This window comes from Staphylococcus caeli, assembly GCF_051413795.1.
Lineage (GTDB): Bacteria > Bacillota > Bacilli > Staphylococcales > Staphylococcaceae > Staphylococcus > Staphylococcus caeli_A.
Genome location: NZ_JBOIRQ010000002.1, coordinates 1 through 115,343, shown reverse-complemented (window position 1 = coordinate 115,343; position 115,343 = coordinate 1). Strand labels below are relative to the sequence as shown.

112 protein-coding genes and 2 pseudogenes are annotated in these 115,343 nt (G+C 33.6%); 32 read left to right on the top strand and 82 right to left on the bottom strand.

What is annotated here, in order from left to right; all coding sequences use genetic code 11:
- Window positions 1-8 precede the first annotated feature (8 nt).
- The 6 genes from prfB to fakB1 form a co-directional block, all read right to left on the bottom strand.
- Window positions 9-1,125, bottom strand: a protein-coding gene (gene prfB / locus ACSULM_RS02135) for a peptide chain release factor 2 (protein WP_436860143.1) whose coding sequence is annotated in 2 segments (ribosomal slippage) — window positions 9-1,052 and window positions 1,054-1,125 — 1,116 coding nt in all. Because the reading frame shifts where the segments join, the coding sequence is not laid out codon by codon here.
- A gap of 225 nt (window positions 1,126-1,350) precedes the next feature.
- On the bottom strand, window positions 1,351-3,882 hold the full coding sequence (gene secA / locus ACSULM_RS02130) for a preprotein translocase subunit SecA (RefSeq protein ID WP_436860140.1): 2,532 nt from the start codon (window positions 3,880-3,882) through the stop codon (window positions 1,351-1,353).
- A 302-nt stretch (window positions 3,883-4,184) separates the two neighbouring features.
- Entirely contained in the window at window positions 4,185-4,757 is a 573-nt protein-coding gene (hpf, locus tag ACSULM_RS02125; RefSeq protein ID WP_436860139.1) for a ribosome hibernation-promoting factor, HPF/YfiA family, read from the bottom strand.
- 65 nt (window positions 4,758-4,822) lie between these two features.
- Complete coding sequence (locus ACSULM_RS02120) at window positions 4,823-5,494, bottom strand: ComF family protein (protein WP_436860137.1); 672 nt, start codon at window positions 5,492-5,494, stop codon at window positions 4,823-4,825.
- Window positions 5,487-6,560, bottom strand: a complete 1,074-nt coding sequence (locus tag ACSULM_RS02115; RefSeq protein WP_436860135.1) for a DEAD/DEAH box helicase family protein — start codon at window positions 6,558-6,560, stop codon at window positions 5,487-5,489. The genes ACSULM_RS02120 and ACSULM_RS02115 overlap by 8 nt, the downstream gene beginning before the upstream one ends.
- A 367-nt stretch (window positions 6,561-6,927) precedes the next feature.
- A complete protein-coding gene (gene fakB1 / locus ACSULM_RS02110; protein ID WP_436860132.1) occupies window positions 6,928-7,791 on the bottom strand; it encodes a fatty acid kinase binding subunit FakB1 in 864 nt (287 codons plus the stop codon).
- Between the two features lie 163 nt (window positions 7,792-7,954).
- Here fakB1 and ACSULM_RS02105 point away from each other — a divergent pair, with 163 nt between their 5' ends.
- Window positions 7,955-8,596, top strand: a complete 642-nt coding sequence (locus ACSULM_RS02105; RefSeq protein ID WP_436860129.1) for a YigZ family protein — start codon at window positions 7,955-7,957, stop codon at window positions 8,594-8,596.
- A gap of 83 nt (window positions 8,597-8,679) precedes the next feature.
- Here ACSULM_RS02105 and ACSULM_RS02100 read toward each other — a convergent pair whose 3' ends face one another.
- Complete coding sequence (locus ACSULM_RS02100) at window positions 8,680-9,747, bottom strand: glycosyltransferase family 4 protein (RefSeq protein WP_436860127.1); 1,068 nt, start codon at window positions 9,745-9,747, stop codon at window positions 8,680-8,682.
- A 390-nt stretch (window positions 9,748-10,137) separates the two neighbouring features.
- On the opposite strand from ACSULM_RS02100, the gene gdpS reads away from it, so the two are divergent.
- From gdpS to pepT, 4 genes are all read left to right on the top strand, one after another.
- On the top strand, window positions 10,138-11,208 hold the full coding sequence (gdpS, locus tag ACSULM_RS02095) for a GGDEF domain-containing protein GdpS (RefSeq protein ID WP_436860125.1): 1,071 nt from the start codon (window positions 10,138-10,140) through the stop codon (window positions 11,206-11,208).
- A 469-nt stretch (window positions 11,209-11,677) separates the two neighbouring features.
- Window positions 11,678-12,439, top strand: coding sequence for a threonine/serine exporter family protein (locus tag ACSULM_RS02090; protein ID WP_436855101.1), 762 nt, complete (start codon window positions 11,678-11,680; stop codon window positions 12,437-12,439).
- Window positions 12,440-12,460: 21 nt separating this feature from the next.
- Entirely contained in the window at window positions 12,461-12,955 is a 495-nt protein-coding gene (locus tag ACSULM_RS02085; RefSeq protein WP_436860269.1) for a threonine/serine exporter family protein, read from the top strand.
- A gap of 11 nt (window positions 12,956-12,966) precedes the next feature.
- A complete protein-coding gene (gene pepT, locus ACSULM_RS02080) occupies window positions 12,967-14,199 on the top strand; it encodes a peptidase T (RefSeq protein WP_436860123.1) in 1,233 nt (410 codons plus the stop codon).
- A gap of 110 nt (window positions 14,200-14,309) precedes the next feature.
- Here the strand turns inward: pepT and ACSULM_RS02075 are convergent, their stop codons facing one another.
- From ACSULM_RS02075 to ACSULM_RS02065, 3 genes are all read right to left on the bottom strand, one after another.
- Window positions 14,310-15,431, bottom strand: a complete 1,122-nt coding sequence (locus tag ACSULM_RS02075; protein WP_436860122.1) for a glycerate kinase — start codon at window positions 15,429-15,431, stop codon at window positions 14,310-14,312.
- 261 nt (window positions 15,432-15,692) lie between these two features.
- Complete coding sequence (gene ytxJ / locus ACSULM_RS02070) at window positions 15,693-16,013, bottom strand: bacillithiol system redox-active protein YtxJ (RefSeq protein WP_436855095.1); 321 nt, start codon at window positions 16,011-16,013, stop codon at window positions 15,693-15,695.
- A gap of 157 nt (window positions 16,014-16,170) precedes the next feature.
- A complete protein-coding gene (locus tag ACSULM_RS02065; RefSeq protein ID WP_436860121.1) occupies window positions 16,171-17,064 on the bottom strand; it encodes an EMYY motif lipoprotein in 894 nt (297 codons plus the stop codon).
- A 127-nt stretch (window positions 17,065-17,191) separates the two neighbouring features.
- Here ACSULM_RS02065 and ACSULM_RS02060 point away from each other — a divergent pair, with 127 nt between their 5' ends.
- From ACSULM_RS02060 to ACSULM_RS02050, 3 genes are all read left to right on the top strand, one after another.
- Window positions 17,192-17,722: a GrpB family protein gene (locus tag ACSULM_RS02060; RefSeq protein ID WP_436860119.1), complete on the top strand. Its 531-nt coding sequence runs from the start codon at window positions 17,192-17,194 to the stop codon at window positions 17,720-17,722.
- 140 nt (window positions 17,723-17,862) lie between these two features.
- Entirely contained in the window at window positions 17,863-18,783 is a 921-nt protein-coding gene (gene murB / locus ACSULM_RS02055; protein ID WP_436860117.1) for a UDP-N-acetylmuramate dehydrogenase, read from the top strand.
- A gap of 24 nt (window positions 18,784-18,807) precedes the next feature.
- Entirely contained in the window at window positions 18,808-19,122 is a 315-nt protein-coding gene (locus ACSULM_RS02050) for a CHY zinc finger protein (RefSeq protein WP_436860116.1), read from the top strand.
- Window positions 19,123-19,200: 78 nt separating this feature from the next.
- Here the strand turns inward: ACSULM_RS02050 and ACSULM_RS02045 are convergent, their stop codons facing one another.
- From ACSULM_RS02045 to nrdI, 8 genes are all read right to left on the bottom strand, one after another.
- A complete protein-coding gene (locus tag ACSULM_RS02045) occupies window positions 19,201-19,527 on the bottom strand; it encodes a PH domain-containing protein (RefSeq protein ID WP_436855089.1) in 327 nt (108 codons plus the stop codon).
- A 253-nt stretch (window positions 19,528-19,780) separates the two neighbouring features.
- Window positions 19,781-20,815, bottom strand: a complete 1,035-nt coding sequence (locus ACSULM_RS02040) for a ferrated catecholamine ABC transporter substrate-binding lipoprotein SstD (RefSeq protein ID WP_436860115.1) — start codon at window positions 20,813-20,815, stop codon at window positions 19,781-19,783.
- Between the two features lie 99 nt (window positions 20,816-20,914).
- A complete protein-coding gene (locus ACSULM_RS02035; protein ID WP_436860113.1) occupies window positions 20,915-21,715 on the bottom strand; it encodes an iron ABC transporter ATP-binding protein in 801 nt (266 codons plus the stop codon).
- Window positions 21,712-22,671, bottom strand: coding sequence for an iron chelate uptake ABC transporter family permease subunit (locus tag ACSULM_RS02030; RefSeq protein ID WP_436860112.1), 960 nt, complete (start codon window positions 22,669-22,671; stop codon window positions 21,712-21,714). Before ACSULM_RS02030 ends, ACSULM_RS02035 begins: the two co-directional genes overlap by 4 nt.
- Window positions 22,655-23,629, bottom strand: coding sequence for an ABC transporter permease (locus ACSULM_RS02025; protein WP_436860111.1), 975 nt, complete (start codon window positions 23,627-23,629; stop codon window positions 22,655-22,657). Before ACSULM_RS02025 ends, ACSULM_RS02030 begins: the two co-directional genes overlap by 17 nt.
- 248 nt (window positions 23,630-23,877) lie before the next feature.
- Window positions 23,878-24,846, bottom strand: a complete 969-nt coding sequence (nrdF, locus tag ACSULM_RS02020; RefSeq protein ID WP_436855084.1) for a class 1b ribonucleoside-diphosphate reductase subunit beta — start codon at window positions 24,844-24,846, stop codon at window positions 23,878-23,880.
- A 201-nt stretch (window positions 24,847-25,047) separates the two neighbouring features.
- Window positions 25,048-27,153: a class 1b ribonucleoside-diphosphate reductase subunit alpha gene (gene nrdE / locus ACSULM_RS02015; protein ID WP_436860110.1), complete on the bottom strand. Its 2,106-nt coding sequence runs from the start codon at window positions 27,151-27,153 to the stop codon at window positions 25,048-25,050.
- On the bottom strand, window positions 27,116-27,514 hold the full coding sequence (gene nrdI, locus ACSULM_RS02010) for a class Ib ribonucleoside-diphosphate reductase assembly flavoprotein NrdI (protein ID WP_436860109.1): 399 nt from the start codon (window positions 27,512-27,514) through the stop codon (window positions 27,116-27,118). Before nrdI ends, nrdE begins: the two co-directional genes overlap by 38 nt.
- A gap of 718 nt (window positions 27,515-28,232) precedes the next feature.
- Here nrdI and ACSULM_RS02005 point away from each other — a divergent pair.
- The 4 genes from ACSULM_RS02005 (at window position 28,233) to ACSULM_RS01990 (ending at window position 33,203) form a co-directional block, all read left to right on the top strand.
- Window positions 28,233-29,120, top strand: a complete 888-nt coding sequence (locus tag ACSULM_RS02005) for a DMT family transporter (RefSeq protein ID WP_436860108.1) — start codon at window positions 28,233-28,235, stop codon at window positions 29,118-29,120.
- A gap of 13 nt (window positions 29,121-29,133) precedes the next feature.
- Window positions 29,134-29,634: a preQ(1) synthase gene (gene queF, locus ACSULM_RS02000; protein WP_436855080.1), complete on the top strand. Its 501-nt coding sequence runs from the start codon at window positions 29,134-29,136 to the stop codon at window positions 29,632-29,634.
- 187 nt (window positions 29,635-29,821) lie between these two features.
- Window positions 29,822-31,336, top strand: coding sequence for a peptide MFS transporter (locus tag ACSULM_RS01995; protein WP_436860107.1), 1,515 nt, complete (start codon window positions 29,822-29,824; stop codon window positions 31,334-31,336).
- Window positions 31,337-31,697: 361 nt separating this feature from the next.
- A complete protein-coding gene (locus ACSULM_RS01990; RefSeq protein WP_436860106.1) occupies window positions 31,698-33,203 on the top strand; it encodes a peptide MFS transporter in 1,506 nt (501 codons plus the stop codon).
- A gap of 173 nt (window positions 33,204-33,376) precedes the next feature.
- On the opposite strand, the gene ACSULM_RS01985 is transcribed toward ACSULM_RS01990, so the two are convergent.
- Both ACSULM_RS01985 and ACSULM_RS01980 read right to left on the bottom strand, forming a co-directional pair.
- Entirely contained in the window at window positions 33,377-33,643 is a 267-nt protein-coding gene (locus ACSULM_RS01985) for a Txe/YoeB family addiction module toxin (RefSeq protein ID WP_436860267.1), read from the bottom strand.
- On the bottom strand, window positions 33,636-33,890 hold the full coding sequence (locus ACSULM_RS01980) for a type II toxin-antitoxin system Phd/YefM family antitoxin (RefSeq protein ID WP_069994386.1): 255 nt from the start codon (window positions 33,888-33,890) through the stop codon (window positions 33,636-33,638). Before ACSULM_RS01980 ends, ACSULM_RS01985 begins: the two co-directional genes overlap by 8 nt.
- A gap of 238 nt (window positions 33,891-34,128) precedes the next feature.
- On the opposite strand from ACSULM_RS01980, the gene ACSULM_RS01975 reads away from it, so the two are divergent.
- A complete protein-coding gene (locus ACSULM_RS01975) occupies window positions 34,129-35,082 on the top strand; it encodes a diacylglycerol/lipid kinase family protein (RefSeq protein WP_436860105.1) in 954 nt (317 codons plus the stop codon).
- A gap of 51 nt (window positions 35,083-35,133) precedes the next feature.
- On the opposite strand, the gene ACSULM_RS01970 is transcribed toward ACSULM_RS01975, so the two are convergent.
- From ACSULM_RS01970 to ACSULM_RS01945, 6 genes are all read right to left on the bottom strand, one after another.
- A complete protein-coding gene (locus ACSULM_RS01970; protein WP_436860104.1) occupies window positions 35,134-35,682 on the bottom strand; it encodes a 5' nucleotidase, NT5C type in 549 nt (182 codons plus the stop codon).
- A gap of 132 nt (window positions 35,683-35,814) precedes the next feature.
- Window positions 35,815-36,870, bottom strand: a complete 1,056-nt coding sequence (gene hisC / locus ACSULM_RS01965) for a histidinol-phosphate transaminase (protein WP_436860102.1) — start codon at window positions 36,868-36,870, stop codon at window positions 35,815-35,817.
- Window positions 36,871-37,052: 182 nt separating this feature from the next.
- On the bottom strand, window positions 37,053-38,567 hold the full coding sequence (locus ACSULM_RS01960; protein ID WP_436860101.1) for an ABC transporter permease/substrate-binding protein: 1,515 nt from the start codon (window positions 38,565-38,567) through the stop codon (window positions 37,053-37,055).
- Window positions 38,564-39,529, bottom strand: coding sequence for an ABC transporter ATP-binding protein (locus ACSULM_RS01955; RefSeq protein WP_436860100.1), 966 nt, complete (start codon window positions 39,527-39,529; stop codon window positions 38,564-38,566). Before ACSULM_RS01955 ends, ACSULM_RS01960 begins: the two co-directional genes overlap by 4 nt.
- 317 nt (window positions 39,530-39,846) lie before the next feature.
- The gene (gene recQ / locus ACSULM_RS01950; protein WP_436860099.1) at window positions 39,847-41,625 is read right to left on the bottom strand and encodes a DNA helicase RecQ; all 1,779 of its coding nucleotides are present in this window, start codon (window positions 41,623-41,625) and stop codon (window positions 39,847-39,849) included.
- A gap of 13 nt (window positions 41,626-41,638) precedes the next feature.
- Window positions 41,639-43,519, bottom strand: a complete 1,881-nt coding sequence (locus tag ACSULM_RS01945; protein WP_436860098.1) for an ABC-F family ATP-binding cassette domain-containing protein — start codon at window positions 43,517-43,519, stop codon at window positions 41,639-41,641.
- Window positions 43,520-43,631: 112 nt separating this feature from the next.
- Between ACSULM_RS01945 and ACSULM_RS01940 the strand changes: the two genes are divergently transcribed.
- On the top strand, window positions 43,632-44,450 hold the full coding sequence (locus ACSULM_RS01940; protein ID WP_436855068.1) for a ZIP family metal transporter: 819 nt from the start codon (window positions 43,632-43,634) through the stop codon (window positions 44,448-44,450).
- Window positions 44,451-44,690: 240 nt separating this feature from the next.
- Here ACSULM_RS01940 and ltaS read toward each other — a convergent pair whose 3' ends face one another.
- The 7 genes from ltaS to ACSULM_RS01905 all read right to left on the bottom strand — a co-directional run bounded on the left by ltaS (window position 44,691) and on the right by ACSULM_RS01905 (window position 51,661).
- Complete coding sequence (gene ltaS, locus ACSULM_RS01935) at window positions 44,691-46,631, bottom strand: polyglycerol-phosphate lipoteichoic acid synthase LtaS (RefSeq protein ID WP_436860096.1); 1,941 nt, start codon at window positions 46,629-46,631, stop codon at window positions 44,691-44,693.
- 4 nt (window positions 46,632-46,635) lie between these two features.
- A complete protein-coding gene (locus ACSULM_RS01930) occupies window positions 46,636-46,776 on the bottom strand; it encodes a hypothetical protein (protein ID WP_436860095.1) in 141 nt (46 codons plus the stop codon).
- A 510-nt stretch (window positions 46,777-47,286) separates the two neighbouring features.
- A complete protein-coding gene (locus tag ACSULM_RS01925; RefSeq protein ID WP_436855064.1) occupies window positions 47,287-48,291 on the bottom strand; it encodes a biotin-dependent carboxyltransferase family protein in 1,005 nt (334 codons plus the stop codon).
- Complete coding sequence (locus ACSULM_RS01920; protein ID WP_436860094.1) at window positions 48,279-48,986, bottom strand: allophanate hydrolase subunit 1; 708 nt, start codon at window positions 48,984-48,986, stop codon at window positions 48,279-48,281. The genes ACSULM_RS01925 and ACSULM_RS01920 overlap by 13 nt, the downstream gene beginning before the upstream one ends.
- A gap of 347 nt (window positions 48,987-49,333) precedes the next feature.
- Window positions 49,334-49,942: an aminotransferase class IV gene (locus ACSULM_RS01915; protein ID WP_436860093.1), complete on the bottom strand. Its 609-nt coding sequence runs from the start codon at window positions 49,940-49,942 to the stop codon at window positions 49,334-49,336.
- The gene (gene pabB, locus ACSULM_RS01910) at window positions 49,942-51,084 is read right to left on the bottom strand and encodes an aminodeoxychorismate synthase component I (RefSeq protein ID WP_436860092.1); all 1,143 of its coding nucleotides are present in this window, start codon (window positions 51,082-51,084) and stop codon (window positions 49,942-49,944) included. Before pabB ends, ACSULM_RS01915 begins: the two co-directional genes overlap by 1 nt.
- A complete protein-coding gene (locus ACSULM_RS01905) occupies window positions 51,068-51,661 on the bottom strand; it encodes an anthranilate synthase component II (RefSeq protein ID WP_436860091.1) in 594 nt (197 codons plus the stop codon). Before ACSULM_RS01905 ends, pabB begins: the two co-directional genes overlap by 17 nt.
- A gap of 250 nt (window positions 51,662-51,911) precedes the next feature.
- On the opposite strand from ACSULM_RS01905, the gene queC reads away from it, so the two are divergent.
- The 6 genes and pseudogenes from queC to ACSULM_RS01875 form a co-directional block, all read left to right on the top strand.
- A complete protein-coding gene (queC, locus tag ACSULM_RS01900; protein WP_436860090.1) occupies window positions 51,912-52,583 on the top strand; it encodes a 7-cyano-7-deazaguanine synthase QueC in 672 nt (223 codons plus the stop codon).
- Window positions 52,584-52,585: 2 nt separating this feature from the next.
- Complete coding sequence (gene queD, locus ACSULM_RS01895; RefSeq protein WP_436860089.1) at window positions 52,586-53,011, top strand: 6-carboxytetrahydropterin synthase QueD; 426 nt, start codon at window positions 52,586-52,588, stop codon at window positions 53,009-53,011.
- Window positions 53,004-53,720, top strand: coding sequence for a 7-carboxy-7-deazaguanine synthase QueE (gene queE, locus ACSULM_RS01890; RefSeq protein WP_436860088.1), 717 nt, complete (start codon window positions 53,004-53,006; stop codon window positions 53,718-53,720). Before queD ends, queE begins: the two co-directional genes overlap by 8 nt.
- A 243-nt stretch (window positions 53,721-53,963) precedes the next feature.
- Window positions 53,964-54,557: a hypothetical protein gene (locus ACSULM_RS01885; protein WP_436860087.1), complete on the top strand. Its 594-nt coding sequence runs from the start codon at window positions 53,964-53,966 to the stop codon at window positions 54,555-54,557.
- A 64-nt stretch (window positions 54,558-54,621) separates the two neighbouring features.
- A complete protein-coding gene (locus tag ACSULM_RS01880; RefSeq protein ID WP_436860086.1) occupies window positions 54,622-54,873 on the top strand; it encodes a GlsB/YeaQ/YmgE family stress response membrane protein in 252 nt (83 codons plus the stop codon).
- A 186-nt stretch (window positions 54,874-55,059) separates the two neighbouring features.
- Window positions 55,060-55,209, top strand: a pseudogene (locus ACSULM_RS01875) (transposase); the annotation flags it as partial.
- 130 nt (window positions 55,210-55,339) lie between these two features.
- Here ACSULM_RS01875 and ACSULM_RS01870 read toward each other — a convergent pair.
- The 11 genes from ACSULM_RS01870 to norA all read right to left on the bottom strand — a co-directional run bounded on the left by ACSULM_RS01870 (window position 55,340) and on the right by norA (window position 68,638).
- A complete protein-coding gene (locus ACSULM_RS01870) occupies window positions 55,340-56,401 on the bottom strand; it encodes a glycosyltransferase family 2 protein (protein WP_436860085.1) in 1,062 nt (353 codons plus the stop codon).
- 403 nt (window positions 56,402-56,804) lie between these two features.
- Entirely contained in the window at window positions 56,805-57,644 is an 840-nt protein-coding gene (locus tag ACSULM_RS01865; RefSeq protein ID WP_436860084.1) for an aldo/keto reductase, read from the bottom strand.
- A gap of 183 nt (window positions 57,645-57,827) precedes the next feature.
- Window positions 57,828-59,177 carry a hemolysin family protein gene (locus tag ACSULM_RS01860; RefSeq protein WP_436860083.1) on the bottom strand — a complete coding sequence of 450 codons (1,350 nt, stop codon included), beginning with the start codon at window positions 59,175-59,177 and terminating at the stop codon, window positions 57,828-57,830.
- A gap of 288 nt (window positions 59,178-59,465) precedes the next feature.
- The gene (nagA, locus tag ACSULM_RS01855) at window positions 59,466-60,626 is read right to left on the bottom strand and encodes an N-acetylglucosamine-6-phosphate deacetylase (protein WP_436860082.1); all 1,161 of its coding nucleotides are present in this window, start codon (window positions 60,624-60,626) and stop codon (window positions 59,466-59,468) included.
- A 361-nt stretch (window positions 60,627-60,987) separates the two neighbouring features.
- Complete coding sequence (locus tag ACSULM_RS01850; protein WP_436860080.1) at window positions 60,988-62,940, bottom strand: PTS fructose transporter subunit IIABC; 1,953 nt, start codon at window positions 62,938-62,940, stop codon at window positions 60,988-60,990.
- 2 nt (window positions 62,941-62,942) lie between these two features.
- Complete coding sequence (pfkB, locus tag ACSULM_RS01845; RefSeq protein ID WP_436860079.1) at window positions 62,943-63,866, bottom strand: 1-phosphofructokinase; 924 nt, start codon at window positions 63,864-63,866, stop codon at window positions 62,943-62,945.
- Entirely contained in the window at window positions 63,863-64,621 is a 759-nt protein-coding gene (locus ACSULM_RS01840; RefSeq protein WP_436860078.1) for a DeoR/GlpR family DNA-binding transcription regulator, read from the bottom strand. The genes pfkB and ACSULM_RS01840 overlap by 4 nt, the downstream gene beginning before the upstream one ends.
- A 252-nt stretch (window positions 64,622-64,873) precedes the next feature.
- Window positions 64,874-65,362 carry a Cys-tRNA(Pro) deacylase gene (gene ybaK, locus ACSULM_RS01835; protein WP_436860265.1) on the bottom strand — a complete coding sequence of 163 codons (489 nt, stop codon included), beginning with the start codon at window positions 65,360-65,362 and terminating at the stop codon, window positions 64,874-64,876.
- Between the two features lie 89 nt (window positions 65,363-65,451).
- Window positions 65,452-66,333 (bottom strand): UTP--glucose-1-phosphate uridylyltransferase GalU, encoded by an 882-nt coding sequence (gene galU, locus ACSULM_RS01830; RefSeq protein WP_436860077.1) that lies wholly within the window; start codon window positions 66,331-66,333, stop codon window positions 65,452-65,454.
- A gap of 171 nt (window positions 66,334-66,504) precedes the next feature.
- Window positions 66,505-67,248, bottom strand: coding sequence for a hypothetical protein (locus ACSULM_RS01825; protein WP_436860076.1), 744 nt, complete (start codon window positions 67,246-67,248; stop codon window positions 66,505-66,507).
- 226 nt (window positions 67,249-67,474) lie between these two features.
- Window positions 67,475-68,638 (bottom strand): multidrug efflux MFS transporter NorA, encoded by a 1,164-nt coding sequence (gene norA, locus ACSULM_RS01820; protein ID WP_436860075.1) that lies wholly within the window; start codon window positions 68,636-68,638, stop codon window positions 67,475-67,477.
- A 190-nt stretch (window positions 68,639-68,828) separates the two neighbouring features.
- Here norA and ACSULM_RS01815 point away from each other — a divergent pair, with 190 nt between their 5' ends.
- From ACSULM_RS01815 to ACSULM_RS01805, 3 genes are all read left to right on the top strand, one after another.
- Window positions 68,829-69,248 carry a PPC domain-containing DNA-binding protein gene (locus ACSULM_RS01815; RefSeq protein ID WP_436860074.1) on the top strand — a complete coding sequence of 140 codons (420 nt, stop codon included), beginning with the start codon at window positions 68,829-68,831 and terminating at the stop codon, window positions 69,246-69,248.
- Window positions 69,249-69,550: 302 nt separating this feature from the next.
- Window positions 69,551-70,168 carry a DUF1361 domain-containing protein gene (locus ACSULM_RS01810; RefSeq protein WP_436860073.1) on the top strand — a complete coding sequence of 206 codons (618 nt, stop codon included), beginning with the start codon at window positions 69,551-69,553 and terminating at the stop codon, window positions 70,166-70,168.
- On the top strand, window positions 70,165-70,440 hold the full coding sequence (locus ACSULM_RS01805) for a hypothetical protein (protein WP_436860072.1): 276 nt from the start codon (window positions 70,165-70,167) through the stop codon (window positions 70,438-70,440). Before ACSULM_RS01810 ends, ACSULM_RS01805 begins: the two co-directional genes overlap by 4 nt.
- A 93-nt stretch (window positions 70,441-70,533) precedes the next feature.
- Here the strand turns inward: ACSULM_RS01805 and mdh are convergent, their stop codons facing one another.
- The 5 genes from mdh to ACSULM_RS01780 all read right to left on the bottom strand — a co-directional run bounded on the left by mdh (window position 70,534) and on the right by ACSULM_RS01780 (window position 74,573).
- Window positions 70,534-71,481, bottom strand: coding sequence for a malate dehydrogenase (gene mdh, locus ACSULM_RS01800; protein WP_436860071.1), 948 nt, complete (start codon window positions 71,479-71,481; stop codon window positions 70,534-70,536).
- A gap of 99 nt (window positions 71,482-71,580) precedes the next feature.
- Complete coding sequence (locus ACSULM_RS01795; RefSeq protein WP_436860069.1) at window positions 71,581-72,192, bottom strand: DedA family protein; 612 nt, start codon at window positions 72,190-72,192, stop codon at window positions 71,581-71,583.
- Window positions 72,193-72,384: 192 nt separating this feature from the next.
- Window positions 72,385-72,684: a hypothetical protein gene (locus tag ACSULM_RS01790; RefSeq protein ID WP_436860068.1), complete on the bottom strand. Its 300-nt coding sequence runs from the start codon at window positions 72,682-72,684 to the stop codon at window positions 72,385-72,387.
- Window positions 72,685-72,712: 28 nt separating this feature from the next.
- Window positions 72,713-73,621: an aldo/keto reductase gene (locus tag ACSULM_RS01785; RefSeq protein WP_436860067.1), complete on the bottom strand. Its 909-nt coding sequence runs from the start codon at window positions 73,619-73,621 to the stop codon at window positions 72,713-72,715.
- A 25-nt stretch (window positions 73,622-73,646) separates the two neighbouring features.
- Entirely contained in the window at window positions 73,647-74,573 is a 927-nt protein-coding gene (locus tag ACSULM_RS01780; RefSeq protein ID WP_436860066.1) for a CobW family GTP-binding protein, read from the bottom strand.
- Between the two features lie 226 nt (window positions 74,574-74,799).
- Between ACSULM_RS01780 and ACSULM_RS01775 the strand changes: the two genes are divergently transcribed.
- Window positions 74,800-75,243 carry a MarR family winged helix-turn-helix transcriptional regulator gene (locus tag ACSULM_RS01775; protein ID WP_436860065.1) on the top strand — a complete coding sequence of 148 codons (444 nt, stop codon included), beginning with the start codon at window positions 74,800-74,802 and terminating at the stop codon, window positions 75,241-75,243.
- Between the two features lie 217 nt (window positions 75,244-75,460).
- On the opposite strand, the gene cydC is transcribed toward ACSULM_RS01775, so the two are convergent.
- Complete coding sequence (cydC, locus tag ACSULM_RS01770; protein WP_436860063.1) at window positions 75,461-77,137, bottom strand: thiol reductant ABC exporter subunit CydC; 1,677 nt, start codon at window positions 77,135-77,137, stop codon at window positions 75,461-75,463.
- Window positions 77,134-78,765, bottom strand: a complete 1,632-nt coding sequence (locus tag ACSULM_RS01765; RefSeq protein WP_436860061.1) for an ABC transporter ATP-binding protein/permease — start codon at window positions 78,763-78,765, stop codon at window positions 77,134-77,136. Before ACSULM_RS01765 ends, cydC begins: the two co-directional genes overlap by 4 nt.
- 260 nt (window positions 78,766-79,025) lie before the next feature.
- Between ACSULM_RS01765 and ACSULM_RS01760 the strand changes: the two genes are divergently transcribed.
- The 4 genes from ACSULM_RS01760 to ACSULM_RS01745 all read left to right on the top strand — a co-directional run bounded on the left by ACSULM_RS01760 (window position 79,026) and on the right by ACSULM_RS01745 (window position 81,858).
- Window positions 79,026-79,901, top strand: a complete 876-nt coding sequence (locus ACSULM_RS01760) for an undecaprenyl-diphosphate phosphatase (RefSeq protein WP_436855033.1) — start codon at window positions 79,026-79,028, stop codon at window positions 79,899-79,901.
- Between the two features lie 218 nt (window positions 79,902-80,119).
- On the top strand, window positions 80,120-80,821 hold the full coding sequence (locus tag ACSULM_RS01755) for a hypothetical protein (RefSeq protein ID WP_436860059.1): 702 nt from the start codon (window positions 80,120-80,122) through the stop codon (window positions 80,819-80,821).
- A gap of 4 nt (window positions 80,822-80,825) precedes the next feature.
- Window positions 80,826-81,275, top strand: a complete 450-nt coding sequence (locus ACSULM_RS01750) for a YaiI/YqxD family protein (RefSeq protein ID WP_436860058.1) — start codon at window positions 80,826-80,828, stop codon at window positions 81,273-81,275.
- 16 nt (window positions 81,276-81,291) lie between these two features.
- Window positions 81,292-81,858, top strand: coding sequence for a TIGR00730 family Rossman fold protein (locus ACSULM_RS01745; protein ID WP_436860056.1), 567 nt, complete (start codon window positions 81,292-81,294; stop codon window positions 81,856-81,858).
- Between the two features lie 96 nt (window positions 81,859-81,954).
- On the opposite strand, the gene ACSULM_RS01740 is transcribed toward ACSULM_RS01745, so the two are convergent.
- The 5 genes and pseudogenes from ACSULM_RS01740 to ACSULM_RS01720 all read right to left on the bottom strand — a co-directional run bounded on the left by ACSULM_RS01740 (window position 81,955) and on the right by ACSULM_RS01720 (window position 84,599).
- Window positions 81,955-82,572, bottom strand: coding sequence for a LysE/ArgO family amino acid transporter (locus ACSULM_RS01740; protein WP_436860054.1), 618 nt, complete (start codon window positions 82,570-82,572; stop codon window positions 81,955-81,957).
- A gap of 81 nt (window positions 82,573-82,653) precedes the next feature.
- Complete coding sequence (locus tag ACSULM_RS01735; protein ID WP_436860052.1) at window positions 82,654-83,208, bottom strand: GNAT family N-acetyltransferase; 555 nt, start codon at window positions 83,206-83,208, stop codon at window positions 82,654-82,656.
- A 102-nt stretch (window positions 83,209-83,310) separates the two neighbouring features.
- A complete protein-coding gene (locus ACSULM_RS01730; protein ID WP_436855027.1) occupies window positions 83,311-83,607 on the bottom strand; it encodes a hypothetical protein in 297 nt (98 codons plus the stop codon).
- Between the two features lie 280 nt (window positions 83,608-83,887).
- Window positions 83,888-84,088: pseudogene (locus ACSULM_RS01725) on the bottom strand (SA0632 family lipoprotein); the annotation flags it as partial.
- A 40-nt stretch (window positions 84,089-84,128) separates the two neighbouring features.
- Window positions 84,129-84,599 (bottom strand): GNAT family N-acetyltransferase, encoded by a 471-nt coding sequence (locus ACSULM_RS01720; protein WP_436860050.1) that lies wholly within the window; start codon window positions 84,597-84,599, stop codon window positions 84,129-84,131.
- 98 nt (window positions 84,600-84,697) lie between these two features.
- Here ACSULM_RS01720 and ACSULM_RS01715 point away from each other — a divergent pair, with 98 nt between their 5' ends.
- A complete protein-coding gene (locus ACSULM_RS01715) occupies window positions 84,698-85,381 on the top strand; it encodes a DUF1129 family protein (protein ID WP_436860047.1) in 684 nt (227 codons plus the stop codon).
- A 109-nt stretch (window positions 85,382-85,490) separates the two neighbouring features.
- On the opposite strand, the gene ACSULM_RS01710 is transcribed toward ACSULM_RS01715, so the two are convergent.
- From ACSULM_RS01710 to ACSULM_RS01690, 5 genes are all read right to left on the bottom strand, one after another.
- Complete coding sequence (locus ACSULM_RS01710; protein ID WP_436860045.1) at window positions 85,491-86,651, bottom strand: MFS transporter; 1,161 nt, start codon at window positions 86,649-86,651, stop codon at window positions 85,491-85,493.
- 241 nt (window positions 86,652-86,892) lie between these two features.
- On the bottom strand, window positions 86,893-87,381 hold the full coding sequence (locus tag ACSULM_RS01705; RefSeq protein WP_436860043.1) for a DUF456 domain-containing protein: 489 nt from the start codon (window positions 87,379-87,381) through the stop codon (window positions 86,893-86,895).
- A gap of 6 nt (window positions 87,382-87,387) precedes the next feature.
- On the bottom strand, window positions 87,388-88,596 hold the full coding sequence (locus tag ACSULM_RS01700) for a sugar efflux transporter (RefSeq protein WP_436855022.1): 1,209 nt from the start codon (window positions 88,594-88,596) through the stop codon (window positions 87,388-87,390).
- A 108-nt stretch (window positions 88,597-88,704) separates the two neighbouring features.
- Window positions 88,705-89,562, bottom strand: coding sequence for a LysR family transcriptional regulator (locus ACSULM_RS01695; RefSeq protein WP_069994331.1), 858 nt, complete (start codon window positions 89,560-89,562; stop codon window positions 88,705-88,707).
- Between the two features lie 315 nt (window positions 89,563-89,877).
- The gene (locus tag ACSULM_RS01690; protein WP_436860040.1) at window positions 89,878-90,624 is read right to left on the bottom strand and encodes a DUF402 domain-containing protein; all 747 of its coding nucleotides are present in this window, start codon (window positions 90,622-90,624) and stop codon (window positions 89,878-89,880) included.
- A 213-nt stretch (window positions 90,625-90,837) separates the two neighbouring features.
- Between ACSULM_RS01690 and ACSULM_RS01685 the strand changes: the two genes are divergently transcribed.
- Window positions 90,838-91,950 carry a 5-methyltetrahydropteroyltriglutamate--homocysteine S-methyltransferase gene (locus ACSULM_RS01685; protein ID WP_436860039.1) on the top strand — a complete coding sequence of 371 codons (1,113 nt, stop codon included), beginning with the start codon at window positions 90,838-90,840 and terminating at the stop codon, window positions 91,948-91,950.
- Between the two features lie 71 nt (window positions 91,951-92,021).
- On the opposite strand, the gene ACSULM_RS01680 is transcribed toward ACSULM_RS01685, so the two are convergent.
- From ACSULM_RS01680 to ACSULM_RS01660, 5 genes are all read right to left on the bottom strand, one after another.
- Window positions 92,022-92,528, bottom strand: a complete 507-nt coding sequence (locus ACSULM_RS01680; protein ID WP_436860037.1) for a cupin domain-containing protein — start codon at window positions 92,526-92,528, stop codon at window positions 92,022-92,024.
- A 1-nt stretch (window position 92,529) separates the two neighbouring features.
- Window positions 92,530-93,246, bottom strand: coding sequence for a YebC/PmpR family DNA-binding transcriptional regulator (locus ACSULM_RS01675; RefSeq protein WP_436860034.1), 717 nt, complete (start codon window positions 93,244-93,246; stop codon window positions 92,530-92,532).
- Window positions 93,247-93,956: 710 nt separating this feature from the next.
- Window positions 93,957-94,313: a transcriptional regulator, SarA/Rot family gene (locus tag ACSULM_RS01670; RefSeq protein ID WP_436855014.1), complete on the bottom strand. Its 357-nt coding sequence runs from the start codon at window positions 94,311-94,313 to the stop codon at window positions 93,957-93,959.
- A 170-nt stretch (window positions 94,314-94,483) separates the two neighbouring features.
- Window positions 94,484-96,637, bottom strand: a complete 2,154-nt coding sequence (locus ACSULM_RS01665) for a helix-turn-helix domain-containing protein (RefSeq protein WP_436860032.1) — start codon at window positions 96,635-96,637, stop codon at window positions 94,484-94,486.
- Window positions 96,638-96,957: 320 nt separating this feature from the next.
- Window positions 96,958-97,614, bottom strand: coding sequence for a Bax inhibitor-1/YccA family protein (locus ACSULM_RS01660; RefSeq protein ID WP_436860029.1), 657 nt, complete (start codon window positions 97,612-97,614; stop codon window positions 96,958-96,960).
- Between the two features lie 571 nt (window positions 97,615-98,185).
- On the opposite strand from ACSULM_RS01660, the gene ACSULM_RS01655 reads away from it, so the two are divergent.
- Entirely contained in the window at window positions 98,186-98,995 is an 810-nt protein-coding gene (locus ACSULM_RS01655) for a LysM peptidoglycan-binding domain-containing protein (protein ID WP_436860028.1), read from the top strand.
- Window positions 98,996-99,085: 90 nt separating this feature from the next.
- On the opposite strand, the gene ACSULM_RS01650 is transcribed toward ACSULM_RS01655, so the two are convergent.
- From ACSULM_RS01650 to ACSULM_RS01625, 6 genes are all read right to left on the bottom strand, one after another.
- Window positions 99,086-99,481, bottom strand: a complete 396-nt coding sequence (locus ACSULM_RS01650; RefSeq protein ID WP_436860025.1) for a type II toxin-antitoxin system HicB family antitoxin — start codon at window positions 99,479-99,481, stop codon at window positions 99,086-99,088.
- A gap of 244 nt (window positions 99,482-99,725) precedes the next feature.
- Window positions 99,726-100,733 carry an anion permease gene (locus ACSULM_RS01645; protein ID WP_436860023.1) on the bottom strand — a complete coding sequence of 336 codons (1,008 nt, stop codon included), beginning with the start codon at window positions 100,731-100,733 and terminating at the stop codon, window positions 99,726-99,728.
- A gap of 13 nt (window positions 100,734-100,746) precedes the next feature.
- Window positions 100,747-101,364: a DUF47 domain-containing protein gene (locus ACSULM_RS01640; protein ID WP_436855005.1), complete on the bottom strand. Its 618-nt coding sequence runs from the start codon at window positions 101,362-101,364 to the stop codon at window positions 100,747-100,749.
- Window positions 101,365-101,874: 510 nt separating this feature from the next.
- Window positions 101,875-102,906 (bottom strand): sensor histidine kinase, encoded by a 1,032-nt coding sequence (locus tag ACSULM_RS01635; RefSeq protein WP_436860021.1) that lies wholly within the window; start codon window positions 102,904-102,906, stop codon window positions 101,875-101,877.
- Window positions 102,899-103,573, bottom strand: coding sequence for a response regulator transcription factor (locus ACSULM_RS01630; RefSeq protein WP_436860018.1), 675 nt, complete (start codon window positions 103,571-103,573; stop codon window positions 102,899-102,901). The genes ACSULM_RS01635 and ACSULM_RS01630 overlap by 8 nt, the downstream gene beginning before the upstream one ends.
- Window positions 103,574-103,588: 15 nt before the next feature.
- Complete coding sequence (locus tag ACSULM_RS01625; protein WP_436860016.1) at window positions 103,589-104,506, bottom strand: NAD-dependent epimerase/dehydratase family protein; 918 nt, start codon at window positions 104,504-104,506, stop codon at window positions 103,589-103,591.
- 119 nt (window positions 104,507-104,625) lie between these two features.
- Here ACSULM_RS01625 and ACSULM_RS01620 point away from each other — a divergent pair, with 119 nt between their 5' ends.
- Complete coding sequence (locus tag ACSULM_RS01620; protein WP_436860013.1) at window positions 104,626-105,132, top strand: N-acetyltransferase family protein; 507 nt, start codon at window positions 104,626-104,628, stop codon at window positions 105,130-105,132.
- Between the two features lie 108 nt (window positions 105,133-105,240).
- Here the strand turns inward: ACSULM_RS01620 and ACSULM_RS01615 are convergent, their stop codons facing one another.
- The 10 genes from ACSULM_RS01615 to ACSULM_RS01570 all read right to left on the bottom strand — a co-directional run bounded on the left by ACSULM_RS01615 (window position 105,241) and on the right by ACSULM_RS01570 (window position 114,817).
- Window positions 105,241-106,278 (bottom strand): alpha/beta hydrolase, encoded by a 1,038-nt coding sequence (locus ACSULM_RS01615; protein ID WP_436860012.1) that lies wholly within the window; start codon window positions 106,276-106,278, stop codon window positions 105,241-105,243.
- Between the two features lie 189 nt (window positions 106,279-106,467).
- Window positions 106,468-107,535, bottom strand: coding sequence for a YkvI family membrane protein (locus ACSULM_RS01610; protein WP_436854997.1), 1,068 nt, complete (start codon window positions 107,533-107,535; stop codon window positions 106,468-106,470).
- Window positions 107,536-107,970: 435 nt separating this feature from the next.
- Complete coding sequence (locus ACSULM_RS01605) at window positions 107,971-108,471, bottom strand: hypothetical protein (protein WP_436860011.1); 501 nt, start codon at window positions 108,469-108,471, stop codon at window positions 107,971-107,973.
- A gap of 286 nt (window positions 108,472-108,757) precedes the next feature.
- Window positions 108,758-109,120, bottom strand: a complete 363-nt coding sequence (gene dhaM, locus ACSULM_RS01600) for a dihydroxyacetone kinase phosphoryl donor subunit DhaM (RefSeq protein WP_436860010.1) — start codon at window positions 109,118-109,120, stop codon at window positions 108,758-108,760.
- Window positions 109,121-109,122: 2 nt separating this feature from the next.
- Window positions 109,123-109,698 carry a dihydroxyacetone kinase subunit DhaL gene (gene dhaL, locus ACSULM_RS01595; protein ID WP_436860008.1) on the bottom strand — a complete coding sequence of 192 codons (576 nt, stop codon included), beginning with the start codon at window positions 109,696-109,698 and terminating at the stop codon, window positions 109,123-109,125.
- A gap of 36 nt (window positions 109,699-109,734) precedes the next feature.
- Window positions 109,735-110,700, bottom strand: coding sequence for a dihydroxyacetone kinase subunit DhaK (gene dhaK, locus ACSULM_RS01590; protein WP_436860007.1), 966 nt, complete (start codon window positions 110,698-110,700; stop codon window positions 109,735-109,737).
- 153 nt (window positions 110,701-110,853) lie between these two features.
- Window positions 110,854-111,870, bottom strand: coding sequence for a FecCD family ABC transporter permease (locus ACSULM_RS01585; protein WP_436860006.1), 1,017 nt, complete (start codon window positions 111,868-111,870; stop codon window positions 110,854-110,856).
- On the bottom strand, window positions 111,867-112,868 hold the full coding sequence (locus ACSULM_RS01580) for a FecCD family ABC transporter permease (RefSeq protein WP_436860004.1): 1,002 nt from the start codon (window positions 112,866-112,868) through the stop codon (window positions 111,867-111,869). Before ACSULM_RS01580 ends, ACSULM_RS01585 begins: the two co-directional genes overlap by 4 nt.
- A gap of 9 nt (window positions 112,869-112,877) precedes the next feature.
- On the bottom strand, window positions 112,878-113,681 hold the full coding sequence (locus tag ACSULM_RS01575; protein WP_436860003.1) for an ABC transporter ATP-binding protein: 804 nt from the start codon (window positions 113,679-113,681) through the stop codon (window positions 112,878-112,880).
- Window positions 113,682-113,980: 299 nt separating this feature from the next.
- A complete protein-coding gene (locus ACSULM_RS01570; RefSeq protein ID WP_436860002.1) occupies window positions 113,981-114,817 on the bottom strand; it encodes a YitT family protein in 837 nt (278 codons plus the stop codon).
- Between the last annotated feature and the right edge of the window lie 526 nt (window positions 114,818-115,343).

The following is a 115,343-nucleotide window of genomic DNA, read 5'->3' as shown; positions in this document are numbered from 1 at the left end:
TCTATTATTTAGTTTGCTTTTTGATCCATCTGACTACGTAAAAATGCTTCGATAAATGGACCAATATCACCATCCATAACTGCATCTACTTTTCCAGATTCTTCATTTGTACGATGATCTTTGACCATGGCATACGGATGGAACACATATGACCTAATTTGACTACCCCAACCAATTTCCTTTTGTTCACCACGAATTTCTGCCATTTCCTGCTCTTGTTCTTCAATCTTTAATTGATATAGCTTCGACTTTAATGTCTTCATGGCTGCTTCTCTATTCTTAATCTGTGAACGTTCATTTTGGTTATTAACGACAATACCTGTAGGATGATGCGTAATTCTAATAGCAGATTCTGTTTTGTTGATATGCTGACCGCCTGCACCTGATGCTCTAAAAGTATCTACCGTAATATCATCCGGATTAACTTCAATTTCAATTTCTGTATTATTAAATTGCGGAATAACATCACATGACGCAAACGATGTATGTCTTCGTCCAGAAGAATCAAATGGTGAGATACGAACTAAGCGGTGCACCCCTTTTTCAGCCTTCAAATAGCCATACGCATTGTGGCCTTTAATAATAAGCGTTACGCTTTTTACTCCGGCTTCATCACCTGGTAAGTAATCGGCTACTTCTATTTTAAACCCTTGTTGTTCACAATAACGTTGGTACATTCTTAAAAGCATATTCGTCCAATCTTGAGACTCTGTACCCCCTGCGCCTGGATGTAACTCTATAATGGCATTGTTTGCATCATAAGGTCCATCAAGCAACATTTGTAATTCAAATTGATCAAGCTCACCTTTAAAATCATACACACTTTGTTCTAAATCTTGTTTCATAGACTGGTCTTCTTCTTCAAGTAGTAAAGCTCTAGTCGTATCCATATCTTCTAACGTTGTTTCTAAATTACGAAACGCATTGACGATTGATTTTAAAGCATTATTTTTATCAATAACGTCTTGTGCTTTGTCTTGATCATCCCAGAATGTTGGATCTGTCATCATTTCTTCATATTCTTGAATGTTTGTCTCTTTTTCCTCTAAGTCAAAGAGACCCCCTAAGTTGTTCTAGTTTTTCATTATACGTATCTATATTACGTTTAATTTCTGATAATTCCATATGCATCTCTCCTATAATCTTTAAACGTGTACACACGTTGGTTTGCAAATCTCTTTTTATACTTATAACTATTGTACAGAACTACGCACGATGTTTTCAACATTAATCAGTTTTAACTGCAGTATTAACTTTTTTAGTATTAGTTTATATATAGCAAAACCGAGAGTAAATAATAGTGTGCTATCAAGTCTCTCGGTTTTATAACATCTATAGCTACCTTAAATGCTAGGCGCCATGACAGTTTTTATATTTTTTACCACTGCCACAAGGACATGGGTCATTTCTACCAATATGTTCATCTTTAACAAATGGTTCAGCCTTTACTTTTTCTTTACCATCTTCAGCTGAAACATGCTCAGCTTTCCCAAAATCAGTTTGCTTGTCTCTTTCAACATCATCTTCAACAGAAACAACTGATTTCAAGATATATTTACTTACATCTTCTTCGATATTTTGCATCATTGTATCAAAAAGTTGATGTCCTTCATTTTGATAATCACGAAGCGGATTTTGTTGACCATAAGAACGCAAGTGTATACCTTGTCTTAATTGATCCATTGTATCGATATGATCCGTCCAATGTGTATCGATAGAACGTAGTAAAATCATACGCTCAAATTCATCAAATTGGGTACCAATCTTCTCTTTTTGGTCTTTTAATGCAACTTCGACTTTATTCCAAACAAATTCGAAGATATCGTCATTATCTTTACCTTTAATATCTTCGACTTTCAAGTCACCTTCATTTAAGAATACATCATCTACATAATTGATAAATGGTTCATAGTCTGGTTCATCTGCTTCTTCATTTACATAATAATGCACACTTCTATCTAATGTTGAACGAAGCATGTTATCGACTAATTCGCCACTTTCATCACTATCAATAATACTGTTACGTTCATTATAAATAATTTCACGTTGTTTACGTAGTACATCATCATATTCAAGTACACGTTTACGTGCATCAAAGTTATTACCTTCAACACGTTTTTGTGCAGATTCAACTGCACGTGAAACCATTTTAGATTCAATTGGCGTAGAATCATCCATACCTAATCGATTCATCATATTTTGCAAACGTTCTGAACCAAAGCGTACCATCAATTCATCTTGTAGCGATAAGTAGAAGCGACTGTCACCTTTATCACCTTGACGACCAGAACGACCACGTAACTGATCATCTATACGACGAGATTCATGACGCTCTGTACCGATAACTGCCAAACCACCAAGGTCTTGAACACCTTCGCCTAATTTGATATCTGTACCACGACCGGCCATATTGGTAGCAATCGTTACTGCGCCGCGTTGACCAGCACCTGCTACAATATCCGCTTCACGTTCGTGATTTTTAGCATTTAATACATCATGACGTACGCCATTTTTCTTCAATAGATTTGAAATGTATTCACTTGTTTCCACTGCAACTGTACCAAGAAGCACAGGTTGACCAGCTTTGTGTTTTTCAATAACTTCTTCCACAACTGCATCAAATTTACCTTTTTGACTTATATAAATTAAATCTGGTTTATCTACACGTTGAACAGGTTTATTTGTAGGAATTTGAGTTACTGTCATATTATAAATATTTCTAAATTCTTCTTCTTCAGTTTTAGCAGTACCTGTCATACCTGATAGTTTGTTATACATTCTGAAATAGTTTTGGAATGTGATTGAAGCCATTGTTTTTGATTCGTTTTGAATCTTCACACCTTCTTTAGCTTCAATAGCTTGATGCAAGCCCTCAGAGAAACGACGACCTGGCATCGTACGGCCTGTAAATTGGTCAACGATTAATACTTCACCATTATTCACCACGTAGTCAACGTCTCTTTGTAACGTTACATGTGCACGTAATGCAGTATTAATGTGACTAATCACGTCTACATTTTTAACATCGTATAAGTTATCTATTTTAAACATACGTTCTGCTTTATCAATACCTTGCTCTGTTAACTGAACTGCTTTTGTTTTTTCGTCGTAGTTGTAGTCATCTTCATTTTTAAGCATTTTAGCAAAAACATTTGCTTGCGTATAAAGTGATGTTGATTTTTCGGCTTCACCAGAAATAATTAATGGTGTACGTGCTTCATCAATTAAAATTGAATCGACCTCATCAATGATTGCAAAGTTTAACGGTCTCATGACACGTTCTTCTGCATAATTCACCATGTTGTCACGTAAATAGTCGAAACCAAGTTCGTTATTTGTACAGTATGTTATATCACACGCATATGCTTCACGTTTTTCAGTCGTTGTTTTACTATTTAAGTTTAAACCTACAGTTAGGCCAAGAAATTCATAAAGCTCAGCCATTTCTTGACTTTGTACACTAGATAAATATTCATTGACGGTGATGACATGAACACCACGACCTGTTAAGGCGTTTAGATATACTGGCATCGTTGCGGTTAACGTTTTACCTTCACCTGTTCTCATCTCAGAAATATCGCCACCATGAATTGCAATACCACCCATAACTTGTACTTTATATGGGCTCATGTTGAATACACGTTTTGCCCCTTCTCTTACGAGCGCAAATGCTTCTGGTAAAATGTCATCTAATATTTTGTTTTGCTTTTTAATATCTGTTTCAGCTTGTAACTTTTCTTGGAATGATTTTGTTTTCGCTTTTATTTCTTCATCAGTTAATATCGACGTATCCTCTTCTAATGCAAGGACTTTGTCGGCTAATTTACCAAGGCGTTTTATTTCTTTTTTATTGCCATCTGCAATTTTTGATAAAAAACCCATTTTGTTCGCTCCTTTAGCTTTATAACTCTTCGCTTACAACAATTTATATTATCATTTATAAGCTAAAATTTACACTTATTGACTTATGATTCATGTAACGTTGATAAAAACGCTTGAATTCAGTTACTTTGTTATTTATTTTAAAAGTATTATTTTAAATCTTACTCAATAAAAATATACACAAATACCTATATCACTTTCAAATTATTTCATAGTAACATAGCAAAAAATGAGCGTCCACGATTTTACTTAATCGTGAACGCTACATTGATGATGCAACTTTGACTCAATTCAACTGATGTTTATTCAGTTGTTTCAATGAGTCCGTATTTTCCATCTTTTCTTTTATATACAATACTTGTACCATCTGTCTCACGGTCTGTGAAAATAAAGAAATCATGACCTAATAAATCCATTTGAAGTACTGCTTCTTCTGAATCCATTGGTTTCAAGCTAAAGTTTTTAGCGCGAATGATTTCAATTTCATTATCAGGCTCATTGGCCTCATTTTGTATTTCAACCGCTTCATTCTCTTCAGGTAGTGAAGCAAATACTTCTTGTTCACCACGATTTCTATTTCTACGATTTACACGTGTTTTGTATTTTCTAACTTGTCGTTCAAGTTTACTATTAATTAGATCAATACCTGCATATAAATCATCGTGACGTTCTTCAGCTCTTAAAGTGACATTTTTCAATGGAATCGTCACTTCTATTTTAGTAGCTGAATTGTGATACGTTTTCACTTTTACGTGTGCTGTTGCATTTGGCACATCGTTGAAATAACGTTCTAATTTACCAATTTTCTCCTCAATATAGTTGCGAATCGCATCAGTAATAGTGAGGTTCTCCCCGTGAATTTCAAATCTGATCATAACTATCGACTCCTTTAAAACCTCTATATTGGTTTATTGCTTATTAATATAATACCACGTTTACCCTACCGTGCAAACGTAAACACATCGAATTTTCTGATTTTTCTAACAGAGAGTTTAGCAATCGCTTGATGAACCGTTATGCCCGTAGTATAGATGTCATCCACAAGTAAAACATATTTATTTTCTAAATCTATATTTTTTGATATTTCAAAAGGATTATCTAGCCTGGCTCTTAATTGCTTACCTAAGAGTGACTGTTTTGGCCTTACTTTAGTCACTAATAGTCGTTCATAATTTATTTTCATTTTTTGTAATACAATTTCAACCGGATTAAACGTGCGCTCTATATCTCTTTCTTCGGGTGAAGGTATTGGTACAATGACATCATAAGGGCCACGAGGTAATCGTAATTGTGTCGCAAACACATCACTGATTGCTACATCCCTCATAAACTTATATTGATGTATGAGGTCCTTCATAATACCATCGTATCTATAGTCACAATGTAATTGCTGCATGAGTGGGTATTGTTGCGATAAAAAAGCACAGTCTAAGCAGTCACTTTCAGTTTCATCCATTAATTTTAGACATTTAGGACAACGCTGCTTAAACTTTAATGTTATAGCTTGCCACTGATTTGTACATTGCTCGCACAATTTGGCTGGTTTTTTATAAAAAGTAAGGGCATTGAAAGGCTCAATAAACACTTTATGGCATTGGATACATTTAGCCATCAATCCACCCCTTTTGCTTAGCTAATCTATTCATATGCACAATATCTCTGCGTGCCTTTATCATTTTAAGCGTAATACCTTCATGCAAAAATAATACACGTCCATTTGGTGCCTCACGCTTTCTTCCAACCCTGCCAGCAATTTGCACTAATGCACTTGTTTCAAAATTTTGACTTTGCAATACGATAGCGTCAAGGTGAGCCATTGTAAATCCTCTTTCTAAAATGGTCGTGGTAAACATAATTTGATATTTACCCCTCCTTAAATCATTTACTTTTTCAAAACGTAAGGCATCTTCACTATATACATAGGCTAAGTTTTCGATCTTTGCTTTATATTTACTATAAGCTGCTTTCATGAGCTTAATATTGTCAAAGAATACCAGTGTGTAGCGTCCTGTTGCAATTTGACGCTTAAATATGTTGAGTAGCTTACGTTGCAATGTATGTGACTTAAATTTAAAGTATTGAAATTGAGGTACTGGTAAGGGGTGACGATGGAAACGTGCTGGTAAAGTAATGATATGTTGAGGATTTGTTTTTTGTACAAGTGCTTTAGGCGGTGTTGCTGTCATAAGAATATGACAATGCTTTTGCTTTGAGGCGTACTTAATTGCGTCCATTAATGAAGGATCCATTGTTAATGGAAATGCATCTACTTCATCAACAATTACGAAATCAAAATGACTTTTAAATCTATAGAGTTGGTGCACTGTGGCGATTACAAAATGACCATTATATTTTTGAGTTTGACCTTGATAGAGGATATCAATTTGTTCCTGTCTAAATGCATCTTGTATCCTTAACCCTACTTCAATGACTACATCTACTCTCGGTGATACTACCGCAATATTATAACCTTGCTGTCTCGCATAACTGATGGCTTCGAAAATCATTTCCGTCTTACCTGCACCTGTTACCGCATACAATAACTTTGAATCGAAATTTTTTATCGCATCTAGAATAGCTGTTGAAGCAAACGTTTGTTGTTCTGAGAGTTGAAATGGTAATTGGTATATTCCCTGGGAAATACTATTTTTAGACTGAGTAATAACAATGTGCTGCACATTATCCATCCTACCCAGCGCAATACAATTTCTACAATAAACCACTGTAGTATTTAACAAAGATGCATAATAACTGTAAAAATGTTCTGCTTTTGAAGTGTGACATTGTTGGCAAACCCACTGTTTATTTTGCTTTATAATTCCTGTTGTAATATGCGCTATGTGTTCGTCTGTTAATTTGCTTTGGTCGTGAATCAGTCTTCCATAATATTTAACTTTGTTTCCTCCTAAAAAAATCAGGTTGAGACCTTAATTTTTGTCTCAACCTGAATCATAATTTTCAATAGTAAATAAGTTTTTGTTGTCGAATTTAAGATAATGTAATTATTTTCATATCATTCGACATACGCCAACATTATTTGATTTATTAATCTGTACGTAGTGTACTTCCAAAATAACCTAAACCTATACCGCCTGATCCTAAATGCGCTGCAACAACTGGACCAAAGCTAGAACGATAGATTTTATATTGTGGATAGTTAGTTTCTAATTCTTGCTGTACCCAATCCGAATCTTCAGCAATATCGCCTTCAATTACAAAAAGTGTCACTGTTTCTAACTCATTCACTTCATTAATCACTTTTTCAATCATTTTACGTAAGGCGCGCTTTTTGGTTCTTACTTTCTCATCTGGTACAATTTTTCCATCATCAAACTTCAATACTGGTTTCATTTTCAGCATAGTACCAATCCAAGCCTGTGCGCCCGTGATACGACCACTTTTTTGTAAATTCTTCAAATCATCTACCATTAGGACTGCGCCAGTTTGTTTACGAATTTCATGTAATTCATCTAATATTGCAGAAGGTTCATAGCCCTGTTCAATCATTTCAATTACTTTTAATACATATGCACCTTCGACCATTGCAGCTAACTTGGAATCGAAAGTATGCACTTCAATATTGTCCACCATTTCGCCTGCTTGTGTAGCAGTTTGATAGCAACCACTAATACCTGATGAAAGGAATACGCATATCACGTCTGTATAGCCTTCTTCACGTAGTTGTTCAAAGTGTTCTAAAAAATCACCAATTGCAGGTTGGCTTGTCGTTGGGATTGTTGCAGATGTTTTCATCCGTTCGTAAAATTCATCTGTCGATATGGATGCGTTCTCAACAAAATTTTCACCACTATCAAACGTCACGCTTAGCGGTGCAATCCTTATATTATACTTGTCTATTAAAGTTTGAGATAGATAACTCGTTGAATCTGTCAAGACGGCAATCTTCATCAAAATCCTCCTCAATTATACTCACAACTATGATACCTTATTTTCAGTTAAAAGAAAATTCATTTTTACATTTATATAGCGTTGTCTTTCCGTGTATAATAAAAGATACTAAAATTATTTTTATCGCCAATTAATTTCGAATATACAACTGGAGTGACGTTGCATGTCAGAATCAATTATAACAATTAAAAAAGAACATATAATTGAAAATGTTATTAGTAAATCACGATTTATTGCACATATTAAACCTGTCGAAACAGAGGATGAAGCTAAAGCTTTTATAGATCAAGTTAAGCAAGAGCATCATGAAGCGACGCATAATTGTTCTGCTTACACAGTAGGCGATCAAATGAACATTCAAAAAGCAAACGATGATGGCGAACCAAGCGGTACTGCTGGTGTTCCTATGCTAGATATTCTTAAAAAGTTAGAGATTCATAATGTTTGTGTCGTAGTTACACGTTATTTCGGCGGTATTAAACTCGGCGGTGGTGGACTTATCCGAGCATACAGTGGCGCAGTGAGAGATGTTATCTATGATGCAGGACGAGTCGCTTTGCGTCCGGCAATTCCTACGACGATAACAATCAGCTATGATTTAACTGGAAAATTTGAATACGAACTTGATAGTACCCCGTTCTTATTACGCGAGCAAAATTATACGGATAAAGTGAGTTATCATATTGATGTAGTGGAATCAGATTATTCAACGTTTATAGATTTTCTAAACAGAACAACCTCTGGAAATTATGATTTAGTAGACGGTGATGCTATGCGCTTACCATTTGATATTTCAACAGATTAATACAAATTGATTTTAAATACTAAAAAAGCCAGGCAAGTCACTGAATAATTTATTCATGACTCGTCTGGCTTTATTGTTCATCATTATGATTCGTGATGGTCTTTTTTATGTCGTTCTTTATTTTCAATGAGTTTTAATAACGGTCTATAATCATCATCAATTAAACCAGTAAATTCTACAATGAGTTCAATTGTAATTAATATCAAGATAAGCATCATCAGCACGCCCCACGGTTGCGATAAATACAATATAATACTCGATAAACTAAAGAGTATGGCGATTGAATAAATTAATAATACCGTTTGACGATGTGAATAGCCCAATTCTAAAAATTTATGATGTAGATGTGATTTATCTGCTTGCATGATATGTTGACCTTTTTTCACACGACGTATCATTGCAAACAACGTATCTATAAAAGGCACAGCCAAAATAACAATCGGGAAGAATAACGATACAAAAGTAATGTTTTTAAAACCAAGTAACGATAAAAATCCTACGATAAATCCTACAAGTAACGCTCCACTATCTCCCAGGAAAATTTTAGCTGGATGGAAATTAAAGAATAAAAATCCTAATAATGCGCCAATTAAAACACTACAAATCATTATAATAAATATATTAGCTTGCAGTATGGCAATAAATCCAATAGTCATTAATGCGATCATCGAAACACCTGAAGCTAAGCCATCTAGACCATCAATTAAATTTATTGCATTTGTAATTGCAACAATCCAAATTACTGTAATTGGAATACTAAGTACACCAAAGTGAATTGTTGGTCCTATTGGTAAGGAAATAAAATCTATAGTCACGCCATAGTATACGACAACTAATGCCGCAATCACTTGACCTAATAATTTTAAAACTGGTTTCAAATCATAAATATCATCTATGAGTCCAACCAAATATATTAATACTGCGCCAATAATTAATGGTTTGACCTCAGTTTCTATAGGATGTCCGAGCCAAATTCCTAATAGAAATGATAAAAGCACGACTGTGCCGCCTAGCACGGAAACAGGGGTCGTATGTACCTTTCTAAAATTCGGTTGATCTACAATACCTAATTTATGTGAAACCTTTATAACTATTGGTGTAAGTATTAAACTGACAATCATTGAAAAAATGATTAATAATAACGTATACATCAGTTCACCTTCATTATCTAACTTCTTTATTTTTTAGAGTTACTGTTTTTATATTAAAAATTCGTCTAGTAATTGCCTTTAAGTTACTTTATTATCACACTTTCGAAAAGACTACATTCATACGATTGAAGTGTAATTTATATTAATTAATTTATAACTATCATACCCTATACACTTTTACTTATACAACTCGAAGTGCGATAATAGATAAGTTGGAATCACACACGCAATATTTTTATTGGTGCATGTGAAAATTTTAATATTCACTAAGAAATTATTTTAACATGAAAGTTAAGCGAATGTTATAAATTTCTATTTATATCTTGATGACAAATTGTAAGTTTTCACTTACAATAGCTAAGTGTTGATTTAAAGGAGTGTAAAGTATAAATGTTTGAAGCTATTATCTATAACATCTCTGTTACAGTAGCCGGAATTTATTTATTCCATCGCCTACAATATTCAGAGAACAGAATCATGATATTCTCAAAAGAATACGTTTCTGTATTAATGACGATTGTCGCACTTTTACTATCTGCTTACCCCGTCCCTTTATTTAATGAATATGCGCTCTATTTATCTTTTGTCCCTATCCTATTCTTAGGTAGATATACAAATATGTTTTATACGGTATTGTCGGCGATTGTTGTCGATTTGGTAAATCTTTTAATTGGAGATTACACCTTTATTACAGCAATTGTACTCATTGTTATTGCAGTCATTGCTGGTGCAATTGGACCATTCCTTAAACAAAACGATATTATATCATTACAAATTCTAAATGCCATAACTTTAGTTATTTTCGCAATCTTATCATTAATCAGTCCTTATTACGATATTACAGAAGTGCTATTCTTAATACCAATTTCATTTGTATTAACGATTACCTCATCTATCACGTTTGTTGATATTTGGCACTTCTTCTCATTAGTAAATCGTTATGAAAATGAAGATAAGATAGACTACTTAACTGGTTTAGGTAATGTTAAAGAATTCGATAGACATTTGAATGAAACTGCACGTATTTCTGAAGAAAACAATCAGAGTCTAGGTTTACTATTAATCGATATCGATGGTTTTAAAGATGTGAATGATAGTTATTCACATAAAGCTGGAGATGCTGTCTTAAGACAGATGGCACAATTACTTAAAAACTATGTGCCCCAACAGTTCAGCATTTATCGAAATGGTGGCGAGGAATTTTCTATTGTGTTATACGATTATACATTGGATCAATGTGTTAAATTAAGCGAAAGTATTCGCGGAGGCGTAGAACAATCTACCTTCCACCTTCCGAACAAGGAAGTCATTAAATTGTCAGTATCCATCGGTGTTGGCTATCTTACAACCGAAGATTATAAATCTCAGCGCAAAGTCTTTAAAATTGCAGATGACATGTTACACATGGCTAAAAACGAAGGTCGCAATCAAGTCATGTTTAATCCAATCGTTAAATTATAAACAAAATAAAGCAGTGAATAGTCTGGGACATAAATAGATGTCCTAGGCTATTTTCAATTCTAGTCATCTTTACCAGGGGTGAGATAACGAAATCTTTTTAGAAAAGTTAGGTTTCTATCTCACTCTTTTTTATTATTATCAAAGTTTAGATAACTTCCCCAGATATTTGAAAAGTCGCATTTTGATACTATAATCCCAACATTGGTTTTATATTGCTCAACAAAATATTTTTTTAATCTATTTGAAATAATTGGTAATCACATGATAAATGCACACCCTGAATATACGATTATGCCCCTTCTCACAAGACTTTTACGAATCAAGCATCTTTTACTATTATTTAAAATTAATACACTACTATTATTCAAATGCTTAAAAAAGCAGATTTCCCTAATCATCACTATTGAAAGTTTTCATGCGACACTGTAAACTTTCAATTGTTCTATTAATCAAAAGGAGGTTCAAAGCTATGTCAGATTCGATAACGATTATTGACGAAGATAAGGTTATAGATGTCGTTCTAATTGCTGGGAGAATTTTGCTGGAAAGCGGTGCTGAAACCTATCGCGTAGAAGATACAATGACACGTATTGCAGCGAGTTATGGTTTAGATGATACATATAGCTTTGTAACGTCAACTGCAATTATCTTTTCACTTAATAATCGTACAAACACACGACTCATCAGGATTCGTGAACGTACAACTGATTTAGAAAAAATCGCTTTGACGAATAGCCTTTCACGAAAAATATCAAGCAATCAACTTGATATAGACGAAGCAAAATCCGAACTTATTCATTTACATCATGCATCACTACAATATTCTTCTATCGTTAATTTTGTAGCAGCAGCCATAGCCTGTGGATTTTTCCTATTCATGTTTGGCGGTGTAATCAATGACTTTATATTTGCTATTTTAGCTGGTGCTGGTGCCTTTTTAACGTTTAGTTATGTCCAACGTTATATTCAAATTAAGTTCTTCTCAGAATTTATTAGTGCAGCTGTTGTTATTGCAATCGCCGCCTTTTTCACAAAGATAGGTTGGGCTCAGAATCAAGATATTATAACCATTGCTGGCGTTATGCCCTTAGTTCCGGGGATTCTCATTACAAATGCCATACGTGATTTAATGGCGGGTGAACTCATTGCCGGTATGTCTCGTGGTGTAGAAGCTGCTTTAACATCATTTGCAATCGGAGCTGGCGTTGCCATCGTATTATTAATCTTTTAGAAAAGGAGTGCTTTCATGGGCATTGTATATTACTTGTTTCAATTTATGATTAGTTTCTTTGCATCAATGTTATTTTCGATATTATTTAATGCACCACGTCGCCTCCTTTTAGCGTGTGGTTTCGTTGGTGCAATGGGATGGATTATTTATAAACTATCTGTCGATGCTGATTTAGGTAAAGTATTGGCTTCATTTTTAGGTAGTTTTATATTAGCGATTATGAGTCACGTTATGAGTAGAAGGTACAAACGCCCCGTCATTATCTTTATTGTGCCCGGTATTATTCCACTTGTTCCTGGTGGCTTAGCTTATGAAGCTACGCGTTTCTTAGTAAGTAATCAATATACACATGCTGTTAACACATTTTTAGAGGTAACATTAATCTCAGGTGCGATTGCATTTGGCATATTATGTGCAGAGATTATCTATTATATCTATACGCGTATTAAGCAGCATTATGGTAAAATGAAAGGCAAAACATATAGAAAATCTTACAATATGAACAATAGAGCTTAAGGGGTGTTTTTATGAAACAAGATTTAATCGAAAGACTTACAAGATATGTAACAATCGATACACAGTCAGACCCAGAATCTACTACTACGCCTTCCACAGAGAAACAATGGAATTTATTAAATTTATTAAATGATGAATTAACCGATTTAGGCCTAGAAACAGATGTAGATGAACAAGGCTATTTATTCGCTACACTAGATAGTAACGTAGACGCTAATCTACCTACTATTGGATTTTTAGCACATGTAGATACGTCACCAGATTTCAATGCTGCCAACGTCAATCCTCAAATTATTGAACATTACGATGGTGCACCGATACAACTTGGCAACACGAATCGTGTACTCAATCAAGGCGTATTCCCTGCGATGAAGCATGTCGAAGGCCACACACTAATGGTTACTGATGGCACGTCATTATTAGGTGCAGACGACAAAGCTGGTGTCGTTGAAATTATGGAAGCCTTAAAATATCTTACAGAACATCCTGAAATCAAACATGGCCGTATTCGCATTGCCTTTACGCCTGATGAAGAGATTGGAAGAGGACCACATCACTTTGATGTAGACCGTTTTGACGCAGATTTCGCTTACACAATGGATGGTAGTGAATATGGTGAATTGCAATATGAAAGCTTTAATGCTGCTGAAGCAGTCGTGACTTGTCATGGTGTCAATGTCCATCCAGGTTCTGCAAAAGACGCAATGATTAATGCGGTGTTATTAGGCCAACAATTCAATACACTTCTTCCTCAAAATGAAGTACCTGAAAGAACAGAAGGTTATGAAGGCTTTTATCATTTAATGAAAATTAATGGCGATGTTGAAAAGACAACATTACAATATATTATCCGTGATCATGACAGAAATAATTTTGAATTGCGTAAAAAACGTCTTGTCGAAATCAAAAATGACATTAATTCACATTACGAAGATGAGCCTATTGAAATAGAAATCAATGATCAATACTTTAACATGGGTGAAAAAATTGCAGCAGAGCCACACGTTATTGATATTCCAAAACGCGTATTTGAGAAACTAGATATCCCTTCAAATACAGCACCAATACGTGGCGGTACTGATGGCTCTCAATTATCCTACATGGGATTACCAACACCAAATATCTTTACAGGTTGCGATAATTTCCACGGTCCATATGAGTACGCGTCTATTGACGTTATGGAAAAAGCCGTTCACGTGATTATTGGTATTGCTAAAGAAGTCGTAGAGACTTATCAAAAATAATAATTAATAAATACGACGTTCATATTAAAAAAGCGATTTGTAGATGTGTGTATACCTTACATCCGCTACAAATCGCTTTTTAATGTATATATTGCAATAGCTAGAATTGTTTAATTTGTGTTAAATTGTGTCTTTAATAATTTAATCGCTTGGACAGTATAGTGTCTGATTTGAATGCCCATTTTAAAATCAGTAAAGCTTTCAGGCATTTCAATAAATGTATTGAACATCGCCGTAACACCCATAGATTCAAATAAATCAAATTTATCTGCCGTCGCACATATTGCTATGGATGGTTTATGATATTGTGCTGCCAATTCAGCGAGACGAACCGTAGTCGTTTCCAATATTTGATCTTCCTCGTTTATACCTTCACCAAATATGATTAAATCCGCTTGCTCCATTAATGAATCTAAATGCGTAATTTGGTCAACTAATTCATGACTCGTCATAATTTCTGCATGATACAATGCGTGAAGTACCGCTGCAATACCGCCACCTGCACCGCCTCTGTTAATCGGTCCAAGTGCAAGCTTCAACTCACTTTTAAATATTTCACTAAGATACCAAATCAAATTATCAATTTCTACAGCTTGTTCACGACTCAAATCGTAAGTTTCATACGTTTGCATTATCTCACTATTTTTACCATATAGCTTACTATCAAAGTCTGACATCAATTGAAAACGAACATTCGCTAATTTTGGATTTAATCCACTCGTGTCGATTTTGCGTATATATTTCAACATCTTACTGCCTTGACGCATGTTTACTTCTTGCGCTTCATCATCATAGAATTTAACACCTAGTGCTTGTAACATACCTGCACCACCATCAAAACTACCGATGCCACCTAACGAAATCACAATATGATCAGCGTTATTTTCAAGTGCATCTGTGACTAATTCTCCAATGCCGTAACTTGAACGCTCAGTAATTGGTTTTTTTCCTTTTAAAAATAAATTACCTTCTATCACAGTCATGCCACTATCTGTCATGCCATATACCGCTTCTATGTCATTCATATCTGCATCGTGCGTAGGTACTCTATACTTCGTTCCTGACTGCCATAAGAATACTGAATCCATTAACTCATGACGTCCATTGAACAACGGCACTTGTACGATGTCCGCTTTGTCAATTTGACTTGCAACCGCTTCTTCTACATATCGGTTCGCTTGATAACTAGAAATAATACCATTAAATTCATCCATCGCCACTAAAACTTTCATACTGTCACCTCAAGTAATTTATTCTTTGCTTTATATTATCAAAATTTTTACATTTTCAATTTCTAACTTTTGTGCGTTTGATGTAATAACTCTATGACATTGATTATCAATATTCCTAATAACATCACACGCTACATTACATATTCAACTGTTTATTATACATGCCAACGCACATTTTTTCACATTATAAGAAACGCTTGTCAATCACTTTTCTTTAGAGAAGCGGTTAACAAGCGTCATCATTATCTATTTAATTGTCTCTTACTCTTCAGCATTTGCCAAAGTTGATACATTAATATCGTTGTGACTTGCATTCCAAATCGCCTGTCCCTTAACAAAGTAAAATGCTTGTGGCGATTCATGTTTAATTTGTGTTTTCTCTTCTATATAATTCGATAATTCACGTTCTTGTTGCACAATTAAATAATAACCATCCATGTCTCTTTCATATAAAAATTTATTGAATTGGTCAATTGCGTTTGCTGACGTTGGACATGTTTCACTATGTTTCAACACAAACACGTAATTATTTTCTTTAATAACTTGCTCAAACTGGTCAATCGAACTCAGCTTTATAGCCATTCTATTCACCTCTAAAAATATTTAACACACTTATTTTGACTCAAAAAGTGTGAAATCTCCACGATATACTCTCATATCATTGCTTCCAATTATACACAATACTCTTTTTGTTGTTAACCGTTTATTTAAAATTTTATATCTTCACTAAAGTAAACTTTTAGTGATAGTCTTCTTTTATATTGTTATAATGTTTATCAAAAACAGCGTCAAATCCCTCTAAATCCTTACTTTCTTTCGGCAATTTTTCATAATCAATCTTCGATAAATCTTCACTAATATCAATCGTTTCTACACGTGTTTCATAATAATTTTGCAAACTGTAATACATTTCAATCGCATTTTTTCTTGCGTCATTGACATATGTATCAGTAATAGCAGTCTTGTTTAAATCTTTTATTTGTTTCGTAATTAACGGCATAATTTTATTTTTTATAGATTTCTTTACTGTAACCGGATCTGTTGAATCTGCATCTTTTTCTGCAGTCGTTTTTAAATCCTTATTATTATTTTCTAACTTATGTTTAAAATTATTAACATCCGTCGATGCACCAGCATCGCTTGCATCTTGTATATGTTTTTCAACTTGAGATCTACTTTTCTCAAAGAGTTTTGTATAATCTAAAATATCTTCATTTGCTTTAATAGATTGATTACACAAATCAACAAATGTTTTTAATTGATGAATGGACGCTTTCTTATCTTTCACTGAATCTAAGTAGGTAGACTTTAATTCTTTAGTATCACTTGAAGTTGCTGGCAATTTTTTTGCTGCTTTTTCATATGCTTTTAGTTTAGGTATTAATTTACTATTTATTTTATTTTGTAATTCGTTGAAAGCTTTTTTGTTTTTATCTGTCATATCCGTTTTGCTTAAGTCGTCTAAACGTTTCAGTTTTATATCATCCATGGTCTGATTGAGTTCTTTTTCTTTATTTTTAACATTCTTAAGCGAACTATCAAAGTCTTTAAATTCACTAGCTCCCTCATTACCACATGCACTAAGCGAAACCACAAAGCCCAACAATAAAATAATGCAAAGTATTTTTTTCATTTCTGCACTCCTTATCATTCAGTATTATACAGAAACTTATTTAACTTGAAAATAATATATGATATATTGTTTCAGAATTTACAGTTTAACAGTTCCATCATAACATTGAAAGGCGTGGACAACTTATATGTATTCAACGATTCAACCATTCATTTCCACAGATACCGATGATTTTTATTTTAAAAAATATAAACAATTAAAAGCCACTCTGTTTAACTTACTCGACACACCGATTAAAACAACGCATCATATCGGGGGTACAGCCCATTTTAATTACCCAACTGAACCTATCCTAGACATATTGGTAGGTGTCGACAACTTACATGACATTACGTCACTAGATGAGAAACGCTTAAATTATGAAGGTTTTTATCGTTTGCATCACCCTTACACAAAAAAGGTCGTTATGGCTCAATTTAATAATTTAATAGATTTAAAACAGGTGGCACGTCTTCACATTATTAAAAAAGATTCATCACTTTATAATGACTATCTTTATTCACATCAGTTACTTACTCAAAATCACGATGTAGCATCAGCATTCGCACTTCACAAAAATGACTTGGCTGAGACCAACATCACGATACGAGAATACGAAAATCAAAAACAGCAATGGTTTAAATCTTCCATGCATCAATTGCATCAAAGTAATGAGTAATTTTCACATATGCTAAATTTTTGGCTATAATTTATATTTAAATTTAAAATACTTAGAATTAATTACCATACTTTTTAGCAAAGCACACGAATCATTGGTATAATAAACAAATGAATTTAACAAGAAAGGATGTTCTATAATTGCATAAAGATGACATCTTAAAAGATTTAGAAGCAATTATTCCAAAAGAAATTATTAAAATTGACGAACCATTAAAGCGCTATACATATACGCAAACAGGAGGAAAAGCAGATTATTACTTATCTCCTACTAAAAACGAACATGTTCAAGCAATTGTACATTATGCGTACACAAATGATATCCCAGTCACTTATTTAGGTAATGGATCAAATATCATTATTCGTGAAGGTGGTATTCGCGGTATCGTCATAAGTTTACTGTCACTTGATTACATTGATGTCTCAGATGACGCAATTATTTCTGGTAGTGGCGCTGCAATTATTGATGTTTCTCGAACTGCAAGAGATCATGCCCTAACAGGCTTAGAATTTGCATGTGGTATCCCAGGTTCTATCGGTGGCGCTGTATTTATGAATGCGGGCGCTTATGGCGGAGAAGTTAAAGACTGTATTGATTACGCGCTCTGCGTTAACGATAAAGGTGATATTGTCACATTAACTAATAAAGAACTTGAATTAGACTATAGAAATAGCATCGTCCAAAAAGAGAACTTGGTTGTCTTAGAAGCAGCATTCACTTTGGCACCAGGTAATCAGCAAGAAATTCAAGCAACAATGGATGATTTAACACATCGTAGAGAATCAAAACAACCGTTAGAGTATCCATCATGCGGCAGTGTTTTCCAACGTCCGCCAGGTCACTTTGCTGGAAAACTTATACAAGATTCAAATTTACAAGGTCATCGTATTGGTGGCGTTGAAGTTTCTAAAAAACATGCTGGCTTTATGGTTAACGTCGATCATGGCACTGCGACTGACTATGAAGATTTAATTCACTTTGTTCAAAAAACTGTAAAAGAAAAATTCGATGTCGAACTACATCCAGAAGTAAGAATTATCGGAGAACATCCCATTGATTAATCATCCTAAGAGGAGTTTTTATTTATGATAAATGTATATGGTCCTACAGTAGATAATGAAACACGTTGTATACATTATCAAACGCCTTTGGATATTATCGCAATTAAGTTTAAATGTTGTAATAAATACTATCCTTGTTATAAATGTCATAATGAACACGAGGCTCATTCAATACAAAGATGGCATGCTGACGAATTTGATAAAAAAGCCATTTTATGTGGTGTTTGTCATCATGAAATGACTATTAATGACTATATGATGATTGAGGCCTGTCCGAGTTGTGACGCACATTTTAATAATCGTTGTAAATATCACTATCATTTATATTTTGAAATTTAAAATAACGGCTAAACAAATCAAAAAAGAGTTATCTGCTATTACAACTGCAGATAACTCTTTTAATATGTCACAACACTATTATTGGTCTATTTTATCACTAACGTATTGTACAAAAGCTTCTACGTCACCTTTTTGAATCTGTTTCATAGGCATTGGCCCAATATTAAATGTGAAGTGAATGTTTTCACCATCATATTCAATTTTTTCAACTTCGTTATAAGCAATACTTCTATAATAGAATTCACCATTCATATCAACATTCATTATAATTCTCTCATTTGTAGCAATAAATGCCCCTTCAAATTCTGTTGATCCTTGAATAGCATACTCTATCGTTCCTAGGACACTTGGCCCCTTTTTCTCAGTTGGGAATAAATCATTTGGATTAACATTATCTAAGATCATATTTCTTGATCCTCCTACAATTACTATTTTTTTAATTATACAATGGTCGTTTTTATATTTATACTTTTCTGTTTCATTGATTCCACAATTTTCAAAACACTTCTTTCTCACTTCACAAATTATACACACCCTATTTTAAATAAAAAGAAGCGACACTAAAATCAATAACATACGTTTTGATTTCAACTTGTCGCTTCTTAGCATTTCATAATTATTAAATTAACGGCCATGCCCCCACATCTGTTACCGTGAATTATTTTTCGAGTGCTTTCTCAACTTCTTCAATTTGTTTAATTGCAGTACTTGTAGAGCCACTTGCGAAATACCAAAGTTTTGGATCTAATTCATATACTTTGTTGTCTTTAATAGCATCTACATTTTTAACAACATCATTGTTTAAGGCTTTTTTAGCTGTAGCGTTACCACTAACTGCTTGGCCTCTGTCCATTGCAAAGATAATACTTGGGTTCTTTTCAGCGATGTATTCATTTGTAACATTTTGTCCGTGTTTACTATCTTTAATATTATCATCTGCAGGTGTAAAGCCCATTGTATTAAAAATCATAGAACCAAATCGTTCACCCGCACCAAATGTTGATAATTCTCCTTCATTTACAAGTAAGAATGATGCTTTTTTATCTTTTAGGTCTTTTGTTTTATCTTTAATACTTGCTACTTTATCTTCTAATTTTTTGTTTAAATCTTTTGCTTCATCTTCTTTTTGGTAAATTTTACCTAAAGTTTCTGCATTTTTCTTCATTGAATTTAATTCATCTTTATTGTCAACACCAACATAAACGACTTTAGCGTCAGGTGCCGCTTTTTTAAATTCATCTAAGTTCTTCTGATTTGCTGTACGCCCAGAAATGTAAATCACATCTGGCTTAGCTTCTGCAACTTTATCGAAATTAACTTCTTTAAGGCTACCAGTATTCAAATATTTTTCATCTTTAAAATCACCCAAGAAATCTGGCAATGAGCGATTACCTTCGCCTTTCGGAACAGCTTTAACTTTATCTTCTAAACCAAGTTCTTTCATCGTATCTAAAGTACCATAATCAAAAACAACTGCTTTTTCAGGGTTTGTAGGCACTTCCACTGTTTCTTTTACAGTTTTAGCATCACTGCCATCACGTTTCTCCCCACTAGCTTTATAATTGTTTTCAATTTTTACAGTTTTATTAGACTCTTTTTTATCAGAATTTTTCTTTTCTTCTGAGCCACCGTTACTACATGCTACTAATAAAAACATTAATCCGACTAAAAATAATAAACTTAATTTTTTCATGTACTTTACGCCTCCAAGATTTCTAATGATGTGTACCTTTTATGTCCCTAAAAGTTAAACCACGTTACAGTTGCATCACTCCCTTCAAAGTTTTGCTTGTTAGTGACTATGCACTGAATCCAAAGTCTGATCTACCATTGCTTCATCATAATAAACACATATGCGTTGTCCTCGAATCTCTTCAATGCTGATATTCATATCATATAGCTGATTTAATACATCTGTTTGTATGACTTCATCTTTTGTTCCTGCCTTTACTAAGCGGCCATGTTTCAGAGCAATAATGTCATCGGAATAACAAGATGCAAAATTTATATCATGAATAACAATAACTATCGTTTTATTTAACTGTCTCGCCAAGCGTCGTAACGTTTGCATGATCTGCACAGAATGTTTCATATCAAGATTATTTAATGGTTCATCAAGGAGAATATAGTCTGTATTTTGAGCAATCGTCATAGCTACATATGCACGTTGACGTTGCCCGCCTGATAGTGTTTTTATATTTCTATCCTTTATATCTGTAAGATGTAATAATTCTAGTGCGTAATCGATTTGCTTATAATCTTCTGGCTTTAAACGTCCTTTTGAATGTGGAAAGCGACCAAACCTAACCAATTGTTCAACTGTGATATTTAAATCTGTATGGTTAGATTGCTTTAATATGGACAATTTTTTTGCTAATTCATCACTTTTATAATCTGTAATTGCTTTGCCTTCTATCTCAATAGAACCTTCCTCAAAATCAATTAATCTTGTCACCGCAGATAAGAGCGTACTTTTACCAGCGCCATTAGGGCCAATCATAGAAGTAAGTCGACCTTTACTAATTTCTACATCTATATCTTGCAATATCACTTTATTTTGAATTGATTTTTTAAGTCCTTGAATTCGAATCACTGCGCATGTCTCCTTTTAATTAATAAATAAATGAAGTAGCTGCCCCCTACCAAATCGATAATAATGCTCACTTGAGTTGTCGCTTCAAAGAAATTCTCAACGATGGCTTGTGCTAAAAATAAACTCAACCAGCTAATACATATCGTTGCAGGTAAAATGTATTTATGTTGATAGGTCTTCATTAATTCATGTGCCAAATTTACTGTCAATAACCCTAAAAAGGTAATTGGACCTACAAGTGCTGTAGAAATTGACACTAGTATCGAGACTAATATAAGTAATAAGCGCGTCAATGTTTGATAGGATATGCCCAGATTGATAGCCTGGTCTCGACCTAAAAGTAAGACATCTAAATATGGTATCGCATATATGGTGATTAATATTAAAACAATCAAAATGATACCACACAACACCACAAGCTTACTGTTTGAAGCATCAAAGTTTGCAAACATTGCACTTTGAACTGCTAGAAAATCTTCAGGATTAATAATTAATTCCAAAAATCCTGTAATACTTTTAAAGAAAGTGCCTAGTATAATACCAATTAATAAAATGAAATATACTGATACATTTCCAATTTTAAAAATGCCTTGGAATAATAAAAGTGAGAATGCAATCATAACAATTACTGATATAGCGAAACTTATATATAAGTTAGTCACAAACACCGACTGTACACCAAACACAAATACGATTAAGACTTTGACAAACATATAAACAGCATCTAGTCCCATAATAGACGGTGTCAGCAATCGATTTGTAGTAATTGCTTGGAAAATGACTACAGAGGCTGCAATTGCACCACCTACTAATAACATGAGGATAAGCTTCCTAAATCGGCTCATAAATTGATATTCAAAAATCTCAAAATCAATGCCGATGAAAAGATATAAAGCTGCAACTAACAATGTTATTCCGCATAATATCCACAATTTTGATTTAGCGCTCATCTGCATAGTTATGTCTTCCTTTCATTAGCAATATTAGAAAAATAATAGTGCCAAAGACTCCAATCGTTAAACCGATATTAATTTCATAAGGGTAAACAACAATTCTTCCAATAATATCGGAAAACATGACAAAAACTGCACCAAGCATTGCCGTGTGTGGCAAGGCATTTTTTAGATGATCTCCTCTGAAAATTGAGACTATGTTAGGAACAATTAGGCCTAAGAAAGGCAATGTGCCTACAGTTACAACAACAAGCGCTGTGATAGTTGCAGTAATAAACAAACCAATGTTGATGATTTTTTGATAATTAAGACCTAAATTTGTACTAAAGTCTTTGCCCATTCCAGCTATAGTAAAATGATTGGCAAAAATATATGTAAGAATTAACAACGGAATACTTAAGTATAAAATCTCATATCTGCCACTCGTAATAATTGCGAAATTTCCATTTAACCAGTTACCAATGCTTTGCACAGTATTCGTTCTTAACGCAATAAAGGTTGCAAAACTGGATACAATGCCACCCAACATAATACCTAAGAGTGGAATGAAAATGACATCTGTAAAACGAATATATTGTACTAGTTTCACAAATAAAAATGTCCCTGCAACACTGAGAACCACCGCAAAAATTAATTTGATAATGATATTTTCTTGCGGAAAACAAATCATAGATATTAATATGCCTAATTTTGACCATTCCATCGTACCCGCAGTTGTTGGACTTACAAATTTATTCTGCATCATTTGTTGCATGATTAAACCTGCAAGTGCCAATGTACTACCCGAAATCAAAATGCTGACTGTCCTAGGAATACGGCTTGATACAATAATATTCATTTGACTTTCAGTTAAATGAAAAATATCAGTAATAGATACTTTACTTAAACCTATAAATAACGAAAGGATAGTTAGTAACAATAAAATAATAGCTAAGACTGTACCATTTAATAAAAATTTCATAATGCTCTATCCCTTTCATGTCTGAATGAATTCGCTCTAAATCCTAAATGGTAATGATAACCATTATCATTACCTACATAAAAATTTTACCTATTTTCATCTGTAAATTCAATAGGTTTCAGTGATTTAAATAAAAACATTTAATTGCATTAGATATATTTCTAATAATAAATTCAATATTTTTATAATAAACATAAAAATAGAGGTTAGCAGACACTACGCTGCTAACCTCTTAATATTATCTTTAGTTACTTATCAAAAATGAAATCTTCATCTGTGAGTGCCTCAACATTTAATGCTAAAGTATAGCCATCTCCTTTAACCGAGAAGAAATCATGATTTTTTGTAGTTGTATCTAAAGCATTTTCAATAATTGGATTAAATTCACGTTCTTCAAAGTACGGATCAAATCCTAGATTGGACAATGCTTTGTTTCCATTATATCTAACATAGTTTAATACATCTTCTGATAAACCGATATCATCATAAAGTGAGTGCGTGTATGCTACTTCATTTTTATATAAATCTTCTAATAATTTATACATTTCTTGATCGGCTTGTTGTTTTTCATTTTCTGAAAGTTCATTACGTAAACTTTGTGCATCCATACCTGTAAATACACCGTGGATAGATTCATCTAATAAAATTTTACGAATAATCTCACCAGAAGTTGTCATTTTACCCTGTCCTGCTAAATATAATGGATAATAAAAGCCTGAGTAGAATAAGAATGTTTCTAAAAACACACTTGATACACGTGCTATATATTGATCATAAATCGACGCTTCTTTGCCCCATAACTTATGATAATTCTCAATAATCTTGTCAGATTTATATTTTAAATGTGGCTCTTCAATAACCCATTTATCTAATAAATAGTTTGTTTCACTGGAAGGTAGTAACGTTGTAAAGATATGTGAATAGCTTTTAGCATGGATTTGTTCCATCATTGCCATAAACGAATATACGGCTTTTTTTCGTAAATCCGTTGTATGTAACATGATTAATGGCATACCATCGTCTGCTTGATGTGTATCAAGTCCTGTTAAACCTGCTAAAGCTTTTTTAAATGCTTCTTTTTCTGGATCAGTTAATGTTTTCCAACTTGCAATATCTTTAGATACTTTAAACTCAGTTTCTACCCACATTTGTGAAATATTTTGTCGCCAAAACATATTTGTCATGTCTTCTTGCGTATTCCAATTGACTGCTTTCATTTAGTTAATTTCCCCTATCCAGTAAATATTTATTTAACCAGTGATTTAATTCACGCGCATGAAAGACGCTTTGACAATGCTTTTTTAATCTGTCGCATCGTCTAAGCCCGTTCAACCGATTTATAGAGGTTAAGACCTGCCTAATGTCTCAACCTCAACTACAAATCACTGTTCATTATGCTTGAATAACAATTTCAATATTTATATAGAACAACTTGTACATTCTTCAACACTTAACAATTTATTTCTTGTGTAATATAAAGATTTTAATCCTTTATAGTGTGCATATACATATAATCTTGATAGCTCACGTGTAGATATTTCAGAATTAACATAAAGAATTGTAGAGATACCTTGGTCAACATGTGTTTGAATTGTTGAAATTAAATCAATCAGTTTCATTTGATCTGTATTAAATGCAGATTTGTAATACCACATTGTTTCAGGTGATAAAAATGGCATTGGATAGAATGTTTCTGCATTACCATAGGTACGACGCTCAATCTGATCAACAATTGGCATAACAGAACTTGTTGCATTTTGTACATAAGAAATACTCTGTGTTGGCGCAATTGCTAAACGATATGCATGGAATAAACCATGTTTTTCTACCTCTTGTTGAAGAGCTTTCCAATCTTCTGGTGTTGGAAGTTCTAAACCTTCAAATAATTGACGTACTTTAGCGAATTTTGGTTCAAATGTTTGAGATGTGTAAAAATCAAAATACTTACCGTTTGCATAATCTGATTGTTCAAAATCTGCATACGTTTCTTGTCTTTCTTTCGCAATTTCCATTGAACGTTCGATTGAATAGTAGTTCATCATCATAAAGAAGATATTCGCAAAGTCTTTTGCCTCTTCAGATTCATAACCAATTTTATTCTTCGCTAAATAACCATGTAAATTCATGACACCTAAACCTACAGAATGTAGTTCTCTGTTTGCTTTTCTAACACCTGGTGCATTTTGAATGTCAGCTTCGTCACTGACAACTGTTAATGCATCCATACCTGTGTGTACTGAATCGCGGAATTTACCAGATTCCATAACATTAACGATATTTAATGAACCTAAATTACATGAAATATCACGTTTAATTTCATCTTCTGTGCCATAGTCATTTATGATAGACGTTTCTTGTAATTGGAAGATTTCAGTACATAAGTTACTCATCTTAATTTGACCAATATTAGAATTGGCATGTACTTTATTCGCATTATCTTTAAACATTAAATAAGGGTAACCAGACTGTAATTGAGTCTGTGCAATCATATTTAACATTTCACGTGCGTCTTTTTTCTTTTTATCGATATTCGGATTCGCCACAAGCGCATCGTAATATTCGTCTAAATTGATATCATCTAAAGTTACGCCATATTCTTTATATATCGTATGAGGCGCGAACATGTGAAAGTCTTTACCTTCTTTTGCTAATTCAAAGAATTTTGAAGGTACAATTAATCCAGTTGAAATCGTAGATAAACGTAAATCTTCATCAGCATTTACTTTTTTAGTATCTAAAAATTCTTCAACATCATAGTGGAAGATATTTAAATAGACTGCGCCTGCACCAGGACGTTGCCCAAGTTGGTCTGCATAACTAAATCCACCTTCAAGTGATTTTGCAACTGGTAGCACACCTTTAGCTACACCTTTGATACCTTTAATTGCTTCTCCGCGCGCACGTAATTTTGATAAATTGATTGCAACTCCGCCACCAATTTTACTTAATTGTTTCGCTGTGGAATCGATAAAGTTAATTGAATTTAAACTATCATCTACTTCTAGTAAGAAACAAGACACAAGTTCTCCACGACGCGCACGACCAGCATTCAAGAATGTTGGTGTTGCAGGTTGATAGCGCTGCTCAATCATGGCAGAAATAAATTGTTTTGCTGTCGCTTTGTGACCATTTGCTAAATATAGCGATACAATTGCAACGTGTTGCTTGTAATCTTCTAGATATTGACTTTTATCATTTGTTTTTAAGGCATAGTCTTTGAAAAATTTACTTGCTGACATATAACTCGCAAAGTTAAATGGAATACTTTGAGCATAATCTGTAATTTCTTGTAAATCAGCTTCTGAATATTTTTCAAATACATTAAAATAGAAGTCATTATCAACGAGATAGTGCAGACGTTCTAGTTCTGTATCAAAGTAAATTGTTTTATCTTGAATTTCTTCCAAATACACCTCAAGTGCCTCTTGATCTTTTTCCAAATTGAAAAAGCCATTGTCTTTACGCTTAGTTACTTCATTATTTAATTCAATATGATTGTATTTCTTCTCGTCCATAATCTTCATTTAACTGCCCCACCTTATCTTTGAATTCACTTATATCACTCTGTGTTCCTTGTACTTCGAATTTCATTAGAAGTGGAACTTGATATTTCTCTGAAATTGATCGTCCAGCTTTCGCAAAGTTTTGTCCCCAATTGCGGTTTCCGCTAGCTGCAACGCCTCTTAATAAATCATGATTTACATCTAAAAATGACTGTACTGGTTGAGGTACTTCTCCAAATCCTATTGTTCCAGTGACCAAGATGAACGGCACATCAATTTTCTCAGCACAATTATTTTGCGTAATTTCCATAACATCAGCGAGTTCTATCTTGTTAATAAATCTACGCACATTGCCAGAAAATGAATAATAAACAACCTTCATTGGACCACCTTCTTTCTAAACTATTATTTTATTAATGATAAATCATAGTCATTAAATAGAACTTCTTTTATTTGTTTTTAAGAATAATAAGTAGTATCAACTTATTGAGATTACCACTATATATAGTACTTTCTATTAATAATATACAGTTATGTAAAAACTCAATTATTAAGTATTAATGCTTGATTTGTCATGTTTACACGTCCAAAAAAGTGTCATTTTACTTAAATTTTGATTTATTATAAATAAATTGACCACGCACAAAAACACAATATATTGTGTTTCGTCCTGGTCATCAATACTATATTCTGTGTTTCATTATACATAAGTCACAAGCTTATTAAAAGGGCTTTGTTTATGACAAAATATTGACTAACGAACAGAAATGGCACCAATTCAACGTTAGCTTGCTATTTTTTAATTTCAAAAATTTTTTTAGCATTTTCAAGATAATATTACTTGCTTTTTCCCAAATTTTTGTAAGCCTTGCTATTACTATAGTTAGCTCCAGATCATCATCTGTATTGTTTACAATTAAAAACACTCACAAGATATATCAAATCAATATAAAAACAAAAAATCGTCCAACCTAAATACGGAACGTTTGTTCGTATTCATTATCATACATCACTTCCATTTACCTTTCAAGCATATATACATATTCTCATTAATTATGCTAATATAGATACGTTAAAATTTTAAAATTGAGGCGATATATGTGAATCCTAAAGTTAAGGGTATCGTTGCTATCTTAATTTCTGCAGTCGGTTTCAGCTTTATGTCCGTCTTTTTCAGACTTGCTGGAGACTTACCCGTATTTCAAAAATCGCTTGCCCGGAATTTAGTAGCAATGTTTATACCACTTTATTTTATTTTTAAATATAAACAACCACTATTTGGTAAACTTAGTAGTCAGCCACTTTTAATTTCTCGTTCAACTTTAGGTTTAATTGGTGTGTTATTAAATATCTATGCAATTGATCATATGATTTTAAGTGACGCAGATACATTAATGAAACTCAATCCATTTTGGACAATTTTATTAAGTTTACTATTCTTAAATGAAAAAGTGCGTAATTATCAATTTTTGGCAATGGTAGTAGCCATCGTCGGTATGTTATTTGTCGTTAAGCCTGAGTTCTCATCTTCCATGATTCCTGCATTAGGTGGCTTGTTCTCAGGTATTTTTGCAGCAAGTGCCTATACTTGTGTCAGAGCATTAAGCACACGTGAAGCACCTTATACGATTGTATTCTATTTCTCTTTCTTTTCAATTATCGTATTAATACCATTCACAGCCTTCACATTCGAACCAATGACTTTAATGCAAGTTGTGTACTTGATTGGCGCAGGACTCGCAGCAGCTGCCGGACAAATTGGTATTACATTAGCTTATAGTTACGCACCAGCAAAAGATATATCTATTTTCACTTACGCATCGATTATATTCACCGCGTTATTTGGCTTTATCTTATTTGGAGAATCGCCGGACTTTTATGCCGTGCTTGGTTATATTATCATTATCGGTTCTAGTTACTACATGTTTGAAAAAGCAAGACGTCAACCTTTAGCAATACAAAAAGAAGAACAAAATCCTAAATCTTAAGGAGCGATTTAAAATGACAGAAGGACGTAATAAATCAGAATTAGAGGATATTACCTTACTTGGTAATCAAAATAATACTTATGACTTTGATTATAGACCTGACGTATTAGAATCATTTGATAATAAACATCAAGGACGCGACTACTTTGTGAAATTTAATTGTCCAGAATTCACATCGTTATGTCCAATTACTGGTCAACCAGATTTTGCTACGATTTATATTTCATATATTCCAAATGTAAAAATGGTTGAATCAAAATCATTAAAGCTGTATTTATTTAGCTTTAGAAATCATGGTGATTTCCATGAAGACTGTATGAATATCATTATGAACGATTTAATCGAACTAATGGATCCTCATTATATTGAGGTTTGGGGCAAGTTCACACCTCGTGGCGGCATTTCTATCGATCCATATACAAATTATGGTCGTCCAGACTCTAAATATGAAAAAATGGCAGAACACAGATTAATGAATCACGATTTATATCCTGAAAAAATTGATAACCGTTAATCACTTCTTCTATTCTATATAAACTACTTAGACCAAAGTGTATTTTGGTCTAAGTAGTTTTATTTTTTATATTTTGATATATGAAATAAAGGTCACGAACAAATGATTTTGTACGATTGAAATATACACTTGTTATTTTTGTGAAAACATTATAAAATTAATCCAACCATTTAGGGGGAGTGAATTTATGAAAAAGATAAGTTATACACATGAAGAAATCATGGAAAGTACACCACGTACAGGTTTCTTCGGTCATCCAAAAGGATTAAGCACATTATTTTTCACTGAGTTCTGGGAGAGATTCAGTTACTATGGTATGAAAGCCATTTTAATTTACTATCTTTACTATAGTGTAGCTGAAGGCGGTTTTGGCTTACCACAAGCTGTCGCACTTCAAATTGTTGCCATTTACGGTACATTAATTTATATGTCAGGGGCAATCGGTGGATGGATCGCAGATAGGATTACCGGTACACAAAATGCCGTATTCTATGGCGGATTCCTAATTATGATTGGACATATTCTACTATCGTTACCAAATAATTTAACGTTAGTCATGGTAGCACTTGCGGTTATCATTGCTGGTACTGGTTTATTAAAGCCAAATATCTCAACTACTGTTGGTGAATTATACGATCGTAATGATGTAAGACGAGATGCTGCATTCACTTTATTCTACATGGGTATCAACTTAGGTAGTTTAACAGCTCCATTACTTACAGGTTATTTACAAACAAGAATTAGTTTCCATGCTGGTTTTTTAGCAGCAGCTATCGGTATGTTCTGTGGTTTAGTTGTTTATGCGATTAAACGCAAAAAGAATTTAGGGTTTGCAGGTCGCAACGTACCTAATCCACTTACTAAGCCAGAAATTAAGAAATTCAGTTTTATTTCTATTGGCACATTAGTACTATTTTTAGCTTACCTAGGTATTTTACATTTAACAGGTAATTTAACATTAGAGAATTTCAGTTTCTTCATCACCGTTCTTGGTATCGTTTTGCCAATTTATATTTTTGTCGTAATGATTACTAACAAAGACGTAACAAAAGATGAGCGTTCACGTGTTTATAGTTACATACCATTATATATCACATCCGTTGCATTCTGGATGATTCAAGAACAAGGATCTACAGTACTTGCATCATTCGCTGATAAAAAGACACAACTTGAAATGTCTGTGCTTACCAATGGTTTAATTGATTTTTCAATTCCAGCCGCATGGGCACAATCATTAAACCCTGTCTTTATTGTTATCTTAGCACCAGTATTTGCAACGCTATGGATGAAATTAGGCAAACGTAACCCACCTACAGTATATAAATTTGCATTCGGTGCAATCATTGCAGGACTTTCATATTTAGTTATGATAATCCCATTAGCATCTGGAAATGACCTAATTAATCCACTGTGGTTAGTTTTAAGTTTCTTACTTATCACTGTTGGTGAATTGTGTATCTCACCTGTTGGTTTATCAACAACTACAAAATTGGCACCTGTTGCCTTTACAGCTCGTATGATGAGCTTATGGATGTTAAGTAATGCGACAGCACAAGATCTAAATGCACAACTTGTTGTGATATATACGAAAATGAATCAAAGCGATTACTTTATGTACTCAGGTTTAGTCGCAGTCGTTATCGGTATATTATTATTACTTGTTTCACCAAAAGTAAAACGTGCAATGAAAGGCGTTTACTAATTATTACCATATAATGTAGAATTCATATTCTATAAAACCAAGCGTAAATATTGCGTTTGGTTTTTCTTTGGCCAAATTTCCCTTGCTTTCTCATCATTACTTCTTAAATAATTATGCTTACGTTAATTAATGTGACACACGCAATACAAAAAATTGATAACACTCAATTAAATTCCTTTTTCACTACGTTTCAATGGCTCAAAATATAATGTACTAATTTTAAAATTTTTGAATTTATGTATTTAAAAATCTGAATGTTACGAATTTTCTTATTTTGAGAATATTATTGCAATTTAATTTTATTAAGCGTAAAATCTTTTTTATACATTTTATTGGGAGCAAGAAAGGACGGGAATGTTTTATGCAAGACAAATACATACAACATGAACAAGCAGCTAAATCTATTCCACAAAAAGGTTTTTTTGGACATCCAAAAGGACTCGGAGTGTTATTTTTCGTAGAGTTCTGGGAACGTTTTAGCTATTATGGCATGCGTGCACTACTCATTTTTTATATGTACTTTGCTATAAAAGATGGTGGACTAGGCATGGATAAAGGGACAGCCCAGTCAGTTATGGCTGTATATGGCGCCCTAATCTATATGACTTCTGTACTAGGAGGTTGGATTTCAGATAGAATTACTGGTACACGTGCCGCGACATTTTACGGAGGCGTCCTAATCATTATTGGGCATATATTCTTAAGTTTACCTTTACATATCGTGGGCTTATTTATTTCTATGTTCTTTATCATCGTCGGATCAGGCCTCATGAAACCAAGTATTTCAAATATCGTAGGCAGACTTTATCCTGAAAATGATACACGTATCGATGCAGGATTCGTTATTTTCTATATGTCCGTCAACTTAGGTGGTCTACTTTCACCATTAATTTTAGATCGCTTCGTAGGTTCAGGTAATTTCCATGCTGGATTCTTGATTGCAGCTGTTGGTATGGCATTAGGCCTTGTTTGGTACATGATTTTCAACAAGAAAAATATCGGTGAAGTTGGTACTAAACCAACTAACCCATTAAATCAAAGTGAGAAGAAAAAATATGGCTTAATATTTGCCATTGCAATTGCAATCATCGCAGCCGTATTAATCATTACAGGATTAACTGGCACGCTATCATTTAATATAGTAAGTACCGCGTTGTTAGTACTTGGTGTTGCACTGCCAATTATTTATTTCACTATTATGATTCGTAGTAAAGAAGTGACTGATGATGAACGTTCACGTGTTATTTCATTTATACCACTATTCATTCTAGGTGTAGTCTTCTGGTCTATTCAAGAACAAGGTGCAAACGTACTTAATCTATTTGCATTTGAGAGCAGTGATATGAAACTAAATCTTTTCGGTTGGAAAGCCGATTTTGGTCCTGCTCTGTTCCAGTCGATTAACCCATTATTTATCGTTTTATTAGCACCTGTCATTTCACTTATTTGGGCAAAAATGGCACGCCGTCAACCAAGCTTAGCAACTAAATTTGTACTTGGTGCAACACTCGCTGGTGCGTCTTATATCATGATTGGCTTAATCGGACATACAGCGGGCAATGATTTAAGTGTAAACTGGGTTATTCTATCGTATATCATTTGTGTAATTGGTGAATTGTGCTTATCTCCTACAGGTAATAGCGCAGCAGTTAAACTTGCACCTAAGGCATTTAACACACAAATGATGAGTTTATGGCTCTTGACGAATGCCTGTGCACAAGCAATTAATGGTACATTGGTTAAACTTATCGAACCGCTTGGCTATAAAAACTACTTCCTATTCCTAGGTGGTATCGCAATTGTAGTCAGCCTTATCATCCTTGCCTTTGTTCCGAAAATTGTAAAAGGCATGCGTGGTATCAAATAGATACATTAGGCAACATACATTATATTGAATTATATTATTTCAGAATACTAATTTCATAATTTCAAAAATCACCATTTCCTCTTAATTGAATTAAAGGAAATGGTGATTTTTTGTTATTAAATAATGTTGTCGCTCATTACAGGTACTAATAAATAATAGCGCAATCATTCGCATTAATAGTGATATCTACAAGATATAATGACAATATGATTGTCTCTAATTGCGTAAACTAATCTATGTTCATGATTAACTCTTCTACTACAGTACCCTTTTAAATTTCCAATCAAGGGCTCAGGTTTACCTTCACCGTCCAAAATACCTTCGCGTTGTATACTTTTGATTAAATTATTAATCTTTTTCATCAATTTTCTATCCTGAAGTTGCCAATATTGATAATCTCTAAATGCTGAATATGTAAAAGTGATATTGTAGTTACTCATAATCGTCAATATCTACTTCCATCATGTAAGCTTTTTCAACTTCAGCTATTGATTGAGCAAGATGTTGCGCATTAGCCGGGGTCTGTTGTAAATAAAGTGTTTCCATAATAGCGTTATAATCATCTTCCCCCATTAGTACTGCGTTACGGTCATTTGTTGTAATTGTTACTATATCATTATCATCATTCACTTTATCAATCAGTTTTCTAAACGCTTTCCGTGCATTTGAATAAGTAATGATTGTCATCTTTAACCCTCCTTTTCTAGTCAAATTAGTTGTACAACTTTATGTACAAGGAGTCTAGGTATTAAAGATATGTTAGGATTTCGAAATACACTACATAAAAACAAACACTATTTAAGTCCTTAATTATACTGAAAAAGAAAGATATAGAGCAGTACTTTTATCATATATTTACTTTTAGCTAAAAATGGGTACACAGTTATATAGAGAAATTAAATTTAAGAGAAATATGGTGAATAGAATGACGAATAAAAAATATAATCATGGCGTATTATTTTACCATGAACACACAGGTATTAAAGATATATACCGAGGTTTAGGAGATGTTGCGACCTCTTTAACAACTTTCTGCAAACATTTATCGATACAGTTAAGTGAGAATGAAGGTGACATCATTGCATTTTGTCAAAAAATAAAAGATCAAAGTTATAGTGATGATGTTGACATTGTCTTCATTCTAGGTGGCGATGGTACGGTTAATGAATTAATCAATGGCGTAATGGAAAGTGAATTAGACGTACCAATTGGCATTATTCCGGGCGGTACTTTTAATGATTTCACAAAAACGTTGAACCTTAATCCACGTCATAAAATTGCGAGCCAACAATTAATCTCGGCAGAATTAAAATCCTATGACGTGATGAAAGTAAATGGCCAGTACGCCTTGAATTTTGTCGGTCTTGGACTAATTGTTCAAAATGCAGAAAATGTCCAAAATGGTAACAAGGATGTCTTCGGTAAACTTAGTTATGTTGGTTCAACCGTTAAGACATTATTAAATCCTGAGCATTTTGATTATAAAATCACCACCGATGACCAAACCGTGGAAGGCAATACCTCAATGTTAGCTGTTGCAAACGGCCCTTTTATCGGTGGAAGTCGTATACCATTAACTGACCTTTCTCCGAATGATGGATACTTAAACACATTTGTATTTACTGAAGAACGTACAAGTGTCTTAAATGACATTTTCAAACAAAGAGATAGTATGAATTGGAATAACATGACAGATGGCATCAAACATTTGTTATCTAAGCATATTACTATCGAAACAGAACCACAAATGAAAGTTGATATAGATGGTGAAATTGCGTTACAAACACCACTTAATATTGAGATCATTCCTAATGCGATTCGCATCTTAACATTGCCAGACAATGATGCGGCAGAACAAATTGAATCTGAAAATCCCTAAAAACATAAAAAGTGAGCACTCAACGTTAGAGTGCTCACTTTTTATGTCTATTTAAATTTGATATTCACTATCTCCCAAGAAATAGTGTTCTACATCTTTCCAATTATTCACACGTATAAATCGGTCATCATTAATATTATGTGTTGCTGTATACATAATTGGTGTGCCTGTAAAAATACTTAATTGTCTTGGATTATCATCAATTAAATAGTCCGCCTTCACAATATTTTTACGTCCACAAAAGACGAATTGCTGTGGATCTAAAAATGGGAAATATTCTCTTAACCAAGCATATTTATCGTGAAACGAAGTAGGTACGTCCATAGCTGCAGTAGCGATATATACATCATAATGCTCTGTCAGTTTTTTCACTACAGATTGTGCATCTGCCATTACTTCCAATTTCTTGAAAAATCCTGGTTCACGCAAAATTTCCGTCAATAAACCATCATGTTCAGGCATTGCATGGCGTAATTTTTTACCATCTAACATATCAATGGTAATACCTAAATCTGTACGCTTATTTACATCTTCAATCAAAGCGCCTACTGTGTCAGCCAATACTTCATCCATGTCAATCGCTATCGATTTTCTAGTCATGTACTACACTTCTCCCTTTAACTTCATAATCATTAACAAATTAAGTATAGCAAATATTTTTCAGTGAAATCAAAGTTGCACATAGTTACAATATCAATAATGCTTTTCCATAAAATAATATTGCAAGCCAACTTAAAATTCAAATGTTTCCAACACTTCCCTCATGGCAGCGTTTTGTTCCGGGAAGCCAATTGTAATACGAACACCATTTGGAAACGGTCGAGTTATGCACCCTACTTTTAATAACGCTTCATATAATGCTTGTGGTTTATCCGTATTAACAAAAACAAAGTTCGTTTGACTTGGATAAAAATGTTCACTTTGCGCTAACTCAAAGAATTTTTCTCTTTCTTCAGCATTACGTGTGCGAATAGAAGATAAGTATGCTTGATCTTCGAACGCTGCTAATGCCGCATATTCTGACAAACGTCCCACGTTAAATGGTGGACGTATAATATTATATTTTTCAATTGCTTCTTTCGGAGCAATAACATAACCAATACGCATACCTGCAAGTCCATATGCCTTAGAAAACGTACGTAAAAGGAAGGCATTGGCATATTGTTGTTGTAAAGCAAGCGTATCTGGAAAATCATCCGCTGTTACAAATTCCACGTAAGCTTCATCAATGATGACTGGTACGTGACTAGGTACGCGTTCTAAGAAATTACTTAACACTTCATGTGTAAAATAAGTACCCGTAGGATTATTAGGATTACATAACCATACTAGTTTGGTGTCATCATCAATTTCATTTAAAATACCTTCTAAATCAAATCCTCCATTTTGCAATGGCACTTGAACAACATTTGCCGATTCGACGATTGCATTATGATAATACTGCCCAAAAGTCATTTCACTTGTCACAATTTTATCACCTGGCGTAAGCACTGCACGGGAAATCATTAAAATCACTTCATCTAAACCAGCACCAAATAATATACGCGCTGGATCAACATTAAGTTGCTTACTGATTGCTTCTTTGATTGATGGAGAACCTGTTTCAGGATAGTATTGTAGTTCATCTAAGTGCGCTTGAATTGCTTCGTTAACTTTTGGAGACGGGCCATATAAATTTTCATTGGAAGCTAATTTATGTAACTCACCTTCAATACCGTAGCTTTCTTTTAATGCGCGTGGCGATAATCCTGGTTCATAAGCTGAGAGTTGTTCAATTTGTTTTTTCATTGTTGCATCGGTCCTCCTTAAATTTGCAGAAATTTCAAAACTTATCCACTATTATAAACCTATTTTCTAATTGAAATCAATGTATCCATACGGTTTATTTATGCTTAAAATTAAAAATATGAGTTCAAATAAAATGATCACATATCAGATATGACATTTTTGAACTCATATTTTAATTATTTTTATTTAATAAGATGATGTTTTTCTAAATATTCTTTCGCAACTTGATATGGGTCTTCTTTTTTAACCGTTACTTTATAGTTCATTTGTTGCATATCTTCATCTGAAATTTTACCTGCTAAACGATTTAATGGTTTCTTAATTTCAGGATGTTCTTTAAGATACGATTCTTTAAACATTGGTGCGCCTTGATATGGTGGAAATACATGTTTGTCATCTTTTAATACAACCATATCATACTGTTTTAATTCGGCATCTGTAGAATAGGCATCGATTAAATTAATGTCGCCATTTTCAACGGCTTGATAACGTAACTTAGGCTCCATTGTCTTAACGTTGCCTAAATCAAGTCCATATGCTTTTTTGACTGCAGGATAACCGTCACCACGATCATTAAACTCTAATGTAAATCCAGGTTTAATCTGATCACTAACTTTGTTTAAATCACCAATTGTTTTCAAGTGATGTTTATCTGCAAAATCCTTCTTCACTGCTAAAGCATACGTGTTATTATACTTCATTGGCTGTAACATAGTCATATCATATTTATTTTCTAGACTAGCTTTCGCTTGTTTATAAACTTTATCTTCTTGTTTTGATTTCAAATCTTCTTTCGTCAATTCGCCTAAAACTGTACCGGTAAATTCTAAATAACCATCTATATCATCAGACTTTAAGGCATTGAATAAGAAAGATGTTTTTCCCATACCGTCTTTAACTTCTACGCTATTATCCGTTTCTTGCTCTATTAAAATCTTATACATATTTGTAATAATAGACGGCTCTGAACCTAGTTTACCTGCTAACGTCACCTTATCACCTTTTTGCGCTAACATCGGTCCGATAATTACTAGCAATAATATAATAACAATCGCACCAAGTGAGATAAGTAACTTTTTATAAGATAATTTTTGCATGTAACGTAGCACTAAATCGAATAAAATTGCGAGTAACGCTGCTGGAATAGCACCTATTAAAATAAGTGACGCATCATTGCGATCGATACCTAATAAGATGAGATCACCTAAACCACCTGCACCGATTAATGCAGCTAAAGTTGCCGTACCAATAATAAGTACCATCGCCGTTCGAATACCAGCCATTATCACGGGCATTGCAATTGGTAACTCCACTTTAGTTAAACGACGGCCAGGCTTCATTCCAATACCTTTAGCCGCTTCAACTAATGAGCCATCAACCTCATTAATACCTGTATATGTATTTCTTAAAATTGGTAATAATGCATATACAACAAGTGCAATTACTGCTGGAATCTTGCCAATACCAAATAATGGAATCATCAAACCTAATAACGCAAGTGACGGTATCGTTTGTAGCACTGCTGCAATATTCATTACAATTTCGGCTAATTTACGAGTTTTGGTAAGGTATATGCCCAACGGTACACCTATCAATGCCGCAATGAGTAAAGCTATAAATGATATTTGTATATGTTCAAAAATCGTTGTAATCAGCTGTCCTTTTCGTTCTGATAATGTATGAAAGAGTTCATTCATGCTTGACGCCCTCCTTCGTTCCGTTCTGATAACATTTCAAAGACATCTTGTCGTTTAAGTACATGTTGCGTGCCCGTTGTCGTATTATCGATTATGATCGCTTCATGATTGGCTAATTCGTGGTAAATATCACTTATATATTGACTACTATCGACTATAGGATAGCCTTGTTTAGCCTCTTGTTCATTCAACATGAGTCTCTCAGTTAATTCAGATAACTGTATATCATTTACAGTACGATTTAATTTATCTCCCATAAATTGTTTCACGAATTCATTTTTCGGATTTTTGATAAAACCTTCAGGTGTGTCTATTTGTTCAACATGTCCCTCGTTTAACAAACAAATACGGTCACCTAATTTCATTGCTTCTTGAATATCATGTGTTACAAAGACAATTGTTTTCTTAATTTTTAATTGTAAATCAATCAAATCGTCCTGTAATTTTTCTCGGCTAATAGGATCTAATGCACTAAAGGGCTCATCCATTAATATGACAGGTGGATCAGCGGCAAGTGCACGCACCACACCTACACGTTGCTGTTGACCACCAGATAGTTCAGCAGGCTTCCTATTTTTGTAAACTTCTGGCTCTAAACCCACCATTTCCATTAGTTCATCCACACGTTGATCTATCGACGCATCTGTCCATTTCTTCATTTGTGGTACTTGTGCAATATTCTCCTTAATCGTCATATGTGGGAATAGTGCAATTTGTTGCAATACATAGCCTATATCCCAACGCATTTCATATATCGGATAATCACTAATTGGTTTATTATTAAAATAAATATAACCTTCTGAAAGTGAAATTAAACGATTAATCATTTTTAAAGTTGTAGTCTTTCCACAACCTGAAGGACCAATCAATACAAAAAACTCACCTTCTTTTATATTAAAACTAATTTCGTCAACAGCCTTTTTATCACCGTAACGTTTCACTACATTTTTAAACTCTATCACTTTGTCACCTTCATTTTTATACGCATATGGCTTTAAAATGCACTGCGTTTTTCAATTTATATTCCCTATTGTCTTATATTTCATGTAATTTTCATCAAAAAAATCAAAGCTTTGTATTGTCGGGAATTTTTGTTTTATTTATGCAAAAAGCGAAGTTAACACTAGACAAACTTATATCCATGACATTTGATTGCACACAGAATATAAATAATTGTCAATTTAACTTCGCCTTTATTAAACTAATCCACGTTTCAACAACGCTTACAATTTGTGATAATTATATACATATAACCAATAAAAATAAAATATTTAGCTTTTTAAATTTTTGCCTTATACGTTTGGATCTTCTCTAAAAATTTTGGACAATAATGTTTTAATTTATAGCTACCAACACCATCAATTAAAATCATTTCCTGCTTAGATTCCGGTTTTCTTTTTGCAAATTCTTCTAAAGTAAAATCAGAGAAAATACTCACAGGTGGTATACTCAATGAATCGCTTAATTGCTTACGCACGTCTATTAATTCATCAAAGAGCGCACGATCTACACCTTCAACCGTATTGATATGAACTTTTTCTTTTGTCTTACGTTTGAATGGTGTCGTATAAATTTTGACTTCATTGCTCAATAGTTTTTTAACGGAATTATCGCATATGAGTATTTCATCATGCTCATTTAAGAAGCCTTTGAACCTTAATTCATCTATTAAATGACTTAAATCTGACGTTGTATATTGTTTCATAATGCCATGTGTCGATAATTGATTATAATCACAGTAGCGAATATAATCTGAATCTTCACCTCTAAGCACTTGAATAATAACACTGTAGCTTTCTTGTTGTTTCATACGTGCGATACAACTTACAATCATTTTAGCTTCGTCTGTCATATCATACGTTTTATTCTCCACAACACAATTACTACATTGTTCACATTCTTCCAACTTCTCGTTGGGTTCAAAATAATGAACCAATGTTGCCTCTAAGCATTTTTTGGTTTTGGTATAAAGCATCATTTTATTCAGTTTTTCGCCCATTTTATCTTTGTAATCTTCATCCGCTTTAGATGAAGAAATAAAGTATTGATGCAAACCAATATCTCGTTCACTGAACAATAAAATGCAATCACTTTTCAAACCGTCACGACCCGCACGACCCGCTTCTTGGTAATAAGATTCTAAATCGCCTGGCATATTATAATGAATGACAAACCTCACATTCGATTTATCAATCCCCATACCAAACGCATTTGTAGCTACTACAACACGCACTCGATCATATACAAAGTCATTTTGTGCTGCTTCACGCTCTTTATTTGATAACCCAGCATGATAAATTGTACTATCAATGTCATTACTTTCTAGAGCTTCATGAAGTTCTTCGACTTGTTTACGTGTCGAACAATAGATAATACCTGCTGCATTTTTGTGCGTCTTCACGTATTCCATCACAAATTTCTGTCGTTGATATGTTGGATTAACTTGAAATACAAGGTTACGTCTTTTTGTACTTGTTTTAATTTCATCATTTTTATCAATATTCAATCGTTCCATGATGTCTTTTTGAACTTCTATCGTTGCCGTTGCTGTCAATGCAACAATTGTAAAATCTTGCGGCAATGCAAAAACTTTATGAATAACATCTTGGTAACTTGGTCTAAAATCGTGACCCCATTTTGAAATACAGTGCGCCTCATCAAAGGCAATAAGGTGAATCTTTAACTGCTGTAATAATCTTATGAAATACGAATTATCAAAGCGTTCTGGTGCCACATATAGAAATTGAATTTCACCTTTTCTCAGTTGTCCTTCAATTTCCTTTTGTTGTTTTTGCGTTAAACTACTATTTAAATATGCTGCGCGAATACCCATGGCCTTTAATTGATCAACTTGGTCTTTCATCAATGAAATTAACGGACTGATGACAATTGTTGTGCCACCCATCATTAATCCCGGTACCTGATAACAAATTGACTTACCCCCACCAGTAGGTAATACCCCTAGCACATTTTGATGATTCAATACTTTTGTTATGATTTCTTTCTGGCCTGGACGATATGTGTCATAGCCAAAATAATGCGATAAAGTTGACTCCATATTATAAAATCCCTCATTGTTCTTTTTGTTCTTCAAGTTCGCTCCATCTTGCAATATCATCTTCGTATATCGCATTCAAATGGCGTTGTTCTTCGCTCAATTCTTTAATTTTTGCATAATCTGAACTCGCCGCAACCATCTCTGCTTCGATTTCTTCTAGACGCAGTTCAGTTGTATCTATACGTTCAACAATCATCTCATACTCTTTTTGCTCTTTATAAGACAATCCTTTTTTCTTTTTCTTCTCTACAGGTTGCTTAACTTTAGTTTGTTGTTTCTGTTGTTCTTTTAATTGATCTTGTTCTTTTTTATATGCTTCATAATCTTCAAACGTACCCACAATACGTTCCATTTGACCATCATGGATATACCAATAAGATTGTGCTACTTTGTTTAAAAAATACCTATCATGACTTACGGTAATGACCGCTCCACCAAATGTATCTACATAATCCTCTAATATTGTGAGCGTTTCTGTGTCTAAGTCATTCGTTGGCTCGTCTAATAACAGCACATTAGGTTGATGAACTAATAATTTTAATAAATATAAACGCTTTTGTTCGCCACCAGATAATTTGTATATTTTCTTTCCATGTGTTGAACTAGGAAATAAAAAGCGTTCAAGTAGTTGCGTAATGGAAACGGCAGTTCCATCTTTTTCTTTAGCAACTTCACTTTCTTCTCTTAAGTAATCTATCATTCTAATATCACGGTCTAGTCGTTCTTCAGTTTGTTTAAAATAAGCTACCTTTACTGTTTGACCGATTTTCAAATCACCTTCATAGTCCTTATCTTCACCACTTAAGATATTTAATAACGTCGTTTTACCCGCACCATTCGGACCAACGATACCAATCTGTTCACCACTTTGAATAATTTGTGTTATATCTTCAAAAAGTGTTTTACCATTGATACGTTTTGTGAGATGTTCCAATTCATATACTTGTTTGCCAAGTCTTGAATATGCCAAATTTAGAGATGCCTTATCTTGTTGATGTTGATTTTTAACATCTTGTTCAAGATCTTCAAACCTGTTTTTACGTGCTTGTTGTTTCGTTGTACGCGCTTTAACGCCGGCTCTCATCCATGCTAATTCTTTTTTATATAGCGATTGCTGTTTGGCCTGTTGTTTCTGCTCTATAACTTCATTTTCGGCACGTTGTGCGATATAGTCTTCATAATTACCTGGATATGTCGTCAACTTGCCTCGATCTAATTCTAAAATGCGTGAAGAAACTTCATTTAAAAAGTAGCGATCATGTGTGATGAATAATACAGTGTGTGGATATTGTTTCACATAGTTAATAAGCCAGTGTATCGATTCAAAGTCTAAATGGTTGGTCGGTTCATCAAGTAATAATAAATCAGGTTGTTCAATGAGTGTCTTAGCTAATCCAACTCTCTTTTGTTGTCCACCTGACAGTTCACGTACGCGTTTCGTCGTATCATAAATACCTAATTTAGACAAAATCGTTTTAATCTCAGCACTATAATCCCAAGCTTGATGTGTATCCATGGCTTCTTGTGCTTGCATCATTTTTTGGAAATCTTCTTCGCGTTGAGTCTCCGTATATTGATTCAATGCAGCTTCATATGTACGTATAATTTGTAACGTTTTCGTTTCCGAAGTCAATACCGCTTCAAACACTGTCATATCGTTATCAAATGTTTGTTTCTGTGAGGAATAACGAATGCGATATGCGTTAGGATGTGATACTTCTGCATCAAAGTCTTCATCCAAACCTGCAATTACTTTCAATAACGTACTTTTTCCTGTTCCATTTATACCAACAAGTCCTATTTTTTCACCCTCAGAAATAGACAATTGCAAATCATCAAAAATGATTTTATCGGCATATGATTTATGTAAATGTTCAATTTTGTATGCTTCCATTGTCCAACATCCTTTTTAATATCGAAAATTATAATTATTTCTGTTAAACTTAATTTCAGTTCTATATATTATACACCTTTTTGAACTCAAATGATACAAAGGAGCAAAGCTTATGTCAGAAATTTTCCAAGACTTACCTCCTTATATCCAAGCATTAATCGCAGGTATCATCACATGGCTACTGACTGCATTAGGTGCAGCTTCTGTATTTGTTTTTAAACGCGTCAATGACAAAATATTAAATTCAATGCAAGGCTTTGCAGCGGGAATTATGATTGCTGCCAGTTTTTGGTCACTGTTACAACCAGCTATCGATTATGGCGAAGGCTCTGCCTTTCCATGGTTACCTGCAGCTATCGGTTTTCTATTGGGTGGTTTTTTTATTCGTGCATTAGATTTAGTCATACCACACATACACCCTAACACCCAAGATAAGAACCAATACCATGAAGGTGTAGGCACAAAAAAACTCAATAAAAATACACTACTTGTTTTAGCAATTACATTGCATAATATTCCAGAAGGTTTATCTATTGGTGTCGCTTTCGGAGGCATTGTTGCAGGTAACGGCCAAGCAACATTTTTAGGTGCACTTGGATTAGCGATTGGTATCGGTATCCAAAATATTCCAGAAGGTGCAGCATTATCTATGCCTATTAGAGCAGCCGGTGCATCAAGATGGAAAGCATTTAATTATGGTCAGGCTTCAGCAATTGTTGAACCTATCTTTGCAACGATTGGCGCTGCGGCTGTCCTAGTTATTACACCTATGTTGCCTTATGCGCTCGCATTTGCAGCTGGGGCAATGATTTTTGTTGTTGTGGAAGAACTTATTCCTGATTCACAAGCAAGTAATAATACTGATTTGGCAACGTTAAGTTTAATGATTGGTTTCACTATCATGATGATACTCGATGTTGCACTTGGATAAAGGTTCCATTTTATTTTAACACTGAAACTGAGACAAAAATATTTGTCTCAGTTTTTTTCAATTAGATAGTAGATAACAAATTAAAATATTTGATTTTAACTAGTCTTTTGCCAATCCCTGTCCTAGCCCTTGCTTAATAAAGGCTAGGAGCAACGAACTCCTTACAAAAAAGTTAGGTTTCTGTCCTACTTCCATAAAAAAAGTGTTAACGAGCGATATCGCTCGTTAACACTTTTTTAATTATTTTTTCTCTTGTCCTTTTGGACCTGGTTTATATTCATAGTTAGATGGTTTAATTTTCTTGAAGTCAGGGTTGTCATAGAATCTTAACAAGTCACCATTAAGCACATCGTCACTCATTTGCAAGTCTTTTTCAGACTGTTGTTTACGTTTATCGAAGTCTTTAGGTTTCTCTGTCATAGGTTCATTATTCTTATTATCATAAATTCTACCATTTACGTATTTATAATCTTTTGTAACAAAGTCACCATTTCTAAATGGTACTGTATCATTATGATCTTTAGATAATAAGTCTGTACCCATCATCAAGTAGTTCTTCGTATCGATACCTAATAAGTGTAACATTGTAGGCATTACATCTGCTTGACCCGCATATGTTTTATCTACAGTACCTTCCTTACCAGGAATCTTCAACCAGAAACCAGTACGGTTTAAATCATTAAATTTAGCTGGTGTAATATCTTCACCTAATAATTTTTCCATTGCTTTATTATGATTTTCTGAAATACCATAGTGGTCACCATAGATCATAATAACTGAATCATCATACAATCCTTTTTTCTTCAACTCGTTAACAAATTCTTCTAACGATTCATCTAAGTATCTAGCTGTTTGAATATAACCATCAACTGTTGAATCACCAGTATTTGGTTTTTCAATTGATGCATCTTCTGCAGATACTGTAAATGGATAATGGTTAGTCAACGTGATTAAGTGATTGTAGAAAGGTTGTTTCTCTTTAGCCAAGTAATCCGCGGACTCTTTAAAGAATTCTTTATCTTTAAGACCCAAGTTCTCAATATTTTCTTCTGACATATCATAGTACGTTGCGTCATAGAACTTATCTATGCCGAAGTGTTTGTATACTTGATCACGGTTCCAGAATGTTTTGTAATCACCATGCATAACACTAGATGTATAACCTTGTTTCTGATCTAGGATTGCTGGTAATGATTGATAAGTGTTATCCCCTTTTAGAGAATATGCAGACCCTTGTGGTAAACCGAATAAACTGTTGTCCATTGTAAACTCTGAATCTGACGTCTTACCTTGTCCCGTTTGATGATAGAAGTTTGGATAATATCTATATCCTTCTTTACCTGTAGAAAGTTTATTCAAGAATGGTGTTACTTCTTTACCATTCACTTTCTTATCAATTAAAAATGTTTGGAAACTTTCCAAGTGAATTTTAATAATATTTTTCTTTTTCGCTGCGCCGAAGTATTCTTTATTCGGTTCAGTATTTTTTTGTTTTGTATAGTTTAATACTTTCGTTAAATCATCTTCATTTGCCAATGCTTTTTGTTGGTTGTTCTGAATCGTTTTAACACCATCATAAACTGTAAAGTTAAATGGTCCCAAATATTTAACTAAGTATTTATGGTCAAATGTACGCGTCAATAATTCTGGACGATCAGATTCTGCAAACGCTAAGTTTAAGAAGAATAATGCTACTGATGCTGCCATTACGACAGGTACAAATTTTTTGCTAAATACGCGCTTATCAATCCAATTTTGTTTAAAAATTAATACAAATAAGTAGATAATTGTATCAATAAAATATACAAAGTCGTACCATTTAAACGATGCAGTCACTGCGCCGCCCATAGATTCCACATTGCCGACTTGATTTAACGTGCTGAATGTTAAAAAGTCAGAAAAGAATCTAAAATATACGACGTTGGCATATAGTAAGAATGTTAATAAGAATCCACCAATGAAGATGAACCAGAACGCTTTCTTACCTTTAAAAAATAAAAATATACTCAGTACTAATGCAATTAAGCTGTATGGATTCATTAATAAGATTAAGTTCTGAACTAATCCCTTAACACCCAAAGAAAAATCAACATAGTATGAAAAATACGTCTTTAATGTGACAGTGAGCACTGTCAAAATAAAAAACGCAAAAAGAGTCAGTTTCTTTTTGTGTAAACTCATGTTCTTATCCCCCGATATAGATTAGTATAGGTTGTTTCGTTGTCCAACCTTCGTGCAATGGCAAGTTACGTGTAATTGTTGTTAAATTCTCACGATGCTTTCTGTCGTTTCTAGTCTTATAGTCATGCTTTAATTTAATATTCATTAAAATCTCGTTCATATGTAGATTTAAATTTATATGTGTTAAGCATTAGTTCGATTTTTTCATTAGTTATCGTTTCATTGTGTAAGTTTTTCTAAATATAAATGTTATATCTAGCTAAAATTTTAAATGTTTTGTTTACATATTAACTGAAGTTAATATCGAATTTACAAACAGTATAAGTTTGTAACACTTTCGTAACAAAACGCACATAGTTCAATTAATAAATATAAAGCAAACGAAGTGAAATATCAAGTAAAAACACACTTTTTCACACATTAATTTCCTTCATTAACACTATGTTAACGCCTTATTAACGTACGATGAACCTACCATTAACTAAATAATACGCTTTTAAATTATACGTTAAAAATCGAACATGATAATCGGGCTTGGGTCGTATAGATTTCATTTAGCTAATTTCCATATATACAGTCATAATAAAAAACTGTAATCCTTCATTTACATTAATGAAAGACTACAGTTTTAGTTCTACTTAAAATTCGATTGGCATTACTTCAACATTTCTAATTGCATACGATATTCAATACCATGGAACAGTTGATTCAACCAATTTGTGTATTTAATGAGATTCTTCTCTGCACTTTCCACATCAATGAATTGAAACTTCAATTTAGTTCCTTGGTGTTTCTGACCTAATTTCGTTAAATGATAACTCGCGATTGTACCAATTTGCGGATAACTCCCTAAAGTATAATGATCATTTAATAATATGATTGGCGTGCCATCTCTTTTTACTTGAATCGTACCAATTTGCACTGATTGATGCGCAGGCATATCTTCGTAAAATGCTTTCACAGGCTTACCTTCAACATACATACCAACTCTATTCGCTTTGCTAGTCACTTTATATTCTCCTGAAGTAAAACGACTCAACGCTTTTTGCTCAAAATCTTCAGTACCTTTATTTTTAATTACATGAAATACATCCGACATGTAGTTAAAAGAAAGCGCATAGCCATCGATGCCCCAATCTGTTTGATGGGTCTCTTCTAGATTTTCAAATAGTTTGTGGTGTCGTTCAGTATAATCACGTTTCATGTTGATTTCATCGCCTTTTTTTAATTTACGACCATGAAACCCACCAATTTTAACTTTGAAATCGGTAGAGGTAGAGCCGAGCCATTCTTCTAACTCAAATCCACCGCCTACTGCTAAATAAACTCTAGAGGTGTGCTTTGTTTCAGTAAACTCAAGTACATCACCTTTTTCCATTAAATAAAGTTTATTAGGCAATACATTCATATGTGCCGTTTTCGCTTTAAAACTCCCACCACTCAATGCAATCAAGGTTGGCTCTGTAAAACGAAAACTTGCCATTCTATTTGTCATTTCTAATGTCGCTTCATGTTTATCATTAGCAACTAGTCGATTCGCAATTTCATGAGATAGTGGATCAAGTGCGCCACCAGGAATTACCCCATCATGCTCATAGCCTGTTCTGCCAAAATCTTGAAAACTCGAGAATAAGCCTTCTCCTTCTATTATGATTGACATGGTTTAAAGCCTCCTAAATCCAACTCTTGCTCTGAAACAGCCTTGAATACTACGTTATCCCCAAGCTTTAATTTCGTAAAATCTTCAAATTCTGGCGTAAACAACTTCACTGGGGTATAACCAATGACTAACCAATCACCATATGTATCAGTCGTAGTGATACCTGTCTTTTTACCTTCAATAATAACAGATCCAGCAGGGATAAATGATTTATGCTCACCTGTATGATTCACAAAAAGATGCTTGTCCATACCAGTTAAATACGGGAATCCTGGTGTATAACCCATCATGGATACAAAATATGTTGATTGCGTATGACGTTTTACAAATTTTTCAAAGTTCATTTTATAATGTTTTAACAGTGATGCTAAATCCGGACCATAATCACCGCCATAAACAACTGGAATTTCAACTGGTGCTATCGTTTCTTCTTCATGTTTAATTTCTAGTTGCACCGTTTGCATTAATGCTTTCATATATAAAAATGGTGACTGTATATGATGATGTTTAATCATGTCTCGCGCATCATAGCAAATCATCATATCTGATTCCGTAGGCACGATTTCTGTAATAAATGGATAGTTTTTATCTGCTAAATATTTTTTCAATGCTAATAAATCTTCTGTTAAATCTTTGGAGACCTCTTTTTCTATAGAAACGACGATTGCTTGGTCTCCTTGACTATATATTTTCATAGGTTCACCTCATAAATTGTTACTATCGATAGAATACGTCTAGTGCTTGTGCCAAATAATATACGATTGCTTTCATGAGCAAATAGACAAAAACAAATTGAATTGCGCATGATACGGAAGCGACAAGTCGTGTTATATATACACTTTCTTTTTGAATTAATATGCGCGTCACCCAACGGGTAGTCACAGAAATTATTATGATTATCAATGCCCAAACCAGTATCATCATGTTGCATCACTCACTATTCACAATTTTTCAATATATTTTATTATTCGTAAACTCACATTGCAATCTCTTGTTTCTTTATGTTTGTGTCATGGTACACCATGCTTTTACCTACTATATTCTATAGATAAATTTCTACCTCGGCAACCTCTCTCAAACTATTTATCAGAAAAAGCTGTACCTCTCCACTGATTAATTTGGATTCCAATTCAGTTACATCATAATCTTTTAGCATGAGTTGCCCTTGATCTAACATTGACTGTCTCATGCATCCACGTAAAAAGTCGCCTCGATATATTGGCGTATAATACTGGTTATTTTCTTTAATCATCACGTTACCAATATCAAATTCTAAGATCTTACCATCTTCATTATATAGTAATACAAGATCAGTCTGATGATTGTGTGTTAAATGTGCTCTTTCTGTTGTTTTATTGACAACATAAGATGAATTCACTTGTTGTGCTACTTGTTGTAATTTTGCAGTAAATCGTTGCTTTACAGAAATTGGAGCCACCACAGTATCCATCGAGCCATCTTTATTCAATAACAACTTCACTCTAAAACATCCATTAGTATGTGTCCCTAATACCTTTTCAATGCATTGCACCCACTGTTGCTCATCAAACATAAAACCCAAAGCTTTAGCCGAGCGCATCATTCTTGATTTATGATATGACAATCTGGGGAAAGTACCTTCATCTAATCGTATAGTTTCAAATAACTGCATTATAATCTCTCCAGTATTTTCGTTTTATCAAAAAATTCTTGAACCTCTTGTTCTGGTACAGAATCTATCGTAATGCCAGCACCGACACCATATACCGCCTTTTCATTTATATATTGAATCGTACGGATTGGCACATTAAAAATGGCTTTACCATTTGGGATTAATAATCCTATTGTCCCACAATATGCATATCTTGGTACTTGTTCTAATGCTTGAATATATTTCATTGTATTAATCTTTGGCGCACCTGTAATGGACCCACATGGGAACAGAGCTGCTAATATCTCCGTCAGTCGCGTGGTCTGATTGACGGCACCTGTTACCATGGACGTCATTTGAAAGACTGTTTCGTATGCCTCTATATGAAAGGGTTGATATACTTTGACTGTTCCTGTTTGCGCTATGCGACTCAAATCATTGCGTAATAAATCAACAATCATTACATTCTCCGCTCTATCTTTAGTAGACTGTCGTAATGTCTTAAAGTTTTGCTCGTCTTCTTGTTCAGTTTGACCTCTCCCAATCGTTCCCTTCATCGGTTTACTCAATAGTATGTCGTCTTGCTCTTTAAATGGACCTCGTTGAAAAAATAGTTCTGGTGATAATGATGCAATTTGCACCTCTTCCATATCAATCAAAGCAGTATAAAAACCATGATTCTGTTGCAATAAGCTATAATACAACTCTGCAATTGAATAACGGATATCATCCGTTAATCGCGTAGTATAATTAACCTGATATGTATTACCTTCTACGATAGCCGCTTGTATCGCTCTTATATGTTCTTTAAGTTGCGATGTTTTCACTTGAAAATGAAACCGACATTGATGTTGAGGTCTCTGTGTTAAAGGTGCTGTTATATCCTTGTCTACGTGGTCAAACACATAAGCCGCAGCGTAGACGTTCTTGTGTTCAATTGGAACTGTCGCCATTTCAGGATTAAAATAAGTAGCTGCTTCATACGACAAATATAAGGCAACATATTTACCGTTATGTTGTTGTCGCTCGGCAAACGTCACTACATCCCCCACATCTTGAATACAATATGCCACTTTTTGATTTACACATGCTGTTAAATAATATTGATGGCTTTCATAGGTTGTTTCATCTAAATAATAGCGATAATTAAAGTGTATTGGCATGATACACCTCCATAATATTTAAAAATGATCGAATTTGTTCTAAACCATATTCACTTAAGATAGATTCAGGATGATATTGTACACCATAAATCGGTAAATATTTATGTGATAATCCCATAATAATCCCTTCATCATTGGTTGCAGTGATGTTGAGTACATCAGGAAAATCATCTTGATTTGCTATTAACGAATGATAGCGCATCACATGAAACGTATCAGGTAAACCTTGATAAATACCACTATGGTCATGTTTTATTACTGTTGTATGACCATGTATCGGCTTGACATTTTTTATAATACTCCCACCAAAATAACCAACAATTTGTTGAAAACCTAGGCATATCCCTAAAATAGGAACCTGCTGCGCAAAATTTTCAATCACTTGATTTAACTTAGGGTAATCTTTAGGTGTCCCCGGTCCAGGGGAAATCACAATCGCATGTGGTTCTATTTCGTATATCCGGTCCACATACACATCATCAATATCTATCACTTCGACCTGTTTTGTATAACTCTGTTTGATATAGTCTACGATGTTATAGGTGAACGAATCTTTGTTATCAATTATTAGTATCATTTCGTCGCCTCTTTTTAAATTCTTCATTAGTCTGTTATACTTATTATCACAAATATTAACTTGATTTTACAGTTTAAATATATTATTCTAAATCACGTTGTAAATGAATATAAAGAGGTTCCTAGCTGATACCCTCTATAAAAAACTAGACACCCATGCGACGTCTATCTTTTTTATAGAGATAGACGTTTTTTATGTTTTAGTAATGCGTCAATATAGCTAGTCGACCATTTAAAGGAGCGCACAAAAATTGTCTCAACAATCATTAGATAATCAAAAAGCTATCGTCGTATTTAGCGGAGGTCAAGATAGCACGACTTGTTTATTTTGGGCAAAAAAACATTTCGAACACGTAGAACTTGTTACCTTTGCATATGGACAGCGACATGATACAGAATTAGAAGTTGCAAAACAAATCGCAAAAGCGCAAAATGTCAAACATCATTTATTAGATATGTCATTATTATCACAATTAACACCTAATGCATTAACACAACACGATATGGAAATAGAAGTCGGCGATGATGGTATTCCAAATACATTCGTCCCTGCAAGAAACTTATTATTTTTATCCTTTGCTGGTGCATTAGCCTATCAAACGAATGCCAAACACATTATTACAGGTGTCTGTGAAACAGATTTTTCAGGATATCCAGATTGTAGAGATCAATTTATTAAATCTATGAATGTCACACTTTCATTATCTATGGATAAAGACTTCGTTATTCACACGCCATTAATGTGGCTAAACAAAAAAGAAACGTGGGCATTAAGTGATGAACTCGGTGCATTAGATTATATCCGCTATAATACCTTAACTTGTTATAACGGTATTATTGGTGAAGGTTGTGGCACGTGCCCAGCTTGCGAACTTAGAGCAAATGGATTAAATACGTATCTAGCTGAAAAAGGAGTCCTATAATTATGTTTCAACAAAATTATCCAAGTGTCCAACACCCTTATACATTTGAGTTGAATAAAGATTTCAATTTTTCTGCTGCACATTATATTCCTAGTGAAGATGCAGGCAAGTGTATGCGCACACATGGTCATACCTATTTCGTTAATTTAACGATTGCTGGTGATGAATTAGATCATAACGGTTTTTTAGTAAACTTTAGTGAATTAAAACAGCTTGTACATGGCGAATTTGATCATCATTTACTGAACGACTTACCACAATTTTCCGGAAAAAGCCCTTCAACTGAAATTGTTGCTCAAACCATTTATGAAATGGTTCAGAATGCATTAGATGCACGTGATAATCAACCACAATGTTTACAAGTCTATGTACGTGAAACGCCTACAAGTTATGTGGTTTATCGTCCAAAGGAGCATCATCATGAGTAAAATACCTGTTTTAGAGATTTTCGGTCCAACGATACAAGGTGAAGGTCGCGTCATCGGTCGTAAGACTATGTTTGTACGTACGGCAGGATGTGATTATCGTTGTAGTTGGTGTGACTCAAGCTTCACTTGGGATGGCAGTGCCAAAGAAGATATTCGCATGATGACTGCTGAAGAAATTTATGATGCACTATACGAGATTGCTGGTGACACATTTAACCATGTAACCATTTCAGGCGGTAACCCTGCGTTAATTAAAGGTATTCAACAATTAGTTGATTTATTTGATGAAAAAGGTATTTATAGCGCACTGGAAACACAAGGTAGTAAATTCCAACCATGGATGACCCAAATTGATGATTTAACGATTAGTCCTAAGCCTCCAAGTTCCATGATGAAACCAAATCTACCTATGTTAGATGAAGTCATAGAACAATGTGTGCCCGAATCATTAAATTTAAAAGTAGTCGTATTTGATGATACCGACTATGACTTTGCGAAAATGATTCACCACAGATACCCTAGTATTCCTTTCTATTTACAAGTAGGTAATCCCTATCTCGATGGCGAACATGTAGAAGCACACACTGAAAAATTGTTATCTTTATATGAAACGTTAGTCGATCGCGTCATGGTGAGCAGTGATATGAATAACGTATATGTATTACCTCAATTGCACACATTACTATGGAGCAATAAAAAAGGTGTTTAAATTGAGTATTTCATGCGATTCGTTGTATAATGCTTTTTGTCTATATAACGGATCGCTTTTTATATTGCATCTAATAATTATATAGTGTTTCATCGCTGTAAAGAATTATTTTAATCATCTTATAATTATAAGATTTTGATTTGATTTTTTCGATATATTTGAAATTAAAATATGTAATTAAATGATTTACTTTAACTTAATTGATATAATATTGCAGTGAAGTATCTAGGTTAGGAGAGCACCATGCTGATTAATATAATTATAAATATAGCTACGATATTAGTCATTCTTGGCATTGATTTATATCGTCAGAATTTTAAACAACTTAAGTTTAGCTCTATACTAATTGCAATAAGCCTGAACGGCATCATCAATTTATTCCTAGTCGGTGAGTACGATTACATCGCATTTTATACATGTGGTCAATTTATCATTTGGACGTTATTACAATTATACTTAAATTATAAAGTAGCTACGTTTAATGTTATTAACCAAAAGTTTATTGCAGGTATTTTCACGATAATTATAAGTACATCGCTTATTCTTACATATAGTACAAGTCATGATTCTTATTACATGTCTATCCCATATCTGGCTCCTGCTATATTCTTATTCGGTGCAATTTTGCTTTTTTATAGTACATTCAAACCACAGGAAAAAGCGCAAATAAAATTAATGAATCGTATTAAACACCCTATCTTCATAGGCCACATAAGTATTATATTGTCCTTTACAATCATGACGTTACTTACGCCATATTGGTACGCTTTTATCATTATTCATTTACTGTTTATATTATTTTTATTTTGGCAGAATATATTTTTTTCTCATAAATGATTAAGATTATATTTTTCGTGGTATATATTAACAATTAATTGAATAATAAAGGAGGTTCTTTCATATGGGCTTTATTCTTATGTTGATTGTCGGTGGCTTAATCGGTTGGATTGCTGGCGGCATCTTAGGTAAAGATATTCCAGGTGGTATTTTAGGTAATATTATCGCTGGTATTGTAGGTGCTTGGTTAGGGTCATTAATTTTTGGTGACTGGGGCTGGCATTTAGGTGGCATTGCGATATTCCCTGCACTTATCGGAACGATTATCTTAGTTGCACTCGTTTCATTTATTCTGGGTAAATTACGCAAAAAATAATATTATTTTAAAGGGATTTATATCCCCAATCTCAAAAAAGAGGACTAATCCTTATATGGATTGGTCCTCTTTATATTTAAAAACTTACGATTTTGACCGTGCATGCTTGCCTGGGGTATGGTTCGAGCTTGTAGTCTCACACACACTATTCCCCTAGGCATCAGCACGTTACAAAATCGGTACAATAGTCAAAGAAAAATTGATGTAGAACCAGTTTTTGGATTTATGACGACTATATTGGGTTTCACTCGCATGTCGGTCCGAGGAATAAATAAGGTTAAACGAGAACTTGGTTTTATCTTAATGGCACTAAACATAAGTAAAATAGTAGTTTAGTGAGCTACAAATTTATATAAAAACAAATAAAACGTACTTAAGGATATGCACCATACAGTTGGCAATCCTTAAGCACGTAATGCTAAAAATTCTATAGATGAAACACTTAATCTTTGAGAAGTATTCACTATTATCTGTGTTTAACTAACTCTTTTTCTTCTGTCTGTCTTGATACCATTTCATGTTGTCGCTCATTACGCTCGATTTCATGGTTAATATCGTGATTGATATTCTGCTTTCCATGATTACAATCATAATTAAAATTAGTTGCTTGGACAATATATTTCGGACGTTGTTTCACTTCGTAATAAATACGACCTATATATTCACCAACAATACCAATTGAAATGAGTTGAATACCGCCAAGTAGTAATATAGCGGCTATGGTTGAAAAATAGCCTGGTGTTTCTACACCTCGAATCAAAATTCCTACCGAAATATAAGCAATGTATAATAAACTGATAAAGAACACGACTAGCCCTAAATAAATCATTGCTCGAAGGGGTTTATTATTGAAAGAAATTAGGCCATCAATACCATAATTTAATAGTTTACTAAATGACCACTTAGACTCTCCATCCTCGCGTTCCACATTTTCGTACGTAAACACTTTGGTATTATAACCAATCCATTCATATAATCCTTTAGAAAAACGATTATATTCATCTAACTGTGTGAGTGAAAGAACCGCACGTTGGCTTAATAATCTAAAATCACCAATGCCATCCTCTAATTTAATATCTTCTACAAAGTGATTAATCAATTTGTAATATACTTTAGTCATCATTTTTCTCGATTTTTTCTCGCCAGTTCTATCTCTCTTGGCAACTACTTGATCGTAACCATCCATATAGCCTTCTATCATTTGGGGAATTAATTCAGGCGGATGTTGCAAATCAGCATCTATCATAATGACGCCATCACAATCTTTACTATGTTGATACCCTGCAATCATTGCTGCTTCTTTACCAAAATTACGACTAAAAGAAATAAATTTTACATGCGAATCTCTATGCGCCATATCTTGAATATAATTTATTGTCTTATCTTTACTACCATCATCTACGAATAGCAAATCATAGTCATAGTGATGATATTGACTATCTTTAGATAGAATTTCAGTCAATTTTTGATACGTTTTTATGATGACTTCACCTTCATTATAACAAGGTATAATTACTCTTATTTGCATTTCTAAACACCTTCATTTCAATAACTTCAACCTTACTTTATCAATTTCTCATGCCTTTTTGCTATCTAAATCAATTAAATTTACACAATCTTTATATATCCTTAATGTTTGAAGTTGAAACTTAACGCATTCATCAAATTGTTAGATAAGTATGTTCAAAAATACATATTGTTTAAAATTTAATATCATAAAAAATATAAATAGCATCTCCAAGTGTAGCAACAATTCATCTTTATTGAAAACGATAACCATTTTTCATTGTTATATATTACATGCGATATCCATATATTTTAATGACGAACGATAGTCACAAAACCTTATAAATTAATGCAGCTCATCAAAATAATTTCTTTATTGCACAAAAAAAGCATTCAACCAACTGTTGATTAAATGCTTTCAGACATTATTTTAGCGTACCAATACGTACATCATCTGGGTCTTTACCCTGTCTGTCATCTTTGTTAAGGCTGTCGATCTCAGCGATATCTGTAAGTTCAAGATTGAAATCAAAAATATCATAATTTTCTCTAATACGTTCGGGTGTTTGCGATTTAGGGATAATCAGGCGATTGTGTGCCAAGTGCCAACGTAAAACGATTTGTGCCGGTGTCTTATCATATTGTTCAGCTAGTTTTGTAATGACGCTATGTTCTAGTAGTCCCCTGTTTCTCATTAATGGCATCCATGCTGTAACTGCAATATCATGCTTATCACAATATTCTTGTAGTGGTTGCTGATTGAAGAAAGGATGCACTTCTATTTGATTAACTGCAGGTATAATATCTGTTTCTGCCATCAACTTTTCTAGATGATGTTCCTTAAAATTACATACACCAATTGCACGAATTTTCCCTTCATTGTATAAATGTTCCATTGCTTTATAGCTTTCAATAAATAGATTATCCGCTTCACATGGCCAATGTATTAAGAATAAATCCAAGTACTCCGTACCTAAATTCTCGATAGATTTTGTAAAATACTCAATTGTACGATCATATCCTTGATAATCATTCCATAATTTTGATGTAATAAATAGTTCATCACGTGAAATATCTGTTTTTTTCAAAGCATTACCTAAAGCTATCTCATTTTTATAAAAATAAGCTGTATCAAAAGCACGATAACCTGCCTCTAATGCAGCATTTATTGCTGTTTCCATAGTATCATCGTCAATTTTATAAACGCCTAATCCAACCTTTGGCATTGGATATCCATTATTTAAATAATATACATCTTCTAACATGATCCCATTCCTCTCATTCTTCACTCAATATTATAGGAGTTCAACAATATTACATTGCTTAATTGTTGCATCTCCCAGACATATTATTACTATAGTACTTTTTAGGTTGCATGAAAATTAAAAAACCCCAACATAGCTAAAAGCTTTGTCAGGGTTCTAAAAGTGAATTTTATATCGATTGTATTAATCGTTTTCTTCTTCTTCAGCAAGTTCTTCTAAAGAAGGTCTTGTTTTATGATATTCTAACTCTAAAATCACAGTAATTATTTGATGGTTATCTATTTCAGAAATAACCCATCTGTCATATTCTGTATCGACATAATCATTTTGTTGTAAATTCGTATTATGTGCTTGTAGCCAACCACCGATTGTATCAATATCTTCTGAGTCTTCAAATTCAATACCTAGCTGATCGTTTAAATCATCTAACAGTACACGACCATTGATTTGATAACGATTATCTGTGACTTTTACAATATCGTTCACTTCATCATCATCAAACTCGTCACGAATTTCACCAACAATTTCTTCTAAGATGTCTTCCATCGTTAATATACCTGCTGTGCCACCATATTCATCTATAATAAGACTAATATGTACGTGTTCACGTTGCATACGCACAAGTGCATCACTAATACGTGTAGTTTCGGAAATCATTGGTAAATCATGGATATAGTTACTTACTTTAATTTGTTTACCTGATGCATATTCCGTTAAAAATTCTTTAACATTGATAAAGCCTTTAACATGGTCCTTATCTCCATCAGCTGTGATAGGATAACGCGTAAATTGGTGCTCTTTGATAGTCTCTAGCAATTCATCAACATTAAAAGGTTCATTCATTGTGATCATTTGCGTACGCGGAACCATAATATCTTTTGATTGTCTTTCATCAAATGAGAATATATTTTGCATGTAAGCTAGTTCTGTCTGATTAATTTCTCCGCCGTTATAACTATTGTTAATTATTATTTTTATTTCTTCTTCTGACATCGCATCATTATTCGCATCAGGATCTACACCAAACATACGAATAATCATTCTCGCTGAGCCATTCATTAACCAAATTAGTGGTTTCATTATCACACCAAAATAATATAATGGTCTAGAATATACTAAAGCTAATTTTTCAGTATGTTGAATTGCTAAAGTCTTAGGTGCTAATTCCCCAAGTACTACGTGCAAATATGTCACAATAATAAATGACACGATAAATGAAATCGTCGTCGTTAGTGCATCTGGCAAGTGGATAAGTTCAAACAAAGGATGTAATATCTTGTTGAATGTTGGCTCACCCAACCAACCTAAACCTAAAGACGTTACGGTAATACCTAGCTGACACGCAGATAAGTAATAGTCTAGATTTTTAATCATTTTTTTGACGACACGTGCATTACCATTACCTTCAGCAGCGAGTTGATCAATTCTTGTGCTACGAACTTTTACTAACGCAAATTCCGATCCTACGAATACAGTTGTTAAAGCTATTAATAGAAAAAATATTACTAAATTCATTATGGTCACAGTTTCCAATTAGTTCCCTATTTCTAGGGATTCACCTCCAAATTTTTGTGTCACAATAGGTGACATCTCATAAATATTTTTGTGCTTACGCATTATATTATTTTTTACTATATCCTTCCCATTGTGACACCTCCCTAAAAATACGCATTGCCTTTATATTATCATAAAGTAGTCTTTTAATGTAAATTTTGCTTTTGAAATTTGATTAATCTAACTTAACATTTAATCGCAAATATTACGTTAAGTCAACTTTTGAATTCAATGTATCTTTAAAATAAATCTATTTCCCACTATTTTTTATAAATTGAACTTATGCATTTCTCCATCTTTTATTGTCGCTAGTACATCAATATTATCATTTGCAATAACGATATCGGCATCTTTCCCTACTTTTAAGCTACCTTTCTTATCATCAATATTAAGTGCAATAGCTTGATTCAAACTTGCTACACGCCATAATTGATCTAAGCTGTCCCCAGTGAATGTCATTAAATTACGTAAGCCTTCATTCATTTTTAAAATACTTCCCGCAAGTGCACCAGAAGCTAAACGTGCTTCAGAACCTTTAACAATCACATTCTGACCACCTAAATCGTAATCTCCATCTGGCATACCTTTCGCTCTCATCGCATCTGTAATGAGTAAGAAACGTTGATTACCTTTCAATTTATACGCAACTTCAATAGCAGCTGGGTGAGAATGTATGCCATCAACAATTAATTCTGTACTTAGGTGGTCGTTAAGCCACGCTGCGCCAAATACTCCTGGTTCTCGATGACCAAAAGCTGTACCAGCATTGTATAAATGTGTCACATGTCTCGCACCATGTTTAACTGCTTCATTGACCTCATCATATGTTGCAACCGTATGCCCGATTGAAAAGCAAATATTATTATGTAACGCCTTTAATGTTTCATTAGCACCATCAACTTCTGGTGCAAATGTGATTACTTTGATTTGATTGTTTGCAATTTTTTGGAAATGCTCTACTTTAGCAGTGGAAGGTCTTTGTACATAAGCTGGATTTTGTGCACCAACTTTATGTTCTGAAATAAATGGTCCCTCTAAATGTATACCAACGATAGATGCTGCATGATATGAATCTTGGTTTTGTTGATAATTAACAATATTTTCTAAGGCTTTTGTAATATTGTCATCCGATTGTGTCATCGTTGTTGCTAAATAGCTAGTTGTCCCTTCAGATAGCAACGATTCCGATAAATGTTTCAAGCCATCGAAAGAAGCATCCATTGCATCTTCTCCGTATCCCCCGTGCATATGTATATCAATAAATCCTGGTAAAACATGCTGCCCTTGTACATCTACCGTAGTTAAATCACCTTGATACGAACCTGATGCTATATGTGTAATTATTCCGTTTTCAATAATAAGATAACCTTGTACAATCGTACCTACTTCTGTATATATACGTCCATTTTCAATCACATATTTACTCATTTTTCTACCTTCTTTATTATATTTTCTATATTTTTGCACTTCATAACAATATTTTCTATACAAAAATTGAATATTTAACGTATCGATAATTATATTTCATAACTAATCTCAAATATGCATATACTTATATTGCCACTTTGCTTATCTATGTTTATTTTACCAAATTAGCGACACTTATTATATTCAGAAGTTTTTTTATCTTAAAGTGATTAAACTCAAACATCAAAAACAACATCTTTATATAAACACTTATAATTTCAAAAAGTAACCCTCCTACATTAAAATTACATACAATTAACAAGTAGAGCCTGAGACACAATGATGTCCCAGGCTCTATACTTTAATCAATATTTAATTTATCTTATTCATTCATCGCTTCAGACGTCTCAATTTCATCTTGTGTTAATTTTGGTTTTAACACACCATAAATGATTGCGGCAACGATTGAACCGACAATAATTGCAAGTATTGATTGTAAGGCATGACTAAAGTCTGTACCAAAGATTACAATGATACCACCATGTGGCCCTTGAATTGCAGAACCTAAACCAAGTGCAATCGCACCAGCCACACCAGAACCAACCATCATAGATGGAATAACTCTCAATGGGTCCGCTGCCGCAAATGGTATCGCACCCTCAGTAATAAAGGACGCTCCCATAACATAGTTTGGTAAGATAGAACCTTTTTGCTCTTTCGTGAATTTTTTACGGAAGATCCACATTGCAGTAGCAATTGCGATTGGTGGTACCATACCGCCAATCATTGCTGCCGTAATTGGTGCTGTATTACCTTCTGTTAATGCGGCAACTGAGAATACATAAGCTGCTTTGTTAAATGGACCACCCATATCAATGGCCATCATTGCACCAACAACTAATCCTAGTAACATAATATTTGTACCTGATAAACTTTCCAAACCACTAAGCAGTGTATTATTCAACCAAGATGCTGGCGGATTAATCACATAAATCATTAATAAACCTGTGATAGTTACTGATAATACTGGGAAAATCAACGTCGGTTTTAATCCTTCTAATGATTGAGGCATACCACTTGTTAATTTTTTAATACCTAAAGTTAAATAACCAGCAAGGAACCCGGCAAGAATACCACCGATAAATCCAGAATCACCATTACTTGCTAATAAACCACCAACAAGACCTGCTGCAAAACCTGGTTTATCCGCAATACTACGTGCGATGTAACCTGCCAAAATTGGTATGATAAACATGAATGCACTGTTTTTACCAATATTCCAAATTTGTTCAGCAAATGCATTATATTCTGAGCTCTTTGGATCAAATGAATTTGGACCAAATAAGAAAGCAATTGCCATTAAAATACCACCCGCAATAACAAGCGGTAACATATTAGAAACACCATTCATCAAATGTTTATAAATTGTTTTACCAACACTTTGTTTCTCATTACTTGCTGCTGATTTTCTATTTTTATTACCTGCACTTGCTACGAATGGTTTACGTGATGTATCTTGCGCTAAATTAATTAATTCTTCTGGACGCTTGATACCATCCGCAACAGGTACTTCAACAACATTTTTTCCGTCAAAACGATCTGTTTCCACGTGAACATCTGCTGCGACAATAATTCCCGTAGCACGTCGGATATCATCATCCGTAAGATGGTTTTTAATGCCACCTGAGCCATTCGTTTCAACTTTCATTTTTACATTCATTTTTCCAGCTTGTTTTTTCAATGCATCTCGTGCCATATAAGTATGTGCTATTCCTGTTGGACAAGCAGTTACAGCTAATATATACGGTTCGTCAGTTGTCGTAGCATTTGTCGTTGACGCTTCATTTGCTTGCGCTTCGGCCGCTTCTTCTTCTGTAGCTTCATCGTCTGCTTTATCAATAATTTGTAATATTTCTTCGGGACTATTTGCATGAAGTAATGCTGCACGCACATCTTCATCCATAAGTATACCTGACAGCTTCGCTAACGCATCTAAGTGCGTTTGAGCGCCGCCTTCTGGTGCAGCAATCATAAAGAATAAGTGTGCTGGTTGCATATCTAAACTTTGATAATCAACGCCAGCTTTAGATTTACCGAAAGCAATCGCCGGTGTCGTTACCGCTGCAACTTTCGCATGTGGAATGGCAATGCCCTCACCAATACCTGTTGTACTTTGAGATTCACGATTATGAATCGCGTTTTTAAATTGCGTTACATCATTCAATTTTCCAGCTTTATCTAATTGATTTACCAATTCATCGATAACACCATTTTTATCTGTTGCAGATAAATCCATAGCAATTGTATCTTTTGTTAATAACTCGGTAACTCTCATAACTATTCACTCCCGTCAATTGTCGTAATAACGACTTGATTTTTAATTGTTTCAATATCTGAAGCTGATGCTAAATCATCATTAAATGCAGTCGCTGTACCAGCTGACACAGCTTGTTTGAAAGCATCTTTAATTGATAATCCTGATACTAAACCGGCTACCATACCAGCTACTGTGCTGTCTCCAGATCCGACTGTATTTACGACTTGACCATTTGGCACTGTTGCTTTGTAGCTCTGTGCGTCATCAACATAAACTGCACCTTCACCGCCTAATGAAATGATGACGGAAGTTGCGCCTTTTTTTAGAATCTCGCGTGCATATTTGATAACATCTTGATCTGTAGATATAACGGTGTCAAACATGACTTCTAGCTCATCTTTATTAGGTTTGATAAATAACGGATGATAACTTAATACAGACTCAACGAGATCTTTCTCTGCATCTACAACCAAACTGGCACCAGTCTCATTTGCGATTCGAGCAATTTGTTCATAAGCATCTTTAGGAACACTCTTTGGAATACTACCTGCTACAATCACTGTATCGTTGTCTGACGTCTGCTTAATTTGTGTTAATAATGCTTCCAATTGTAAATTCGTAATGTTAGGCCCTGGCGCATTAATTTCTGTCTCATCACCTGTTTTCAACTTAACATTTATGCGTGTATCTTCATCTACTTGAATAAAATCTGTAAGAATTTCAGACTGTGTTAATGTTTCTGATATAAATTGGCCAGGGAAACCACCCGCAAAGCCAAGTGCTGTCGATTGAATGCCTAGTGTTTTCAACACTCTTGAAACATTAATGCCTTTACCCCCAGCGAATTTATATGTTTCAGTGGCGCGATTCAAACCATTTAGCTCAAAATCATGTGTAAACATAATGTAATCAATCGAAGGATTAAAAGTAACTGTATAAATCATGTCGTACCTCCCATAAAATGATATTTATCTATAAATCGTTGGAAATTGTTATTTGCTTTCGCTTTTTCAGAAGTGATGATTACAGCATGGTCTTCCAGTGGCACATACGCAAAATAAACTTTTTCATACTTCGCATGGTCAATTAAGACAAATGCTTTCGTACCTAACTGCATTGCATGATGTTTAATAATCGCTTCTTGTTCATCTGGAGTCGTCAATCCATATTTTAAGTCGATACCATTCATACCTAAGAACACTTTGTCGAAACGATAACGATTCAACGTCTCCAATGCACTCGCTCCAACCGTTGCATAGGTTGTACCTTTAACTTCCCCACCAATAATTAACGTTCGAATACCATGCTTCAATAATTCCTCGACATGAGTTAAACCATTCGTAACAATAATAATTTCTTGAGCTGTGATGTATGGAATCATTTCTAATGTTGTAGAACCTGCATCTAAAAACACACAATCCCTTTCTGAGATTTGACTAGCTGCATACTTACCTATTTCTTGTTTCTCACGTAGGTTTGTACTTCTTTTATCTGCTAAATTAGGCTCTAGGACAGATGATTGATTTAGGGTTGCTCCACCATGCACTCTTTTTAATTTTCCAAAGCTTTGTAATTTTGATAAATCACGACGAATTGTTGAAGCACTGCATCCTGTACGGTCGATTAAATCTTGTAGTGTTAAAAAATCTTGTTTTGACAATGCATTCAAAATTAATTCATGGCGCTTTTCCGTTATCATCACTTCACCTCATCTCACTGTCATTATAATGGATGCGCTTTCTTAATTCAATCATTTTTCGTCAAAAACAGTCAAAAACAGTCAAATATATTAAATAAGTTCAATATTTCGCCATGATTTTGAACAAAAATACTGTTTTCTCAAAAAATAAAAGGCTCTAACTTCCACAAAAAAAGTGATACAAAATAATGAAAGCGTACTGCCTTCATTATTTCATATCACTCATTCACAATAACTTAACCTATATTCAAATCAAGGTTGTCCTTGAATTATATCGGCTACCTGTGCATGCGTAGCTTTGACTATATCTGATACATTAAGTCTAATTTGCAACCCACGCTCACCGCCACTGATATAAATCATTTCTAGTTTAGTTGCCTCAGCATCAATTACTGTTGGAAACGTATTTTTCATACCTATAGGTGAACAGCCACCTCTAATATAGCCTGTCACTGGTTTTAACTGCTCCAGAGGAAGTAAATGTAATTTCTTCTCTCCTACTGCTTGTGCCGCTCTTTTCATATTGAGTGTCTGGTTGACTGGAATCACGAAGACAAAGTGGGCATGTTGCACACTTTCAAGCACGAGTGTTTTAAATACTTGTGACGGTTCAACCCCTATCGTTGTCGCTACGTGTTCTCCATCTATATGCGCATCAGTAACCTCATATCTATTCATTTGGTATGAAATACCTTGACGTTCTAGTATGCGCATTGCATTTGTTTTCTTATGCTTCATTATATGTCTCACCTCATAATGACTGAATAATCTTGTTAATATTTTGAAAATGTAAGTACAACAAAAGCATGTATAACTTAAATCATTAAATTTTAGCTACGCGGTGTATCCAGGTCTAAATTTTGAATAAACTCTGCCAATTCGTCACGTATTTTTTCATCTTTCAACGCATATTCAATTGTAGTTTTTACAAAACCTAATTTTTCACCTACATCGTAACGATCACCTTCAAAATCATATGCATACACTTGATCTGCTCTATTTAATCGTTCAATTGCATCCGTCAATTGAATTTCTCCGCCAGCACCTTCACCTTGTGTCGCTAAATATTCAAAAATATCTGCAGTAAGTACGTAACGCCCCATAATTGCTAAATTTGAAGGCGCCGTGCCTTGTTTTGGCTTCTCAACAAATTGGTTCACTTCATATTTTCTATCTATTTTTTCTAATGGATCAATAATACCATAACGATGTGTATTGGCTTCATCTACTTCTTGTACACCAATAACCGACTTTCCAGTTTCTTCATAAGCATCCATCAATTGTTTAATTGCCGGCTTTTCAGATTCAACAATGTCGTCCCCTAGTAATACTGCAAATGGTTCATCACCAATGAATTGACGTGCTGAATAAATCGCATGACCTAGACCTTTTTGTTCTTTTTGTCTTACATAGAAAATGTTTGCCAATTCAGTTGAATATTTAACCTTTTCCAATAAATCTGTCTTACCTTTTTCTTGTAAAATCATTTCCAATTCTTTTTGATTATCAAAATGATCTTCAATCGCACGCTTATGTTTACCAGTCACAATAATGATATCTTCTATACCCGCACGTGCCGCTTCTTCAACTATGTATTGAATCGTAGGTTTATCTAAAATAGGTAACATTTCTTTAGGCATAGCTTTAGTAGCCGGTAAAAATCGTGTACCTAAACCCGCAGCTGGTATGATTGCTTTCTTTATTTTTCTCAAAACGCTCATCCTTTTCTATATAAATTAATTAGCACTATGCGCATCGCACATCTTAAAAATATTCTATATATTAATAAATTCATCATAACATTGATTCGATGCACTTTATACTGATTTACTAAACACAAAAAACCACACAGAACTTCCCATACGTTTCTGCGTGGTTTTATGCTATGCATTGAGTGAAGGTTGACGAATAACGTCTCCCGTTTTATTTACAATGACTTTATAATCTTTTTGAGTTTCATATTCGTGGAATGTGTAAAACATTCCGTCTTTAGATTCATGCACTTTTTTCAATACAGCATTTTCCCCTAATTCATCTATCGCATGCTTTTGTGCAATTACTTCAGATTCTTGAGGAGATATACTCATATTATTTGTTTGTTGATTATCATTAATTTCATATGCTTTATCAAATATTGTAGCCTGATTATTATCGTTTACAGTTACTCTGTAATATTTACCTTGCTTGGCTTTGTTTTCAAATGTAAAAATATAATAATATGCACCTTGGCAAGTGCTATCAATTCCATAATCATTGTATTTATTCGAACGGTCATTGTCTTTATTTACAATTGTTTGTGCCTTATCCAATGCTTTGGAAAATTGTGGTAAATTAGCTTGACTCTTCTCATTCTCTTTTAAATTGTGTGTCGTTAATTTAGCAATTGGTTTGTAGTTTTTAGCGTCATATGGCTCTTCATTTTCATCTTTTTCCATTGCGGCCTTCAATGAATGCTTATCCTCTTGTGTTGTATTACTCTTAGCTTCAGCTATCTTGTCTATGCTTGAAAAGCTAGAAATTGTTTCATGCACTTGTGCTAACGCCTGTTGATGCGTAGCTACAAAAATAAGAAAACCTAAACAACAAGCAAGCAAGAATGCCATAATGGTTAACATTAAATTTTTCAAATTCATCCCCTTACTTACATTTATTACATTTCTTATCATGTTAGCATAGATTAAACTCAAATCACTTAAATAGAACACAATTTAAACCAAATGTAATATTTGTTACATAATTATTACGCAGTATAAATTCATTTAATACATATGTCATATTTATAAAAATAGAGTAACCCTCATCAATCATATTATTACTTTGATTGACGACAGTTACTCTAATAATATTCTTATACTATTGTGACTTTCTGAGACGTGCGCTTATCATTTTTTCTATGAATATTACAAACATTCCTAGTACCATCACTAAAACGGACATATATAATGGAAACTCAAAGTTCACATCATATAATATACCAGCAACAAGTGGACCAATAAAATTCCCCATACTTGTAAATGTAGAGTTGAGTCCACCGGCGAAACCTTGACGATTTCCAGCTATATTTGAAAAGTAATTCGTTATCGCAGGTCTAATCATATCAAAACCTATAAATACGACAAAACTGATGACCATGATTGACCAATAACCATGTACAAATGTAAGTGCCAATAAAATAATTGCAGAGTAAAGTAATGAATATGTGATAAATGTAAGTTCATTAAAATACTTCATAAATTTATCAAAGAAAAAGACTTGGAACACTGCACCTAGAATACCTCCACCAGTTATAGCGAATGAAATATCGAGTGGTGAATAATGCGCTTTATCTGCAGTATATAATGGGAATAATGTTTCAAAAGCCGATAGTCCAAAAGCCAATACCAACGTTAAAATAATTGGCGTTAAAAAGACCTTCCAATTTATTTTAGACAGTAATTCTGGCTGATATTTTGCGAAACCATCTTGCGTACCGTTTTTAGGATTTTTAATGAGCGTTATCGATAAAACCAGTGCGATACAACCGCTCACACCAGCAACGTAGAATGGTAATCTATGAGATACTTCAGCAAGCATACCACCTAAACCAGGCCCTAAAATAAACCCAGAATTAATAATGGCAGACATATAACCAAAATTCTTCGCCTTATCTCTTCCTGTAGAAATATCAGCAATCATTCCAGTAACACCAGGCATAACCATACCAGCACTGAAACCACCAAGTATTCTTGAAACAATTAGAAGTGAGAACGTATGACTCGCCGCAAATAAAAATTCAGAAATAGCAAAAAGTCCAAGACCAATACATATGATTAACTTTTTACCTAGTTTATCTGCAAGCGTCCCACCAAATGGTGAAATAATCATTTGTGCTAGCGCAAAAACCGCTACCAATATGCCTAAGTCGCTACCCTTCAATCCTAAATCTTTTAAATATACCGGTAACACGGGCACAACTAATCCAATTCCTAAAAAGACAAGAAAAATATTAAAATATAAAATCACAAATTGTTTATTCACGTATCTCACTCCATTCTTACCTTCGTTTTTTACTTTTAACATAGTAGTCAAAAGCATAATATTAGAACATTCTATAACAGTTTCGTGTCAATTGACAATAAAAATTTCATTTTGTAATCACTATTATACAATCTCTGATTTATAACTTGTATAATAAATATGTAAATAATTTTATAGATGGGGGTCGCTTATGATTTATCAAGTAGATGGTAAAACAATTGTATTGGTCTTGGAACAAGGTGAAGATATTGTAGAAGCAGTGACAGACGTTGCAAGAGAACAAGGTGGAAAGTTCGGTACTGTCAGCGGTATTGGTGCTTGTGCTAGTGCTGAACTCAATTTTTATAATTTAAATACTAAAACCTATGAAAAGAAAACGATTCATGAACCCTTAGAATTAATTAGTTTATTAGGCAACATCTCTCATATTGACGACACTCCTTTTGCACACTTACATGCAACATTTGGCACGGATCAATATGAAACCCTGAGCGGACATTTATCAAAAGCCATTGTTTCGGCAACAGCTGAAATCGTCATCACTATGACAAACTTAGATATCAACCGCAAACATAATGATTCCATTGGTTTAAACCTTTTAGATTTATAAAATGTTAGTTAATAGCTTAACCCATGAGCGTGTGATACCACGACCTTATGTATAATGAGGTTTCCGTCACACGCTTATTTGACGTATTGAAAAAGTCTTTGTTATAAACCATGTTTATGTTTGAAATTTATTTTCAAAATATGTATCATATAGTCTTGTATTTCACATAAATAATTCAAATGATCCCTTTTTATGATGCACATACAGGGATTTTTTATTGCAGTTTTTATATAACTTTTAACCAACACAAATGCTCAATTTGAAATATTTAAAAATGCTAACTAAAGAAAGTAGGTGTGGTGATGAAAGCACGCTATATTGCTAGAACTGTATTTCTTATATTAATAATTATTTCCATATTCTTTAATAATTATTATCCATTTATGACTTTAAATCTATTTCTAGCATATGTCCCTTTTGAACTGTGCTTACTCTTGAATTTATTTAAACCTAAAGAAAAATATGAATGGCCATTGTTCATTATATTTGCATTAATTTTTGTGTTAATGGTACCAAATACACTCTACATGGTGACAGATTTAATACATTTAAATCAGTTTGCATTCAATTTTTACCAAGGATTGAACATCATAGAATGGGCGTATTTCACATTTTTAGTAGCTGGTGTGTTACTTGCTATTTATTTACTAATAGTCATGTTTTTAGAAATGGAACGCTTTACACATCGCCTATGGTTAAATAGAACGATTGTTATCGCGATGATGTTTTTAAATGGCTTAGGTATTTTCATAGGTAGATTCTTGCGTTTACATTCGGTTTATCTTATCAACGAACCAGTCCGTATTTTAAATGAAGTGACTGCAAGTTTAAATTGGCGTACATTATGCTTTGTATTACTATTAGTAGCCTTACAAATGATGCTATTTGCATTTGCGAAAGGAGTGCGCAACGTAAAATGACTTTAAATATCCTCATATTATTAGGTATCTTGCTTGTTCTCCAATTGATTATCGGGCATTTATTACATGATGTTGGCTTTTCGTACACAAAAAGTATTATATTGATGTGTTTACCATTAGGTATCGGGCTATTTTACTTGCAGTTATTCTATTATGAACGCCGATTCCCAAATTGGCATGTTCCATTTAAAGTTAAATTGCGATTAAAATACATGTATATTTTGACATTTTTTGAGTATGTAGCTTTGTATATTTGTATTTTCAGAATGTAAACGTAATTAAGTATTAACAGTAGTATATGTTACTAGAACTAGATAAAGGCTAGCACAATTTTTCATGTGCTAGCCTTATTTATATATCGCTTCTTAGTTTGAGTCGTAATGTTTTAATGCTTGTTTTACATCTGTAACTGAATCTGCTGAAACCTGTAGTTGCGTCTTTTCATCATCTGAAAGTGCAAGTTCTACGATAGTTTCAATTCCATTTGCACCTAATATAGTTGGTACGCCTAAGCAAATATCAGTAAATTGATATTCGCCTTCTAAATAAGCAATGCTCGGAAGTAAACGGCGTTGATCTTTCAAAATGGCTTCAATCATACTATATACCGCAGATGCAGGAGCATAATACGCTGACCCCTGACCTAGCAATTCTACGATCTCTGCTCCGCCTTTACGTGTGCGCTCTACAATTTGATCAATTTGTTGTTGTTCTAATAACTTGTTTAAAGGCACTCCATTGACGTTGGTTGAATGGACAAGCGGAACCATCGTATCCCCATGGCCACCCAAGACCAGACCTTTAATATCTTTAACTGATATATTCAATGCCTCAGCAATAAATGTTTGATATCGAGCTGTATCTAGGATACCCGATTGACCAATAACACGTGATTTAGGAAAACCTGATGCTTTCAAGACCGAATACGTCATCGCATCTACCGGATTTGTCAGTACAATAATCTTACAGTTTGGTGAATACTTAACAATTTCTTTTGTAACATCATGCATAACCTGCTCGTTAACTTGCACCAAATCATCTCGGCTCATACCAGGTTTACGTGGAATGCCTGCGGTAATAACAACAATATCTGAATCAACAGTATCCGCATAATCTATAGAACCTGTAACTGCAACATCGAAGCCATATATCGGACTACTCTCAAGTATATCAAGCGCCTTACCTTTCACCTGACCTTCATTGTTCGGGCGATCAATAAGTACAACATCTGCTAATTCTTTTTGCGCAACGATAAAGGCTAATGTGGCACCTGTATGCCCAGCACCAATAATTGAAACTTTTTGTCTTGTCATAAAAACAACCCCTTTTTCAATCATGTTATATTTCGCTTAAATTATAACACCTTATTGTACGCTCAAATGATTATATTTTATGAATATCAATCATCATATTCACTTATGTTTTCTTTGTCGTTTAATCCATTTCCAAACAATAAAAATAACAAGTATGATTAGTACAATGTAAATGATTCGAGAATAGATATCCATGTAATAGACAATTGCATGCCAATTACCCCCAACTGCTTGTCCTAAATAGATAAGCACCATATTCCATATCAACGTACCTATCGTAGTAAACAATATAAATAGTGGCATATTCATTCGAGTCAAACCAGCTGGAATAGATATCAAACTTCTTAATAACGGGACAAATCGACAGAAAAAAATCGTCCAATATCCGTATTGCTCAAACCAATGAATTGTTTTATCTAAATCTTTAGTTTTAATACGCAAAATTTTCCCATAACGATTTACCAAACGATAAAGATTGGCCTCACCAATCCAAGCACCAATGCCGTATAAAGCAATCGCACCGACAACAGATCCAATTGTCGACGTAATTGTTACGCCTATATATGTTAGTTCTGTTTTAGTAGTCATAAAGCCACCAAAAGTTAAAATAATTTCAGAAGGTATAGGAGGAAATATATTTTCCAAAAATATTAAAAAGGCAATCCCCCAGTAACCAAATTGTTCCATAAAGTGTGTAATCCACTGTTCCATGCGTTTCCCCCTTAAAAATTTTCTAGCTCTATTTATAAATAAAGAGCGAAACAGAAATCAAACTATATACTTGATTTCATTATTTCGCTCCAAACATCTAATGCTATAATTGAATCTCTGTGCAATATCCCTATTATATATTTTCAATCCACTTACGCAACAATATGTTGCGATTCTCCTAATGTCTTTGATTTAGAACAAGTGGTTCGACAACGCATATAAATATAATGATAAAGCAAATAGTGCCATAGATAATATAGTTAGTAACAACGCTAAAATAGCTGTTCGTTTAAAATGCTTTATAAATGCAACAAATAAAATTCCGCCATTGTATAGGAAAAATAAACCAAACAATGTCATCATGATATTAATGTCTGGATATGCAATATTCAAAATAGCAATGACTAATGCAAAGCCTAAAAATGGAAAATTAATAAAGCTTCTTTGAAATTTCAGTTCATTTCTACGATGTTGTTCATTCTGTGTGTTCATGCTTAATGCTCCTTTTTTAATCATTCATCTAAGGTATGTCATGTCCTAATGCTACAGTATATATATCAAACCACTCTTGATCTGTAAGTATTATTCCCAAACCATTGACCGCTTCATCTACACGAGACAAGTTGTGCGTACCTAATACTGGCATAATTGATGCTGGGTGCTTATTTAACCATGCTGTAACGATACTATTTGCACTAACTTGATATTTTTGTGCAAGCGGAGCAATGATTGACATGATGTTCGCTGCTTTCTCATCTGTTGTATCAAATAACTTCCCACCAGCCATCGGACTCCATGCCATAATTTTCACATCATCTTTATACATATGATTAATTATACCATTTTCTAGCGCATCTAGCGTATAAGGTGATACTTCTAATTGATTCACAGTAATATGCAGTTTGTCACAGACAAGACATTGGCTCAGTAGATCATATTGTGATTTATTGAAGTTAGAAACTCCAAATGATTTGACCTTACCTTCAGTAACTAAGGTTTTTAAAGCATCTGTGATTTCATTAGGGTCCATTAACGGTGATGGTCTATGAATTAATAGTGAATCTAAATGATCAACTTGTAATTCTTGCAATGAACGGTCAACAGATTGTCGAATATGAGTGCTACTGTGATCATAACGATGACCTTTTTCACCTTCAAGCGGACTACCTGGTAAGACAATGCCACATTTAGTAACTATTTCAAGTTGTTCACGTAATTCGGGTGATAATTTTAAAGCTTTTCCAAAAATGCCTTCACACGTATACTTGCCATAAATATCTGCATGGTCCATCGTGGTAATACCACGTGAGACTAACTCATTTAAATAACGATTAAGTTGTTGCGGGGTCCATTGCCAATCTTGTGCTCTCCAAAATCCTTGAATTATTTTCGAAAATGAAACATGTTGATTTATCTTTACTCTATCCATTAAAGCACCTTCTTTATTTTAATAATTACGTGAACTGTAACATGTCTAATTGATTACGTAGTCGATTCTCATCTATTTGTTCACCAATCAATACAATTGTTGTGGGTAACGCTTCACTAATAATTTGATAATCTGGTAAACCATATGCATATTGAAACTCATATAATGCGTTTGGTTCATCTCGAAATTTAACATATCCCTTTAATCTTAGAACATTATCTGGTAACCGTAAAATAAATTGATAGAATAATTGACGATCAATAGGCGCAGTAAAATGATATTGCATACTATTAATACCATGATGATGTGAATGTTGTAGTTGTTGATGCGCTTCATAATCATTTTTTCTATATAGTGTTTCCATATCTACATTCGCATAAGTCGTAAAGAATTGTGGCGCTGCACTATTTATTTCGTTCAGTTCAGCTAAACCTAGTTTTTTCTCTGCTGATATTTTGTCGATTTTGTTAACGATTAATGCATGGCTGACTTCTAATTGTTCTTCCATCAATTGTATTGTACTATTAGTATATTGGGTTCTGTTTAAAAATCTTGGTGCGTCTACAAGTCCTATAACTAATGGGGACTTTACATAGTCGACGATTTCAGGATCTTGACATGCCGCAATAATTTCTATCGGATGTGCAATACCTGTCGCCTCAATTATAATATGGCGCATTGCACTTTTGTGAAGAAAATGTTTTAATTGTTTTATTAAATCTAGTTGCAAGTCACAGCATACGCAACCATTTAATATCGATGCAACTTCAACATCGTCGCTTAATGCATAGCTATCTACATTTAAATTGCCGTATTCATTTACGATGATACTTGGGGTCTCATGTTGCTCTAGTAAATATTTTACATAATTGCTAAGGAACGTTGTTTTCCCACTGCCTAAAAAGCCTGTTACAATCGTAATGGCTATTTGAGGGTTTTTAATATTTTTCATAAAATCACTCATTTCTTAATTTCAAATGTTTGTGTAAAATTTAATTTATACATATAATTAAACTTTCACTTGATAAAATATTAGATATCTTCTAAACTTTATATGCACTTTATTTTAGCATGGCACAGTGCAAAAGTATGATTGAAGAAGTATCAAACACAACATTAGACGGATTCCGGTCCGAAGCAGAGAGAACAAAACGGATAGAATGTCTGGAGGAGAACTTATGTCTGAACCACTTAATTTAAAGGAACAACTTTGCTTCAGTTTGTATAACGCTCAAAGACAAGTAAATCGCTACTACTCAAATAATGTCTTTAAGAAATACAAACTGACATACCCGCAATTCTTGGTACTAACCATCTTGTGGGCCGATTCACCTGTCAATGTCAAGAAAGTCGTTACCGAATTGGCACTTGATACAGGTACTGTATCTCCATTGCTTAAAAGAATGGAACAAGTTGATTTAATCAAACGTGAACGTTCTGAAGTAGATCAACGTGAAGTATTTATTCATTTAACTGACAAGAGCGAAGCGATTCGTCCTGAATTAGATACTGCTTGTCAAGATGTTGCAGTTGCTTCATCATTAAGCTCGGAAGAATCTCAAGAATTAAATCGATTACTTGCAAAAGTAATCAATGCCTTTACTGAAGAAAAAGAGAAATAATTTCTCTAATGAACGTATAGGTTTAAGTTATCTCAAATTATTCCTTAAATATACTTTATTTAATAAGCGAGCTCAAACACTTATGTGTTTGAGCTCGCTTGTTTTAGGTTATCAACATATCCTGTACTTTTGTTAACAGCCTTTTTACACTATTCCACAGATTAATTCAGTTCGTTATCCACTGCAAGTATATATTAAGTATATTGTTAAATATTTACTACGTATTCAACATTATAATCTTCCTTAAATAACTATCTGCCTGATTTAATAAATCCTGATAACTTCCTACTTCAACAATCGTGCCTGACTGCATCACTACAATTTTATCAAATTGCGAAAGCAGTCTTATATCATGCGTTGCAATGACTAATGTTTCAGCTTGTTGTTGAATACGTTCCATAACCAAATCAGTGTGGTAAATATCGAGCGCAGTTGTGGGCTCATCTAAGATCCAAATCGGCGCCTGTTTAAGGAATAATCTTGCCAATGCTAACCTCTGTTTTTCTCCACCTGATAATGTATCAGCCGAAAGTGTAATCTCTCTGTCTAAATCAAGATACGTTAAACCTAAACTATCTAATACCACCCTCATGTCTTGTGCTGTTTTTTCAGAAAATAAGTTATCGCGCACAGTACCATCAAATAATTGTTGTGACTGCAATAGTGCATTCATATGTTTATATTTAGCTTCATCTACAATTTCTGTCACATCTTGTTGATTTAATAATACTTGACCACAATCACTTTGATATAAACCGAGCATCAAATGCAATAGTGAACTCTTGCCGGATCCCGAAGGTCCAACAATAGCTACATGTTCCCCTTTTTCAATAGTTAAAGATATATGATTCAATACATTATTTGACTGATTCCAATATTTAAAATCAACATTTTTCACAGCAATGACTGGTATATCTCTCGCAACATCATTATTCATTGCTTTTTGTCCTTGAACCATTGGATGTGCAATGACTTCATTAATATTTTCAAAAGCTTCATCCGTGTCTCCTTTATAATACGCGACATTACTCATTGGTATAGCTTGTTCAAAAAGTGTCAACATCAAAAGCACAATACTAGTCAAATAGACAACATCTAACTGTTGGTGTTGGACCTGCACTACACCAGCATAAAGTGTGACAAACAAAGCCAACATAGAAACGATATTCAAGCTGTATTCATAAAGCGATAAAAATCGCTGTTCCTTTGCTTGTGCCTGCTCAAATGCATTAAGTTCTGACAGTACCTTTTCCTTATACAATTCAGTTTGATTAAATCGTCTTAATTCCTCGTGACCTTCCTTATAATCATAATATCGATTTAAAAATTGACCTTGAGCTACATTAACCTTTCTTTTTAACTGGCGGGCTTTTTTAGCACTTAACCACGGAATCACCCATAAAGTTACGATCATACTAAAACCAATAATAATTGCATGAATATAAGAAAAGAAAAACATTGTTCCCATTGCAATGATAGCAGTTATACCAATGATAATCGGTGGATAATACACACGTAGATAGACATTTTGCAATGCTTCCACTCGACCAATCATGCGCGCTATCAAATCACTAGAATTAAACTTGCGATACACATCCGGTACAACTGGCACCAATTTTTTGAAAAACTGAACTCTTACATCTCTTAGCATTGTAAATGTTGCTCTATGTGACAACAACCTTTCGATATATCGTGCAATCGCTCTAATAAACCCAAATAATTTTACACTGACAATTAATACCATTAATGCAAATAAAGGTGCTCCTAAAGCGCTTTGCGTAATCATATAGCCGCTTAAAAAAAACATACTTAATGCGACTAAACTTCCTAATACGCCAACCGCAATGGCTAGTATGATATCTCTATCAAACTTAATTTGAACACGTGGCTTCATCTTAATTCACCACCTTTATCATGATTTTCAGTCAATACATGTGCATCATCTTTCAATTGACCATTTTCAATATAGATACGTTTATCTGCACGATGAATAGTGTGTGCTCTATGCGCAATTGTGATAGTTGTGGTATTTGAAAATCGTTTTTCAATAACCCGTTGTATCGTTTGCTCTGTTTCCACATCTAATCCTGTCGCAGGTTCATCAAAAATCAAGACGTTTGGCTGTAATAACAGAACTCTTGAAAGTTCTATTCGTCTCATTTGACCGCCTGAAAGCATTTCGCCACCTTCACCAATCCATGTATCTAACCCTTGTGGCAACTCGGCAAGCTTTTCTGCCAAACCAACATCAGCTAATACACGTAAAATACTTGCGTCATCAATGTTCTTAAACATAGTTATATTGTCACGAATCGATGCATTAAAGATATATGGCGACTGACTTAAAAACCCTATGGTTAAGTCTTGAGCTTGATAAGTTACTGAACCTGAATGCGGCACATAATTCTGTGCGATGATTTGTGCCAGCGTGGATTTACCTGCACCACTTTGACCAACCAATGCAATTTTTTCACCTTGTTGGATTTCTAATGACACATCTTTCACTGTATCTACCATTGCATCATCATATCTAAAATACACATGCTTCAGCTCAATTAACGCTGTTTGCTGTGTATCAAACTGTCTTACCGGTTGTAGATCTCGACCCTCTTGATCTAACAATGCAAAAACAACGTCGCTCGCCCCTTCACTTTGCTTACCAGTATGGAAGGATTGCCCTAAATCTTTAATTGCATTGTAAAATTCTGGTGCTAATATAATTGCAATGGCTGCCGTTTTAAAATCAATATTATGAAATAATATCAATCCCAAACCTGCTTCTAACGCAACAAGCCCAATACCTAACATTGTGATAAATTCCAACATTAAACCTGACAAAAATGCACTTCGCAGTATTTTCATCGTCAAATCCCTAAATGTTGTACTTTCACGATATAAAGCTTCTTCTGTAGATGTTGTTTTGTTAAATAACTTTAAAGTAATCAAACCTTTAATTTTATTTAAAAATTGTTGGCTAAACTGATTTAAATACGTCATCTTATCTTTTGATTCATCGCGCGTCTTTAAGCCAAAAATAATATAAAACACAGGTATAAATGGTGCTGTAACTATCATAATAAGTGCCGTATTGAGATGTATAAAGCACATCGCAATGATAATCATGACCGGAATCATCATAGATTTAAATACTTGAGGAAAATAGCTGTTAAAAAACGGCACAATACCATCAACACTTTCCGTTAAGGTGCTAATCTGTGCACCTATGGGCTCCTTAGTATCTTGATATATAAATTGGCGTCTTAAATCTTGCTTAACACGTGCCGACATCCTATTGCCTATAAGTTGATTTAATGTATTTAACGTTGCCCGTCCAATTAGTATGGCGAGTGTAAATAACAGTAATAACACTAAATCTTGGGTAGGATTTTTTAACATCGTGTTTAAAATTTCAGCAATTGATATATTTTGAATCACTACGGTAACGGCTAAAAATGTACTGACGATGAACATCAGTATTGGATACAATTTATATGTTAAAGCTAAATTTGTTAATCTTTTCACAAAATATCACCTGCCACATATTATAAACACATTATATTAAAATTAAATGAATTCGCTCATTATAAATCGGTTATTTTTATGTTAATTTCATATTTTAGACATAAATGAGTTCTTTATTCTACTTTGCTTTCTATCTTATTCTAAGATATCAGTCTTTAGTCTAGTCTTACATTTATATGTAGCATATTATATTTTCATTGTGCTATCATTATAAAATGAAAATGTATGAAATCTATTAAGTTCTATGAAAGAGGTAAATTATGTTAATACTTGAATTAATTAAGGGTATAATTCTTGGTATTGTGGAAGGCTTAACGGAGTTCGCTCCTGTTTCTTCTACAGGTCATATGATTTTAGTTGATGATATGTGGTTGAAATCCACTGAATTTCTAGGTTCACAATCTGCGTTTACTTTTAAAATTGTGATTCAACTTGGTTCCGTGTTCGCAGGTGCATGGGTATTCCGTGAACGCTATTTCGAAATGTTACATATCGGAAAATACAAAGCAGAACCGATTGACGGTCTGCGTCAAAAGCCAAAACGTCTAAATTTATTACACATTATCGTCGGTATGATTCCAGCTGGTGTTTTAGGATTATTATTTGATGATGTTATTCAGAAATATCTTTTCAGTGTACCTACTGTGATGATTGGTCTATTCATTGGTGCAATTTATATGATTATTGCAGACATTTATAGCAAAAAAGTTACAAATCCAAAAACGGTCGATCAAATCAATTATTTCCAAGCGTTTGTTATTGGTTTATCACAAGCCGTAGCAATGTGGCCTGGCTTTAGTAGATCTGGTTCTACTATCTCTACAGGTGTACTTATGAAAATGAATCACAAATCAGCGTCTGATTTCACATTCATTATGGCAGTACCAGTTATGCTTGCTGCAAGTGGTCTATCACTCATTAAAAATATGGAATATATCCACTTCAGTGATATTGGTTTTTATGTATTAGGTTTCTTAGCTGCATTTATTGTTGGTTTAATCGCCATCAAGACTTTCCTATTCCTAATTAGTAAAATCAAATTAATTCCTTTCGCGATTTATAGAATTGTCTTAGTTATTATTATTGCAATTCTTTACTTTGGATTCGGAATTGGTCAAGGCATCACTGGAGAATAATGTGAACCTTTAGGTTTTATAAACAATATAGCCGCTAAATTTTCAATACAATGAAGATTTAGTGGCTCATTTTTTATCAAGTTAAATTATTTAACTCTCTTTGAAAATAAGATTATAATAATACATAATAAATCCCATGCATACGCTATATTTACCGTTTAATTTCATGTATGATAGGGTATTGTGAAGATAGTATATATTAAATGGAGGCAACGAGTATGAACAAAAAGCAATTAATCAAAACAATTATCACAGTAGCACCTGTGTTTTTAGTACCATTAATCGTTGAACGTAAACGAATCAAAGACCACCCAGATGTGAAAAAAGCAAGTGATGCAACCGTACACGCTTCTAAAACAGTAGCAAATAAATCCGTAGAATTAAAAGATACTGTCGTTGAAAAATCATCTCATGCTAAAGAATATGTTGTAGACAAAAAACATGATATTGATCAAAAACGTGAACTAAAACGTATCGCAAAAGAAAACGACCCTGCTTATATAGAGAAAAAAGGCGAAAAATTAGAAAAAGAAAATCGCAAAGAAGCAGACAAAATGAATAAAATTTTGCAAAAAAATATCGACAAACGCCATAAAGAAGAAGACAAAGCACGTCAAGAAAATGAAAAACAACGTATCAAAGACATGAAAAAATCTAATAAACACATGGAAAAAGTTGGCTTAACACCAGGTAAATTAGATGACGAGACAGAGAAAAAAGGCGAAAAACTAGAAAAAGAAAACCGCAAAGAAGTTAATAAATTCAATAAACTGCTACAAAAAAATATCGACAAACGTCATAAAGAAGAAGACAAAGCACGTGAAAAAAACAAAAAAGCACGTTTAGCTGAATTCAAAAAATATAAAGACTATGTAGCCAAAAGTGTTGTAAAACAAAACAACGAAAATAAAGGCCAATAGTATAATGACTCAAGTCATTATAGATGGAGATGCTTGTCCTGTAACCAATTCAGTAATTGAATTGACTGATGGGACAGGCATTTTTGTTACGATTGTCCGTAGTTTTAGTCACTTTTCAACTGTCATTCAACCTGAACACGTCAATGTCATTTATGTCGATGATGGCCCAGACGCAGTTGATTACCGTATCGTTAAACTCGCCAAACCTGAGGACATCGTCATCACTCAGGATTACGGATTAGCCAGTTTATTATTAACTAAAGTTAAACTTGTTATGCATCATACTGGATTTATCTTCAACCAGCAAAATATTAGTAACTTACTTGAACAACGACATGCCAGTGCTCAGTTTAGAAAAAGCGGTGGCCGTACCAAAGGCCCTTCCGCTTTTACTGATGAAGATGTAGCAAAGTTCGAAACGAAATTCACAACAATTTTACAGACTATATGCTAATTAAGGAGGATACACAATGAAAAAAATTGCAGTATATTGTGGTGCCAGTAAAGGTAACGATCCATCATATATCAAAGAAGCGTATCAATTAGGTAAATATATGGCTGAACAAGGCTATGAATTAATCTTTGGTGCAGGTTCCATTGGTATTATGGGCGCGATTCAAGACGGTGTTCTTGACCATGGTGGTACAGCTATCGGTGTGATGCCTAAGATGTTAGATGAAAAAGAAATTACGAGCACAAAACTAAGCGAATTAATTTTGGTCGATTCTATGCATGAACGTAAACATAAAATGGCAGAATTAGCAGATGGATTCGTAATGGCACCTGGTGGCGCTGGCTCACTGGAAGAATTCTTCGAAATGTATAGTTGGGCACAAATTGGTATTCATCAAAAACCGATTGCTGTCTTCAACATTAACGGCTTTTTCGACCCACTACAGACATTACTCAACCATATGATTGATGAAGGTTTTATTGATGCTAAATATAAAAAACTTGCGCCTCTATGTGATTCAAAAGAAACATTATTCGATACATTAAAACAATATCAACCTTTAGGCGTTCGAACTTACGATTAATATTTATTAGTCATTAAAAAGCACCTATAGTGAAAATTCTGTAGATAGAATTTCCACTATAGGTGTTTTATTTTTATAACAAATCAAATATGAAATTTAGTAAATGATTTCAAATAATTGTTTAATAATCAACGCTGCTACAAGCAAAATGATAATAGCTGAACACTTATTTAAAATCGTAATGTATTTACCAGTTGCATCAATATTACCTACTATTTTTCCAGCTATTGCTAAAAAGAAAAACCAAATCCAAGAAATTCCAGCCGTAGCAACTGTGAAAGCAACCTTATCTCCACCATCATATATAGCACCGTTTGTCCCTATAACACCAAAGATGTCCATAATTGCATGAGGGTTAAGTAAAGATACTGACATCGCAAAACTCATTTGTTTTTTCGCTGACATTGGGCGATATGTTTGTATGCCATCAGGCCGTGTACGCCATAATGAAATCGCCATATATAGTAAAAACAGTAATCCGATACAATAAATTGCTATTTGTAATGCTGGTAATGATAGTAAAATAGCTGAAACACCTAACACTGCCAATACAATTAATAACGTATCACATAAGCCGGCAGTAATAATGACTGGTAATGATTTAGAGATGCTTTTGTGATTTGCGCCTTGATTAAAAACAAATACATTCTGTGCACCTAAAGGTAAAATCAATCCCAATGCTAATAATATGCCATGTGCAATTGCTTGTAACATCATTTGATCTCCACTTCTTTGATATCATTGTACTATTGATCAATACAATACACATAACATCACATAATTTTATTTCCTGATTTAATCTTTTAACCTAGATAAATCTTTATAGTATCTCACATGTCTTTTAAGCGGATGATATTTACTCAAATCTGGATATTCAAAATAATCATACAAAGTCATCCCGATTTTTTCCATAACTTTTCGTGAAGGTTCATTATTTTCTGATGTAAATGCGTAAACATCTTTCAGTCCCTGTGCCTTCGCATATTTCAACACTGCTTCGGCACCTTCAGTCGCAAAACCATTTCCCCATACATCAGGTATCAAGCGCCATCCAATTTCATAAAATGGTAATTCATCAAATTTATATTTGCTTTCTTTAGGTACAAAATTTAAGCCTATAAATCCAAGCCATCCATTCGTTTCTTTCAATTCAACTGCAAAAAGCCCTATATTGTGCTCTTGAATAACCTCATTCATTTGATGCATATCAAGTTCAGTACGTCTATAACTTAATAAACTTGGGAAATAACGTCTTACTTGTCTATTCGCATTCATTTGTTGAAATGGTAATAAATCATCTTCTCGCCAGTCACGTAACCTTAACCGTTCCGTTTCAATATAAACTGTCATTTATTACACCTCTACATTGAAATATAAATTGATATAGAAAAGTAACGCGTTATGAACCCAGTCATATCGCGCTACCTTCAAATTATTTCAAAAAATTTTTGTTTATGCTCTTGATACATAACTAATTAATTCAACATTTACTGCTACTTCTTTCAAACGATTACGTTCACTTTTCGGTGCTGTAAAAGTCGCATCTATAAAGTCATTTCTATGATTTAATTTGTATGTAGCTACAAATGTATCCGTATCTGATTCAAAATTAGGCAAATGTGCGATAACACGCTTAATTTCACCTGTTGAATCTTTAATTTGTCTGCCAGTAATATTCTCAATTTCTCTACCTAATTCTGGCAAAGTAATTGAACGTCCCTCTAATAAATTAAAATCTTGTTCATGCATAACTAAAACCTCTCTTCTGTATGAAGGAAAATTATTACATACCTTCATCTTATATAGTTAAAAATTGTGAAGATACGCTTAATACAATAATCTGCCTTATTTTTATCTTAACCGTTATATTTTATATCTATTTATACAAATCCCTATTATCTTATAACGTTACCCATTATAACAATGACTAAAACCATAATACAATGATTTCCTAGGAAATAAATTGATGTTACTTTTAATGTTTAGTCACATTCACTTCAAATTCAAGTTGTAAAAGCTACGTTTTTGCATTAACATCCTTTTCTAAGCTATCTGATTTATCTTTCAGTTTGTCATGTTCTTTTTGTAATTTCTCTTTTTGTTTTTTCAAATCTTTATTCTGTTTTTCAAGTTTATCTATATCTTTCTCTAAAGTTGCTTTCTCATCATCTTTACTACATGCTGATAAAGCAATGATACAAGCTAATATGAGTGCCAGACACTTTTTCATGTAAGAACTCCCTTTTCACAATAATATAGTTATTTTATCATCATTTATTATTATCTTCATTATTTATTATAAGTTTTTTAGTCATGACAACGCTATTTATTTGATAACCCATGCTTAGATTCAATGCTTGCATCGCTTTATTATCAGCTGCCACTGTACCTTCAATGGACTGCGCTCCTTTTTCAATAGCCCAAGATTCAATAGCCATTTTCAAACTTTCTCCTATATGTTGTTGGCGAAATCTTTCATCGACGAACAGTATTTCAATCAAAACTTTGCGCTCATTTTGAATATAACGGGCCCATATAAATGCAATTATTTCATTTTGTTCATTAGTTTCAATGAGTATTCTATCATCATTGTATTTCAAGCCATGTTCAATCATTTCAACACGTAAAGCTATAGATAGAGAAGTACAAGAATATTGATTATATTGTCGTGCTAATTCTGTTTCATGAATCGTTGCAATTTGATGAATAAAGACTTTCTGTGGTAATCGTAATTGTTCCATATATTCTCCTTTCAAAAGCCTGTTGCTTTATATTATTATATTCGTCATAATAATCTTTATCTTATATTTATATTCTAAAAAAAGGTAGCGAAATTCAAATGAAATCTACAGATAGATTAATGCGTGAAAACAATGTAAAGTCATTACGACTTAACAACACTGATAGAGAGACTTTCGAAAATTATATGACGTATGTACGCGCAGATTTAAGCGTGAATCCTCACGACTCTGAAAAGATGCTAAATCGCATTTTAAATAAATTATTACAAGCTGAAAAAGACGGTACACTTGCAATGGATTTCTTTGATCACGATCCAAAAGCACATGCAAAAAAAGAAATTAAAAAGTTACCAAACGAAACAATCATTAATATATTCAAATATATTTTCCAACATATCTTGTTATTCTTTGGTATTTTTTGTTTCTTGAAAGGTTTCGTTGGTTTTTTCATTGGTGCTAAACGATTATATCTATATACATTCCCAATCATGCTAATTATTGGTATCTGCATTATTTTCATGTTTATATGGATGATTTTTAAGACAGTACAAATGCAATGTTTTACGAAATCTCATTGGACTTGGATGTTGACCTATATCGGTATTTTCGTTCTACTGTTTATATTATTCTATGTATTCTTCGTGCCACAATCTAGTTTGGCGTTTGGTCCCTATATTAAGATTAGCAATTGGACGTTTATTATTATTTCATTCATCGTTATACCACTTTCATTATATATAGACCATCATTATATTAATAAAGATAGCAATACTTCGTTATAATCCACGATTACTGATTATATAATAAAAAGCGTTAAGCACTCGTCATCATTATATTATTGATGAATGCTTAACGCTTTTTAATTTTCACATAAATACAACAGCATGTAGTTTATGTTGCCATACCTTCTTTCTTTTCAATAGCGATACTTATAAATAAGAAAATTAATCCAATGACCGTCAATAATGGCGCAACTAAACTTAATGATGCGACAGGTAAATGTGTAACCACCACACCACCTATAAATGCACCTAATGCATTCCCTAAGTTAAAGGCAGATTGATTAAGTGTACTAGCTAGTGTAGGTGCATCTTGCGAAATCAATGTGCTCTTGAATTGCAATGACGGACTCATACTAAATCCAATTAAACCAAAGAAGAAAATACCTACGACCATTAAGTAACCGTTCATTTGGATGAAGTATAGTAAGACAAAGTATAAAATAAAGGCAATAAAAATCATTTTTAACGCTTTATTTAAATTCCAATCTGCAAGTTTTCCACCTACAACATTTCCTAATGTCACACCTATTCCAAATATAATAAGTAGGTAAGAAATCAGATGCTCTTGCACATGTGACACGTCAATCAATACTGTAGAAATATAAGTAAAATATGCAAATACACTACTAAAACCAAAGAGTGTTACGGCTAATGTGAGCCACAAACGTTTTTCTTTTAAAATTTTCAACTCATTTAACACGGAAGATTTCTCTGTTTCTTTTTGCATCGGCACAAATACAATAATACCAATCAAAGCGATTGCACCTAATATAGCAATAATAATAAAGGTCATCGGCCACCCGAAGTTTTGACCAATGAGTGTACCAAAAGGCACGCCCAAAATATTGCTCATACTCAGTCCCATAAACATTAGCGCCATTGCACTTGCACGTTTTTCAGGTTTAACCATACTTGCAGCTAGTATAGATCCGATACCAAAGAAAGAACCATGCGCTAAAGATGTAATAATACGACTTGTCATCATCACGCCATAACTTGGGCTAAAAGATGCTACAACATTCCCTAATATAAAGATTCCCATTAACGCCAGTAATAAATATTTTCTGTTCCATTTGATTGTTAACATCACTATGATAGGTCCACCAATAGCCACACCTAACGCATATCCTGTAATTAATTGACCCGCTTGACTCACTGTCACATCAAAATCACGCGCAATATTAGGTAGTAAGCCCATAATTACGAATTCAGTCATGCCAATGGCGAAAGCTCCAATGGCTAACATCCAAATTGCTATTGGATATTTCATTTTGACGCCCCCTATCTTCACTTTTTTAAATACGTTGGTGATTATACTAAAACAAGACAAATGAAAACAAGGTTATTGCTTATGTGACATTGAATTTTTGACTTACTAAATTTACTTTGTGCTGTATTTCCTCTTTTTAGTCTGTGATTATTATAAAAAAAGAGCTAATCCTGCTCTTAAAAATGAATGACATCAGTACGCCTTTCATTTTCAAAATTAAGATTAACTCTCACTAAACAATTTAATTGATTAATAATGCATCGATAAAGAACCAAATAACCATGATAATCATGATAATTGCTTGTGCAATTGAACTCGCTAAGAATGCCATTACGGAACCCATACTTGCCTTCAATGCTTTTGTTAAATTAGGCTCTTGAATCATCTCTACAATCAATACTGCTACAAACGGCACAATAATAATACCGAATGGCGGGAACACAAAACAACCTACAATCACACCGGCTAATGCGGCATATTCGCTTAATTTAGACCCGCCAAATTTATTAACAAAGTATTTGTTCATAATAAAATCTGCAACTAGTATAAAGACTGTAAATATAACCATCGATACATAAAATACCCATGATAGTTGTCCATTATGAAAGCCGAATTGATAAATTAAAAAACCAACCCATAAGACTAACACAGACGGTATAATTGGCTTAATCAAGCCGATAAATGCTACGACAAACGCCGCTATAATACATAACCATAAAATAAATGACATTATAATCTACTCCATTTGTTCTTCTGTAAATTTTTGATCTTTTGTAAAGAAAATGAGTACCATACCTATAAATATAGATCCTGCAGAAACAAAAAATACATTTCCTAAACCGACCCATTGACTCATAATACCACCCAATAGGTTACCACATAATTGCCCAATAACCATAGCGTTAGCAAATAGTGTAGACGCATAGCCAGGAAAATCTGGCAAAATATCTTGGAAATAGCTAATTCCTAGTCCTAATAGGATCGCTAAAAAGATTGCTAAGAATAGCTGGCCAACAAACATCATGACCAAACTTTCAAATACGCCAATACTAAAGTAGAATAATCCACCAAACAACCCACCTAACATTAATAGTGTACGTGTAGTCATTTTCGCAGATAAAATACCGAGTAGCACCATAAATGGAACCTCTAAACCGGCACATAAACTTGCTAAACCACCTACATAACTTTCAGATTCATGCAGATAGTTGGTTACGAATAATGGCATATTTAACGTATACATCCATTGTCCGATATGTAATAAGATAAATGCTAAAAACGGTACAAATAATACTTTATCTTTCAACATATTAGGCGCCGTTGTTTCAACATGATTTGTATCTATAACACTGTGCTTTGTTTTAATATCTTTAAAAAAGAATACTTGTAAGATGAGTGTGAATAGAATAATTGAAATGGTACCACCAAATAGTCCGGAATAGCCGTTCGCTTTTAATAATAAAGCACCGATTAAAGGACCAAATAAGAAGCCGAATGAGAACATAGAACGCAACACAGCATTCGCGAATTTAGCTTTACTTCTAGAGGTAGAAGCATTAATTGACTCTCTTGCGGAGGCATACATTTGTGGCATGGCTGGCGCAAAGCACCCTTGAAATATTGCGTACATCACTATGAATATCCATATTTCATGAATATAAAAATAAATAGAAAAACTTACTGCACCCATAAACAAGGCAGCTATAATAATGACTTTTCTATTAATTTGATGTGTATCTGAGAAACGTGCAACAATCGTGTTCATTATAAATTGGCTGATTGCTGCTAAGGCTAATAACAATCCATATTGCGAGGATGTCATTCCTAAATCATTTGTTGCAAACAACACTAAGTACGGTACTGTAATGGCAATACCCATACCTAATAACATCATATTCACAACGAAAAGTTTATAGTTTTTAATATGTAATAAGGCACTAAACATATAGATGACCTCTATTCTTTAAATAATCTTACATTAACGCACATGCATTTTATTTGTTATTAAATTTTGGAAAGTACAACATGTCACGCGTACAAAATACTGCTTTATTTAAGATTCCACATACTCCATCATTAAATTAATAAATGACTCTACTTGTGGTAATTGCATCATACTTGAATCATAGCTTAAAAACGTTGAACGAATCAGGGGTTTTTCATCAATATTGACACGCTTAAATTCAAATTGTTCTTTATCTAAATTTTTCATCATAATCTCAGGAAGTATTGTGACGCCGACACCATTTAGCAACATTTCTTTACACGTCGCAACCTGGTCCACTGTAATCATTGCATGATAATCTTGTCCAATTTGACTACCGTACCATTCTTTAATTTGATTGATATAAATCGGATCCGCTTGAAATTCAATAAATGGCATTTTATCTACTTCATCATTTCGATTTTTGGGGTGAATAAAAAAATGCTCATCGTTAAATAGATGTGTGTTACTTAAGTTCATCATTTTATTACCACGAATAATCATAACGTGATAATCTCTATGGTTTGCTTTAATTTGTTCACTTGATCCTACTTGAACCTGAATTTCTACATTTGGAAATTGGCGCGTGTATAAATTCAATACTTCTGGTAACAACGTTTGACCGATTAATGATGAACAGCCAATTGAAATGGTACCGTTGACTTCACCAATATGTGCCTGCATTTTATCTAAGAACAAACGCTCTCTATTAAGCATTTCTCTCGCATGTTCAATAATCATGGCACCTTCAGTCGTCGTGATTAATTGTTTTTTTGTGCGGATAAACACATCCACACCAAAGGCATTTTCAATCGCTTTCAAACGTTGTGTCACAGCTGGTTGAGAAATATATAATATCTCTGCTGCTTTTCTCAGTGTTTTGGTCTCATCTAATGTAGTTAACAAGCGATAATCGTCAATCTTCATAATTATCCCCCTATTTTAAAAAGCGTATCACATCTCTTGCATATAAATTGTTATTCGTAGTTTGCCCTATTGCCCGTAAAAGTGCTCTAGAAATAACATCAGCAAATAGATTTGGTTTACGCCTCGACTTCTTACTTTTTCAAAATCTATCAGTATAACCATATACCAATTTAAAATTGATCACATAAAGCGCGCATGATACAACAATAATTTTAACAGTTACATCATGCGTAAACTCAATATAACACGACAGAATATGAGCGCCTATCCTTACTTTCACAAAGATTCACCTAGTCTATCTAAGTCTAGATTTGGTTAAACGTCATTGGATTTATGTGATGATTGTCTGCTCCATTGCTCAAATGTACCTTTTTTATGTTGCTTTTCAAGTTTTTCAGGTTTAGCAGACTTTTCGTGCTTCTCCTGCTTTGGCTGTTTTGATGAAAATTTTGATTTATGTGCTTTGTTTTTATTATCTTTTGCTTTGTGCGTTACATGTTTTTTTTGAAATGCATGTTTTGAAGTATTCGATTTCTGCTTAATTTTATAAAAACAATACATAATTCTATCTTGCATCGCTTGGAAATCATCATCAATTTTTATCATTAGTTGATGTGCAATCACATATGCTTCGTGGTATTGTTTTTGCGTGATTTGCCCTGATTCTAATGCGCGTTCTAAATCATCTTGATCCACTAACTCATACTCACCATTTGGTAGTACAAGTACATCCAAGCATAAATCGACAGTTCTAGCATTACCTTTTTGCGTAACATTCTTAATGTTGATATCAAAGTAATATTCCAATGGATTACCTTTATCATCTAGCATCACTGTAATACTGTATCGCTTCTTCTCTGGTAAGATTTGCAACCATTGATAATTATCATCAGCGACAATGATATTTTGACCAACAACAGATACTTCTAATGGTTCTCTTACTTTTTTCATAGTTACTAAGCCAATAATCCCTTTAAATTTATTATTATTAACCTTCACTTCTGTATATTCTCTATCAATAATACGACGCCAGTGACGCTTATCAATATATTTTACCTTCATTGTCACCAACTCCTTGTCATTATTATATAAAACTGTCCGCGCTATGTCATCTCATGAATTATATTGAATGCATTATATTTGTTTTACACAAAGTTTGATTATTGTTATTGTACTATATTTCATACCTTAAAAGCGAAATTGACAATTTTAATGAACTCTGTTAAATTTTATCTATATTTTTCAGAAAATTCTATAAACAAGGGAGTTTACATAATGACAGTTAACCAAAGACCATTTAGAGCAGACCATGTCGGTAGTTTATTACGACCTGAACGCTTAAAACAAGCACGACAAGATTATCAAAATCAAATCATCGATGCACAAGCATTGAAAGAAATTGAAGATGAAGCAATCGTTCACATCATAGAAAAACAATTAGAAATTGGATTACATAGCATAACTGACGGTGAATTTAGAAGAAGTTGGTGGCACTTTGATTTTCTAGAAAATTTAAATGGCGTAGATGGCTATACTTCTGAACGCGGTTTAGAGTTTGAAGGTATTGAAACACGCAATCATAACGTCAAAGTTGTAGATAAAGTAACATTCAATCCAAATCATCCTCACTTTGAACATTTTAAATTCTTACACGAAAAAGTAGATGGACGAGCGACTTCAAAAGTCTCTATTCCAAGTCCTAACCAACTATTCCATCCTAATATTCTAAATGAAACCATTTATCCAGATATTCAAGTATTTGCACATGACGATGCACAAGCTTATCGAGAAAGCTTGCTAAAATTCTATGAATTAGGCGCACGCTATATCCAACTTGACGATGTTTATTGGGCAAATTTAACTTCTGGCACCCAAAAAACACGCGGTCGCGATCGTACTGAAGCCGAAAAAGAAGCCGCGCGTGAACTAGCCTATCAGGTTGTGAATGAAGCAGTGCAAGATTTACCAGATGACTTGCTCATTACAACACATATTTGCCGAGGTAATTATCAATCAACTTGGGCAATTTCTGGTGGTTACGAACCAGTAGCACCTTACTTATTCAAAGAACAACTAGGAGGTTTTTTCTTAGAATATGATGATGAACGTTCCGGTGATTTTGAACCTTTACGTTTCTTCCCTCAAAACCAATCTGCTGCCGTATTAGGTTTATTCACTTCCAAAAATGGTGATTTAGAAGACAAGTCAACTATACTTAAACGTATTGAAGAAGCACAAAAGTATATACCTTTAGAACAAATTTGTTTGAGTCCGCAATGTGGATTTGCCTCAACTGAAGAAGGCAATAAATTGACTGAAGAGGCACAATGGAAAAAGTTAGCATATGTTGTAGAAATAGCTAATGAAGTTTTTGGCACTGCTAAATAGTAACATCTATAAAAAAGAGCGAATTAGGTACTGACATCAAGTGATGCTTTACCTAATTCGCTTTTATTAGTTTATTTATTCGCATTTTCAATGGCTTCATCGGTCAATGCATAGCGTTTATGGATTTCTGTTAAATGTGGGTAGTGTTCATTTAACCAAGACTGACTCATCAATTCAAAATGGTCAAATTCAAATCCTGGTTGGCACATGCAACCAACGAGTGCATAGTCATTTTCACCCTCTACTGAGGAAGCAAAAATCGTACCTTTCGGAACAACGTACTGCAATACATCGCCCGCTTCTATATTTTGACCAATGGATACCTTTGTATAACGTCCTTTTGGATCAATCATATGCACCGTAAGTGAGTCACCTGCATGATAATACCAAATTTCATCTGCATCAATACGATGAAAATGTGAAATATTGTCATAAGTTAATAAGAAATAAATGCTTGAATAAGCCGCACGATGCTGCTGACCTTGTGTTCTACCTTTGATTACTTCTTTATAATAGCCACCTTCTGGATGTGGTTGTAATTGTAGTTGGGTAATCCAATTTTCTATATGTTGTTTCATTCTATTTCACATCCACATTATGGAAGACATTCTGGACATCATCTAAATCTTCCAATGCCTCAATTAAGTGCTCAAAAGTTTCTTGGTCTACTGATGATAATTCAATATCTGTTTGTGGTAACATTTCAAATTCGGCAACTTTAAACTCTTCTACACCTAGTTCACGTAATGCATCTTGAACTTGTGCAAAGTGATCTGGTTCTGCATAGACAAGTGTCAGTCCATTTTCTTCAAAAACGTCACGAACATCAATTTCTTTTTCCATCAATGCTTCTAACGTGTCATCTGCTGATTTCCCTTCGATACCAAACACTGCAGTGTGTTCAAACATATATGCCACTGAGCCAGAAACACCCATATTACCACCATTTTTACCAAATGCCGCACGTACGTTGGATGCCGTACGATTTACATTATCTGTCAACGCATCCACAATAATCATCGCACCATTAGGTCCAAAGCCTTCATATCTAAGCTCATCATAATTTTCTTCGCCAGAGCCTTTTGCCTTTTCAATCGCTTTTTCAATAATATGATTCGGTACTGAATATGTCTTTGCACGCTCTAACGTTAAACGTAACGTTTGATTGGATTCAGGATCTGGTTCTCCTGATTTGGCTGCTACATATATTTCTTTGCCAAATTTTGCATAAATTCTACTTGTATTCTTATCTTTTTGGACTTTTTTTTCCTTAATATTATTCCACTTACGTCCCATAGTTCCATCTCACTTTCTCAATAAATACATAGTCATAACATGATATATTATACAATATTTTCTATTTAGAACATAGATGTACGCACGTATATCTCCATTCACGCGGTTATATTCACAAATAACAGACGACTTTTTTGAGAACTAGCTAATTGTTTTTGCACATACACTACTTATATCTAGCTTAAACGATCATGCTACTCACTATTTTTTAAAATTATGATTAATCCAAATGATTTCCATTTTTCAATAAAAAAACAAACCCTACGTATTTTAAAATGCTGTGTTTGTCTATAAGCAGAGGTAAGTAGGACAAAAATCAAATTTTCTATTCAAGGTTTCATAGTCTCACCTCGACAGAGATGACTAGGGTTGATAAGTTTACTTGAGTTTCAGTCATCTACTGCCTAATTAGATAAGAGCCTGAGACATCTAATTATGTCCCAAGCTCTTCTTCTCTACTTCTAGTAACAGTACATTACGAGTTAAAGTAGTTATTATTCAATTTTCACCAGTATTTATACACTATTTATGAAAATGCGCATTTTATTTGTATGCACTTCATCCCTTGTATTATTCATATACTGTCAGTATTCGTACAAATTATGTATAGAAGTGGATTATCTAGCTACAATCTTTACTTCATCTTATCTAATACTTTGTTGATTGCCGAACCTGCACGATATTTATAAACTCTTTATTGCATTGAACAATTATTTTACATATGCTTCAATATCATCTAATAATGTATTGTATTTTATAGTATTATCGTCGTTCATGAATAAATACACTTTACGCTCGTCTTCTGTTGAACGTATTTTACTAACTCTATCCTGATCAATTAAACGACGAATTGACGCAAGCACTTTTGTTCTACTTAAATCTAAATCCGTTGTTGCAATTTTTAAAAATGGTTGCATTAACATATTTTGTGAACTGCAGTTTTGTTGTATAAGCTCTAAAATAGCTACATCATTCATTGTTAACTTGTAGTTCTCTTCAACATAATGCATGACACTTTTATATTTTTTATAAATGTTTAAAAATTGCGCTTTTTTGTCTATATTCATTGTTGTTACACCTCCAAATGCTATTAAGCAATACACTACAATTATCCATAAAATGTATATGCTTGTCCTTATCATTTGTAATTATAGGTTTGTCAAAATTACGAACAGCAATAAATTAAATTTTACAACGCTTTATAAAGTATGCAATTCATAGCACTCGAACTACATATTCATTTATAAATATCTATAATATGCAAGGTATTATAATCTAGATTTAAAGTTAATGTTTCATCTTCAAAATCATGCTCAAACACACTAAATTTAGGTTTATTGTAATCGTCTATCTTTTTAATGAACGCTTCTGGCCAGTCATATCGATTTCTCAATGTAGTAGGAATCGCACCGTTAATATTGCCATAAGTACTATTGATTGTTTCGTAAAAGATCATATACGGGCGACGCAGTGTATAATCTTTAAAATTAATATGCAATTGAATATTTTGCGCTTCTTTATCTACTGCACTTTCACTTTCAATGACACGCCAGTCACCTACAAATATTGTGATTTTCTCTGATTGTTCAACAACGGTATAGAAATCATATTCTTTTAACAGATATTTCCCTTTCTCCATTAATCTTTCGTATATATTTCCAAGCAACGAACGAAATCCTTTACGATCATATAAATATAATGCATTCTTTCGCCCCTGTTGTTCTATTAAATCAATTCCAATACCTGAGAAGTTACGATATACTTTTTTAAACATATCCATCAATAACGGTGGACTTTCTATGATTTCCATCGTTTTATCATTGAGCAATATATTATTATGTACATTTAATAGGAAGTATTTGCGTTCTTCTAGTTTCATCATCGCCATTATTTTTTTGATATTACTGAACTTGAATACTTCTTTCGTTAATAAATCTTCATGATCTGCATCTAGATAAGGTGAGTTTAATTTGTGATTATCAATAAAATAATAATCAAATCCAATACGTTTTAATTGTGACTCCATCATTTTAAATGATTCAGGATGATTAAATAAATGTGTAACATCCACACCAAAACTAACATGCTTTCTATAGCGTTGAATTTTTATAATATTGCGATAAATTTCTTTGATAGACATAGTAGCTAAGTTAAAAATATAACTTACAGAGTGCATTTTACGTTCTGATAATTCAGGATGCTTTTCTAAAAAAGTTTTGTATCTTTTATATATTTCATCTATATAAATATTAAGCTCTGTACTATCACTAATTTGAAATGCCAAATTGACATTGGTATTTAATACAAAATCAATAAAACCACAATCCAAATCATCAACAAACGCGTTTCGTAAATCTTCTGCACGAATCATGCAATAAATGAGCACCTTTTGTTTTCCCTCAAACACATAGCTCATACTTTTATTGTTAAATAGAAAATGTAAGTCTTCTATTGTATGAATTTGTATCACAACTGTATCATTGGTTGCTTTAGTCATTTCTTTCATATTCAAACAAATATAGTTATTTTGGACATTTAACTGATCTAATTTTTTACTTAGTATCTTCTGTACGCCGTCGATGAACAACGCATCATAACTTTTGGTTGAATATTCAAACAATTTTTCATTTTTAGAAAGTCGTCGATATGCTTTTGGTGCGTAGCCAAAGTAATGTTTGAACTTCTTACTATAACTCGCTGAACTACTAAAGCCGTATCTTTCTGATATTTCACTAATTGTACACTGGCCACATAATAGACTCGCGACTGAAGTGGACAGTTTTAATGTATCTACATATGTCTTAAAGCTCATTCCTAATAAATTATAGAATTGGCTCGAGATGTTGGATTGCGAAATAAACACCTTACTCGAAATCGCCTTTAAAGTCATTCTTTTATGTAAATGATTATCCACGTAGTCAAGCATTTCCCCAGTAATACCATATTGAGAATAATCTGTTTGTTGTTTCAGATAATTAATATCAATTTTAGCCTCAGTCGCAATAATATCTACAATCTTATACATATACTCATCAAAATTTTCTTTAGTCAACGTTCGGTTCAAGTGATATTTTGCTATGTTTAATAGTGCTTCAAATAATATACTCGATGATTGAATTAATTTAGATGTATACTGATATTCAAAAAATGAATATCCACGCTCATAAAACCAATCACTCGATATATATAGTAATAAAGCAATTTCATTATGGTTGATACTGAAAATTTCTGCGTTATTTATAATCAATAAATCATTTTCAACTTCTTCATCCGTTAGAAAATGTTGTACTTTTGTTTTTCCTTTCAAAGGAAATAATAATACCAATCCATCCGTTACACGTTTAGTAGGATATTTGTCCTTAGAAATAATATTTAAGCACTGCGCTTTCATAAATTTAACCTCTTTCGAATATTGTCATACGCTATGCATCAAAAGTCGCTTCGCTATTAAATCTATATTCAACACGGTATACCCCTAATACCTCATTCAACATGTTTTTGCCTTTAAACAATTTTGAATATAATAATTAATTTTGTCAACATCTTTTTTTATTTATCAAACTTAATTTTAAAATATACCTATTGTATTATTTAATATTTAAATAGTTTGTCGAATTTTAAATGTCATCACATTAAAATACACTCTAAAATTACCATAATAAAAGTAACTTTTAGAGTGTATTAACACTTGTATAATTATTTAATAGTAAACTACCTTTTCACTTTATTTGCAAGTCTTAAGACATATTTTATGATATGCAGTAAATTAATAAACAAATTGAAACCCATTTCGCGTGGTGAAAATTGACCGCGCTTCATTCGGTTAAAATCATACAATGTATAAAGTAAGAATAGTAATAACCCCACTACTGTGATAATTGTATGAAATATTGGGTTGTGAATAAACATACCGACCAAACTTGCTACAATTAATGCGATTAGAGTTACAAATAAATATTTTCCCATACTAGCTGCATTACCGATTAGGAAAAATCCTATAATCCCAAATACGATAAATGCTGCAATTGCGAGGGCTATATTTTTATAAAATACCTCTGGTCCTAAATTCTGTAAATAAGCTGTGAATGTTGCATATGATAACAACCCTACAACAATAGTATAAATGTGTGAAATCACAATGCCATATCTACGCGCCCTATTAAAGAACACAGTGATCAAGACTAAACCGAGTAATACGAAAGAAAGTGGTTGTCTCCAAGACATCGGTAAAAATTGACCAAAGTAACAACCGATACCAAATATAATCCAATAATACATAAAAAAGAGCCAAACCTTACCATATGCACTTGATGACTTGGATTTTACTTGATGTTGTTGTCTGTTAGCTTGTTGTGCTGAATCAGCCATTATAAACACTCCTTAATTCTATAATTCATTTTATTACTATAAAGTCTTACTTGGGACATTGCTATATCCTCAAAATTTTAAATATTTTAATTGCGATAGTTACTAGATTTAAAATGAATGTATTTCAAAATTCTCTCAGTTTTCATTGCTTTTGACAAGAATACCGCCATTTCTATTTTTCATTGCATCAACTCTATTACCTATTTCTACTATTAATAGTTAGTCGCATACTTCAATGTTCACATTTCCCCTCTACATCAAACATGTACATTAAAATTATTTAGCAAAAATATTGTTCAGTAAGTTATTTTCAATAGAACTAATATTACATTTTAAAATATATTTGCGTAATTCCAAGCATAATCAATACTTACAAACTGCTTCATACAGGTATTCATTGGTGAAAAGTTATTTCCTTACGAAATGTTAATAATATTACAACTCTATAACAACGCACACAAAGCAAATATTTTTTGATAATATGGAACGTGAATTCGCAATCAAAAAAATTAACGAATATATTTAATACATAAATTGGTTAGATATATAGGATTTAAAGGAGGAGTTCTTTTTGAAAAAATTAGCATTTGCAGTTACAGCAGCTTCTGGAGCAGCAGCATTCATCGCGAATCACGAAGCCGATGCGTCAACGCAACACACAGTTAAATCTGGTGAGTCTTTATGGACAATCTCACAGCAATATGGTGTTTCAGTAGACGAAATCAAACAAAGCAATGATATCAATAACAATATGGTATTCCCGGGACAAGTTATTGAAATTGGTGGAAGCAATAGTTCACAAGGACAAAGTTCATCATCAAACAATGCTTCAGGCGGCTCTACACACACTGTTCAAGCAGGTGAATCTTTAAACATCATTGCAAATCAATATGGTGTTTCAGCAGAAGAAATCATGTCAGCTAATAATTTAAATGGATACTTAATCCACCCTAACCAAACATTAACAATCCCAGGTACAACTGGCACAGATGGTTCTGGTGGCACAGCTACAGAAACACCTCAAACAAATACAGGTAACTCATCAGCAAGTGATGCTAACCTATATGACTGGGGACAATGTACTTGGCACGTATTTAACCGTAGAGCAGAAACTGGTCAACCTATCAGTACTTACTGGTGGAATGCGGATCACTGGGCAAACAATGCTGCTTCAGATGGTTACACAGTAGACAACGCTCCAAAAGCTGGTTCTATCATGCAAAACTATGAAGGACCTGTTGGACATGTAGCTTACGTTGAAAGAGTTAATCCAGATGGTAGTATTCTAATTTCTGAAATGAACTATAATACACCACCAGGTACAGTAGATTACCGTACAATTCCAGCTTCACAAGCTTCAAGCTACAACTATATTCACTAATAAGTGATATTATATTAAAAACAGAGACATTCATTGTCTCTGTTTTTTTATTGTCATAATGTTGTTGCACGCTGTATTTTTTTAAGCTGTTTATAAATTCAGTTCTTCTTTTAAAGCACGTTGCAATGTTTGGCTAAAGTTTACCCCTTTGTATTTCCCAATTTCTACCATATATTTAGGTAATGTCACCATTTTATTAACCGTTTTATTCTCTTCTCTAGCCCGAATAATCTTAGTATCAACCATAATTAACTGTAATTGCTGTTTAACTTCCAAATGACTTACTAAATCATCGAAAGTTGATGGTTCTGGCAAGGTATCATTATCATTCTCACATACTAATAAATGACCTCCCAATGCATCACTAGCCATATCCAACGCTTCTTCAATGCCCTCTCCAAAAGTATTAACTCCTGGTAAATCTGGAAAAGTAACATTATAGTAGTGCTTCTCTGGTTCTAATATTGCGTAATAATAATATTTCATACTACTTGCTCCCCCCCATATTAATTCTCTTATAAAAATGTTTATCAAATGGAACTTTCATACACCTTAACATATGTAAAAATATATGTCATGCAATGTTGTTACTTAGTGGTCTTCAATACATTAAACTATCGTACTTTATTTAGTACAAAATAAAGAAGTGAGATGATGCCACCATAATTGGTTTCACCATCTCACTCTTCTATATATAACAATGTAATGCTCACAAGTATTTTCAAACGTATTATAAGAACACGTTAATGATGTAATAAATAATTGCAGCAACAACTGCTGAAATTGGTAGTGTTATTACCCATGTAATAATCATGCGTTGTGCTGTATTCCATTTAACACCTTTAATACGGTTAGCTGAACCTACACCTAATATAGATGAAGATACAACGTGTGTTGTTGATAATGGGAAATGTAATGACGATGCCACAAATATTGTTAAGGCAGATGATAAGTCTGCTGCTGCACCATTCGCTGGGCGAATTTTCATAATATTACCACCAACTGCTTTAATGATTTTCCAACCACCAACAGCTGTACCTAACCCCATTGCTGTAGCACATGCTACTTTAACCCACATTTGCGGCTCAACGCTTGTACCTGTTTGGATGTTAGCAACAATTAAAGCTAGTGTAATGATACCCATTGATTTTTGAGCGTCGTTTGTACCATGTGAAAATGATTGTAACGCTGCTGTGAAAATTTGAAAGAATCTGAAGTTACGATTAGATTTAGTCAGATTCGCATTTTTAAATAATACTTTAACGATTGAATACATTATAAAACCAACACAAAATGCAATCATAGGAGACACTAATAATACGATAATTATTTTTGTGAATCCCTCATAATGTAAAACTGCAAATGACCCTTGTGAAGCAATCGCTGCACCAGCGATGGAACCAATCAAGGCATGTGATGACGAACTTGGTATACCATAATACCATGTGATTAAATTCCATAAAATCGCAGCGATAATCGCTGCTAATACGACAACGAGTCCATTTTGTAATTTAAATGGGTCAACAATATCTTTCGTGATAGTACCTGCAACCCCTGTAAAAGTTAATGCTCCAATAAAGTTCATTACTGACGCTAATAGTATAGCAGTTCTAGGAGTTAAGGCACGAGTTGAAACAGCAGTAGCAACTGCATTGGCTGTATCATGGAATCCATTAATAAAGTCAAATACAAGTGAAAAAATAACGATAGCTACTGTGATGATCAAAATATATTCCATAAGTTAGGACTCCTTAGCTATTTTTCATGATTATAGTTTCAAAGTTATTCGCAACAGCTTGACATTTATCTGCAATTTCTTCCATGCTTTCGTAAATCTCTTTTATCTTAATTAATGTAATTGGATCTGTTTCACTATTAAAAATGTGTTTGATTGACTGTCGTAAAATACCATCACAATTTGTTTCAAATTCTTTAATATTAATAGAATGGATACGCATATGTGATAATTTTTTATCTACAAGTAAGCCAACAGCTAATTTCATTTCTGCAATAGCTTTTTGGATATTATCAGCAAATTCTGCCATGTATTCATCAGTATATTCAATAGAATACATTTCAAACATTGCTGCTGTTTCTTCAATTGCGTCTAACACATCATCAATTGCGTTACACAAAGAGAGGATATCCTCACGTTCAATTGGTGTAATAAAAGTTTGGTTTAAATCAGAAATAACTTGGTGCATTAATTCATCGCCGTGAGATTCGTAGGTCTTAATATTATCCGAATAGGCTTTAAGGTCTAAATGTGTGTTGAAATCCATTTTACCAAATTCAATGGCCGCTCTATCTAAGTTGAACACCATTTCTTCAAGTTTCACCATGAACTTATCTTTTTTCTTGTTAAACATCCAAAAAATCCTCCATTTACAGTGATTGTCATGAATCACTTTCAATAAATTTAAAAAAATTTTAAAATTTAAGACAAATTAAGATTGGCAAGATTTACAATAACTCACTGTTTCAAGGCCTAATTGTTAGCGATGATATGTATCGCAATGAGTATTTGCTAATATTGGTTTAAAAATCTTACAAATGTTGATTTATCCTTATTTGAAAATATCACAAAATTTACATTCTCACAATTAAATTTACAAATTCTTAACAATTCATTTCTTAATTTTATGTTAAAAACTCACTCTAATTATTTAAATTTAATCATTCATACCGCTACATTCACAAAATATAAAATTTAATGTTATTTCCAAATTAAATTTACATAAGATATGATTGCACATTTGTGACCGGTATTCAACTATTACTTGCTTAAACTGTAAAATTCCAACTTCTTCAACATAGTTTTTTTACAATACAAAAACTGCCGACAAATAAATGTCGACAGTCCTTAATCATAAGACAATTTATGAAATATTTTCAGAAAGTTTTGAAACGATATCATTTTGATTAGGAAATGTAAATTTAAAAGTTGTTCCAATACCAACCTCTGAAGTAACGTTTACAGCAATACCAAGTTTATCTTTAACGTGATTAACCAAATACAAGCCAATGCCTGATGAAGCTGTACTGTGACGATAAATCGTCGAAGTAAACCCTTTTTCAAAGATTCTCGGTAAATCTTTTTTACTAATACCTCTGCCCTCATCCTTCATTTCTAGTACGACGTGACCTTGTGCTACATAAGCATGAATATGAATAGTGCTATCTTCACTATATTTCACAGAATTGGACAATATTTGCCTAATCATCATACGGCACCATTTCGTATCTGTATATATCATGAAATCATCTTCAAAATCCAAATCATACCCTATACCTTTAGATTGACTGATATATCTTGTGATTTGAATTTCTTCTATAACTAAGCGTTTCAAAGCAACTTTCTCAAAATACATGTCTTTATTTTGCGAAGTTAAACGCGTCAAGAACAACTGTCGATCTAACATATCATTAATACGTGACCACTCGTACAATAATGCGTTTTTTCGTTCTGGGTCTTGTTCTTTTTCAATCAATAATTTCATTGCTGTCACTGGTGTTTTGATATCATGTACAAAATCAGTTAGCGATGCTTCTGTAGATTGAATTTGTTGTTTTTGTTGCGTCACTAATGACTTTTGATTTGTAATTTGACTATATAAATAATCAACCATTTCCTGTTGTAACGGCGTATCTGCAAGTGATTTATGCTTCAAGGCTTCAGGTTCGACATTTTCATCAAGGTGCTTAAAGAACTTAATCTCCTTGATATATGTAAATAGTAAAAATAGTACAGAAATGCCTAAATTCAATACTATAATATAAAAAATACTATATACACTTATATCGTAATCCAAATATGCCACACCTAAAAATACACCATGCAAGAATACTAACCATAAAATCCAATAGATACGTGACCTTAAAAAGATAAGTAGCCATTTTAAATTAGCCATGCGCCATATAACCTTTACCAATCTTCGTTTCTATTGCATCATTCATATCAATATCCGCCAATTTTTTTCGCAAACGATTGACATTAACCGTAAGCGTATTGTCACTTACAAAAGCTTCATCATCCCATAATGCTGTAATTAAGGTATCACGCGTCACAATTTGTCCTTGCTTTTTCACTAACATTTCTAAAATAATCATTTCCGTCTTCGATAAAAAGATTTGGTGGTCATCTTTACTTATACTATCTTTAGTCAAATCTAGAACAGCATCTTGCCATGACAACACACGTTTTTCATCTAAACTAAACTGATACACACGTCTATAAATTGCTTGCAATTTCGCAATTAACACGCTCGTGTTAAATGGTTTTTGAACATAGTCATCTGCTCCTAATTCCATACTCATGACTTGATCCATTGGATTATCCCTTGATGATAAGAACAGGATTGGGGTATTTGATACTTCTCTTATTTTCCGTGTCCAATAAAAGCCATCATACTTGGGTAATTTAACATCCATAATAACAATAGCAGGCTTTACCGTCTCAAATTTCGCCATAATATCGCTAAAATCATCAATACCATTGACATTAAAATCCCAAAGCTCTAATTCTTCACTCAATTCTTTAAATAATGTCATATCATCTTCTACTAATAAAATGTCCATATAATCACCTTTTATCTATTTAGTATATTTTATATCTTCACCAGACTGTATGCGACCATTGAAATGTTTAATGCGACAATCAATTTCAAAGCCACGCAACATCAAACCTTGAAATGGTGATTGAACTAAATAATACACTGGCCAAACTAATTTAGGAATATAATCATACAGATGAACTAGTACTTTCTGGGAATCCTTAAGCATTCGAAACTCTAGCTTCCCTTGCTTCTGCAAATTGGGTTTTACCACTGTCCCTCCAACTAAATGCAATACAATCATATCTTGATCGATATAATCTTTGTGTAATACTAATAATGGATTATGTATATCTTTAATATATATCACATAATTATCTTCATCTTTATATGTACGCAACATCGTCCCTTTAGTTTCATCCAACCATTGAAAATAATACTCAACCATTTGTTCTAAGGTCCAATTCATTGGTAACTGAATACTTAAAGCACTTCGCACATCATCATATTTCGACACTTGAAGTTCAACCGCAACGTGTGGTCTTGTTACGATTTCTTTTGTTTTTTCAACAGGAACACCGTATGCTTCTAATCGTTGAATCGTTTCAAAGTCAAAACGGCTTCCACTAATATATATGATTTTCCCAATACGATGCGCTGCAGCTGCTCTACCAAAATTATCCGCAGCAATCAGGTTTAAATCACGTGCTGTTGCTTGTGTAAGCTTCGCTGAATGTTTTGTAGGATCTAAATAATAAATTGCAATGTCCATACCTTCCATGGCATCTAATACATCTGTGTAATTATAAATATCCTTTTTCAACCATGTCACTTCTTGAAAATCCTTTTCCTTTGGATACTTAGACAAAGTATATAACTGACCTTCATCTTTGATAGAGTGTATCAGGTTCTTTCCTATATACCCTGTGACGCCAGCAAGTAAAATATTAGGCTTCATAAGTATGCTCCTTTACATTTATTTAGATTGAATTATATATTCCTAGTATTATGGTAATATTGATGTTAAGTTATACTATAACTGAGTGTTAGCAAAATAGATATAAGGAGTGGACACATATGGTTCATCAAATACGTGAAATTGGCATCAACGATATAGATCCATTTGTTAAATTATTAACAACAATTTATGATGAATCTGATTATTTAATCTACAATCCAGGTGAGTATGCACCCTCTAATAACGACGCAATTGCAAATTTGGAGCATTACATCACTTCGCCTTCCAACGCCATATACATTGCTGAAAATAACGGTGAACTTGTTGGTTTCGCTATTGTTACAACTGAAAATTTCGAACGTACGCGCCATGAAGCTTCCTTTTCAATGGGTGTCATTCGACATTATCGAGAAAAGGGATTAGGTCAATCCCTAATCAACTCAATTGAAGCATGGTGCTTAAATCATCATATCCGACGTATTGAAGCATTGATTGTTCCTGAAAATGAGACCGCAGTCGATTTATTTAAAACTGCCGGGTACCAAGTTGAAGGTGAGCTTCGCGATAAATTATTTATTGAAGGTAAATATTACAACCAATATATAATGGCAAAGTTATTAATATAATTCACCGTTTTCTGTGTGTGTTATTCATTGATGTTTGTTATCTTCATTGTATATGAACAAAGCGCCAAATGACAATCATGTCATTTGGCGCTTTCATTTTTTTATACGTTAATATGGGTTTAATTCCACACCATTTGGATTTGAAGTTGATGTTTCTTCATTCAACTCAGCTTCAACACCTGATGAACTCGTATTTCTACTTAGAAAACGCAATACGTCTTTCATGTTTTGTCGTGATTCTGGTAAATTGAGATGGAACTGATATTGATGTCTCAAATTATGCGTACCGTCATAAAATAACTTATCTACTGGAACATCCTTTGATTTCAGTTTTTTATAAAATTCGATATTTTGACTATAGAATGGATCCGCATCTCCTACAGATAAAAATGTTGGTGGATAGTCTTTAGTGATTTGGTTAATTGTCGACATTTCACTAATATATTTAAACTGTTGTTCCCAATCTCGCTTACCAGTATAGCTTTCCATAAATAATTGAATTCTTGGAAATTCTGTTGCCTTCACCGTTTTCATATCATAAAAGCCACCAAAAAAGATTGCCGCCTTTATTTGATCGGAGTCAAATCGTTGTTCAAATTTCATATCATCTCTTAATGTTTGATTCGTTTGAATAGCCGTATATTGGCTAGATAACTGAGCACCTGCAGAATCTCCGCCAAAGATAACTTGATCAAAGTCTATAGGCAGTTCATGCTTGTTTCTTTTTATAAACTTTACCGCCTGATCGATTTGTTGTAATTGCGATGGATATTTATAATCTGGTGCTAAGGCATAGTTTATATTTACTACGATATATCCTTGTTCTGCAATTTTAGCAAGCAATGGATTTTTATATTGCTTATCACCAGCGATAAATCCACCGCCATGCATCCAAAATATTACAGGTAGTTTGTTGTCTTTTTCTAGTTCTGTTGGTGTTAATATATCTAATCTACTATTAGGATAACCTTTACCATATGTTATATTTGTAAATGCATTCACATTTTTATTATTAATTTGTACTTTTTCTTTAATTTCTTGTGAGTGTTGACGATCATACTGCAGTTTTAACAACAAAGCTGTTACTAAAGCTACGATAATAAATACAATCACTGTAATCATCGTCCATTTATATTTTTTCTTCATGCACTACCTTCCCTTTCGGAAGCATTGTACCATATTTAATTATGTCGCTGTAGTCTAATTCCATTTTCTTTAAATTTGAAAAATTTATAACAAAAAGGCTAACCCATTCAATATGGATTAGCCCTTTTACTTATACAGTGCAACAATGTATCTTTGTATCGTGTCGCACTATGCTCATTCTAATTTTACTTACGCAATAAATTTCTTGTTTTGACGTTTTCTGCTGTAGTATTTCACAAGTACGCCGATTACAACTACTAAACCTACAACACCCATAATTGGATATAAGAAGTTGATAAGTCCAGCGAAACCTACAAAACTTAATGCGAATGCAACAATGACCATAACAACGATAAAAATGTGATATTTTTTGCTATATGGTTCTGTAAATCTTGCTGCAAATGAATACATAAGTCCAAGAATTGTATTATACATTACCGCTAACATAATAATTGATAATACCAAGCCAATCCATGGATGGATATCATTAGCTAACGTTAACATCGGAATTGATGCATCTTGGATTTTTGTGAATTCTGATTGTAATGCAAAGTTGATAAGTGCTAATAAGATTGTATAAACAATACCACCAAATAATGCACCTGCGCCTGAAACTCTACGTCTCGAAGCGTCTCCACCAATTGCAACAATCGTACTAAATCCAACAGCAAATGCGAGACCACCGTAATTGATACCATATAAGATACCTTTCACGATACTTGCATCTGGTACTTTTTCATTTACTTGGCCAATAGAAATGCTTCCATTGAATAAGTAATAAATTGCAATAATAACTACCAAAACAATCAAGAACGGTGTAACTACACCTAATGCACGTACAATTTTATTGAAATCCATCAATAATGTGATATAGATTGCAATAACCATAATTAGTGCACCTAACCAAGTTGGTACGCCAAAACTTTCTTGGAACGTTGACCCAGCACCTGCGATCATTGTGACCGAGATACCAAATAAGAAAAATATTAATAAATAGTCTACAAATTTACTAAACTTATCTCCGAATAAATAGTCTAAAGTAGATTCATGGTTTTGTGCATCAAATGCAGTACCAATTTTTGCTACTTGTCTACCTATAAAACCTAAAATCAGACCTGAAAGTATCACACCAATATATGACCAAAGGCCAAATGGTGAGAAGAATTGCATAACTTCCTGTCCTGTTGAAAAGCCGGCACCTACTACGATACCAACATAAGCGAAACCAATTTTTACAGCTTCTTTATTCAACCCCATGTGATTTTAACCTCCTCATAGTTAACACATTGAGTTATTATAACTTACTGAATATATTTTGCAACTGCACAATATAAAATTTTACACTATAGATTATAATTAACACAATCTTGTAATTACTTTAATATTATTAAAAATACATTTAGTGTTTTAAATATAATCAAGTTAGTTATCAAACTCTTATTTTAAAACTAAATTTTAATGGATTTTTGTAAATTTATACAATTATACAAAGTTTTAATAAAGTTTTAAATTTCATCCATTTTTTTATTTAATTCTTAGATTATTTACCCTTCTGGTCGTTTGTGAAACAAAAAAGAACTAAAGCAGCCACATACATGATGTGTCTAATTTAGTTCTTAATTTTATCGTTCACGTTATTAAATACGTCAAAATCTAATATTCATATTTCAGTACTAAAATTATTGCATATTTTTAATGTGCATTTTTAAAACGATTCAATTCGTTGAAATCGACTACAACATTATCCATACGTTTAGCAGTTTCTTTAAGTACATTACGCGCAACACTATTAGAAGGATCTAATTTAAGTATTTGACGAGAAACATCTAAAGCTTTTTTATCAGAAATGACTGGTTCGGGAACCGCATGTAGTAACAACATTTGTAATAAGCTTTTTACTTCTTTGCCCTCAGTAAGTTTTATGGATGAATCTGCATGATAATATGCAGAATCTAAAGCGCCCTTCAGTTCACTAAGTGGATAAACTAATAATAGGAAAGCTAAATCATGCATTTCTGCCGTTTCTTCTACTTTCATCATATCTAATATACATGTGTAAAACATGATACTTTCCACTTCATGTGCACTTGAAATATATGCCTCTTCAAATTCCATAAAATCCGATTGGGACATTAGTCGTTTGACTGAGTCGAATTCGCCGTTTAAGACATGCTTTTGTATCAAATCTTTCATGGCAATGTCCTCCTAAATATCCAGATTTCTATTACAGTTAGCTTTTATTCTACCATAATTTACCGATATATTCATTTAAAAAAGTATTTTTTTGTCAATTTAATGATGTATCATACCTAAATTGAATTAACATTGTATCAGGTAAGCGCATTTTAATTAGAGAGAATGCTATAGCTGATTTAAAACACAGGCATAATTCTTTCCTTCATCTATATAATCCTATTTATTTTTCTTAAAGCGTTTCATTGCCCCACAAATTTTTCGACCGCGCATATAGAGGAACCTTTTAGCCAAAATTCTGTGTGAGTTCATCAAGCGTATCATCGATAGAAGCACCTACAGATAACTTCACTGCCGCGGTGAAGCTACCTTCCACAATAGGTGCATCCACTTTTACTACACGTTGTGTACCTTCATACATTTCAATTGCTAAATCTAAATTCATTTCCGCTGAACCAATGTCATAAAAGCATAACGCGTCGTCATCTAATTCATTAATCAACGTTTGTATGTGATCATAAGATGTGCCTATCGCACCGTCAACGCCACCTTGTGCCACAATTGTCACACCATTTGCCATTTGTTCTAATAATTCCTTTGTACCTTCGGCAATTGCTTTACTATGACTGACTAATACTATCTGTGTCATATCTATTCATCTCCAATCAAAGCATTTAAAATATACACACTACTTTGTGCGCCTGGATCAATATGTCCTTTGGAATCCGCTTTAAAATAAGATGCTCTGCCTTTAGTTGCCTCAATATCTTTTGTTAAATCAGCGTAAGACTGTAACACATCATAAGTTAGCGTTTCACCTTGCTTAGCCGCTTCGCTCGCACGCGCTACTACGTCATACATTGTTTTTTCGTTCAATGCTACTTTTCCTCTTTGTGCAATAGCTTCGGCAAACGTATTTAATAACACTTTCAAGTTATCTTGATCAATCTCATCTTCAGCTACCTGAGCCATTTTCACAAAACTGAATCCATATAATGGTCCAGATGCGCCACCAATATTAGACATCAACGTCATGCCTGTAGATTTTAGTAAACTTTGCATTGAGCTGTCATCGATATTATCAGGTAGTGCTTTAAAACCTCTAACCATATTGACACCATGGTCGCCATCACCAATTGCTCTATCTAATTCAGTTAATAAACTTTCTTTTTCTTCGAATACATCTACTAAATTTAATAAGCGTTGTTTAAGTTCAGTTACATTCATTTTATTATTGCTCCTTTATATATTAATCACTTCATTTTAATTAAAATATGGACTTGCTGTGGAAGCTGTTAACGCTTTTAATAACGCTTCAGATTCTGGAACAAGCGTTAGTGAAAAACCTTGCATATCTAATGCAGTCATATAATCACCGACAAACCATTTTGCAACCGTTTTATTTTGAGATTCTAATGCTTCAGCAACATATTTTGCAACTATATTTAGTTCGGACAACGGTGTCGCGCCCATACCATTGACCATTACGATAAGACGCTCATCAGTTACCTCATTGAGTAATTCATTTAGTAAGCGCTCAACTATGTGATCTACAGTTTCAACTTTTTCTCGAGCTAAACCTTTTTCACCATGAATACCTACACCAATTTCCATTTCATCTGCATCAATATCAAATCCATATTGTCCCGTAGTTGGTACCATTGGCGCGGTCATAGCCATACCAATCGTTTTAATGTTTGGTAATATAGCCTCAACTTGTGATTTTATATCTTGTAATGATGTACCTTGATCGGCTAAATAACCAGCATACTTATGGACAAGTACTGTTCCTGCAACACCTCTGCGCTTATCCACATCACTAACAGCAATGTCATCTTTTACTATAACTGTTTTAACTTGAATGTCTTCCATTTCAGCCATTTCCTGAGCCATTTCAAAATTCATCACATCACCAGCATAGTTTTTAACTACTAATAGTACACCATCACCATTATCAACGGCTTTAATTGCATTCAGTATTTTATCAGGCGTAGGTGAAGTAAATACTTCTCCACAGACAGCAGCATCTAACATGCCTTGTGCTACATATCCAGCGTGTGCCGGTTCATGACCACTACCACCACCTGAAACAATCGCAACACCCTGTTGTTTTTTATCTGCTCTTACAACGACTGTATCCGAAATAATTTTAATTTGTTCATTTGTTTTTGATAATCCATCTAACATATCTTTTAGAAAATGTGTATTGTCTTTAATTAATTTCTTCATCACGATGGCCTCCTCAATTTTCCATTTCATGTATAGTATACCCCACACACAAATGTAAACGCTAACATATTAAATTGGATTTTTATTTTTTTGAAATTAAAAAACGAATACCTGCCAGTATGCTGACAAATACTCGTTTTCAATTAAATGCTATTAGACTGATTTCGTTTTATACATTAAATATAAGAAGTATGGTGCACCAATTATTGCTACGACAATACCTGCTGGAATACCCGAAGGCTGTAATATTACTTGGCCAACTGTATCTGCCAGTACAAGTAAAAATGCACCAATCAACACTGCAATTGGTAAAAATAATTGGTGTCTTGGTCCAACAATTGACTTAGCAATATGCGGCCCCAATAAACCAATAAAGCCAATGGCACCGGCTACAGAAACTGCAGCTGATGATAACAATACTGCAACCAATAACAACACAATGCGCTCTCGGCCTATTTTGACGCCGACCCCTTGTGCAATGTGTTGATGCGTATTTAATAAATTTAAGACATTGGCTTTTAATAACAGATATGGAATGAGGATAATCACCCATGGTAGGAACGCAATCACAAATGCCCACTCGTCTCCCCATATATTACCGGCAAGCCACGAAGCAATAAATTCCGATTGATCTTCGTTAAATGTCGACATTAACGTGAGAGAGCCACCACTAAGTGCCGAAGCCATACCTACACCTACAAGCACCATACTTGCAGGTGTGATGCCTTCACCTTTGTTATAACTAAAGGAGAAAATAATCAGTGCTGTTAACACACCACCTATCATGCTAATAATAGGCAATACATAGATAAAGTTGTCTGCATCGACTTGACCTACAACAATAAAAAGTGAAATGACAAAGCCACTACCTGCATTGATACCAAGTATACCTGGTTCTGCTAACGGGTTTCTTGTAACACTTTGAATAATCGCACCACTCATAGCTAAAGCAGCACCTGCTAATATGGTAATCACCATACGTGGTAATCTAAACTCCATTAATATCAAAGTATCCGTATACTCACCTTGACCAATTAATGTTTTAAAGAAAGCCCCCATTGTCATCTTGTATTCACCAGAAGTCATACTCCATGCACACGCGAGTAACACACAAATAGTTAGAATTATCATTGCGTACCTTTGTTTACGTTTTAATCTTGGATCAATCATGAGAAGCGTCCTCCTCTTTTAACTAAGTATAAGAAGTAAGGTACACCAATAAAAGAGATAATTGCGCCAACCGGAGCCTCTCCAAGCATTCGTGCAACTGTATCTGCAACAAGTAATAGCAGGCCACCAACAACAGCTGTTAATGGAATGACACGTGCATAGTCAGTACCTACTAAGTACCTCACAATATGCGGTACCATAAGTCCTACAAACGCAATTTGGCCTACCATGGCAACGGCAATACCTGCGAGTATCATAGATAATATTAATGTAATGGCTCTTGTAAATGCCACATTCTGGCCTAACCCTTTGGCCAAAGTTTCGCCTAAATTTAATATTGTTAATTGCTTGCTCATCGACACGATAATTACCAGTGATACTAAAATAAACGGTGCCGCCCACATCAATTGATTCCAAGTAGTTCCTGAAACGCCGCCAGCACTCCAAAATGTTAAATTTTGATTTAATCTAAAGAGTAACGCAACGCCTTGACTCAGTGCAGTTAATAAGGCACTAACAGCAGCACCTGCGAGTATGATGCGCATAGGATTAAATCCATCACTTCTTGAACGGCCAATCATGAGTACAATAAAACCACCCATTAAAGCCCCTATGAAGCCTGCAAACATCATTATTAAAAACGGTGCCGTTGGATAAAATGCAAAGGTAAGTGCCAACATAAAGGCAGCACCTGAATTTAAACCAATAAGACTTGGGTCGGCAAGCCCATTCTTTGTTACACCTTGAATAACTGCACCTGAAGTGCCAAGTGCAACCCCAACCAATATCGCGCCAATATCTCTTGGAATACGTATTTCACTGATGATATTATGTTGCTGATTTTTAGGATTATAATTGAATATCGCTTCAAAAATCGTTGTCAAATGGATTTTTGCATCACCATACAGTATCGACACCATAAGTGCTATGATTAATAACACGCACGCAATACTAAAGGTTACGGTAAAATTTAACTTCCCTTTTCTCTTTGTCGTCATAATTTACCCCTAAACTTCTGAATAACTTTTTTTGCATAAATCGTATGTCACTAGCATTGGTTTTCCAGTTCTTGGGTCAGTACTAATTTCAACATCTATGTTAAATACTTTTTCTAGTATATCTTTCGTTAATACGTCTTCTGTGTCTCCATCTGCGACAATACTGCCATTTTTCATTGTTATTAAATGATCAGAAAAACGTACAGCCTGATTAATGTCATGCAATACCATGATGATGGTACAACCCTGTTCTTTGTTCAATTGCGTAATCAATTCTAAGATTTCTAATTGGTGCGAGATGTCCAAATATGTCGTTGGCTCATCTAAGAAAATAATATCAGTACGTTGTGCAAGTGCCATAGCAATCCATACGCGTTGGCGCTGTCCACCACTTAAATCATTGATTGATCTCAAACGGAAATCGTACGTACCTGTCACACGCATTGCCCAATCGATTTCTTTCTTATCTTCAGCAGAAAGTCGTCCAAATCCTTTTTGATGTGGAAAACGACCATATGACACTAATTCTCCAACCGTCAGACCATCTGCCACTTCTGGAGATTGTGGCAAAATCGCAATTTTCTTGGCAATTTCTTTTGTAGATTGCGCATGTATATCTGCATTATCTAACTTAATTTCTCCGCTTTTGATTGGCAATAAACGAGATAACGCTTTCAGCAATGTTGATTTCCCACAACCATTTGGTCCTATAATTGAAGTGATCTTCCCATCAGGTATATGGACATCTAAATTATCAACAATTACATGATCTCCATATCCAATAGTGACTTGTTCACCTTTTAAGCGCGTCATAATTTCCCTTCTTCCTAATATTTATAAGCTTATCATTCTAAATATTCCCATAATATTTATGTCAATTTACTAAGATTTTCAATTAACCTCCAGTAAATGATAATCATTATCACAGGGGATATTATATCATTTTTTATATCTATTGACTATTAAATATTTTCTAGTATTACTTCCCGAAAATTCCTGCGCTTTAAATGATGTAACTGCCATTCCTATATATTTAAGTAAATTAAAAAAGCTTCGGTTCTAGGTTTTTGCCCTAGCGCCGAAGCTGTAATCATTCATTATTTTTCAATATTTTAGTGTTCATCAATTAAGAAACCATTACCATAAACATCACGCACATCATGAATTACGAGAAACGCATCTTCATCGATTTTCTTAATGAGACGTTTTGCTCTAGTAACTTGTGTCTTCGTTATGACGACATATAAAATATCCTTTTCTTCTTTTGAAAAGTAACCACGTCCATTTAAAATGGTAAGTCCTCTTCCGACTTGTTCGTCAATAACTTTAGCAATTTCATCAGGCTTACTAGAAATGATAGTCATTGCTTTCTTCGTGTTCAATCCCTCAATAACGTAATCCATTACTTTTGTACCAATGTATAGAGAGATTACTGTTACTAACGCACTAGGTACTGGTATAACAGTCAGTGATATTGCAACTACAATCAGATCAAAGAATAATAACGCATACGGTGTACTTACATCTAAATATTTATTTGCAATGCGTGCCAGAATTGTCGTACCTGCAGTTGTCCCGCCTGCCAATACAATTACACCGATACCGAGTCCTACACAGGCACCACCAAACACAGCATTGACCAGAATGTTGCCTGTTTCAATCTTCCAACTAACGGTTAATTCTAAGAATATCGAAATAAGTACTGTTGCCACAATGGTTAAGTACATACTTCTTTTACTTAAGAATTTATAACCGATTGCGATAAGCACAGCATTAAAAACAAAGTTAGTAATACCGGGAGAAATATGAAAGGCATAGTATAGTACGATGGCTATACCAGTCACTCCTCCTTCACCTAAATCAGCAGATATAATAAATGTATTAACGCCCGCTGAAAATATGAATGACCCGAAAACGACTAATATTAAATCACGTACTGTTTTATTCACCCACACGACCCCCTTGAATTTGATTCAATCAATTGAATAGTAGCAAATAATTACATATACCACAACATCTATAACCCTTAAATACACTAAAAATCGCCTTTTATCCTTGCTAATTTCAATTGTTAATCTCCTGTTTTTTTAATTTTTAAAAATTCTGAAATTTCTGTTTACTTATAAATTATCCTTTGTTATAATGATTCCTAACTTCTTAATTATTGAATTATTAAGAAGCGATCTCCTTTGTGTTGTTTATAATAACAAACAAAACAATTTTTGTTCGAGTATATAATTAGTTCCTAGTCCTTACTATTTATATACAATTAATTCATTTCCCGTAAAAGCCAAATCATATACTAAGTGTCTCCTCACTTTTATGATTTGGTTTTTTTATATGACGGATTGTAATATTAAGTGCAACACTCTTAAAATTTCATAAAAAAAATGCCCATAAACGGCACTCTATTGTAAGATGTTAATAACCACAAAAACACATACAAGGGGTGCCGATATGAGCTATATACATCTT

Bases quoted from the DNA above. Each gene is read 5' to 3' on its own strand.
- secA (WP_436860140.1), bottom strand. From the start codon at position 3,882: ATGGGTTTTTTATCAAAAATTGCAGATGGCAATAAAAAAGAAATAAAA.
- hpf (WP_436860139.1), bottom strand. From the start codon at position 4,757: ATGATCAGATTTGAAATTCACGGGGAGAACCTCACTATTACTGATGCG.
- ACSULM_RS02120 (WP_436860137.1), bottom strand. From the start codon at position 5,494: ATGGCTAAATGTATCCAATGCCATAAAGTGTTTATTGAGCCTTTCAAT.
- fakB1 (WP_436860132.1), bottom strand. From the start codon at position 7,791: ATGAAGATTGCCGTCTTGACAGATTCAACGAGTTATCTATCTCAAACT.
- ACSULM_RS02105 (WP_436860129.1), top strand. From the start codon at position 7,955: ATGTCAGAATCAATTATAACAATTAAAAAAGAACATATAATTGAAAAT.
- ACSULM_RS02100 (WP_436860127.1), bottom strand. From the start codon at position 9,747: ATGTATACGTTATTATTAATCATTTTTTCAATGATTGTCAGTTTAATA.
- gdpS (WP_436860125.1), top strand. From the start codon at position 10,138: ATGTTTGAAGCTATTATCTATAACATCTCTGTTACAGTAGCCGGAATT.
- ACSULM_RS02090 (WP_436855101.1), top strand. From the start codon at position 11,678: ATGTCAGATTCGATAACGATTATTGACGAAGATAAGGTTATAGATGTC.
- pepT (WP_436860123.1), top strand. From the start codon at position 12,967: ATGAAACAAGATTTAATCGAAAGACTTACAAGATATGTAACAATCGAT.
- ACSULM_RS02075 (WP_436860122.1), bottom strand. From the start codon at position 15,431: ATGAAAGTTTTAGTGGCGATGGATGAATTTAATGGTATTATTTCTAGT.
- ytxJ (WP_436855095.1), bottom strand. From the start codon at position 16,013: ATGGCTATAAAGCTGAGTTCGATTGACCAGTTTGAGCAAGTTATTAAA.
- ACSULM_RS02065 (WP_436860121.1), bottom strand. From the start codon at position 17,064: ATGAAAAAAATACTTTGCATTATTTTATTGTTGGGCTTTGTGGTTTCG.
- ACSULM_RS02060 (WP_436860119.1), top strand. From the start codon at position 17,192: ATGTATTCAACGATTCAACCATTCATTTCCACAGATACCGATGATTTT.
- ACSULM_RS02050 (WP_436860116.1), top strand. From the start codon at position 18,808: ATGATAAATGTATATGGTCCTACAGTAGATAATGAAACACGTTGTATA.
- ACSULM_RS02045 (WP_436855089.1), bottom strand. From the start codon at position 19,527: ATGATCTTAGATAATGTTAATCCAAATGATTTATTCCCAACTGAGAAA.
- ACSULM_RS02040 (WP_436860115.1), bottom strand. From the start codon at position 20,815: ATGAAAAAATTAAGTTTATTATTTTTAGTCGGATTAATGTTTTTATTA.
- ACSULM_RS02030 (WP_436860112.1), bottom strand. From the start codon at position 22,671: ATGCAGATGAGCGCTAAATCAAAATTGTGGATATTATGCGGAATAACA.
- ACSULM_RS02025 (WP_436860111.1), bottom strand. From the start codon at position 23,629: ATGAAATTTTTATTAAATGGTACAGTCTTAGCTATTATTTTATTGTTA.
- nrdF (WP_436855084.1), bottom strand. From the start codon at position 24,846: ATGAAAGCAGTCAATTGGAATACGCAAGAAGACATGACAAATATGTTT.
- nrdE (WP_436860110.1), bottom strand. From the start codon at position 27,153: ATGAAGATTATGGACGAGAAGAAATACAATCATATTGAATTAAATAAT.
- nrdI (WP_436860109.1), bottom strand. From the start codon at position 27,514: ATGAAGGTTGTTTATTATTCATTTTCTGGCAATGTGCGTAGATTTATT.
- queF (WP_436855080.1), top strand. From the start codon at position 29,134: ATGACAGAAGGACGTAATAAATCAGAATTAGAGGATATTACCTTACTT.
- ACSULM_RS01995 (WP_436860107.1), top strand. From the start codon at position 29,822: ATGAAAAAGATAAGTTATACACATGAAGAAATCATGGAAAGTACACCA.
- ACSULM_RS01990 (WP_436860106.1), top strand. From the start codon at position 31,698: ATGCAAGACAAATACATACAACATGAACAAGCAGCTAAATCTATTCCA.
- ACSULM_RS01985 (WP_436860267.1), bottom strand. From the start codon at position 33,643: ATGAGTAACTACAATATCACTTTTACATATTCAGCATTTAGAGATTAT.
- ACSULM_RS01980 (WP_069994386.1), bottom strand. From the start codon at position 33,890: ATGACAATCATTACTTATTCAAATGCACGGAAAGCGTTTAGAAAACTG.
- ACSULM_RS01975 (WP_436860105.1), top strand. From the start codon at position 34,129: ATGACGAATAAAAAATATAATCATGGCGTATTATTTTACCATGAACAC.
- ACSULM_RS01970 (WP_436860104.1), bottom strand. From the start codon at position 35,682: ATGACTAGAAAATCGATAGCGATTGACATGGATGAAGTATTGGCTGAC.
- hisC (WP_436860102.1), bottom strand. From the start codon at position 36,870: ATGAAAAAACAAATTGAACAACTCTCAGCTTATGAACCAGGATTATCG.
- ACSULM_RS01960 (WP_436860101.1), bottom strand. From the start codon at position 38,567: ATGAATGAACTCTTTCATACATTATCAGAACGAAAAGGACAGCTGATT.
- recQ (WP_436860099.1), bottom strand. From the start codon at position 41,625: ATGGAGTCAACTTTATCGCATTATTTTGGCTATGACACATATCGTCCA.
- ACSULM_RS01945 (WP_436860098.1), bottom strand. From the start codon at position 43,519: ATGGAAGCATACAAAATTGAACATTTACATAAATCATATGCCGATAAA.
- ACSULM_RS01940 (WP_436855068.1), top strand. From the start codon at position 43,632: ATGTCAGAAATTTTCCAAGACTTACCTCCTTATATCCAAGCATTAATC.
- ltaS (WP_436860096.1), bottom strand. From the start codon at position 46,631: ATGAGTTTACACAAAAAGAAACTGACTCTTTTTGCGTTTTTTATTTTG.
- ACSULM_RS01930 (WP_436860095.1), bottom strand. From the start codon at position 46,776: ATGAATATTAAATTAAAGCATGACTATAAGACTAGAAACGACAGAAAG.
- ACSULM_RS01925 (WP_436855064.1), bottom strand. From the start codon at position 48,291: ATGTCAATCATAATAGAAGGAGAAGGCTTATTCTCGAGTTTTCAAGAT.
- ACSULM_RS01920 (WP_436860094.1), bottom strand. From the start codon at position 48,986: ATGAAAATATATAGTCAAGGAGACCAAGCAATCGTCGTTTCTATAGAA.
- ACSULM_RS01915 (WP_436860093.1), bottom strand. From the start codon at position 49,942: ATGCAGTTATTTGAAACTATACGATTAGATGAAGGTACTTTCCCCAGA.
- pabB (WP_436860092.1), bottom strand. From the start codon at position 51,084: ATGCCAATACACTTTAATTATCGCTATTATTTAGATGAAACAACCTAT.
- ACSULM_RS01905 (WP_436860091.1), bottom strand. From the start codon at position 51,661: ATGATACTAATAATTGATAACAAAGATTCGTTCACCTATAACATCGTA.
- queD (WP_436860089.1), top strand. From the start codon at position 52,586: ATGTTTCAACAAAATTATCCAAGTGTCCAACACCCTTATACATTTGAG.
- queE (WP_436860088.1), top strand. From the start codon at position 53,004: ATGAGTAAAATACCTGTTTTAGAGATTTTCGGTCCAACGATACAAGGT.
- ACSULM_RS01885 (WP_436860087.1), top strand. From the start codon at position 53,964: ATGCTGATTAATATAATTATAAATATAGCTACGATATTAGTCATTCTT.
- ACSULM_RS01880 (WP_436860086.1), top strand. From the start codon at position 54,622: ATGGGCTTTATTCTTATGTTGATTGTCGGTGGCTTAATCGGTTGGATT.
- ACSULM_RS01870 (WP_436860085.1), bottom strand. From the start codon at position 56,401: ATGCAAATAAGAGTAATTATACCTTGTTATAATGAAGGTGAAGTCATC.
- ACSULM_RS01865 (WP_436860084.1), bottom strand. From the start codon at position 57,644: ATGTTAGAAGATGTATATTATTTAAATAATGGATATCCAATGCCAAAG.
- nagA (WP_436860082.1), bottom strand. From the start codon at position 60,626: ATGAGTAAATATGTGATTGAAAATGGACGTATATATACAGAAGTAGGT.
- ACSULM_RS01850 (WP_436860080.1), bottom strand. From the start codon at position 62,940: ATGAGAGTTACCGAGTTATTAACAAAAGATACAATTGCTATGGATTTA.
- pfkB (WP_436860079.1), bottom strand. From the start codon at position 63,866: ATGATTTATACAGTTACTTTTAATCCTTCGATTGATTACATTATGTTT.
- ACSULM_RS01840 (WP_436860078.1), bottom strand. From the start codon at position 64,621: ATGATAACGGAAAAGCGCCATGAATTAATTTTGAATGCATTGTCAAAA.
- ACSULM_RS01815 (WP_436860074.1), top strand. From the start codon at position 68,829: ATGATTTATCAAGTAGATGGTAAAACAATTGTATTGGTCTTGGAACAA.
- ACSULM_RS01810 (WP_436860073.1), top strand. From the start codon at position 69,551: ATGAAAGCACGCTATATTGCTAGAACTGTATTTCTTATATTAATAATT.
- ACSULM_RS01805 (WP_436860072.1), top strand. From the start codon at position 70,165: ATGACTTTAAATATCCTCATATTATTAGGTATCTTGCTTGTTCTCCAA.
- mdh (WP_436860071.1), bottom strand. From the start codon at position 71,481: ATGACAAGACAAAAAGTTTCAATTATTGGTGCTGGGCATACAGGTGCC.
- ACSULM_RS01795 (WP_436860069.1), bottom strand. From the start codon at position 72,192: ATGGAACAGTGGATTACACACTTTATGGAACAATTTGGTTACTGGGGG.
- ACSULM_RS01790 (WP_436860068.1), bottom strand. From the start codon at position 72,684: ATGAACACACAGAATGAACAACATCGTAGAAATGAACTGAAATTTCAA.
- ACSULM_RS01785 (WP_436860067.1), bottom strand. From the start codon at position 73,621: ATGGATAGAGTAAAGATAAATCAACATGTTTCATTTTCGAAAATAATT.
- ACSULM_RS01780 (WP_436860066.1), bottom strand. From the start codon at position 74,573: ATGAAAAATATTAAAAACCCTCAAATAGCCATTACGATTGTAACAGGC.
- ACSULM_RS01775 (WP_436860065.1), top strand. From the start codon at position 74,800: ATGTCTGAACCACTTAATTTAAAGGAACAACTTTGCTTCAGTTTGTAT.
- cydC (WP_436860063.1), bottom strand. From the start codon at position 77,137: ATGAAGCCACGTGTTCAAATTAAGTTTGATAGAGATATCATACTAGCC.
- ACSULM_RS01760 (WP_436855033.1), top strand. From the start codon at position 79,026: ATGTTAATACTTGAATTAATTAAGGGTATAATTCTTGGTATTGTGGAA.
- ACSULM_RS01755 (WP_436860059.1), top strand. From the start codon at position 80,120: ATGAACAAAAAGCAATTAATCAAAACAATTATCACAGTAGCACCTGTG.
- ACSULM_RS01750 (WP_436860058.1), top strand. From the start codon at position 80,826: ATGACTCAAGTCATTATAGATGGAGATGCTTGTCCTGTAACCAATTCA.
- ACSULM_RS01745 (WP_436860056.1), top strand. From the start codon at position 81,292: ATGAAAAAAATTGCAGTATATTGTGGTGCCAGTAAAGGTAACGATCCA.
- ACSULM_RS01740 (WP_436860054.1), bottom strand. From the start codon at position 82,572: ATGTTACAAGCAATTGCACATGGCATATTATTAGCATTGGGATTGATT.
- ACSULM_RS01735 (WP_436860052.1), bottom strand. From the start codon at position 83,208: ATGACAGTTTATATTGAAACGGAACGGTTAAGGTTACGTGACTGGCGA.
- ACSULM_RS01730 (WP_436855027.1), bottom strand. From the start codon at position 83,607: ATGCATGAACAAGATTTTAATTTATTAGAGGGACGTTCAATTACTTTG.
- ACSULM_RS01720 (WP_436860050.1), bottom strand. From the start codon at position 84,599: ATGGAACAATTACGATTACCACAGAAAGTCTTTATTCATCAAATTGCA.
- ACSULM_RS01715 (WP_436860047.1), top strand. From the start codon at position 84,698: ATGAAATCTACAGATAGATTAATGCGTGAAAACAATGTAAAGTCATTA.
- ACSULM_RS01710 (WP_436860045.1), bottom strand. From the start codon at position 86,651: ATGAAATATCCAATAGCAATTTGGATGTTAGCCATTGGAGCTTTCGCC.
- ACSULM_RS01705 (WP_436860043.1), bottom strand. From the start codon at position 87,381: ATGTCATTTATTTTATGGTTATGTATTATAGCGGCGTTTGTCGTAGCA.
- ACSULM_RS01700 (WP_436855022.1), bottom strand. From the start codon at position 88,596: ATGTTTAGTGCCTTATTACATATTAAAAACTATAAACTTTTCGTTGTG.
- ACSULM_RS01695 (WP_069994331.1), bottom strand. From the start codon at position 89,562: ATGAAGATTGACGATTATCGCTTGTTAACTACATTAGATGAGACCAAA.
- ACSULM_RS01690 (WP_436860040.1), bottom strand. From the start codon at position 90,624: ATGAAGGTAAAATATATTGATAAGCGTCACTGGCGTCGTATTATTGAT.
- ACSULM_RS01685 (WP_436860039.1), top strand. From the start codon at position 90,838: ATGACAGTTAACCAAAGACCATTTAGAGCAGACCATGTCGGTAGTTTA.
- ACSULM_RS01680 (WP_436860037.1), bottom strand. From the start codon at position 92,528: ATGAAACAACATATAGAAAATTGGATTACCCAACTACAATTACAACCA.
- ACSULM_RS01675 (WP_436860034.1), bottom strand. From the start codon at position 93,246: ATGGGACGTAAGTGGAATAATATTAAGGAAAAAAAAGTCCAAAAAGAT.
- ACSULM_RS01670 (WP_436855014.1), bottom strand. From the start codon at position 94,313: ATGAATATAGACAAAAAAGCGCAATTTTTAAACATTTATAAAAAATAT.
- ACSULM_RS01665 (WP_436860032.1), bottom strand. From the start codon at position 96,637: ATGAAAGCGCAGTGCTTAAATATTATTTCTAAGGACAAATATCCTACT.
- ACSULM_RS01660 (WP_436860029.1), bottom strand. From the start codon at position 97,614: ATGGCTGATTCAGCACAACAAGCTAACAGACAACAACATCAAGTAAAA.
- ACSULM_RS01650 (WP_436860025.1), bottom strand. From the start codon at position 99,481: ATGAAATATTATTATTACGCAATATTAGAACCAGAGAAGCACTACTAT.
- ACSULM_RS01645 (WP_436860023.1), bottom strand. From the start codon at position 100,733: ATGGAATATATTTTGATCATCACAGTAGCTATCGTTATTTTTTCACTT.
- ACSULM_RS01640 (WP_436855005.1), bottom strand. From the start codon at position 101,364: ATGTTTAACAAGAAAAAAGATAAGTTCATGGTGAAACTTGAAGAAATG.
- ACSULM_RS01635 (WP_436860021.1), bottom strand. From the start codon at position 102,906: ATGGCTAATTTAAAATGGCTACTTATCTTTTTAAGGTCACGTATCTAT.
- ACSULM_RS01630 (WP_436860018.1), bottom strand. From the start codon at position 103,573: ATGGACATTTTATTAGTAGAAGATGATATGACATTATTTAAAGAATTG.
- ACSULM_RS01625 (WP_436860016.1), bottom strand. From the start codon at position 104,506: ATGAAGCCTAATATTTTACTTGCTGGCGTCACAGGGTATATAGGAAAG.
- ACSULM_RS01620 (WP_436860013.1), top strand. From the start codon at position 104,626: ATGGTTCATCAAATACGTGAAATTGGCATCAACGATATAGATCCATTT.
- ACSULM_RS01615 (WP_436860012.1), bottom strand. From the start codon at position 106,278: ATGAAGAAAAAATATAAATGGACGATGATTACAGTGATTGTATTTATT.
- ACSULM_RS01610 (WP_436854997.1), bottom strand. From the start codon at position 107,535: ATGGGGTTGAATAAAGAAGCTGTAAAAATTGGTTTCGCTTATGTTGGT.
- ACSULM_RS01605 (WP_436860011.1), bottom strand. From the start codon at position 108,471: ATGAAAGATTTGATACAAAAGCATGTCTTAAACGGCGAATTCGACTCA.
- dhaM (WP_436860010.1), bottom strand. From the start codon at position 109,120: ATGACACAGATAGTATTAGTCAGTCATAGTAAAGCAATTGCCGAAGGT.
- dhaL (WP_436860008.1), bottom strand. From the start codon at position 109,698: ATGAATGTAACTGAACTTAAACAACGCTTATTAAATTTAGTAGATGTA.
- dhaK (WP_436860007.1), bottom strand. From the start codon at position 110,700: ATGAAGAAATTAATTAAAGACAATACACATTTTCTAAAAGATATGTTA.
- ACSULM_RS01585 (WP_436860006.1), bottom strand. From the start codon at position 111,870: ATGATTGATCCAAGATTAAAACGTAAACAAAGGTACGCAATGATAATT.
- ACSULM_RS01580 (WP_436860004.1), bottom strand. From the start codon at position 112,868: ATGACGACAAAGAGAAAAGGGAAGTTAAATTTTACCGTAACCTTTAGT.
- ACSULM_RS01575 (WP_436860003.1), bottom strand. From the start codon at position 113,681: ATGACGCGCTTAAAAGGTGAACAAGTCACTATTGGATATGGAGATCAT.